Origin of the sequence: Streptomyces sp. NPDC002838 (assembly GCF_040295365.1) — a bacterium.
GTDB lineage: Bacteria > Actinomycetota > Actinomycetes > Streptomycetales > Streptomycetaceae > Streptomyces.
In genome coordinates, this window is the sequence record NZ_JBEOVF010000004.1 from 1 (window position 1) to 113,819 (window position 113,819).

Annotated in this window: 100 protein-coding genes, 3 tRNA genes and 6 pseudogenes (1 of these 109 running past the window's edge); 55 read left to right on the plus strand and 54 right to left on the minus strand. The window is 69.5% G+C overall.

Going from position 1 to position 113,819, the window contains the following annotated elements; all coding sequences use genetic code 11:
• The first annotated feature begins 221 nt into the window (after positions 1–221).
• Positions 222–863 carry a hypothetical protein gene (locus ABT063_RS07000; protein ID WP_351056158.1) on the plus strand — a complete coding sequence of 214 codons (642 nt, stop codon included), beginning with the start codon at positions 222–224 and terminating at the stop codon, positions 861–863.
• Between the two features lie 431 nt (positions 864–1,294).
• Here ABT063_RS07000 and ABT063_RS07005 read toward each other — a convergent pair.
• Positions 1,295–1,387: pseudogene (locus ABT063_RS07005) on the minus strand (TetR/AcrR family transcriptional regulator); the annotation flags it as partial.
• Between ABT063_RS07005 and ABT063_RS07010 the strand changes: the two are divergent.
• Positions 1,377–1,658: pseudogene (locus tag ABT063_RS07010) on the plus strand (NAD(P)-binding domain-containing protein); the annotation flags it as partial. The pseudogenes ABT063_RS07005 and ABT063_RS07010 overlap by 11 nt on opposite strands.
• Before the next feature lie 13 nt (positions 1,659–1,671).
• Here ABT063_RS07010 and ABT063_RS07015 read toward each other — a convergent pair.
• Positions 1,672–2,829, minus strand: a complete 1,158-nt coding sequence (locus tag ABT063_RS07015; RefSeq protein ID WP_351056159.1) for a substrate-binding domain-containing protein — start codon at positions 2,827–2,829, stop codon at positions 1,672–1,674.
• Between the two features lie 512 nt (positions 2,830–3,341).
• Here ABT063_RS07015 and ABT063_RS07020 point away from each other — a divergent pair.
• From ABT063_RS07020 to ABT063_RS07040, 5 genes and pseudogenes are all read left to right on the plus strand, one after another.
• Positions 3,342–5,849, plus strand: coding sequence for a sensor histidine kinase (locus ABT063_RS07020; protein WP_351056160.1), 2,508 nt, complete (start codon positions 3,342–3,344; stop codon positions 5,847–5,849).
• Positions 5,830–6,306 (plus strand): roadblock/LC7 domain-containing protein, encoded by a 477-nt coding sequence (locus ABT063_RS07025; RefSeq protein WP_351056161.1) that lies wholly within the window; start codon positions 5,830–5,832, stop codon positions 6,304–6,306. Before ABT063_RS07020 ends, ABT063_RS07025 begins: the two co-directional genes overlap by 20 nt.
• A 49-nt stretch (positions 6,307–6,355) precedes the next feature.
• Positions 6,356–6,796: a DUF742 domain-containing protein gene (locus ABT063_RS07030; RefSeq protein ID WP_351056162.1), complete on the plus strand. Its 441-nt coding sequence runs from the start codon at positions 6,356–6,358 to the stop codon at positions 6,794–6,796.
• Positions 6,744–7,358, plus strand: coding sequence for a GTP-binding protein (locus tag ABT063_RS07035; RefSeq protein WP_351056163.1), 615 nt, complete (start codon positions 6,744–6,746; stop codon positions 7,356–7,358). Before ABT063_RS07030 ends, ABT063_RS07035 begins: the two co-directional genes overlap by 53 nt.
• 72 nt (positions 7,359–7,430) lie before the next feature.
• A pseudogene (locus tag ABT063_RS07040) lies at positions 7,431–7,580 on the plus strand (IS5/IS1182 family transposase); the annotation flags it as partial.
• A 15-nt stretch (positions 7,581–7,595) separates the two neighbouring features.
• Here ABT063_RS07040 and ABT063_RS07045 read toward each other — a convergent pair.
• The 3 genes from ABT063_RS07045 to ABT063_RS07060 all read right to left on the minus strand — a co-directional run bounded on the left by ABT063_RS07045 (position 7,596) and on the right by ABT063_RS07060 (position 12,318).
• Complete coding sequence (locus ABT063_RS07045; protein ID WP_351056164.1) at positions 7,596–9,131, minus strand: fused MFS/spermidine synthase; 1,536 nt, start codon at positions 9,129–9,131, stop codon at positions 7,596–7,598.
• Positions 9,128–9,718: a DUF397 domain-containing protein gene (locus ABT063_RS52165; protein ID WP_502990766.1), complete on the minus strand. Its 591-nt coding sequence runs from the start codon at positions 9,716–9,718 to the stop codon at positions 9,128–9,130. Before ABT063_RS52165 ends, ABT063_RS07045 begins: the two co-directional genes overlap by 4 nt.
• Positions 9,719–10,032: 314 nt before the next feature.
• Positions 10,033–12,318: an N-acetylmuramoyl-L-alanine amidase gene (locus ABT063_RS07060; protein WP_351056165.1), complete on the minus strand. Its 2,286-nt coding sequence runs from the start codon at positions 12,316–12,318 to the stop codon at positions 10,033–10,035.
• Between the two features lie 488 nt (positions 12,319–12,806).
• On the opposite strand from ABT063_RS07060, the gene ABT063_RS07065 reads away from it, so the two are divergent.
• On the plus strand, positions 12,807–13,193 hold the full coding sequence (locus ABT063_RS07065) for a hypothetical protein (RefSeq protein ID WP_351056166.1): 387 nt from the start codon (positions 12,807–12,809) through the stop codon (positions 13,191–13,193).
• A gap of 86 nt (positions 13,194–13,279) precedes the next feature.
• Here the strand turns inward: ABT063_RS07065 and ABT063_RS07070 are convergent.
• Positions 13,280–13,684, minus strand: a pseudogene (locus ABT063_RS07070) (carboxymuconolactone decarboxylase family protein); the annotation flags it as partial.
• 136 nt (positions 13,685–13,820) lie between these two features.
• Between ABT063_RS07070 and ABT063_RS07075 the strand changes: the two are divergent.
• Both ABT063_RS07075 and ABT063_RS07080 read left to right on the plus strand, forming a co-directional pair.
• A complete protein-coding gene (locus tag ABT063_RS07075) occupies positions 13,821–13,997 on the plus strand; it encodes an SCO3870 family protein (RefSeq protein WP_351056453.1) in 177 nt (58 codons plus the stop codon).
• A gap of 324 nt (positions 13,998–14,321) precedes the next feature.
• Entirely contained in the window at positions 14,322–16,280 is a 1,959-nt protein-coding gene (locus tag ABT063_RS07080) for a DUF2599 domain-containing protein (RefSeq protein ID WP_351056167.1), read from the plus strand.
• Positions 16,281–16,326: 46 nt separating this feature from the next.
• Here ABT063_RS07080 and ABT063_RS07085 read toward each other — a convergent pair whose 3' ends face one another.
• On the minus strand, positions 16,327–17,076 hold the full coding sequence (locus ABT063_RS07085) for a helix-turn-helix domain-containing protein (protein ID WP_351056168.1): 750 nt from the start codon (positions 17,074–17,076) through the stop codon (positions 16,327–16,329).
• Between the two features lie 386 nt (positions 17,077–17,462).
• Positions 17,463–17,915: a peptidoglycan-binding domain-containing protein gene (locus tag ABT063_RS07090; protein ID WP_351056169.1), complete on the minus strand. Its 453-nt coding sequence runs from the start codon at positions 17,913–17,915 to the stop codon at positions 17,463–17,465.
• Positions 17,916–18,002: 87 nt separating this feature from the next.
• Here ABT063_RS07090 and tgmC (ABT063_RS07095) point away from each other — a divergent pair, with 87 nt between their 5' ends.
• Entirely contained in the window at positions 18,003–19,175 is a 1,173-nt protein-coding gene (gene tgmC, locus ABT063_RS07095; RefSeq protein ID WP_351056170.1) for an ATP-grasp peptide maturase system methyltransferase, read from the plus strand.
• Between the two features lie 39 nt (positions 19,176–19,214).
• On the opposite strand, the gene ABT063_RS07100 is transcribed toward tgmC (ABT063_RS07095), so the two are convergent.
• The 6 genes from ABT063_RS07100 to ABT063_RS07130 all read right to left on the minus strand — a co-directional run bounded on the left by ABT063_RS07100 (position 19,215) and on the right by ABT063_RS07130 (position 23,547).
• Positions 19,215–19,667 (minus strand): GNAT family N-acetyltransferase, encoded by a 453-nt coding sequence (locus tag ABT063_RS07100; RefSeq protein ID WP_502990775.1) that lies wholly within the window; start codon positions 19,665–19,667, stop codon positions 19,215–19,217.
• Positions 19,668–19,784: 117 nt separating this feature from the next.
• Entirely contained in the window at positions 19,785–20,312 is a 528-nt protein-coding gene (locus ABT063_RS07105) for an aspartate carbamoyltransferase (RefSeq protein ID WP_351056173.1), read from the minus strand.
• Entirely contained in the window at positions 20,305–20,748 is a 444-nt protein-coding gene (locus ABT063_RS07110; protein WP_351056175.1) for a MarR family winged helix-turn-helix transcriptional regulator, read from the minus strand. The genes ABT063_RS07105 and ABT063_RS07110 overlap by 8 nt, the downstream gene beginning before the upstream one ends.
• A gap of 326 nt (positions 20,749–21,074) precedes the next feature.
• Positions 21,075–21,680, minus strand: coding sequence for a DUF5753 domain-containing protein (locus ABT063_RS07120; RefSeq protein WP_351056176.1), 606 nt, complete (start codon positions 21,678–21,680; stop codon positions 21,075–21,077).
• 41 nt (positions 21,681–21,721) lie between these two features.
• Positions 21,722–22,273, minus strand: a complete 552-nt coding sequence (locus tag ABT063_RS07125; RefSeq protein WP_351056177.1) for a GNAT family N-acetyltransferase — start codon at positions 22,271–22,273, stop codon at positions 21,722–21,724.
• The gene (locus tag ABT063_RS07130; protein WP_351056178.1) at positions 22,270–23,547 is read right to left on the minus strand and encodes an NsdA family TPR-like regulatory protein; all 1,278 of its coding nucleotides are present in this window, start codon (positions 23,545–23,547) and stop codon (positions 22,270–22,272) included. Before ABT063_RS07130 ends, ABT063_RS07125 begins: the two co-directional genes overlap by 4 nt.
• A 168-nt stretch (positions 23,548–23,715) precedes the next feature.
• Here ABT063_RS07130 and ABT063_RS07135 point away from each other — a divergent pair, with 168 nt between their 5' ends.
• The 6 genes and pseudogenes from ABT063_RS07135 to ABT063_RS07160 all read left to right on the plus strand — a co-directional run.
• Positions 23,716–24,048, plus strand: a complete 333-nt coding sequence (locus tag ABT063_RS07135; RefSeq protein WP_351056179.1) for a hypothetical protein — start codon at positions 23,716–23,718, stop codon at positions 24,046–24,048.
• A gap of 173 nt (positions 24,049–24,221) precedes the next feature.
• The gene (gene tgmA, locus ABT063_RS07140; protein ID WP_351056180.1) at positions 24,222–24,488 is read left to right on the plus strand and encodes a putative ATP-grasp-modified RiPP; all 267 of its coding nucleotides are present in this window, start codon (positions 24,222–24,224) and stop codon (positions 24,486–24,488) included.
• Between the two features lie 5 nt (positions 24,489–24,493).
• Positions 24,494–25,480: an ATP-grasp ribosomal peptide maturase gene (gene tgmB / locus ABT063_RS07145; protein WP_351056181.1), complete on the plus strand. Its 987-nt coding sequence runs from the start codon at positions 24,494–24,496 to the stop codon at positions 25,478–25,480.
• Positions 25,464–26,678: an ATP-grasp peptide maturase system methyltransferase gene (gene tgmC / locus ABT063_RS07150; protein ID WP_351056182.1), complete on the plus strand. Its 1,215-nt coding sequence runs from the start codon at positions 25,464–25,466 to the stop codon at positions 26,676–26,678. Before tgmB ends, tgmC (ABT063_RS07150) begins: the two co-directional genes overlap by 17 nt.
• Positions 26,679–26,754: 76 nt before the next feature.
• Positions 26,755–27,288, plus strand: a complete 534-nt coding sequence (locus ABT063_RS07155; RefSeq protein ID WP_351056183.1) for a DUF6879 family protein — start codon at positions 26,755–26,757, stop codon at positions 27,286–27,288.
• Positions 27,289–27,327: 39 nt separating this feature from the next.
• Positions 27,328–27,498, plus strand: a pseudogene (locus tag ABT063_RS07160) (serine--tRNA ligase); the annotation flags it as partial.
• Between the two features lie 35 nt (positions 27,499–27,533).
• Here ABT063_RS07160 and ABT063_RS07165 read toward each other — a convergent pair.
• The 3 genes from ABT063_RS07165 to ABT063_RS07175 all read right to left on the minus strand — a co-directional run bounded on the left by ABT063_RS07165 (position 27,534) and on the right by ABT063_RS07175 (position 29,534).
• Positions 27,534–28,232, minus strand: a complete 699-nt coding sequence (locus tag ABT063_RS07165; RefSeq protein ID WP_351056184.1) for a hypothetical protein — start codon at positions 28,230–28,232, stop codon at positions 27,534–27,536.
• Positions 28,233–28,476: 244 nt separating this feature from the next.
• The gene (locus ABT063_RS07170) at positions 28,477–28,689 is read right to left on the minus strand and encodes a DUF397 domain-containing protein (protein ID WP_351056185.1); all 213 of its coding nucleotides are present in this window, start codon (positions 28,687–28,689) and stop codon (positions 28,477–28,479) included.
• Positions 28,686–29,534 (minus strand): helix-turn-helix domain-containing protein, encoded by an 849-nt coding sequence (locus ABT063_RS07175; RefSeq protein WP_351056454.1) that lies wholly within the window; start codon positions 29,532–29,534, stop codon positions 28,686–28,688. Before ABT063_RS07175 ends, ABT063_RS07170 begins: the two co-directional genes overlap by 4 nt.
• A gap of 237 nt (positions 29,535–29,771) precedes the next feature.
• Between ABT063_RS07175 and ABT063_RS07180 the strand changes: the two genes are divergently transcribed.
• A complete protein-coding gene (locus ABT063_RS07180; protein ID WP_351056186.1) occupies positions 29,772–30,410 on the plus strand; it encodes an ATP-binding protein in 639 nt (212 codons plus the stop codon).
• A gap of 270 nt (positions 30,411–30,680) precedes the next feature.
• Here ABT063_RS07180 and drmB read toward each other — a convergent pair whose 3' ends face one another.
• From drmB to ABT063_RS07200, 4 genes are read right to left on the minus strand one after another with little or no spacing between them, the layout of a single operon-like run.
• A complete protein-coding gene (gene drmB / locus ABT063_RS07185) occupies positions 30,681–32,546 on the minus strand; it encodes a DrmB family protein (protein WP_351056188.1) in 1,866 nt (621 codons plus the stop codon).
• Positions 32,543–35,797, minus strand: a complete 3,255-nt coding sequence (locus ABT063_RS07190; RefSeq protein WP_351056189.1) for a helicase-related protein — start codon at positions 35,795–35,797, stop codon at positions 32,543–32,545. The genes drmB and ABT063_RS07190 overlap by 4 nt, the downstream gene beginning before the upstream one ends.
• Positions 35,794–37,698 (minus strand): UvrD-helicase domain-containing protein, encoded by a 1,905-nt coding sequence (locus tag ABT063_RS07195; RefSeq protein ID WP_351056190.1) that lies wholly within the window; start codon positions 37,696–37,698, stop codon positions 35,794–35,796. Before ABT063_RS07195 ends, ABT063_RS07190 begins: the two co-directional genes overlap by 4 nt.
• Entirely contained in the window at positions 37,695–42,419 is a 4,725-nt protein-coding gene (locus ABT063_RS07200; RefSeq protein WP_502990776.1) for a DEAD/DEAH box helicase, read from the minus strand. Before ABT063_RS07200 ends, ABT063_RS07195 begins: the two co-directional genes overlap by 4 nt.
• A 699-nt stretch (positions 42,420–43,118) precedes the next feature.
• Here ABT063_RS07200 and ABT063_RS07210 point away from each other — a divergent pair.
• From ABT063_RS07210 to ABT063_RS07220, 3 genes are read left to right on the plus strand one after another with little or no spacing between them, the layout of a single operon-like run.
• Positions 43,119–45,203 carry a helix-turn-helix transcriptional regulator gene (locus ABT063_RS07210; protein ID WP_502990767.1) on the plus strand — a complete coding sequence of 695 codons (2,085 nt, stop codon included), beginning with the start codon at positions 43,119–43,121 and terminating at the stop codon, positions 45,201–45,203.
• Positions 45,204–45,206: 3 nt separating this feature from the next.
• On the plus strand, positions 45,207–46,196 hold the full coding sequence (locus ABT063_RS07215) for a hypothetical protein (protein WP_351056193.1): 990 nt from the start codon (positions 45,207–45,209) through the stop codon (positions 46,194–46,196).
• A gap of 2 nt (positions 46,197–46,198) precedes the next feature.
• Positions 46,199–47,077, plus strand: a complete 879-nt coding sequence (locus ABT063_RS07220) for a DUF6339 family protein (RefSeq protein WP_351056194.1) — start codon at positions 46,199–46,201, stop codon at positions 47,075–47,077.
• A gap of 10 nt (positions 47,078–47,087) precedes the next feature.
• Here the strand turns inward: ABT063_RS07220 and ABT063_RS07225 are convergent, their stop codons facing one another.
• The 6 genes from ABT063_RS07225 to ABT063_RS07250 form a co-directional block, all read right to left on the minus strand.
• Entirely contained in the window at positions 47,088–48,644 is a 1,557-nt protein-coding gene (locus tag ABT063_RS07225) for a DNA cytosine methyltransferase (RefSeq protein WP_351056195.1), read from the minus strand.
• A gap of 182 nt (positions 48,645–48,826) precedes the next feature.
• Positions 48,827–49,798, minus strand: a complete 972-nt coding sequence (locus ABT063_RS07230; RefSeq protein WP_351056196.1) for a DNA cytosine methyltransferase — start codon at positions 49,796–49,798, stop codon at positions 48,827–48,829.
• Positions 49,798–50,196, minus strand: a complete 399-nt coding sequence (locus ABT063_RS07235; RefSeq protein WP_351056456.1) for a very short patch repair endonuclease — start codon at positions 50,194–50,196, stop codon at positions 49,798–49,800. Before ABT063_RS07235 ends, ABT063_RS07230 begins: the two co-directional genes overlap by 1 nt.
• A gap of 284 nt (positions 50,197–50,480) precedes the next feature.
• Entirely contained in the window at positions 50,481–51,500 is a 1,020-nt protein-coding gene (locus ABT063_RS07240) for an SEC-C domain-containing protein (protein ID WP_351056197.1), read from the minus strand.
• 37 nt (positions 51,501–51,537) lie between these two features.
• Complete coding sequence (locus ABT063_RS07245; protein WP_351056198.1) at positions 51,538–52,737, minus strand: MFS transporter; 1,200 nt, start codon at positions 52,735–52,737, stop codon at positions 51,538–51,540.
• Between the two features lie 133 nt (positions 52,738–52,870).
• The gene (locus ABT063_RS07250; RefSeq protein ID WP_351056199.1) at positions 52,871–54,343 is read right to left on the minus strand and encodes a glycoside hydrolase; all 1,473 of its coding nucleotides are present in this window, start codon (positions 54,341–54,343) and stop codon (positions 52,871–52,873) included.
• 261 nt (positions 54,344–54,604) lie between these two features.
• Between ABT063_RS07250 and ABT063_RS07255 the strand changes: the two genes are divergently transcribed.
• From ABT063_RS07255 to ABT063_RS07280, 6 genes are all read left to right on the plus strand, one after another.
• A complete protein-coding gene (locus ABT063_RS07255) occupies positions 54,605–55,216 on the plus strand; it encodes a dihydrofolate reductase family protein (protein ID WP_351056200.1) in 612 nt (203 codons plus the stop codon).
• A 171-nt stretch (positions 55,217–55,387) separates the two neighbouring features.
• Complete coding sequence (locus tag ABT063_RS07260; RefSeq protein WP_351056201.1) at positions 55,388–56,176, plus strand: class E sortase; 789 nt, start codon at positions 55,388–55,390, stop codon at positions 56,174–56,176.
• Between the two features lie 99 nt (positions 56,177–56,275).
• Entirely contained in the window at positions 56,276–56,923 is a 648-nt protein-coding gene (locus ABT063_RS07265; RefSeq protein ID WP_351056202.1) for a dihydrofolate reductase family protein, read from the plus strand.
• 107 nt (positions 56,924–57,030) lie between these two features.
• On the plus strand, positions 57,031–57,342 hold the full coding sequence (locus tag ABT063_RS07270) for a DUF6412 domain-containing protein (RefSeq protein ID WP_351056457.1): 312 nt from the start codon (positions 57,031–57,033) through the stop codon (positions 57,340–57,342).
• Between the two features lie 86 nt (positions 57,343–57,428).
• Positions 57,429–58,142, plus strand: a complete 714-nt coding sequence (locus ABT063_RS07275; protein ID WP_351056203.1) for a YidC/Oxa1 family membrane protein insertase — start codon at positions 57,429–57,431, stop codon at positions 58,140–58,142.
• A gap of 126 nt (positions 58,143–58,268) precedes the next feature.
• Positions 58,269–59,126, plus strand: coding sequence for a fumarylacetoacetate hydrolase family protein (locus ABT063_RS07280; protein ID WP_351056204.1), 858 nt, complete (start codon positions 58,269–58,271; stop codon positions 59,124–59,126).
• Between the two features lie 87 nt (positions 59,127–59,213).
• On the opposite strand, the gene ABT063_RS07285 is transcribed toward ABT063_RS07280, so the two are convergent.
• The 3 genes from ABT063_RS07285 to ABT063_RS07295 form a co-directional block, all read right to left on the minus strand.
• The gene (locus tag ABT063_RS07285; RefSeq protein WP_351056205.1) at positions 59,214–60,080 is read right to left on the minus strand and encodes an LLM class F420-dependent oxidoreductase; all 867 of its coding nucleotides are present in this window, start codon (positions 60,078–60,080) and stop codon (positions 59,214–59,216) included.
• A gap of 132 nt (positions 60,081–60,212) precedes the next feature.
• Positions 60,213–60,716, minus strand: a complete 504-nt coding sequence (locus ABT063_RS07290) for a heme-degrading domain-containing protein (RefSeq protein ID WP_351056206.1) — start codon at positions 60,714–60,716, stop codon at positions 60,213–60,215.
• Positions 60,713–61,798: a Gfo/Idh/MocA family protein gene (locus ABT063_RS07295; protein WP_351056207.1), complete on the minus strand. Its 1,086-nt coding sequence runs from the start codon at positions 61,796–61,798 to the stop codon at positions 60,713–60,715. The genes ABT063_RS07290 and ABT063_RS07295 overlap by 4 nt, the downstream gene beginning before the upstream one ends.
• 47 nt (positions 61,799–61,845) lie before the next feature.
• Between ABT063_RS07295 and ABT063_RS07300 the strand changes: the two genes are divergently transcribed.
• From ABT063_RS07300 to ABT063_RS07325, 6 genes are all read left to right on the plus strand, one after another.
• The gene (locus ABT063_RS07300; RefSeq protein ID WP_502990768.1) at positions 61,846–63,084 is read left to right on the plus strand and encodes an ROK family transcriptional regulator; all 1,239 of its coding nucleotides are present in this window, start codon (positions 61,846–61,848) and stop codon (positions 63,082–63,084) included.
• A 150-nt stretch (positions 63,085–63,234) separates the two neighbouring features.
• A complete protein-coding gene (locus tag ABT063_RS07305; protein ID WP_351056209.1) occupies positions 63,235–64,029 on the plus strand; it encodes a hypothetical protein in 795 nt (264 codons plus the stop codon).
• A 164-nt stretch (positions 64,030–64,193) separates the two neighbouring features.
• Positions 64,194–64,973 (plus strand): HAD-IIA family hydrolase, encoded by a 780-nt coding sequence (locus ABT063_RS07310; protein ID WP_351056210.1) that lies wholly within the window; start codon positions 64,194–64,196, stop codon positions 64,971–64,973.
• A 107-nt stretch (positions 64,974–65,080) separates the two neighbouring features.
• Complete coding sequence (locus ABT063_RS07315) at positions 65,081–65,623, plus strand: hypothetical protein (RefSeq protein WP_351056211.1); 543 nt, start codon at positions 65,081–65,083, stop codon at positions 65,621–65,623.
• A 6-nt stretch (positions 65,624–65,629) separates the two neighbouring features.
• On the plus strand, positions 65,630–66,295 hold the full coding sequence (locus tag ABT063_RS07320) for a class F sortase (RefSeq protein ID WP_351056212.1): 666 nt from the start codon (positions 65,630–65,632) through the stop codon (positions 66,293–66,295).
• Positions 66,296–66,425: 130 nt separating this feature from the next.
• Positions 66,426–67,451 (plus strand): glycoside hydrolase family 6 protein, encoded by a 1,026-nt coding sequence (locus tag ABT063_RS07325; RefSeq protein WP_351056213.1) that lies wholly within the window; start codon positions 66,426–66,428, stop codon positions 67,449–67,451.
• A gap of 112 nt (positions 67,452–67,563) precedes the next feature.
• Here the strand turns inward: ABT063_RS07325 and glxA are convergent, their stop codons facing one another.
• Entirely contained in the window at positions 67,564–69,501 is a 1,938-nt protein-coding gene (gene glxA / locus ABT063_RS07330; RefSeq protein ID WP_351056214.1) for a radical copper oxidase GlxA, read from the minus strand.
• Positions 69,498–71,525 (minus strand): glycosyltransferase family 2 protein, encoded by a 2,028-nt coding sequence (locus ABT063_RS07335; RefSeq protein ID WP_351056215.1) that lies wholly within the window; start codon positions 71,523–71,525, stop codon positions 69,498–69,500. The genes glxA and ABT063_RS07335 overlap by 4 nt, the downstream gene beginning before the upstream one ends.
• A 365-nt stretch (positions 71,526–71,890) precedes the next feature.
• Here ABT063_RS07335 and ABT063_RS07340 point away from each other — a divergent pair, with 365 nt between their 5' ends.
• Positions 71,891–72,046 (plus strand): hypothetical protein, encoded by a 156-nt coding sequence (locus ABT063_RS07340; RefSeq protein WP_351056216.1) that lies wholly within the window; start codon positions 71,891–71,893, stop codon positions 72,044–72,046.
• Positions 72,047–72,083: 37 nt separating this feature from the next.
• Here the strand turns inward: ABT063_RS07340 and ABT063_RS07345 are convergent.
• A tRNA-Lys gene (locus tag ABT063_RS07345) sits at positions 72,084–72,157 on the minus strand.
• 216 nt (positions 72,158–72,373) lie between these two features.
• Between ABT063_RS07345 and ABT063_RS07350 the strand changes: the two are divergent.
• From ABT063_RS07350 to ABT063_RS07365, 4 genes and pseudogenes are all read left to right on the plus strand, one after another.
• A pseudogene (locus tag ABT063_RS07350) lies at positions 72,374–72,628 on the plus strand (peptidoglycan-binding protein); the annotation flags it as partial.
• A gap of 68 nt (positions 72,629–72,696) precedes the next feature.
• Entirely contained in the window at positions 72,697–73,812 is a 1,116-nt protein-coding gene (locus tag ABT063_RS07355; protein ID WP_351056217.1) for an SPFH domain-containing protein, read from the plus strand.
• 101 nt (positions 73,813–73,913) lie between these two features.
• Positions 73,914–74,519, plus strand: a complete 606-nt coding sequence (locus tag ABT063_RS07360) for a lytic polysaccharide monooxygenase auxiliary activity family 9 protein (RefSeq protein WP_351056218.1) — start codon at positions 73,914–73,916, stop codon at positions 74,517–74,519.
• A gap of 40 nt (positions 74,520–74,559) precedes the next feature.
• Positions 74,560–76,212 carry a long-chain-fatty-acid--CoA ligase gene (locus tag ABT063_RS07365; RefSeq protein ID WP_351056219.1) on the plus strand — a complete coding sequence of 551 codons (1,653 nt, stop codon included), beginning with the start codon at positions 74,560–74,562 and terminating at the stop codon, positions 76,210–76,212.
• Here ABT063_RS07365 and ABT063_RS07370 read toward each other — a convergent pair.
• The 6 genes from ABT063_RS07370 to ehuB form a co-directional block, all read right to left on the minus strand.
• A tRNA-Lys gene (locus tag ABT063_RS07370) sits at positions 76,178–76,251 on the minus strand. The two genes, ABT063_RS07365 and ABT063_RS07370, sit on opposite strands and share 35 nt — an antisense overlap.
• A gap of 132 nt (positions 76,252–76,383) precedes the next feature.
• Entirely contained in the window at positions 76,384–77,145 is a 762-nt protein-coding gene (locus ABT063_RS07375) for an IclR family transcriptional regulator (protein WP_351056220.1), read from the minus strand.
• A gap of 207 nt (positions 77,146–77,352) precedes the next feature.
• Positions 77,353–78,081 (minus strand): ectoine/hydroxyectoine ABC transporter ATP-binding protein EhuA, encoded by a 729-nt coding sequence (ehuA, locus tag ABT063_RS07380; protein ID WP_351056458.1) that lies wholly within the window; start codon positions 78,079–78,081, stop codon positions 77,353–77,355.
• A gap of 118 nt (positions 78,082–78,199) precedes the next feature.
• Positions 78,200–78,850, minus strand: a complete 651-nt coding sequence (gene ehuD, locus ABT063_RS07385) for an ectoine/hydroxyectoine ABC transporter permease subunit EhuD (protein WP_351056221.1) — start codon at positions 78,848–78,850, stop codon at positions 78,200–78,202.
• Positions 78,847–79,620 carry an ectoine/hydroxyectoine ABC transporter permease subunit EhuC gene (gene ehuC, locus ABT063_RS07390; RefSeq protein WP_351056222.1) on the minus strand — a complete coding sequence of 258 codons (774 nt, stop codon included), beginning with the start codon at positions 79,618–79,620 and terminating at the stop codon, positions 78,847–78,849. The genes ehuD and ehuC overlap by 4 nt, the downstream gene beginning before the upstream one ends.
• Complete coding sequence (gene ehuB, locus ABT063_RS07395) at positions 79,617–80,495, minus strand: ectoine/hydroxyectoine ABC transporter substrate-binding protein EhuB (protein WP_351056223.1); 879 nt, start codon at positions 80,493–80,495, stop codon at positions 79,617–79,619. The genes ehuC and ehuB overlap by 4 nt, the downstream gene beginning before the upstream one ends.
• Positions 80,496–80,757: 262 nt before the next feature.
• Here ehuB and ABT063_RS07400 point away from each other — a divergent pair, with 262 nt between their 5' ends.
• The 3 genes from ABT063_RS07400 (at position 80,758) to ABT063_RS07410 (ending at position 82,971) form a co-directional block, all read left to right on the plus strand.
• A complete protein-coding gene (locus ABT063_RS07400; RefSeq protein ID WP_351056224.1) occupies positions 80,758–81,252 on the plus strand; it encodes a DUF3830 family protein in 495 nt (164 codons plus the stop codon).
• 91 nt (positions 81,253–81,343) lie between these two features.
• Positions 81,344–81,955 carry a class I SAM-dependent methyltransferase gene (locus ABT063_RS07405; protein ID WP_351056226.1) on the plus strand — a complete coding sequence of 204 codons (612 nt, stop codon included), beginning with the start codon at positions 81,344–81,346 and terminating at the stop codon, positions 81,953–81,955.
• Complete coding sequence (locus ABT063_RS07410) at positions 81,952–82,971, plus strand: HNH endonuclease (protein ID WP_351056227.1); 1,020 nt, start codon at positions 81,952–81,954, stop codon at positions 82,969–82,971. Before ABT063_RS07405 ends, ABT063_RS07410 begins: the two co-directional genes overlap by 4 nt.
• Positions 82,972–83,017: 46 nt before the next feature.
• Here the strand turns inward: ABT063_RS07410 and ABT063_RS07415 are convergent, their stop codons facing one another.
• Positions 83,018–84,409, minus strand: a complete 1,392-nt coding sequence (locus tag ABT063_RS07415) for an amidase (protein ID WP_351056228.1) — start codon at positions 84,407–84,409, stop codon at positions 83,018–83,020.
• A 19-nt stretch (positions 84,410–84,428) separates the two neighbouring features.
• Entirely contained in the window at positions 84,429–85,424 is a 996-nt protein-coding gene (locus ABT063_RS07420) for a D-2-hydroxyacid dehydrogenase (RefSeq protein WP_351056229.1), read from the minus strand.
• A gap of 195 nt (positions 85,425–85,619) precedes the next feature.
• Between ABT063_RS07420 and ABT063_RS07425 the strand changes: the two genes are divergently transcribed.
• From ABT063_RS07425 to ABT063_RS07435, 3 genes are all read left to right on the plus strand, one after another.
• Positions 85,620–86,471, plus strand: coding sequence for a maleate cis-trans isomerase family protein (locus ABT063_RS07425; RefSeq protein ID WP_351056230.1), 852 nt, complete (start codon positions 85,620–85,622; stop codon positions 86,469–86,471).
• The gene (locus ABT063_RS07430) at positions 86,468–87,199 is read left to right on the plus strand and encodes a maleate cis-trans isomerase family protein (RefSeq protein ID WP_351056231.1); all 732 of its coding nucleotides are present in this window, start codon (positions 86,468–86,470) and stop codon (positions 87,197–87,199) included. Before ABT063_RS07425 ends, ABT063_RS07430 begins: the two co-directional genes overlap by 4 nt.
• 174 nt (positions 87,200–87,373) lie before the next feature.
• Positions 87,374–88,468: an LLM class flavin-dependent oxidoreductase gene (locus ABT063_RS07435; RefSeq protein ID WP_351056232.1), complete on the plus strand. Its 1,095-nt coding sequence runs from the start codon at positions 87,374–87,376 to the stop codon at positions 88,466–88,468.
• A 28-nt stretch (positions 88,469–88,496) separates the two neighbouring features.
• Here ABT063_RS07435 and ABT063_RS07440 read toward each other — a convergent pair whose 3' ends face one another.
• The gene (locus ABT063_RS07440; RefSeq protein WP_351056233.1) at positions 88,497–90,302 is read right to left on the minus strand and encodes a putative bifunctional diguanylate cyclase/phosphodiesterase; all 1,806 of its coding nucleotides are present in this window, start codon (positions 90,300–90,302) and stop codon (positions 88,497–88,499) included.
• 282 nt (positions 90,303–90,584) lie between these two features.
• Here ABT063_RS07440 and ABT063_RS07445 point away from each other — a divergent pair, with 282 nt between their 5' ends.
• Positions 90,585–91,877, plus strand: a complete 1,293-nt coding sequence (locus ABT063_RS07445; protein ID WP_351056234.1) for a M6 family metalloprotease domain-containing protein — start codon at positions 90,585–90,587, stop codon at positions 91,875–91,877.
• A gap of 66 nt (positions 91,878–91,943) precedes the next feature.
• Here the strand turns inward: ABT063_RS07445 and ABT063_RS07450 are convergent.
• The 6 genes from ABT063_RS07450 to ABT063_RS07475 form a co-directional block, all read right to left on the minus strand.
• Positions 91,944–92,017, minus strand: a tRNA-Lys gene (locus ABT063_RS07450).
• Positions 92,008–92,613, minus strand: a complete 606-nt coding sequence (locus ABT063_RS07455) for a bifunctional DNA primase/polymerase (RefSeq protein ID WP_351056235.1) — start codon at positions 92,611–92,613, stop codon at positions 92,008–92,010. The genes ABT063_RS07450 and ABT063_RS07455 overlap by 10 nt, the downstream gene beginning before the upstream one ends.
• 118 nt (positions 92,614–92,731) lie before the next feature.
• Positions 92,732–93,097: a DUF8844 domain-containing protein gene (locus ABT063_RS07460; RefSeq protein WP_351056236.1), complete on the minus strand. Its 366-nt coding sequence runs from the start codon at positions 93,095–93,097 to the stop codon at positions 92,732–92,734.
• A 430-nt stretch (positions 93,098–93,527) separates the two neighbouring features.
• Positions 93,528–93,653: a recombinase family protein gene (locus ABT063_RS07465; RefSeq protein ID WP_351056237.1), complete on the minus strand. Its 126-nt coding sequence runs from the start codon at positions 93,651–93,653 to the stop codon at positions 93,528–93,530.
• Entirely contained in the window at positions 93,650–94,516 is an 867-nt protein-coding gene (locus ABT063_RS07470) for a transposase family protein (protein ID WP_502990769.1), read from the minus strand. Before ABT063_RS07470 ends, ABT063_RS07465 begins: the two co-directional genes overlap by 4 nt.
• A gap of 134 nt (positions 94,517–94,650) precedes the next feature.
• Positions 94,651–95,109 (minus strand): carboxymuconolactone decarboxylase family protein, encoded by a 459-nt coding sequence (locus tag ABT063_RS07475; protein ID WP_351056238.1) that lies wholly within the window; start codon positions 95,107–95,109, stop codon positions 94,651–94,653.
• Positions 95,110–95,195: 86 nt separating this feature from the next.
• On the opposite strand from ABT063_RS07475, the gene ABT063_RS07480 reads away from it, so the two are divergent.
• Complete coding sequence (locus tag ABT063_RS07480; RefSeq protein WP_351056239.1) at positions 95,196–96,071, plus strand: sigma-70 family RNA polymerase sigma factor; 876 nt, start codon at positions 95,196–95,198, stop codon at positions 96,069–96,071.
• 230 nt (positions 96,072–96,301) lie between these two features.
• On the opposite strand, the gene ABT063_RS07485 is transcribed toward ABT063_RS07480, so the two are convergent.
• From ABT063_RS07485 to ABT063_RS07500, 4 genes are read right to left on the minus strand one after another with little or no spacing between them, the layout of a single operon-like run.
• Entirely contained in the window at positions 96,302–97,639 is a 1,338-nt protein-coding gene (locus tag ABT063_RS07485; protein WP_351056240.1) for an AAA domain-containing protein, read from the minus strand.
• Positions 97,636–99,225: a hypothetical protein gene (locus tag ABT063_RS07490; RefSeq protein WP_351056241.1), complete on the minus strand. Its 1,590-nt coding sequence runs from the start codon at positions 99,223–99,225 to the stop codon at positions 97,636–97,638. The genes ABT063_RS07485 and ABT063_RS07490 overlap by 4 nt, the downstream gene beginning before the upstream one ends.
• Positions 99,216–100,334: a hypothetical protein gene (locus tag ABT063_RS07495; RefSeq protein ID WP_351056242.1), complete on the minus strand. Its 1,119-nt coding sequence runs from the start codon at positions 100,332–100,334 to the stop codon at positions 99,216–99,218. Before ABT063_RS07495 ends, ABT063_RS07490 begins: the two co-directional genes overlap by 10 nt.
• Positions 100,285–101,238, minus strand: a complete 954-nt coding sequence (locus ABT063_RS07500; RefSeq protein ID WP_351056243.1) for a phosphatase PAP2 family protein — start codon at positions 101,236–101,238, stop codon at positions 100,285–100,287. Before ABT063_RS07500 ends, ABT063_RS07495 begins: the two co-directional genes overlap by 50 nt.
• Positions 101,239–101,434: 196 nt before the next feature.
• On the opposite strand from ABT063_RS07500, the gene ABT063_RS07505 reads away from it, so the two are divergent.
• Positions 101,435–102,028: a histidine phosphatase family protein gene (locus ABT063_RS07505; RefSeq protein WP_351056244.1), complete on the plus strand. Its 594-nt coding sequence runs from the start codon at positions 101,435–101,437 to the stop codon at positions 102,026–102,028.
• Positions 102,029–102,139: 111 nt separating this feature from the next.
• Here ABT063_RS07505 and ABT063_RS07510 read toward each other — a convergent pair whose 3' ends face one another.
• Positions 102,140–103,609, minus strand: coding sequence for an NsdA family TPR-like regulatory protein (locus ABT063_RS07510; protein ID WP_351056245.1), 1,470 nt, complete (start codon positions 103,607–103,609; stop codon positions 102,140–102,142).
• A gap of 290 nt (positions 103,610–103,899) precedes the next feature.
• Between ABT063_RS07510 and ABT063_RS07515 the strand changes: the two genes are divergently transcribed.
• From ABT063_RS07515 to ABT063_RS07550, 8 genes are all read left to right on the plus strand, one after another.
• On the plus strand, positions 103,900–104,331 hold the full coding sequence (locus ABT063_RS07515; protein ID WP_351056246.1) for a hypothetical protein: 432 nt from the start codon (positions 103,900–103,902) through the stop codon (positions 104,329–104,331).
• 50 nt (positions 104,332–104,381) lie between these two features.
• Positions 104,382–105,245, plus strand: a complete 864-nt coding sequence (locus ABT063_RS07520) for a spermidine synthase (protein ID WP_351056247.1) — start codon at positions 104,382–104,384, stop codon at positions 105,243–105,245.
• Between the two features lie 527 nt (positions 105,246–105,772).
• Positions 105,773–106,483 (plus strand): response regulator transcription factor, encoded by a 711-nt coding sequence (locus ABT063_RS07525; RefSeq protein WP_351056248.1) that lies wholly within the window; start codon positions 105,773–105,775, stop codon positions 106,481–106,483.
• A gap of 215 nt (positions 106,484–106,698) precedes the next feature.
• Positions 106,699–108,003, plus strand: a complete 1,305-nt coding sequence (locus ABT063_RS07530) for an ABC transporter substrate-binding protein (protein ID WP_351056249.1) — start codon at positions 106,699–106,701, stop codon at positions 108,001–108,003.
• Between the two features lie 40 nt (positions 108,004–108,043).
• Positions 108,044–109,024, plus strand: a complete 981-nt coding sequence (locus ABT063_RS07535; protein WP_351056250.1) for a carbohydrate ABC transporter permease — start codon at positions 108,044–108,046, stop codon at positions 109,022–109,024.
• The gene (locus tag ABT063_RS07540; protein WP_351056251.1) at positions 109,021–109,905 is read left to right on the plus strand and encodes a carbohydrate ABC transporter permease; all 885 of its coding nucleotides are present in this window, start codon (positions 109,021–109,023) and stop codon (positions 109,903–109,905) included. The genes ABT063_RS07535 and ABT063_RS07540 overlap by 4 nt, the downstream gene beginning before the upstream one ends.
• Before the next feature lie 37 nt (positions 109,906–109,942).
• Positions 109,943–111,256 (plus strand): glycoside hydrolase family 36 protein, encoded by a 1,314-nt coding sequence (locus ABT063_RS07545; protein WP_351056459.1) that lies wholly within the window; start codon positions 109,943–109,945, stop codon positions 111,254–111,256.
• Positions 111,253–113,259 carry a beta-galactosidase gene (locus ABT063_RS07550; RefSeq protein ID WP_502990770.1) on the plus strand — a complete coding sequence of 669 codons (2,007 nt, stop codon included), beginning with the start codon at positions 111,253–111,255 and terminating at the stop codon, positions 113,257–113,259. Before ABT063_RS07545 ends, ABT063_RS07550 begins: the two co-directional genes overlap by 4 nt.
• 116 nt (positions 113,260–113,375) lie before the next feature.
• On the opposite strand, the gene ABT063_RS07555 is transcribed toward ABT063_RS07550, so the two are convergent.
• Positions 113,376–113,819, minus strand: partial view of a GH1 family beta-glucosidase gene (locus ABT063_RS07555; RefSeq protein ID WP_351056252.1) — the end only. 1,017 nt of this gene lie beyond the right edge of the window; only the last 444 of its 1,461 coding nucleotides appear in the window; its start codon lies off the right edge, out of view — the gene reads right to left on this strand; the stop codon is at positions 113,376–113,378.

Here is a 113,819-nt window from a genome sequence, read left to right on the forward strand (position 1 = left end):
GTTCCAGATGAGCCGCACACCTCGCACGGCCCGAACGAGCAAGGCGCACGACCCCGAACTGGCCCACCGCCTCAGCAGACGAGGGATGCTCGGCGCCGGCCTTTTCCATCCCCGCACATCGCGCACTCGGGACCGGTCCCGAGACACTCGGAGCAGAGTGGGCGTACCAGCTACCGCAACGCACTCCGTCGAGAGCGGCCGACATTCCGAGGAGTACGTACGTGACGGCTTCGGAAACTCTCTCGCTGCCGGCGTCGATCAACTGCGTCCTGGCGCGTCGCGACCCCGCCAGGCTTGCCCTCGACCTCGTGTCAGCCCAAGCGGACATGCTCGAACTCGTCCAGGCTGTGGGGGACACCCGGACCTACCTCAACGGCAATCGGAACGCCCAGGCCCACCGTCAGGCGACGGCGACCGCTCGCCGTCTCCTGAGCATCAGCCGCCGCCTGTACACAGGCCGGTGCGCACGCATCCGAGGGCACGAGCGGCTCGGCAGATTCGTCAGTGCCCACGAGCGAGAGTTCCTCGATGACGGCGGTCTCGCCGTCGCCGGCAGAACCGTCGCCCAACTCGGCCGTGTCCTGTCGAAACACGGCCCCCGGCCCGCCTCCATCCGCGTGCGTGACAGCGGTACGTCGGGCACGGCAACCCGCCTGAGCGAGGTCGGCGACTCGCTGTACGCAGCCCTCTCCACGGTCGTTCTCGACCTGACCGCCGCCGACCTGTCCGGCCTGCCGCCCCACGAGGTGTCACTGCTCCACAACGTCCTGTGGGCATCCGGCACGACCTGGCCGCCCGCCGGAGCCGAGCGGATACGCGCCCGATCACGCGCCGAGGTCTGCCCCGGCGTCTTCCTGATTTAGGGCCCTTCTGATGGATCTCCGCAGCGTCGCGACGCCCGGCACGCACGCTCGCCGCACGGTGTGGAGGGCCATCAGAAGGGCCCTAGGGGTCCTCCCCCACTCTCGACTGCGTTCTCTGGTTCGGCCTCGCGGACCAGGCGGGGCGTCCGAAGTCGTCCGCCACGCCGCAGATGCCGTGGGCTCATCGCCGGTTGTCCGGCAGGCGCGCTTTCCGGCCCAGGTCAGCGCATCCTCGGCTTGGGCGGACAGGGCGGTGACGAGGTCGGCTGCGGAAGGCAGATCGGTGATGAGGTCGACGGCCTGACCCGCCCAGACCGGCAGGGGCGGAATCGCCGCTCGTGCCACGTCGTCCTGGTAGCCCTGACGGGCCTGGGAACCCAGGGCCCTAAGCCTCCCGGGTGCGCCATCGGTCGAGGTAGGGGTGGCGGCGATGAGAGTTCCAGGGTGAGGACGCCGTGCGGCCTGGTCCAGAAGGAGAGGGCCCGGTGTTGGGCCGCGGGCGGGGCGAGGTGGCTGACCGCCCAGCTCCCGGCGCCGGCGAAATCCGGCGCCGGGAGCACTTCCAGTCTGCGTACGGCGGCCGAGTTCGGCCAGGTGGTACTGGTCGCGTTGCCCTTTGGCGCAGGGGCGGGCGTGGCACGGGGGCTACGGACGGCCCTGGACGGCAAGGTGCTGATCGACTGTTCCGATCCGGTCGGGCCGGGCTTCCGGCTCCTGACGGATGGTGGCCCCTCGGCCGCGCAGCAGCTGGCCGCGTCGGCACCGGGAGCACACGTGGTCAAGGCATTCAATCTGCCCCAGGTTCCGTCTACTTGTCCCAGATCCTGCGGTAAGCCTCACGGTAGCCCTCGGAGTCCCAGGACAGCGCGCCGCCGCTGTTGGCCGCGGTGGTGATGTGGACGGGGGCGACGTATCCGCTGGCCGGCTTGCCGGCGAAGGCGCGGTTGAACTCGTCGATGATCTGCCAGCCCTGTTCGGACAGCGGCTCGGGCACGGTGGCGGCCTGGAACTCCTTGCTGTTGAGGCGTTGGAAGGCCGACGGGTCACCGTCACCCGCTCCGATGTTGAACGGGGCACCGCCACCGTCTCTGCCGGCGGCGCGCAGGGCGGGGGCCGCGTGGCCGAAGTACAGGTCGTTGATGGCAGCGGAGTGGGTCCACCTGTCGCCGAAGCGTGAGGCCAGGGAGGAGACCCTTTCGATGGTGAGGCTGTTCGCCTGTGGAATGGGGATGTTCTCGTAACTCAGCAGCTTGACGTCGGAGCAGGTGGAGAGTTCCTTCTTGATCAGGTCGGACTTGCGCTTGGCGAAGGGGATAGTGGCGTCGGTGAACAGGACGACGCCCGCGCGGCCGTTGGACCGCGCAATGATCCAGTCGGCGCTGATCTTCGCGACCTCCTCGACCCTTGTGGTGATGTTGCTGAACAGCTTCGGGGTTTCACTGGGGCCGGGAGCGGTTACGGCGTGCCAGCCGATCAGCGGGATCCCGGCGGTGTCCGCCTGCTCGACCTGTTCGGCGACGGAGGTGGGGTCGAAGCCGCCGACGACGATGCCGTCGGGCCCGAGGGCGAGGGCCTCGTCGAAGGCGGCCTTGATTCCGGCGGGCGTGCCCTGGCCGTTGATGGTGCGGACGCGCCAGCCGACGACGTCGGCGGCTTCCTGGACACCTGCGGCGACGCCCGCGACACCAGGGTTGGTCAGCGTCTGGGCGATGTAGACGATGGTCTTGTCGGGGACGGCCCGGGGTCCGCCGGTCGGTCCGGCCCAGGGGGAGTCGATGTCCTCGGCCGTCTTGACGGCCCGCTTGGCCTCGGCGAGGACGGCGGGGCAGCCGGGTCTGGACGAGCCGTCGGGGGTCGCGGTGGCGGATTCGGCGGTGGAATCGCTCTCGCAGCCTGCGACGACGGTGATGGTGGCCGCGGCCAGGAGGGCGGTGGCCGTCACGGCCGCCTTGCGGGTGGGGTGCACGAGGTCTCCAACACAGGGCAAGAGGGGCGGGGCTGGGTGGGGAGGAGGCGCTTACGGTCCGGCGCGGAACCCCAGTCGCGAGGATCGGGCCCGCGTCGGGAGGGCGTCGCGAGACCGGCGGGCGAGGATGCCCGACGCGGCGGCTCGGGTGGCTCGGGCGGTTGCCCGTTCTCGATGCCGAAGGTCGTGCTCACCAGTCGGTTCGTGTCACCTTCCGCGCCGGGCACCGTACATGGGCCGACGGTGTGCAGTGCGAACGAGCACCTCCACGGACGAACCTCGCGTTCGGAAAGTACTTCGCAAAGGTTTCGTAATCTATTTTTGATGACGCAGATCCTGTCATGTCACCGTAAACGCGGTACTCTCACCGACGGTTCCGGACACATGGCGCGATCCTTTCGCTCCTCTCAGCGATGAGGCCTGCGAAAGTGTCACACCCCGTGCGGGCCGATCGGCGGTCCGTTAACCACGACACCTCCGTCCCCGCTCAGCAACAGTCGAAGGAGGCCCGGGTGTCCGTGAACACTGAGAACCCGCCGCTCGCACCCGACCAGCCCGGCCATGCCGACCAAGCTCCGCGGCTGCGCCGGAAGGCGGCGACCGTTCTGGACCGGTGGCCCTTCGGACGCAAGCTCAACGTCCTGGTGGTCGCGCCCATCGCGGCCGTCGGCGTACTGCTCGGCATCGGCGCCTACGGTCAGGTGCGGCAGGCCCAGGACGCGGCCCGGATCGCGGACCTGGTGCGCGACAGTGAACAGGTCACGAAGCTCATCAACGACGTACAGGCCGAACACCGGCAGGCGCTCCTGCTCTCCGTGCAGTACGACGCGGCCCGCCCTGGAACCCGTCTGCCGCCGACCACCGACTACCGCCAGGCACAGCGGAAGACCGACGCGCAGGTCGCCGCCGTGCGCGCGGAGTTCGCCTCGGACCTGCCGCCCGAGGAGGTGCAGGCGCTTGCCTACATCCGTGGCCTCGGCGTCCTGCGCGAGAAGCTCGAACGGGGCTATGTCCCCGCCGCCAACATCGACCCCGCGTACGCCTCCGCGGTCGAGTACCTGATCGACGGCATCGGTCTGGACCGCCACTCCGAGACCTCGTCGGTCACCACACTCCTCGACACGGTGCTGCGCGCCGACGCCGCTCACGCGGCCTTCGAGAGCGCCGTGTTCTCCGCGCAGACCCGTGACGCCAACGCCCTCACCGAGTACAGCCGGGCGGTCGCCGCCCGCAGGCTCTACGACCACCAGTCGGACCGGTTCCAGCGGATCGCCACACCGGCCCAGGTCATGAGCATGAACGGCATCGAACGCGGTGCCGAGCGGCACGGCATCGCGGCCCGGTTCGCGGAGCTCCAGATCGATCCCGGCGCCCTGCAGACCCAGTCGCCGGACCAGCTCCGTAAGGTGATCGCCAGTGGAACCCAGCAGTCCGAATCCCGCCTCGGCATCACCCGGTCGCTGATCGAGCAGACCGCCGCCCGGGCCGACGCCCTGTCCGCGGACGCCTTGCGCAACGCGCTGTACCTGCTCGGTATGGCCCTGCTCGCCTTCGCCGCCTGGCTGTCCTTCTGTGTCCTGGTACGGCGTTCGGTCGTGCGCCCCTTGTCGGCCCTTACCGGCGCCGCCCAGCAGGTGGTCGAGGTGGCGGGTGAGGAACTCGCCCGGGTCGCCGACGACGAGTCCGACGCCGGCACCCCTCTGCGGCCGCGGCCGGTCCCGGTCCCGGTCCGCGACGAGATCGGCGAACTGGCCGAGGCGTTCAACCAGGTGCAGGTCACCGCCGCCCAGCTGCTGGAGCGGCAGGTACTGAGCCGCCGCAACGTCGCCGAGATGTTCGGCAACGTCGGCCGTAGGGTGAGCAACCTGACGACACGGCAGCTCACCCTGATCGACGCCGTCGAACGCGAGGAGACCGACCCCGAACTCCTCGAACGGCTGTACCGCATCGACCACATCGCCGTACGCCTCCAGCGCAACGCCGACAGCCTCATGCTGCTCGCCGGAATCCGGGACACCGGCGTCGAGGCCCGGCCGACCCCCCTGGCCAACGTCATCCGGGTGTCCCTCGGTCAGATCGAGGGCTACCAGCGGGTGTCCCTGCGGTCCGAGACGGAGGTCACCGTCGCACCCGACATCATCGGCGACCTGACGCTGATGCTCGCCGAACTGCTGGAGAACGCGGTCGCGTTCTCGCCCTCCCACACGACCGTCGAAGTGGTCGTCCGCCCCGGTACCGACGTCACCGAGGACGGCGGGGCGCTGATCGAGGTCATCGACCACGGCATCGGGATGAGCGCGGAGCGCCTCGCCGACGAGAACGCCCGGCTCGTCCGCCGGGAACGGCTCGACGTCGTACCGACCAAGGTGCTCGGTCTCTTCGTGGTCGGCAGCCTCGCCCGGCGCTGGGGCGTGCGCGTGACCCTGAGCCGTACGTCGGGCGGCGGGGTCACCGGCACCGTCTGGATCCCCGCCACGCTCCTGCTGACCATGAGCCCCGTGGACCCCCCGCAGCCCGCGGACACGGGACAGTTCGAGAACGTGACGGCGTTCCCGGCGAGGACCGGGCAGGAGACCGCCGCGCCCGCGCCGCCGCTCGTACCGGCATCCACCGCCGATGTCCCCCAGCAGCGGCCGGCGGCACCGCCGCCGCACGGCACGCTCCCCCGCCGCGTCCCGGCCCGCACCGGCGCCGAGCCGGCCACCGAGGAAGGGACCGCTGCGGAGACCGGCGAGGGGCGGACCACGGCCTCCGGCCGATCGCCCGCCGCACGGGCCTCCCGGCCGCTGCGGCGGAGGGTACGAGGTGCCACCCTCACCAGGACCACGTCACCGGCCGACCGAGGGGCGCCGGCTGTTCGGCCGCCCGTCGACGCCGAAGCCGTCCGCTCGGAACTCGACGAGTTCGAAGCAGCCGTACGCCGGGCGAAGCAGGACAGCGCTCACGCCCGGACGGAGCAGGCACCCTCGCACCACCAGGAATCCCAGAAGGAGTCGGGCAGTGACCACGTCGACAGCTGACAGCAGTTCCGAGCGGCCGGAACCGACCGATCTGCGAGCCGCCGCGGCCGATTTCGCCTGGCTGCTCGACCGGTTCGCCACGGACACCGCCGGTGTGGTCGACGCCATCGCGGTGTCGTCCGACGGCCTGCTGATCGCCGTCTCCCAACTGGGGGAGCCCGCCGACTCCGAGCGGCTCGCCGCGATCGTGTCCGGCCTGACGAGTCTCGCCGCGGGCGCCTCCGGCAACTACGGTCTCGGCGGCCTCGACAAGGTCATCATCGATCTGGAGGGCGGCCATGTGCTGCTGTCGGCCATCGGCTGCGGCGCCGTCCTCGGAGTGGTGACCTCCAGGGAGGCGAAGCTGGGCAACATCGCCTACGAGATGGCCCTCTTCGCCAACCGGGCCGGGGCCGCGCTCACCCCTCAGTTGGTTCTGGAGCTGAAGAACAGTGTCGGCGCGCCGCCGGCCGGCTGACCGTTCCGTGGTCGCGGCACGGGTACAGGCACTTGGGGAAGGGATCGTGATGGCCGTCGGTGGACCACCACATGAGGCAGCGGGGGACGCCGGGGGCTCGCCGGAGCCGGCCGGCCGCGCCCGTGGGGTCCGGCCGTTCCTGCTGACGGCCGGCCGGGTGTCGGGAGGCGGCGCCGCTCCGTCCATCCCGGTCGAAACCCAGGTCGTGTCGACCTCGGCCGGGCTCTCCGTCCTCCACTCGCTCACCTTCGAACACCACGACATCATCGCGACCTGCCGACGGCCGCAGTCGGTGGCGGAACTGGCCGCCGCACTGCGACTGCACCTCAACGTGGTCCGCGTGCTGGCCGAGGACCTGTGTGCCGCAGGGCATCTGTCGATCCACCGGCCGAACGCCAGGACCGCCCAGGATCTCTCCGTACTGCGAAGGGTTATCGATGGTCTCCGTGCCGTCCCCGACTCACCGGGCCGACTCCGTGACACCCGTTGAACAGCCTCCGACACCGGTCAAGCTGGTTGTCGCCGGCGGCTTCGGAGTGGGCAAGACCACGACCGTGGGCTCGATCTCCGAGATACGACCGCTCACCACGGAGGCCGCGATCACCGAGGTCGCGGCAGGAGTGGACGATCTCACCCACACTCCGGGCAAGACCACCACCACGGTCGCCATGGACTTCGGCTGCATCACCATCGACGCGACACTGAAGCTGTACCTGTTCGGTACCCCGGGCCAGGACCGGTTCGGCTTCATGTGGGACGACCTGGTGGAGGGCGCCCTAGGCGGTCTGGTGATCGTGGACACCCGCCGACTGGACGACTGCTACGCGGCGGTGGACTACTTCGAGCACAAGGGCATCCCCTTCGCAGTCGCGGTCAACGCCTTCGACGGGGAGGTCGAGCACGACCTCGGCGAGGTGCGGTGGGCACTGGACGTCGCCGAGCACGTACCGCTCGTCGTCTTCGACGCGCGGAAGACAGGCTCGGTCCGCGACGCGCTGCTGGTCGTCCTGGAAGTCGCTCTGTCCCGCGCCGAAGCCGCCGCGACGCCCTGAGGGTACAACCGGATGATCGCCGAAGCCGCCGAAGCCGCAGACCTCGTCGTCCTGGTCAAGGCAGCCGCGCCCCGGGGCATCCCGGTTCTCGCCGACCGCGCCTGCCCAGGCGCCGGTCCCTGGGTGACCACACCCGTCAGACGCCCGCCCAGCGGTGAGCTGTCGCTGACCCGGCACTCGGCCAATCGCGCGCTCTGGGCGGCTTGGGCACCCGTGGAGCGGCAACCCTGAAGGAGTTCACTGGCTGCTCCGTGGGCTGTAGGGCTGGAGGAGCTGGTCGACGGGTGCGTAGTCGTCGGTGAGCAGTTGGGCATCGCCGATCCAGGAGGTGAGGTCGTCGCCGGTGGCGATCTTCCAGCCGGTTTGCCGGGCGTCCAGCGCTTCCTGGGTCGCGCGTAGGTCGACCGGTCGGTTGGAGGCGACCACCACCAGATTGCCCCCCTGGGGGGTGGCGGTCGGGTCGAGGCCGATATCGGTGGGTTCGCCGACGAGGGCGACGTGCTCGAAGGTCTCGCTGAGGGTGGCTGCTTCGGCACGTGCGAAGGCCATACCACCGTGGTCGATGAGGTTGGCAACGTACAGTCCGCTCTCCTTGAGCACTCGCCGTACGTCAGTCATCGCCTCCACCGTGGTGAGGTGCCACGGCACGCTGACGCCCCCGAAGGCGTCGCCGACGACGAGGTCACGACTGCCTGTGTCCAGTCGCCGCAGGCCGAGCCTGCCGTCCTCGACGCGTACGTCGACACCGGCGTCTGATCTCAGACCGAGTTGGTCGCGGTCGATGCGCACGACCCCGCTGTCGATCTCGGACACCAGGCTGCGCGTCCCGGGCCGCGTGGCCGCGAGGTAACGGGGAAAGGTGAGCCCGCCGCCGCCCAAGTGGTGGGCAGCGAGTGGCTCGCCTTCGGGAAAGGCGGCATCGACCACCGACGCGATGGCGCGCACATACGTGAACTCCAGGAAGGTCGGGTCGTCGATGTCGACGTAGGAGTGCCGCACGCCGTCCAGAACGAGTGTGCGGCCGCTGTCCCGGTCGGGGTCCGCGACGACCCGTGCGCAGTGGTACCTGGTCTCCGTGTCGCAGCCACCGGGCGCGACCATGATGGCGAGGCCACCGGCAACGACCACGAGTGTCAGGGCAGGGGTGCCGCTCCACCCCCGCGTTCGCCACTCGACCAGCGCCGCGCCGACCACCAGCAGTGTTCCGAGGCCGATCAGGATGCCGCTGACCGGCAACCGCGACACGAGGACGAAGCCGGTGAGGACGGTGCCCACGATGGCGCCGACGGTGCCGACGCCGGACAGCCGGCCGACAACCGTTCCGGTCTCGGCGAGGCTGGTAAGACGCAGCTTGGTCACGATCGGCGTCACCGCGGAGAGCAGCGCGCCCGGCACGAGGATGGTCAGCGACGCGATGAACAAGAGCACCGGTGGTGCCCACTCACCAGTGGTGCGCAGCACGGCAGGGGTGAGCGCCACGACCGCTCCCGACACCCCGAGCGAGGGACCCAGGAGCCGGCGTGGATTGACCTGGTCGGCGATGCGCCCACCCATCCAGGAGCCGGCGGCGATCGCGGTGAGGGCGATACCGATCACCATGGTGCTGGTCTCGAGGGTGAGGCCGAGGTAGGGAGCCAGCAGCCGCAAGGCGACGATCTCGACCACCAGGACCGCGGCCGAGGACCCGAACACAAGCACGGCAGCGGCACGGGGACCCAGGCCGTAGTCGCGAGGCGTTCCCTCGTCGACAGGCGGGGAAGACGATCCGGTCACGGACGACATCCTTGCATGCGACTCATCGACCCAACCGCATGGCGAATCTCAGTGCTATGCCTGCTCCCCTCCGACTCGCTGCATGTCCGGTCTTTCGCCCAACAGCGAACCGGAGCAAGCAGCTTGCACGAAACACGCCAAGCCTCGATCCCCGCGGCGACGACAGGTCCACTCATGTGTTCGGAGTCGCGTACGAGCGCATGCGCATGGGGCAACGCGCACTCGACGCACTCGCCTCCTGCGCCGTTGCTGTACGTCGACGTGGTCCACATCAGGCGGCCGTCGTCCTTCTTCCTGGCCACCGTGCCCATGGCCGCACCGACAGTGAGCGGCATCTCGGGGCTCGGACCGCCGGGCCCGCCGTCATTGAGCAGCAACGGGCCGACGCGATGCGCCGGGTCGGTGGCGCGGAGGCGGGAGACGGCGACGGTGATGGTCCGCCCGCCCGGGTCGGTGTGGTCCAGCGGCACGGTGAGCTCGGCACACCGAGCGCCCGCCGCGTCGGGTTTCTGCCCCGTGGTGTCGTCAGCACCGAGGGTGCATTTGTGCCAGTCGATGTGCTGGGCGTAGTACCGCCCCAGCCCCACCGGCTCCTCCGTAGGGGCGGCGGGTAACGCCGCCGCCCCTACGGCCGGCACCGCAGCGCCGGCGACAGCCATCCGTATCCGTGTAGGAGTCCCCGTCCACCGCACGCCAGACCGCGGACGCTTCCACCTCACTGCGGCCATCCCTCCCGATCCGCCGACCATCGCGGTGGCGAAGGTGGCGCCCAGACACCACGGGGTGCGGGGATCGATCCGCGGCGGTTGTCGGAGTATGGATGAGGCAATACCGCGACTTCGAAGCGGCTGCCGAGGTGCTCATGCGTCCGGTGAATCGCGGCCGTTCCCGGCCTGCTCGCCTACTTGAGGTAGACGAGTCCGTCCGTCGTGACCGTCGGCCGGCCACTGGTGCCGGCGACCACGATTTTGACGGTGTGCTTGCCGCTGGACGCCCAGGTCTTGGTCCAGAGCGCGTCGCGGTACTTCGTCGTGGAGGACTTCAGGTCGACGGTCGTCACCTTCGTACCGTCCACGTAGATGTGAGCCTGGCCGGAGGTGGAGGCGCGGGAGACCACCCAGGCGGCCGAGCGACCGGTGAAGGTCCAGCTCAGCGAGGCGTTCTTGGTCTTGCTGGTGTACGACTTGCCGCCGAGGTAGCTGCTGGAGGACTTGGTCGTCCAGGTGCCGGACTTGGTGGCGGAGGTCTCCTGGAGGATGACCGGGGTGCCGGTGACCGAGGCGGGGGCGGTGTTGCCCGCGAGGTCGTACGCCGTCAGGGACCACTTCGTCGCGGTGCCGGACTTGGCGGTGTGGTTGGCGCTGGTGACGGTCGGACCGTAGGTCTTGGCCACCGGGGCGGTGAGCCGGACCTCCTTCAGCGCCCTGCCGTCCGTGGCCTTCCACTTCACGGCCAGCGGTACGGCGGTGGTGGTGACCGTGCCGGTGCGCAGGGCCAGGTTCGGCTTGGTGGTGAAGGTGGGGGCGGTGGTCTCGGCGACAACCGTCGCGGCCGCAGTGGTGGTGGTCTTCCCCGACTGGTGGACGGCCCGGACGGCCACCTTGTGGGTGCCCACGGCCAGAGTCGCCTTGGCGGAGCCGGCGGTTCCCGTGGCGGTGGCGGCGACCTTGCCGTCGACCAGCACCTCGTACTTCGCGATCAGCGCGGCGGGCGTCGTGGCCGACCAGTTCACCGTGACGCCGGCCTTGGTGTAGTACGTCGAACCCGAAACGCCCGTGCCGGTCACCGACTTGAGGGTGAGCCCGGCGACCGGACCTGCCGCCCAGCCGCGGATCGTGCCGAGCCCGTCGTAGAAGGCGTCGCCAGGGCACTGGGTGTTGTAGCCGTCGCGGTGGCCGTGGATGGTCGGGAAGCTCAACCGCGCACCCTTGCTCCAGGACTTGCGGAAGTAGTTGGTGCCGTCCGCGCCCGCGGTGAGGGTGGTGGTGCCGGCCGGGTCGACCCCGTACTGGCCGAGCTTCCAGGCGGCGATCCGGGCGACCGACGTCATCGCCTCCCGCGAGGGGGCGACCGTCGTGTAGGTCCCGAGGACTGAAATGCCGGTGGTCTCGGAGTTGAAGCCGTACGCGTGCGCTCCCATCACCGGCAGGTCGACGCCACCCTTGCGGCCCTCATAGATCGTGCCGCACTTGTCGACGAGGAAGTTGTAGCCGATGTCTTTCCACTTGAGCTGTTGCACGTGGTAGGCGTAGATGCCGCGTACGACGGCCGGGGCCTGGGCGCAGGTGTAGTCGTTGGACTCGGCGGTGTGGTGGACGACCACCGCCTTGATCTTCCCGCCGGGGAGATAGCCGGGCTCCTCCGGACTGATCGACTCGTCCGCACCCCAGCCCGCCCGTGAGGTGATCGGCGGCTTGGGCGCGGTGGACGGGGGAGCGGTCGGCACGTTCACCGACGGGGAGGGCGAAGCCGATGGCGAGGCCGAATCCGAGGCGGACTCGGGCGGAGTCGCACTCGGCGTCACCGACTCCGACTCCGACTCCGACGGCGACTCGGACACGGACGGCTCGGAAGGCACCGGCTCGGACACGGACGGCTCCGCCGAGCCCGTCACCGACTCCTCCGGGGCCGGTGAATCCGTGGCGGCGGACGGGCTCTCGCTCTCCTCGACCGCGTACGCCGCGGGCTCCAGCGCCGAAGCCTCGCCGCCGCCCGGGTCGATCATGTCCAGCCGCAGTCCCTTCGGCAGCCGCGCCGAGGACTTCCCGTCCACCCGGACCTCGACCCCGTCGGACGGTCCCACCCACGCCGGTTCGGTGCCTCCGCGTGCCGCCCCGCTCTCGCCCTGCCCGCTGTCCCCGTCCAGGCCCAGCCAGTCCGACCACTTTCCGGACTCCGCGTCCCGGGTACGGACCTCGACCGCCCCGGTCACCCTGGCGGACGGATCCGCCCAGGTGACGCCGAGCATGCTGAACGGCTCGGTGTCCCGCTTGCCGAGTTGCGCGGAAGTGCCGTTTCCGGCCACCTCCAGCGCGGCCGTACGCGCCTCGCTCCTGACCGGCCCGGGCTTCCCGTCGCCATCCTTCGCGCTTTCCGCGGGGCCGCCGGTCACTCCCTGGACCACCAGCACCCCGGAAACCCCCGCAGCCACGACCGCGGCCGCACCCCACCAACGACGAACTCTCATACCGGTCCGCAATTCCCTTCCCATGAACCCGAAAAGCACAAATACCGTGAACGAGGACTACCTGTCCCGCTCCTCGTCCGTCATCTCCGAAAGCGTCCTCGGAACCTGCTCGATGACCCACTCCTGACCTCCGTCGGCCAGTCCGTGGGACGTAAAGGTGTCGAAAGGGTCGATGTGGCTGATGACGCCGTGCGCCGCTTGAGGGGCACTGCTCATTTCCACCACGCAGTCGGACGCCCCGAGTTGCTGATCCGCTCAGCCTCTTCGGGCATTTCGTACGCCCCCGAGGGCCTCTTCGCCTCCGTCCTCTTCGTCGTCCTCGAAGATATCCGAGAACGGACTGCCCCAGCCCGATGACTCAAAGGTCGCGTCCGACCTCCGTATGTTCGTCAGGGCGGACACGAGCTCGTTCAGCGCTGCGGGAATACTCATGATGCGGGCCGTTCCTCCCTGTCTTCTGCGGGGGCGATAACCGGGAGACTGACCGTATGCCGAAGAAGCGATCGCCCGGGACGGGTAAGACGGGCTTTGCCGAGGTGATTGCCTCAATGCAGCCCGTCGAGACCGGTGAGGGCAACCTCGTGCCCTCGCCGGCGACCGCGGGGGAGTTTGTCGATGAGCAGGGATGCCTCTGGACGAAGAGCCGTGGGCCTCTCGATCCCCGGTCGGCCAAACGACTTGTACGGACGGCAGACGACATGATCATCGGTGAAGGGGCGGGAGACGTACTGCGCTCGGTGCCACACGATGACCGTCAGGCGGCTTGGGCGAATATCGAAGACCGGCTCGACTCCTCGGAGCTGCACACATATCAGGCGTACGAGTTCGCTTCGGCGAACGGGCGTACGTTGGTGTATTTCGAGGAGTTCTGCTGAGCCCTGGGACAAGCTTCGCCCGCTTTCCCTGGCCTTTGCGATGGCGGCGGCCTTGCTCTTGAAGCGTGTGGGATGCCACCAGTTCACTACATTCCGCTTCTTCGGAATGTACCGAGCGCAGTTGTGGACCGGCGCGGCCTGTCCGTCGGCCACCACGTAGTAGGAACCCCCTGGTTGTGCAGGATCACGCCGAACCGGTTGGACGCGTTGATCATGGCGACCAGGGAGGCCAGCGCGGCGATCTGGTCGTCCTCGTAGTGCTTGCGCACCTGGGCCCAGGTCTCGTCGGAGACGCCTTCGTGGGCATCGGCGAGCCGGGTGCCCTCCTCGGCGAGCGCCAGCGCGGCCCGCTCGGCCTCGGTGAACACAGTGGCATGGCGCCAGGCGGCGACCAGATTGAGCCGGGGTGAGGTTTCCCCGGCCGCCGCGGCCTCCTTGGTGTGGACGTCGACGCAGAAACCGCAGCCGTTGATCTGGCTCGTCGCGGCGCTAGGGCGAGTATCGAGTCGTGATCAATCGCGAGTGCAACTGACAGATGCGGAGCGGAGGTTGGTGCTTGGCCGGCCGTCCACAACCGCTTCCGGCAGCGACATCGCAGTGCATGTAGTCTCGGCCCCGTTCGTCGCCATGGCCGCCGCTACCGCGGCGCTTGGGACCGCGCTTGGTTCCCTCGCGGTTCAGCTGCGCGCAGACGGCTACGAGCAGTACGTCGAATCCGTAGCCACCTTCAGCGTCCTGATGTACGTCACCGCAGCTCTGGTTGTGGTGACATGGGTCCGAGACGGTCGGCCGCACTCGAACTGAGTTCTTCGCGGACAAGCGCCAAGCTGATGCCCTGGCGCCCGCACGGCTCTTCGTGGCCCTGTAGCGCGTGTCGATCCGTAATCACTGAGTAGTTCGGGGGACCTCAGGTTCGGCTGCACAATCTCACCTGCCCCGTCACCCGTCTGCGGCCCTACCTCCTGTGCCCTGCAGTGCAGTTGTCACAGAATGCCCCCATGAGGCACACGCCTCACGCACCCATGACCGCCCGGCCTCCCCCTACGCTCCTCCCGCATGCTGCGCGCAGGACCCGGCCATCTGGCACGGGGAACCCGCGCGGCCAGAGTCCATGGGGGATCTCTCGCGATGAGAAGAGCATTACTGCGCCTTGCCACCGTCCTCGCCCTCGGCCTTGGCCTGCTGGCCGTCCCATTCGGCCCTGGTGCCCCGGAAGAAGCCCAGGCCGCGACGAGCGGCGGGAGGATCTACAACAAGGACGGCGACATCGTCGCGCTGGCGTCCTTCAACTCCGGGCTGCACTACTTCCACCACCACGAGAACTCCAGCCCTGACACACCCAACTTCTTCCAGGTGATGGACAAGTGCGACGACGGAGAGGGCCCTGTCGTCAGCTGGACGATCGAGGGCCGGGCCGTCGACGGGTGGAGTCAGGACGACTGCACGGGCGGCTTCCTCCCCTTCAAGCTGTACGTGGTCAAGACCGGCTACGAAGAGCAGGACATGGCTGCCATGCAGTGGCACCTCGCCGTCAAGAACGCCGACGGCGAGCAGCTGGGGAGCACCGAGGTGCAGCGCGACTGGGCCGGCTCCTACTCCAGCGACGGCAGCGACCTGTACTCGCACTCCAGCCTCTACCGAGAGGAGTACGCGGGAGGCGGGGACACTCTGACCGTGACGATCGTCCCGTCGGACAAGGCGACTGGCGTCTTCCCGGTCGAGATCGTCGACGCCTACACCCAACAGATCTGGGACCACGTAACGGAGCGCACTCCCCTGCCGCAAACCCTCACCGCCGACCAGGTGGAGTCGCTCTACAAGCAGCTGTGGTGCCACGTGAAATTCAACTTCGAGGGCATCAAGGGCGGCCACACCTGGGACCTGGAGGCGGAGCGTCCGAACATCGACTCGGACCTGGTGACCGAGGACATCGCCTTCCATGGCTGCAACTGGGGCACGACTGAGGACCAAGGCTGGTTCAACCGCCCGCCCACCGACGGCGGCGACCCCGAGGACTTCGCCCCCGTGGTCGACGCCGGCCCCGACGTGAGTGTCGACGAGGGCTCCGCGGTCACCCTCAAGGGCACGGCCGCCGACGACGGCGGCACCCCCGCCACGGAGTGGACGTACACCCCGGGTGACGGCGTCGACGAGGGCGCGACCTGCACCTTCGCCGACGCGACCGCCCCCCGCACCACCATCACCTGCACCGACGACGGTACGTACAAGGTCAAGCTGACCGCCGACGACGGCGTCAACAGCCCCGTGAGCGACAGCGCCACCGTCACCGTCCGCAACGTCGCCCCGACCCTGGACGTGACCGCGCCGAAGGACTGGGACGTCCACCGCGTCGAGACCGACGTCCCCGTATCGGCCTCCTTCACCGACCCCGGCAGCAACGACACCCACACCTGCAAGGTCACCTGGGACGACGGCAGCACCTCCGCCTTCCCGGCGAAGGACGACAGCTGCGACACCAGCCACGTCTACGACCACGCCGGCATGGACACCATCGCCGTCGAGGTCGTCGACGACGACGGCGGCAAGGACTCCGCCGAGCGCATGGTCGTCGTCTACGACCCGCGCGCCGGCCTCGCCTCCGGCGCCGGAACCCTGGACGACGGACTGGGCTTCACCGCCCTGGCCAAATACCCCTCGGCGGACTCCACCGTGCCCGCCGGGGCGGTCTCACTCTCCGTCCCCACCGAAACCGGTCGGCGCACGATCGTCTCCACCGACCTCGACTGGCTGGTGATCACCCCGGACGCCAAGGCCGCCCTCAAGGGCCGCTCTGCGACCCACGGCTTCCTCGGCTACCTGGAGTCGGGCCGCTTCCGCGGCGTGACCTGGCCGCTCTCCCAGGGTGACACCCCACCCGCCGCCCCCTCCTACGACAGCACCCCGGGCGCAAGCTGGGACCTGGACGAGGCGCAGCCGAAACCCCTCCGTACCGGCCTCACCGTGATCGACACAGGCTGGATCCCGGGCCTGCCACAGCTCCCGGCCCCGCTCGGCGACACGGTGGCCAACCTCCTCGACACCCTGCCCGCCCTCCGCCTGGACCTGCACGGGGACACGGCGGCCTGACCCGCTCACCGGCGGCTGGCCGGGAGGTCGTGATCGGTGGGATCGGTCACGGTCGCCCGGTCAGCGCCTGTGGGACCGATGTGACCGGACAGGCCCTGCCGCGGTCGTGAGCCACGGTCGTTATGGGCCTGCTCCGGTGCACCGCTCGCCGGTCAGTGGCCGGCTTCGGCGTGGTCACCGTGGCCGCTGAGCTGCGCAGTGCGGAGCCGGTGAAGGCTGCTGCGAGACCGTAGAGCTGGCTGCGTACCCGCTGAGAGGCGGGCCTCGTCTCTTGAAGGTGCAGCGCCCGTTGGGACCAGCCGAGCGCGGCCTGCTCCACCTGGTGAGTCCCGCCGGTCGTGTTGTCGTTGGCGATGATCAGTGCGAACTGGGCGGCGAGCCGGTTCACGTCGGACTGACCCACTCGGCCGGACAAGTCCACGTCGGGCACCGGAGGGGGGCTGAAGGGCGTTAGAGCGGCGGCGGATGCGGTGGTGAGGAAGGTTCGGCGGAGCACAGGCTCCTCCTCATGATGCTGCTTGGTTGTGGGCGTCGGGCGGCTTACCACGGATCGGGCGTGAGGGATGAAGCCCAACTCGATTGCGGTACACCCGAATACTGCCTCCAGCGCCAGGCGTTGTTTGGCCTGCGGCCATCGGGATTTTCCGGCGGTGAGGTTGTGGACCGTACGGGCGGAGACAGTGCCGCGCTTGCCCGTGAACTGCTCGATCGCGGTGTTCATCGTCTCGGCCAACGCTTCCTGCGTGAGACCGAGTTCGCGCATCTGCGCCTTGAGCTGCTCGTTCGCCGCTGTCACATCACCAACCGTAGGAGCGGCTCATCTCGCCTGTACCGAGGTGGCTAACCTCTGGCTTCAGTTCCCGCACGAGGTCCCGGCCGAGGCGTGGCCGTCGGCGATCGGGATTCTCACCGTGCTCCCTCGCTGGTCGAACGATCGGCCCCCGGGGGTACCTCGGGGGTACCCCCGGAGGCGTCAACTCCCATCAACGGTGGGGTCAGTCGGTTCCGACCAGTACGACCGGCAAGTCCGCCAGAGCATGGGCGAGGTAGGTGGCGTCGAAGTCGGCGTCCATGACGACCAGGATCTCCGGGTCGCCCGGCTACCACTACTCGGCCGCTACCAGGCGTCCGCGTAGTGACGAATCTCGACAGGTCGCAGCCCAGCGCGGTTCAACGACAAACTCAGGCGAAGGCGTGGCAGTCGTACTTGGCGCCGGTCTCCGGGCTGTACCTCGCCCACTTCATCTTGTTGCGCGTCAGGGGGCCGTAGACGCCGTCAACCGCGACGCCGATCCGGCTCTGCACATCCCTCAGAGCCGCAGCGGTCGCGGCTCCGAAGACGCCGTCAAGTACAAGCGCCTTTCCGTAACAGACGTTCAGGTTCTTCTGCAGCGCACGGACGGCCTTCCCCGTGTTCCCCTGCTTCAGAATGCAGGACACAGTGTTGGGAGAGCTGTAGTAAGGAAGCACCCAGTAGGTGCCGTTGGTGAAGTAACCAATCGTCGTGGTGTTGCATACGGGGTACGACGCCGCCGATGCGGAGGGCGCGACTGCGACGGCGCCTCCCAGGAGGCCTGCGACGACTGCGCCCACCGTGAAGGCTGCCTTGGTGCGCGCCGCTGCACGTATTCTCATTTCTACCCTTCTGGAGTCCTGTACCCGCTCATAGTTGATCCAGCGGTGAACGGAATGCTACGGCTTGATCTTCCCACTTCATGCCTGATGTCCTTGCCCGATAGCTCCTCGCGGCGGCGAGAGCTCGTCGATCGCCTGGAGGTGGCCGGGGTCCTCAAGAGCCCTGAGTGGTGTGCGGCGGTCGAGGCCGTACCACGTGAACTGTTCCTCAACCCGCGCGTGTTCCTGCCCTCCGACGGCGGACGCTGGCGCCCGGTGACAGCGCTTGGCACGGCTCCGGGGGAGTGGCTGGAGATCGCCTACAGCGAGCAGTCGCTCGCCACGCAGCTCGACGGTCACCTGACCGCCGACCAGGTCGCCGAGCTGGTCACAGGAGTGCCCACCTCCTCCTCCACCACTCCCGTGACCGTGGTCGGCGTGATCGAGGACCTGGAGGTGGATGACGGCCATACGGTCCTGGAGATCGGCACCGGCACCGGCTACTCCACCGCGCTGATGTGCCACCGTCTGGGCGAGGACAACGTCACCACGGTCGAGGTGGACCCGCAGGTGGCGGCTCGTGCGGATGCCGCGTTGGAGGAGGCCGGCTTCTCCACGTGGACGGTGACTGGTGACGGCCTCCTCGGCCACCCGGCCCGTGCGCCGTACGACCGGGTGATCGCCACCTGTGCCGTGCGCCGCATCCCGTACACCTGGCTCCGCCAGACGAAGCCCGGCGGGATCATCCTCGCCACGGTCGGGTCCTGGCCGTACGGCACCGGCCTGGCCAAGGTGACGGTGAACGAGGACGGTTCGGCGCAGGGACGGATCATCGGCCGCTCTTCCTTCATGCAGGCGCGCGCACAGGCGACGGCGCCGCTGGCCGGGGACCTTTCGGCCCGTACTGCCTACGCGGATACGGAACGGCCGGCCAAGGCCCCGCCGACGCTGCTGGAGGAGTGGATGCCGGCCTTTCTGGCCCAGCTGACCGCTCCCAGCGCACAGTTCGTCCGCGCTGTGGGCGGTGACGGCACACAGCTGCGGTACCTGTTCGACACCGACCGGGAGTCCTTCGCAGCGTTCACCGCGGATGCCTCCGGCTGGACGGTCCGCCAGGGCGGCCCGGTCGCCCTGTGGGACGACAACGAGCAGTCCCTCATGGCATGGCAGGACGCCGGGCAGCCCGACATCAGCGACCTACGGCTCCACATCACCGATCGTTTCCATACGTACTGGATCGAGGGCGGACCCGGGATGACGTGGGAACACCGGCTGGCCTGAGCCGATTCCAGAGTTACACGGCCTATTGCGGCAATCCGCCTACGGCTCCGCCCGCGATCCGCTGAACCCAGGGCTCCCGCCCATCAAGCGGTACATACCGATCGAGTCGTGCCCAGCAGTGTCGGCGAAGCCGAACTTCTCGTAGAGGAAGCGCGCGGGGCCGTCCGCGATCAGCGAGACGTACGCGGTGGCGGGCGCCCGGCGCTCCAGTTCCTCGGTGAGCGCGGCCATGATGCGCTTACCGAGGCCGCGCCCCTGGTGGGCGGGGTGGACGCACATGTCGACGATCTGGAACGCGGTACCGCCGTCACCGATGATTCGCCCCATGCCGATGGGCGCGCCCTCATGTCGGAGGACCACCCCGTACCACGTGTTGGGCAGGGCGAGCGCAACCGCTTCGGGGTCTTTGTCCGAGAGGCCGGCATCGGTGCGCAAGCGGCGGAAAACCTCGACGGAGGGCACTCCTACGCTCAACTCGTAAGGGCCGTGCAAGCTAGTCACGTATTACATATTATAGGCCGTTCCGGGCCGAGCGATAAACCTGAACTACCGGACAGGCCCTGCCGCGGTCGTGATGGGCTGGGCCTGCTCCGGTGCACCGCTCGCCGGTCAGTGGCCGGCTTCGGCGTGGTCACCGTGGTCGCTGAGCTGCGCTTCGAACCAGTCGTGCAAGGCGTCCACCAGTACGGGCTCTTCGGTGTCGTAGGTGAGAGTGGCCCCGTCGGGCCGCTCCCGATAGCGCACCTCGATGCGTTCGTAGCCGTCTTCCAGTTCCGCCAGGCCCGGCATGCTGTCGCCGTGTATCCGGGCGGGATCGCCGAAGTCTCCCTGGCCGAACGCCTTGGCCTCCTGTTGCAGGTGGGCGCGTATGAGGTCGATCTGCTCGGCGTCGTCGGGCCGGTCGGCGACGACGTCCTGGACCCCGCCCGTCTCGTGGGGGGTGAAGTGGTGGGTGGTCTGTTCGAGTTCGAAGGGCATCACGGTCCGACCGCGCTCGGCGACCGCCTCCTGCCGGTCGGTCCGCCGGTCACCGCTCTCCTGCTGCTGGCCGCCGATCAGCAGGACTGCGGCCAGGACCGCGCCGACACCCCCTGCGGCGATGCCGGCCGTTAACAGTCGGCGCTTGCCGTCATTCATCCAGTGCCTCCGTCAGGACTCCGAGGGCGTGCAGTACGCCCGCTCGTTCGTGGGGCGGGATCGCGTCAAGCAGCCGGGAGAATTTCTCCCGTCGTGCGTCGGCGAGGTTGTGCGCAGCCTGCTGCCCTGAGGGTGTGAGACGCAGGACGACGCCGCGGCCGTCGTCGGGGGCAGGAGCGCGTTCCACCCACCCGCGGGCGGTCAGCTGCCCGACGAGCCGACTGACGGTGCTCTTCTGCAGCCGCAGCCGACGGGCCAGTTCCACCTGCCGCAGTTCACCCTCCTGCGCAAGCTCACCGAGGGCGTGAGCCTCGGAGACCGGGATCGCCTGACCGCACGGGGTGTTTTCGGGCTGGTGCAGCCCGAAAGCGCGGACGAAGGTCCGTAGCGCGTCTTGTAGCAGGGCAGGATCCGCTGCTTCAGGATCAACCGGCATGGTTCGACCCTACAACCAGATGGTTCGACGGCGCAACCATCTTCTCCGAGGGGCTGCGGGCCCCGCTCTCGTACGGTGAGCATGTGGATTCGTGCCAGCCGCGCAAGCACGGCCAACGCCCGCGCGGTCAGCCCGGCGTCGAGCCGGATTTCGCGCAGGCGCTGTCCGAGATCCTTGCGGGCTTCCTGAACGCTGGAGGAAGGAGACGACATAGTGTGCCGAGCCGGTAGGGAGCGCGCCGGTGGTCAGTACGGCGGCGCCCATGCCACTCGACATTCACACTTCGGCCGCCGTCGCGGCGCTAACGCCGCTGGCCAATAGATCAGTCAACCGTTGCTCCAAAAGGCCAGGGCCTTGCTGATCAGCTTCTCTGCGGCGGCTCCATAGCAGGCGGCGTTGCTGAAAGCACTGAATGCCTTGTTGTGGAGGGCGAGTTCGTCGGGGTCGGTGATGTCCACGCCGGTCGAGACAAGTTCGTAGTGGGCTCGGCTGTCGCCGAAGATGTTGAAGCCTGGCTTGGGGACAATGCCCACCTCGGCGGTGGCGGAGAGGACACCGAGGGTGAGGGAAGGGAGACTGATGTCGCGAAGGATCCGCTCCATCTGCCCCCGCATCACCTCCGGCCCACCGATGTTCGTGTACAGGGCCTGTTCGCCGAGGATGACGTCATAGTGGTGCTCGCCGTCGTACAGAACCTGCTGCCGCTCCATCCGCTTGGCCACGCCCGCCGGCACGTCGTCCGGGACGCCCAGAAATTCGACGACTTGGCGGAGGATCACGGTGGCGTACGCCTCGGTCTGGAGCGTGCCCCAAATCATCGTGGGGACGTACGCCTTGCCGTGCCGCGTCTGCTGATACCAGCCGATCACCTCGTCCTGGATGTCTTCCGTGCCGGTGGACAGTCGCTGTTGCCAGGGGACCGAACTGGTCACTGCGTGTTCCCTTCACGTTGCTGATCGTGATCCAACGGTGGTCATACCCGGTGCAGCGGATCGCGCATCATCGCGGCGAACACCGGTGAGTCGGCGAAGGGCTGCTGCTCGCCGATCTTCCCGTACCCCCAACCCTCGTAGAGAGCTTGGACCTTGCCGTCGCCCGCCGTCGGATTGACGAGCAGGGTGACCCGGTCTTCCCCTCTGCCCGCAAGAAGCTCTTCGTGGATGCGCTGCGCCAGGCCGGTGCCACGCCACGGCCGACGAACCACGATCTCGTTCAGTGCCAGGGTGCGCTTGCCCGTCTCGACCGTGAATCCGTCGGGCAGAGGCGTGGTCATGGACGTCCACCAACGTGTGTTGGGACCGAGTGGAGTGGCGTAGGCAAAACCAGCGGGCTCGGTCCCGTCGTAGGCGATGACCGTCTCCCATCCGGGCAACGAACTATGTGCTGACAGGCGCTCGTTGAAGCGTTCGGCGGAGTAGAAAGGGCCGGTGAGGTCGAAGTCGTGCTGACGGACCTCGACATGGATGTCCACGATCGTCTGCCGCACCGGCTCGACGTCGGTGTAGTGCCGCAGTTCAAGGTTCACAAGAGCTCCTTTTCGAACCATTCCCGGGTGACGGGGGCCTCGGGGGCGATGGCGTGGAGCCGGTGCCCGAATGTGTTCAACAAGCGCGCGGTGCGACCGTGCCGCGCCTTGGTGGGGATCTTGTGCGCAGTGGCTACGGCGAGTTCCGGTTCGCGCTGCCCGAGCTGGGCGTGGGCGAGGTAGGCGTGTGTGAGGGCGCGATTGCGCTTCATGTCAGGTCGCAGTTTCGCAAGGGTGTGGTGGGCGTGCGCCTCCGCTTGTTCCCACAGGCCGAGCGTGGTGGTCGCGGTGAGGGCGAGGAGGTGGAATTCGGCTGAGTCGTAGAACCGCATCCACACCGGGCGTGGCTCGTGGGTGTCCGCTCGGTCCAGCGCGGTCTCAGCGAGGCCGAGACACCGCAGGGCTGTTTGTCGGTCGTGCAGGTCGGCGTGGTGCACCGCCGTGCGAGCGTGTACCAGGGAGGCGTAGAGCGGATCGCGGGCGGCTCGTGTACGTTTCGCGGCATCGTCGGCCGCGAGGGCGCTGGTGTACTGACCCAGGTTCCGATAGAGCGCTGCGGCATGCCCCCATGTGCGGAACTGGATCGCGGGGTCGCCGGAGAGACCTGCGAGGGCGATGGCCTCATGCAGATGCTGTTGTGCTTGGTCGAGGCGTCCACCGTCGATGGCCGCCCACAGTGCGGAGCCGGTGAAGGCTGCTGCGAGACCGTAGAGCTGGCTGCGCACCCGCTGAGAGGCGGGCCTCGTCTCTTGAAGGTGCAGCGCCCGTTGGGACCAGCCGAGCGCGGCCTGCTCCACCTGGTGAGTCCCGCCGGTCGTGTTGTCGTTGGCGATGATCAGTGCGAACTGGGCGGCGAGCCGGTTCACGTCGGACTGACCCACTCGACCGGACAAGTCCACGTCGGGCACCGGAGGGGGAGTGAAGGGCGTGAGGGCGGCGGCGGATGCGGTGGTGAGGAAGGTTCGGCGGAGCACAGGCTCCTCCTCATGATGCTGCTTGCTTGTGGGCGTCGGGCGGCCTACCACGGACCGGGCGTGAGGGATGAACCCCAACTCGATTGCGGTACACCCGAATACTGCCTCCAGCGCCAGGCGTTGTTTGGCCTGCGGCCACCGGGTTTTTCCGGCGGTGAGGTTGTGGACCGTACGGGCGGAGACAGTGCCGCGCTTGCCCGTGAACTGCTCAATCGCGGTGTTCATCGCCTCCGCCAACTCTTCCTGCGTGAGACCGAGTTCGCGCATCTGCGCCTTGAGCTGCTCGTTCGCCGCTGTCACATCACCAACCGTAGGAGCGGCTCATCTCCCCTGTACCGAGGTGGCTAAAGAACGGGTCAGTTTTTCCGGTTGGGTGCGGCCCGATCCTGGGCGGTTTTTCCTGCCGATCAGTGGGTGATCCGTCGTTCACTGTCAGTAACAGGATGAACGCGATCACAGGAGTCAGTCGTGGAGACCAGGTACCAACCGCCCGACGAACGGCAACTCGACTGCGCGAGGTTCCTCGCCGAGATCCGCGTCATCCTTCAGCCGCGACTGGACGTCCCTCCCCTGTCCGACACCGCGCGGCGCACAGAGGCTGTCTCCGGCATGCTCCGCGCGCTCCTCGATGAGACGCAGGGAGACGAGCGGGAAGCGGTGAGAGTGATGCGCCGTCTTGGCGCACGGCTTCTCGATGAGTCGTCGCAGGGCGGGGCGAGCACCTACGCGGCATGGCAGCGTCTCGTGAATCTCGCGCGCTGCACGGAAGCGTTCCTCGACGTCGAAAGCCGAAGTCGATGAGAGCCGACTGCCCTGCCTGCGAGATGTTCCGCAAAGAACGGGAGGCGCAGGTTCGCTCCGGTAACGGCGACCTGGGCGACCTCCTCACCCGTGTCGCCCTGCATGAGGCGACCGCACACTGCGGGCCGATGGCCCCGCTTCGTCCGCACCGCCCCCTACAAGAAGGAGGGTTCATGACGGCAAACGCCACCCAGGAGCAGCTCGCCCCGGTTCGTCCGTGGGGCATCGGCCGACTGGCCCCGTACTCGACGACGATGAAGCTTCCCTTCACCAAGGTCACAATCGACCCCACGACGCAGATGGGCGTGTTCCACAACCACCTGGGCCACGTGGTCGAGATGGGCAAGCACGGCACCAGTTCCGGCACCGAGACATCCACCTCCACGAACCTTGACTCCCAGCCCGACCAGGGCCACGACCAGGACAGTCAGCAGGACTGATCGCCATGGCCGAGGAAATGACAGTGCTGGTTGCCACAGAGGCGAACGATGTCACCGCCGACATGGTGATCAGTCATCTCAACCGCTGGGGCGTGCCTGTTGTCCGCTTCAACCCCGCTGACTTCGGTGTGGACTTGACGTTCTCGGCACACTTCAGCATCGGTCTCACACCGGTGGCCGGCCAGATCCGCACGCCCTCGAGGATCGTCGGCCTGGAGCACGTGGGGGCGGTGTACTGGCGCCGCCCCGTCTGGCCCGCCTTCGAACACCTCCAGGACGCTGACGCGCGGTTCGCCGCCGCGCAAGTCCGCTACGGTCTCGGCGGCACCCTCTACGCGTTACGCGACTGCTTGTGGCTCAACCACCCGCTCAGGAACGCGGCTGCCGACTACAAGCCCGCGCAACTCGCGCTCGCTCACCGAATGGGCCTCGCCGTGCCACCGACCCTCGTGACGAACGACCCCGACGCGGCACGCCACTTCATCCGGGAACATCGCCAGGTGATCCACAAGACGCTGCGCTGGACCCCGTATGAGAGAGACGGCGTCGGCCTCACATCCTGGGCGGAGCCCGTCCGCGGCGACGAACTGGACGACACCGTGCGCATCACCCCGCACCTCTTCCAGGCCCGAGTGAACAAGGTCGCGGACCTCCGGGTGCTCATCGTCGGACGGCGTACGTTCGCTGTACGCATCGACTCCGATCTCCTGGACTGGCGCAAGGACTACAGCGCGCTTTCCTACAGCGTGGTAGACCTGCCGAACCGCTTGCAGAAGACCCTGATCAGCTATCTGGACCACCTCGGCCTCCCCTCGGGATCCTTCGATCTCGCCGTGGACCGCGACGGCGAGTTCCACTGGCTGGAGCTGAACCCCAACGGCCAGTGGGGATGGCTGGAGGAGAAGACCGGACTGGAGATGGCCGCAGCCTTCGCAGACCTGCTAGTACGGGGACGACACGCTGAGGGAGAAGCCGATGTCCTTGCCCGATAGCTCCTCGCAGCGGCGAGAGCTCGCCGATCGCCTGAAGGCGGCCGGAGTCCTCAAGAGCCCTGAGTGGTGTACGGCAGTCGAGGCCGTACCGCGTGAACTGTTCCTCAACCCGGGCGTGTTCCTGCCCTCCGACGGCGGACGCTGGCGCCCTGTGACCGCGCTTGGCACGGCTCCGGGGCAGTGGCTGGAGATCGCCTACAGCGAGCAGTCGCTCGCCACGCAGCTCGACGGCCACCTGACCGCCGACCAGGTCGCCGAGCTGGTCACAGGAGTGCCCACCTCGTCCTCCACCACCCCCGTGACCGTAGTCGGCATGATCGAGGACCTGGAGCTGGATGACGGGCATTCGGTCCTGGAGATCGGCACCGGCACCGGCTACTCCACCGCGCTGATGTGCCACCGCCTGGGTGAGGACAACGTCACCACGGTTGAGGTGGACTCGCAGGTGGCGGCTCGTGCGGATGCCGCGTTGGAGGAGGCCGGCTTCTCCACCTGGACGGTGACTGGTGACGGCCTCCTTGGCCACCCGGCCCGTGCGCCGTACGACCGGGTGATCGCCACCTGTGCCGTGCGCCGCATCCCGTACACCTGGCTCCGCCAGACGAAGCCCGGCGGGATCATCCTCGCCACGGTCGGGTCCTGGCCGTACGGCACCGGCTTGGCCAAGGTGACGGTGAACGAGGACGGTTCGGCGCAGGGACGGATCATCGGCCGCTCTTCCTTCATGCAGGCGCGCGCACAGGCGATGGCGCCGCTGGCCGGGGACCTTTCGGCCCGTACTGCCTACGCGGATACGGAACGGCCGGCCAAGGTCCCGCCGACGCTGCTGGAGGAGTGGATGCCGGCCTTTCTGGCCCAGCTGACCGCTCCCAGCGCACAGTTCGTCCGCGCTGTGGGCGGTGATGGCACACAGCTGCTGTACCTGTTCGACACTGATCGGGAGTCCTTCGCAGCGTTCACCGCGGAGGCTTCCGGCTGGACGGTCCGCCAGGGCGGCCCGGTCGCCCTGTGGGACGACATCGAGCAGTCCCTCATGGCGTGGCAGGACGCCGGGCAGCCTGACATCAGCGACGTACGGCTCCACATCACCGATCGTGCTCATGCGTACTGGATCGGAGGCCAGAAGATCGCCGCTGAGAACCGCTCGTACTGGATCGAGGACAGGCCCGGGTTGAAGTGGGAACACCGGCTCGCCTGAGCTGATTCCAGAGCTACACGGCCTACAAAGAGACGCGTCCCCGCACGTTTCGTACCGATCCTGAGGGAGGCCTGCGATGCCGCATAAGGTGCCCAGCTTTGACGAGCCTATGGAGGCCGCACAGCGTTCCGCCGTACACCTCGAAATGCGTGACCAGTACGCCGTGGGGGACGAGGCCGACGACTTCGATGCCTGGCTGCGTACCGGTCAGCGGGACACCGATCCCGCTTCGGAGTACTGGGCACCCTGGGTCGGCGTGATCTCCCGCGCGGTCGCCCGTGGGGTCGTCGTACGGCGCGTTCGCATCGTGTCCGAACCGGTTACCGACTACATCCGGTACGAGCACGCAGGGGCCGTCGTCAATGTCTCTGCCGGCGAGCAGGTGCGGTGGCTGCCCCGGCGGCGTGCGGTCGACCTGCTGCTGCCGGGCGCCGACCTGTGGATCTTCGACGGGACGCAGGTTCTCTTCAACCACTTCACCGGGACCGGCGACTGGGGCGACCCGCCCATGGAACTGCGCACTGAACCGGGCATCGTCAAGCACTGCTCGGATGCGTTCGAGGTGGTCTGGGAGCGCGCCATCCCGCATGGCGAGTACGAGATCCACTGACGGAATATGCGTCGATGGCGGCCCTCATCGCCGAACTCGCCAACCCCGGCCGCCACCATCAACGGCTTCGGCCTGCCCATCGGCCGCACCCTGGCCGCCGTACTCGAACAGCACCAGCAGGTCGACGGATCGGTCCTGCTGCCCGAACCCCTCGCGAAATTACTCGACTTCCGCCGCATCAAGGCGGACGGAACGCCCTCGGCGGCATAGGTGACTCACGGGATGCCCGCTCCTGACAGGCGAGTTCAGTCCTCCGCGAGCCACGGAAAGCCGTCGGGGTCGGCGGCTATTCGTGCGTGGAGGAGCTCGTCGTCGTGACCGCGAATCTGCCGGAGGAACGGGAAATCGCTGGCATGCACTGAGATTCTCGCGGCGGGTTTCACAGATTCCCGGCTTGCCACTTGGGCGGTCTGTACCGAGACGTAGGAGCTCTCGATCGGTGGTTGGGCCTCGAAGCTGTCGGCGGGCAGGAAGTACACCGTGCCGGTGCACCACGGCTGCTGCTCCAGTGCCGGTCGGCTGATCGAGAAGAAGTAGTAGGGGTCGCTGAGCTGCCGCGAACCGGAAGTGGTGCTGATGACGCGGATGCAGGCGTTGCACAGCATCATCGTCGGGTGGCGCTCGCGGTTCAGGATCGCGTAGTACATCGGCCAGATCCCGTCGGTGGCCGCGAAGACCGCGCAGCGGTTGCTGAATTCGAGTGTGTCGGCGGGCTGACGGGGTTCGAACTGCCCGATGTCCGGGTTGCCCGACCCGTGCAGGACCACATCGGCCCGCTCCGCGGCGCGGCTCAGAAACTGCCACTTGGGGGCGTCGAGACGGTAGTCGATGGGCTGCTCCGGGCCCTGGTCCAGCGCGTGGTCCAACAGCCGGTCGAAGGAGGCCGTCGTTTCGCGGTCCGGCCGGAATACGGGTCTCGGTATCCAGTACGAGGGAAGCTGCATCGGATGACGCTACCGAGATCCCGGGCGGACTACCCATTCCTCCTGCCGTACTCACCAGGCTCGGTAGAGCATCCGGCCGGTCAGCAGCGCGTCGTGGCTGGCGAAGAGCGCGTCGAAGATGAAATGTCGTCGGATGTATGCCGACCACTTCGCGTCCGGCAGGTCTGTGTACGCCTAGGCCACCAGGCCCTGGATGTCTGTGAACACAGATGAGCGCGCCTTGTTCCTGAAGACGACCGCGGAACTAGGGCAACTTGCCGTGCTTCAAGGCCTGCAAGAAGGGACACCAGGCGCCACTTCCAACCGTGACCACCGGACCCCTCGCGCACTTGGAGTCGCGTACAAGCGCACGCGTATCGGCCAATGCGCACTCGACGCACTCGCCTCCCGCGCCGTTGCTGTACGTCGACGTGAACCAGATCAGGTGGCCGTCGTCCTTGGGCTCTGCAGTGCTCACCTTGTGTGTTCCTTCAGAACGGAGTTGATCAGCTGGGCGGAACGCTGAGGACTGAGGGCTGCGGCTCGCAAGCCGTCGAATGCTCTCGTGTACTCACGAACATGATGCTCGCCTTCCAAGTACACGGCATCGGTGATGCCGTCCCGGTACACCAAGTCCTGGTCTTCCGGGTCGGGGAAGCCAAGCATCGTGAAGGAACCCGTGGCCGGATAGGTGCCTGAGTCGAAGGGAAGCACCTGCAAGGTCACGCTCGGCAACTCGCTCATGTCCAGGACGCGTTCAAGCTGCTCGCGCATCAGTGCCCGATCCCCGATGACGTTGCGCAGAGCGCCTTCGTTCACGATGAACCAGGCATCGGGGGCGTCGGCTCGCGTGAGCATGGTCTGGCGCTCCATGCGTACACGCACGGCCTTGTCGATGTCCTCGGCCGACATGTGAGCTCCCGTTTTGTGGAGCTCGCAGGTGTACGCCTCGGTCTGCATGAGGCCGGGGATCAGCTCGCATTGGTACTGGCGGAACGTGGAGGCTTCCTGCTCCAAGCCGATGTAGATGTTGAACCACTCGGGGACGCCGGAGCCATGTACCTGCCACCAACCACGCGTCTTGGCCTCCCGAGCCAGTGACTTGAGGAACTCGCGCAGCTCGTCGGTGGTGCCGTAGAACCGGCACAGGGCATCGATGTCCGAAGGTTGGACCCGGCCGCTGCCCGTCTCCATCCGGTTGACCTTGGAGCCGCTCCAGTCCAGCGCCTCGCCGACCTGAGCGCAGGTGAGTGCGCTCTTCTCCCGGAGCTTCTTCAGCTCGATCGAGAGACGGCGACGGCGTGCCGTCGGTGAACCGGCCATCTCAAACCTCTCAACCATCTGCGGAGTAGCGGGCGTTCAGTCTCACGCCAAGGGGCGTGCTTGCCAATCACTCGGAAGTGGGAATCCCGTCGTGCACATTGCAGAACGGGATGAGCGGAGGCCATCCTAGCGAGCAACGCGACTCACCGTGAGTGTGCGTAACGCTCTGCTGATCATGTGAGGTCAGCGGAGAGGCGACATGCGACGAGAGAGGTCCTTGTGATCCAGGAAGCGTGTATGTCACGAAAACCGTGGGACCTGGCCTTCTCGGCCGAACCCGAGGAAGTAGCCGCCCTGCGGCGCGTCATGCGACTTCATCTGGGGCTCTGGGGACTGCACGAAGTGACGGACGGAGCCCAGCTCTGCGTCAGCGAGCTCGTGTCCAACGTCATCACGCACGTCGGCAACGGCACGCCGGCCACACTTGCGGTCTCCATGAACGGCACGTACCTGCGCATTGAAGTCCACGACCCCGACACACGTGCCCTGCCCACGCTGATGGCCGCGGATGCCGACTCGGAGGGCGGACGCGGCATGGCCCTCGTCGACGCTCTGGCCGACCGTTGGGGCGTTCAACTTCGTCCAGACCGGAAGGTGACTTGGTGTGAGCTGGCAACGGGGCTCACCTCACCGACCGGTCACGTCGAAGGTCCCGGTGTGACGCGGGCTCAGGCGTTCCTCGACCTCTATGCGGCGACGAAACAGCGTTGCCGTTCAAGCCTGGGCAGGCTGAGCACGGCTGTGGCCGAGGAGGCGGTGATCGATGTCATCGCAGACTTCCTCCACTGGCTTCGAGCGCACGGCTGCGACGTGGACGAGGTCCTCGACCGCGCCCAGATGCACTTCGAGGAGGAGCTGTCCGGCAGTGAGCTGTGAAGCCGGATCCTCGCATCTTGTGCGGCGCGGTCGGTCTCCGAGTTGGTCTTGATGGCGTCTCGCCATCAAGACCAACTGCACCATGCCGTGGGACGCCATCCATGCCGGCCGGTGAACTAGTCGGAAAGCCGTGTGCGAGAGCACTGCAAGCACGGCTGCAGCGGCGGGAACTGGAAACGGAGCGTCAGCTACCGCGCCAATCCCCGCCACTACCGAGGTATCGGTGGAGCAAGACTGCCGATTTGTCGGTGTCCCTCTGCCAGCCGAACGCTAGGGGGCCAGTATGGTCGCGAAGAAGCCCAGGTGAGGATTGTCCGGGGTGCCGATGAGCAGCGCGCGGTCGAGCAGGATGTTGTTGTGCTCACAGCTCGTCTCCGGGAGCATCACGCAGGCGTGACAGGCGGCGAGGTTGGTTCCGCCGGTGCTGGACGCCTCGGCCTCCATGCAGAGCGGGTCGGAGGAACACCACTCGGCGCGGTGGACGGCCGAACGGACCGTGCCATCGAGAAGCTCCGGCTCGCCCTGCGCGACGAGACCGCCGAGGCTGCCCGCCGAGTCGCTCGTCGCCGTGTAGATGAGCACCCCGGCCATGTCATCGGCGGCGTACAGGCGCTCGCGCAAGGAAGCGGCCGGGTAGCCCGCCTCCAGGCTCCACTCGTTTATGAGGACGTGGGCCAGGGTGTGCAGCAGCACCATGCGAGGGGTGGCCGGAGACGGAACGGCCCGACTCGGATCGTCGGCCCGCTGCTCCAGCACCCGCTGGTGAGCGGTGCGCATCCGCTTGACCCGGGCCGCCACCGCCGGCGCCTTCTCCCAGGTGCCCAGCCGGTCCTCGTCCAGGCGGAGGAAGACTCCCTCGCCGCGGACCTCCATGGCCGGAAGCCAGCGCAGGGGGCTTTCGGAAAGCGGCATCTCCTTCGAATCGGTCGTCGACTCGGCGTCGATGAGCCGAGTGAACGCCTTCAGGGCACGCACCTCGCGGAGCTTCTTGACCAGCATCGGGCCGGTGACTCCGAGCGGACCGAGAACGCTTTGGTCGCCCAGCGGGGTCTCGCAGACGAACTGCTCGTCGCGGGAGTGCTCGCTCTCGTCGTTGCCGGAGCGGAGACGCTCGTACTCCTTGTTGCGCAGGGCGCGGTAGCGGTGGTCGAAGGTGGGGGGCGCCTCACCTGCGGGGTCTTCCTCGCGTTCCGCGTCGAGCAGCGCCATCACCTCGTCCAGAGAAACGGGCCACTCCTCGTCGAAAATGGCATCGAGATAGACAGCGACGGCCGCGCGGTCGTCGTACTTCCTGAGTTTCTCCCAGTGGCCGGCGAGCGGATCCGCGCGGCCGTTGCTCCACGGCGGGATGGAGAGTGCCGACTTCAGCACCGGCTGCCACACCGACGAAGAACCGCGCTGGAGCGTGCGCAGGGGGAGTCCGCACTCTTTGGTCGGGGCGGACGTGCCGAGCCACGGACGGGGGCCTCGGCACTTGAGCCCCAGGTCCTTGAGCGCGTTCCTGCGGAAGGAGCCCTCCATCGAGACCTCGGGCGCCCGCCCGCAGGTGCAGGAGATGAGGATGGAGCGGAGCGAGGACGTACGCCCGGACGAGCGCAGCTTGAGCCTCCCCCCGCACTTCCCGACCGTTGTGGAACCACGGTCGGGAGAACGATGCACCCACTGCCAGTAGGGGAACTCGCCGAGGTGTCCGGCCTCGCAGGCGACGACGAAACGGGAGGGGACGAGGTCCACCACACACGTGCCGCAGACACTTCGACCGGCGGGCGGGTTGAAGTCGCGATGGTGCTGTAGTTCGGTGCACTCGGGGCACGAGTGCATCAAGGGGAAGCGGCGGACCCGGAGGCCGTCCTTGCTGGTGTCGTCGGACGCCGGCGGCAGCCGGAAGTAGTCGACACCGAGCAGTCGGGCCAGACGCCGCTCGTGGATCCGCGGGGACTCGTCGACGCTCCAGCTCTGGTCAGCCTCGTCCAGGCCCGAGATGATGAAGGACTCGTGGTCGACGGCGATGAGCGATCCGACGCCGTACGTGGTGATCGCCTGGGCGCGGCGGACCGCACCGCGTCGCGGAAGGTTGTGGGCGGGCGTGGTGCCTTTCGCTCCGATCCGGCGGCGGCGGGCGGGGGGCGGGGTCATCGGGTTCCCTCCATGAACAGGGCGGACTCGGCATCGACGTCGCGCAGGCTCCACAGCGTGGACCACGCCTCGGCGTCCTCGGACTCGTCGTCGTACGCCTTCAGGAGCGAAGGGGTACGACTGCCCCGTTTCGGTTCGAAGAGCAGGCCACTGTGGTTGCTGGCCTCCTTGCGCCACCACTCGACGAACTCGTCGAAGCCTTGGGACACGGCGTCGATCTCCTCCGGGGCGACCTGGCGGACGCGCTTGAGGAGCACAGACTTGATGCGGCCCCGAAGGATGTCTTCGTAGGACTCGACCTCGCCAGCGGCCTCGTTGGGTCGCGCGGCCGGGATCATGATGCGGGCGAGGGCGACGATCACCGCATGCAAGCCCCGTTCGCGGGCGCGGGCGGAGAACGGTGTTACGGAGGTGGACTCGACCTCGCGGTAGAGGGCCGAGTGGAAGTGCTGGAAGCTCTCGTAGTGGGAGCGGTCCCGGGCACGCGCCGAGTTGAGCATGACCGCGACCAGGCCGGGATGTGCGCGGCCGACCCGGCTCGTCGCCTGGATGTACTCGGCGGTCGTCTGCGGTTGGCCCATCACGGCCATCAGCCCGAGCCGGTCCACGTCCACACCCACCGCGATCATGTTGGTGGCGAGCAGGACGTCCACGGTGTCCTCGTCGGGGAGCATCTTCTCGACGCCCTTGAGGCGCGTGGGGATCTCGCTGGCGTCGATCCGGCTCGTCAGTTCCGAGTAGTTGGCGACCGAGCGCACTGCCACGCCCTCACGCTCGGCGAGCAACTCCAGGTAGGCCACCACGTCGTCGTGGACTTGGAGTTCAGCCGCGGAGAGCAGCCGCAGACTGTTGAAGTAGCCGACGAGACTCCAGTACGTGTCGCGCACCTCGTCCTTGGTCTCCGCGTGCTTGGCCCGGTGCAGCAAGGTGGCGTATGTGCGGATCAGCAGGGTGGACTGGCTGGTGCCGGGGGCCAGGAGGCCGACGTAGCGGCGGCTCGCCTTCTCCTCGCGCGGTGTTTCCACGGCGAACCACGAGTCGCGGGCGTCCAGACCGGCGGGCGGGAACTGCCGTACTTCGCGGGCGAAGAGGTGGCGGCCCTGGTCGCCTGCGCGACGGATGGTCGCCGTGGAGGCGATCACCTTGGGTCGGCCGGCGAGCGCGTCCACGGCGGTCTCGTACAGGCCGGTGAGCGTTCCCAACGGGCCGGAGATCAGGTGAAGTTCGTCCTGGACAACCAGTTCCGGGGGAGGGGTGCCGTCGTCCGGATCGTCGAGGTTGAAGAGCGCGGAGGTCGCCGGACGCCACGGCATCGAGGCGAATTTGTCGACGGTGGCGATCACCAGCGTCGGTCGGGCGTCGTACACCGCCTCGTCGATCAGGTGGACGGGTAGGCCGTCGGCGAAGTCGCAGTCCGTGCCGGGGCATCGGATGTACATCCGCTTGGCGTCCTCGTCGACCTCGTAGTGCCGGGCGTCGAGGCGGGTCCCGCACCAGGGGCAGGCGTGCAACTGGACGGGGTTCTCGGTGGGGAGGCGCTTGTCGAGGTTCGCGCGCAGCTCGTCCAGCCTCCGGCCGGCCTCGACCAGCGTGTTTGGGGTGGCCGAACGTCCCACCCACATGCCGATGGAGAACTCCTCACGTCCCAACTCGGAAGTGCGGCGCCGCATGTGCTCCATGGCGCAGAGCAGGATCGCCGCGCGCTCGAACTGCTGGAGTGTGAGCAGCCGCAGCGTGTAGCGCATGAGGGCGGTAACACCGCCGCCGTCCGCACCCTTGCGGATGCGACGCAGGAACGATGTGAGGGCGATCAGCCCGAGGTAGGCCTCTGTCTTTCCGCCACCGGTGGGGAACCACAGCAGATCGGAGACCCGCCGGTCGCTGTGCTCGGGGTCGTCGATGCCGGCCAGGCAGAGCAGCACGAACGCGATCTGGAAGGGGCGCCAGCGACCGGAGGCCGGGTGGGGGGCGCCGACGCGTCCGCCCTTCACCCAGGCGCTGCGGGCGCGCTGGTCGGCCATGGCGCGGTTGGCGAGCCGGAACGCCCTCATCAGATCGGGCTTGGCCCGCAGCAGCTCGATGCCCTCGCGGATCCGGTCGAGCGCCTCGCGACATGCCTTCACCTGCTCCCGCGCGGGCTTCTCGTGGGTGTCGCCCGTCAGTGCCTCCGCCTCGGCCGCCTTGCGGTCGATCCATCGCTCGTAGCCCGTGGCGAGTTCCTCCAGAGCGGCCAACACCTCGGTGTCGGACTTCTCCGCCAGCCCCAGCATGGACAGCGCTGAGCTGTCGATCTCCGGATTGGAGTCGGTGAGCAGCACCTCCACGGTGGGCACGAACTCGCTCCGCACCTCGGCGACGGCGGCCCGGACGGCGTCGGTCATGCCGATCGGCGGCGGAGTCCAGTCCCATTCGGCGGCGCAGCCGTGACCGACGGCGAAGGTCGGGGCATGACGGTGCAGCAGCCGACTCGTGGCGATCTCCGGGTCGTGAGCGGCGGCCGGGGCGGGACGCTCGACGAACACGGTGGAGCCGTCGACGGCTCGGACCGTCAGACCGCACTGGAACAGGGAGAAGGCGTCCTGGAGATCCCACTCGCCGATCTTCTGGGTGTTGATCAACGTGACCGTGATCGTGACCGTGCCGGTGGTCGGGTCGGGGCGACGGACGTTGACGTGCAACGTGGCATCCGGAGCGAGTTTGATCGCACCTTCCGGTGCCGGGTCGGTCACATCGATGTGCTGGTCCGGGAGGTCGAGTTCCCTGCGCCGCCACCGCTCTCGCTGGTCGGCGGTGGTGCGGGCCTCGGCACGACGGGCCGGGATCGGCCTGCCGTCGGCGTCGGTGGGCTCGTAGACGGCGGCGCGCGCCGAGACCACGATCGTGTCGCTTATGGCCGGGTCGACCGCGAAGGTCAGGCCCATCGAGGACGGACGGCGGTCCCTCGCGGCGCTGACCTCCTGTGCGGTGTCGGACTCCTCGACGTCGTCGCGGGTGAGCAGAGGGGCGACGTCCAGGCCTTCCTGCTCGGCGGCGTCCTCGTCCTTCCGCTCCTTCGCGTCCTTGTTCGCGGCACGCGGGTACAGCACGCCGGTCAGGTAGCGGTCGATCGGCGCGTCCTGGGTGAGCACCTCGTTCCGGTCATCCGGCGCGGCGTCCTCGGCGGGGCCGAGGATTTCGCGGCGGAGCCCCACCAGCAGTTCCTCGTCCCGGACCCTGTAGTGCTCGGAGTGCTGGCCTGCTACGTGCGTCATGCGCCCTGCTCCTCGTCGTTGTTGGCCCGCCGATACCTTCCGATGCCGGTGATCCGGGGGACGATCCACACACCTCGATCGCCAAGACCGGCGTTCGCGCCGGCGGCGATGCTGCCCGTCACGGTCTCCAAGGTGTCGACCCGTATGCCGTGGATCTCCTCGGGCCAGCAGGGGTCCCACGTGCGGTTCACCTTCTGCACCTGGAACAGCTCCTCGCGGAATCGCTCCGACGCCTCGCCGATCTCCCGCCCGTTGTGCACCAGGGCGTACGGCGGGCTCTGGCACTCACCCATCGGCAGGTCGTGGCGCTTGCGCAGCACCACTTCCTGCCCGGGGCCGACCTGCTCCAGGAGGTACGCCTGGGTCGCCACGGCGTCGGTCTCGTGGCCGGGCGGGTTGTCCCGGCAGACGTCGCTCGCCTCGGCGACGAGGCCGAACCTGTCGTACGACCGCCACCCGCCGACGTACCGGCGGCCGTTCCTTCGTCCCCCCGCTCTCTTGAGGATCGGCAACTCGGGGGATCGTGCGTGGTAAAGGTCCTGGCGAACGCGCGTCATCGCCACATACAAGGCTCGGGCCTCAGCCGGGAGGTCCAACTCGTCCTTGTACTGCTTGTGGAGCTCGGCGATGGTCGGCGGGGTCAGAACGATCACCCGGTCGAACTCGAGGCCCTTGGCACGGTGCACGGTGGATACGACGATCCGGGCGATCTCCGGGTCGGCCGCCTCGTCGGGGAACCTGCCGTCCGCGACCAAACGACGCAGCCGCTCCAGATCCAGCACATTGCGGCCGGTCGCGCGCGTGGTCCGACGCAGCACCGACCACAGGGCGCTCGCATTCGGCTCGTACGGCAGAGGGATCTCCGCGAGCAGGGAGCGGAACCGGTCCTCGGTGAGGCCGGTCGCCTCTGTGCGGCGGAGTAACTCGGCCACCCAGTACGGAACCGGCCGCTCTTCGAGGGGGCGCCGCAGCCGGTGCTCGACGCCGTGCTCGTGGAGCAGGCCGGAGATCACCAGAGCCTGTCGGTTGTCGCGGGTGAGGATCACGCAGGTGTCGGAGATGCCCCGCAACCCGTCCAACGCGAACTGATCGGTGAGGTCGCCCATCCCGTTCGCCGGTTCCAGGAGCAGGTCGCGCAGTTCCTCGTAGAGCGTTGCTGCTTGATCCGTGTCGCTGACCTGCTGGAGCCGGGTACCGTGCGTCAGCGCGATCCGGGCCTCGGGAGTGACGGCCCGGAAGTTCTCGGTGAGGTGCAGCTCCACCAGGTCGTCGGGGTACGAACAACGCAGCCACTCGAAGAACCGGCCGGTCTCGTCGTTGCGTTCGCTCAGGTTCTGGATCTGGAAGCCGTAGACGGACTGTGCGGCGTCGCCGACCACGGTGAATCCGCAGCTGTCCTGATAGCGGTCGAGCAGGGCTTCCACCAGTTCCCGGCGGTCGCCCAACAGGTCCTGCACTTCGTCGATCACCACATGGGAGGGCGGGACGGCGTCACCGGACTCCAGCGCGCCCTTCTCGATCGCTTCGACCGCGGCCTTGATCCGCTCGTCGAAGGCGGCCGCACCCCACTCCCGGTCCGGGTACGCCTGGACGAGCACGCCGTACGCCCAGGCGTCGAAGGTCTGGGAGCGCACCCGACGGGCCCGCTCCCCGTGTCGGGCGATCCGCTCGCGCAACTCGCGGGCGGCAGCCCGGGAGAAGGTCAGCATCAGGATCTCGGCGGCCTCCAACGCCTCGTCGGGGTCCTCGTGACCGCACAGCGCATCGAGCCGGCGCACCAACGTGTGCGTCTTTCCCGCCCCGGCACCAGCGGTGACCAGCACACGCGCGTCCCAGGGTTGCTCGACCACGGCCCGCTGCTCGGCGGTGAGCGGAGGGCTGTCGAGGTAGGCGTCGGTCACTTACGGCTCCACAGGTGCTCGAACTGGGTGAAGGCCAGCTGGGTGTCGAAGTTGACGATGTTGTCGCTGACGTTGAGGATCAGGCAGGTGTCCTTGCCGCCGTTCTTGGGACCGCGCAGGCCACGACCGATCATCTGCTGGTAGACGTTCGTGCTGAGGACCGGGCGGGCCACGACCACGACACGGGTGGCGGGTGCGTCGAAGCCCTGGGTGAGGACGCCGTAGTTGGTGAGAACCCGGATCCGCTCCGTGCGAAAGTCCTCGATCCGCCGGCGCCGGTCCTGTGCGCTGGTGGTCGAGTCCACGGCGACGGCCGGTATCCCCCGGTCGTTCAACCTGGCTGCCAGGTACTTGGCGTGATCCACGGACGTGGCGAAGAGCAGAGTCGGCCAGTCCTCCGGAAGATTGGCCACCTCCTCGACGATGCGGCGGCTGCGCGCGTGGTCGTCGGCGAGGCGCTGCTCGGCGGCGCGGGAGAGCACGGCCATCCGGTCGGCCTGTGCTCTCTCGTCCCGCGTCAGTTCGATATGGCCGCCCTCAAGGGTGCGGTGCTCGACCTGCGCGAGCATGCCCCATTTCTGGAGATCCCGGTACGGATCACCGGACGGGAAGACCCCCTCGTCGAGCCGCCGGTTGCCGAAGCGGTTGACCAGCCGACGGGTCTCCTCCTCGTTGGTGTTGCGGAACGGAGTGGCGGTCAGACCGAGCAAGTGCCGTCCGGTCTCGTACTGAGTGAGCCCCAACTGCCCCAGGATGTCGGTGTACCGCTTGGAGATCGCGGTGTGCGCCTCGTCCACGATCACCAGTGCGGCCTGCCGCAGCCAGGCGTACTGTTCGGTACCCAGGCATCGTTCCAGCTTGGCGTCGGTGGCGACGACCAGGTGCGGATGCTCGACGACGTTCCCCACCTCGTTGCTGCTCCAGAGCCGACTGATGGTGAGCGGTCGCTCCGCGCCCACCTTGTTCCACACGAACTTCCAGCTTTGTACGGCCTGTTCGCACAACTCCTCGGTCTGCGCGATCCACAGCAGCGGCCCCTCCAGGTCGCCTACCCGCTTCACCCAGCGGATGACGGCTTCGGCGGTGACCCGGGTCTTGCCGGCGCCGGTGGGCAGCGACAGCATGCCGCGCTGCGGGGCCAGTCGGTCGAGGAGGGTGGAGATGTTCCGGACCAGATCCTCCTGGTAGCCGTGCAGTCGGGGAAAGTCCCGCGGGCCGTCCACGGTCTCGAAGGCGGGCGGAGACGGCGTCCTGGAGCCCGCGAAGGACACGGGCAGCCTCAGGTCCGACACGAATGTGATGGCAGCCGACGAACCTCCATACGCGACGGGCGCATTGGGGAACCTGGCCTGGATGTCCCGGGCGTGCTGTTGAAGCATGCCGTCGCCGTGCGCGTTGAAGGCCATCTGCGCGATCCGGTGCCCGGACGGTTCCGCACCGTCCGTCTCCTGTAGCTCTGCCTCCATCAGCCCTTCGGGCAGCCCGGACCGCAGGGCCTCCGCGCCGATCAGCAGCTCGATCTTGGTGACCACGTCCTCGGCGTCGCGTACGGCCTTGAGCGCCGCCTTCGTCTCGCTGTCCCGAGCCATGCGCTCCTGGTGTTCCAGCACCGCCCGGCAGCCGGCCGTACCGAGCCCGAGTTCCAACTCGCGGTCGAGAAGCCGCAGCATCGGTTCGGGGTCCAGCGGAACGCGGACTTTGACCGTGCTGCCCTGGCGCATCGCGTCCAGGGAGGTGTGCTGCGTGCCGTTCGGGGTGCGCGTCACCTCCTCGAGTTCGGTGCATCGCTGCACCAGGCTGTTCCGGTTGGTGCTGTTCAGCCGCGGACGTAGCCCGGGATACAGCTCCACCAGGAGGACCGGGTCACCGTCCGGGACTTCGCGTGTCTCGCGGCTGATCACGTCGGCGTAGCGGAGCATGCCCCACTTCTCGACCATCAGCTCGGCGTCCTCGGGAGTCGCCACGAGCAGCGCGGGAAGCTGTTCGGCGCGTAGCGCTCGATACTCGGCGGCGCCGACGGCGAGGGTGATTTCGTCGTCGGGGCGGGCGCCCCAGGTGTCGCCGATGCGGCACCGGGTCAGAGAGCCCTCGGGGAAGTCCGCGCCGAACCGGGTGAGCATCACGTAGGTGGCGCCGACGAAGGTGTCGTCCTCGCTCCGGGACACCTCGGAGAGAAGGGTGTCCCAACGGTCGGACGGGACCTCGTCGACCGTGGTCGGCAGACGCAGCTTGCGGGCCTTCTCCGGGGAGATGTCGGCGACCGGCAGCACATCGCGGTAGGCGGCGAGCTGCGGCCCGACGGCTTCCTTCAGCGACTTGATCCCCTGGGACGTGGCGACGAACCCGTACTTCCTGAGCATCCACCGGATCGGCGAGGCCACGGCTTGCCGGGTGCTCGCCTGCGCGCCGATCTGACGAGTCCAGTGGTCCACCACCGCGTCGTCCGGCAGTGCTTTCAGGAAGGCCGCGCGGGACTCCTCCGACAGCGACCGGAAGATGTGCAGCGGACCACCGATCGCCGAGCCCTCCACCTTCATCCGGTTGAGGGACGGGCGGGGCGCGCGCTGGTCCAGTCCCCGCAGATACGCCGAGTGGACTGCTTCCCGGTACTCCTCGAACCAGGCCTCACCCTCCGGCTGCACTCCTGTGGAGGGCCGCTCCCGCAGCCCGATCTCCGGGAAGAAGGAGAGGTCGTCGGAGTGGAACTCCCTGTCGACGGCGATGCCCGGGTCGCGCCTGGCATCGACCACAGCGCCAGGAAGCATGCAGTCTCGCACCGGCCGGAACTTCCGATCGGCGGTCCGCACATGCAGCGTCTCGCGAGGCTTTGGCACCCGCTCCAGAACCCTGTGGGCGAGCCGGCGGCCCCCGGCCTGCCGGAACAGCTCCCAGAGCCGCTCCCATTCGGTGTCACCGTAGCCGTCGAAGCCCTGGTCGAGGACGCTCACGAAGCGCCCTTCTGCGTCCGCCTCCCGGATGCCGAGGACGTTGAGGGCGTGGGCGAGCGAAGGGTCCTGGGCGATGCCATCGACCACGTACACAAGGGACTCACGCAGTCCACCCTGGTCTGCGCGGCGGAACACCCGACCGGGCACAGGAGCGACGAGACCGTGCTCCTCCGTGAGCACGATCCGTGCCTTCCGCGCCTCCTCGACGTACGGGTTCTGGACTTCGATCACGTCCGCGAGGATGCGGATGGCCACAGCCGACGCCTCGACGCTCCCGCTCGCGACCAGCGCCTCCAACCACTCGCGCACGCCGGTGCGCCCGTGCCCGGCCGCGTCGAGGATGTGCTCGACCTTTCCCGAGCGCAGAGAGTCGGTCTCGACGCTGGGGTGCAGCCAGTTCGTGGGGCGACCGGGGCACTCGTGCCACATCCGCAGCCAGCTGGCGAGGCGCTTCTGGTCCTTGTCGAAGCGGGGGTGGAAGCTCAGCTCGGTCGGGACGCGAAGAATCCCGTCCTGGTCGGGCAACGACGGGCGCACCGCAGCCTTGGCCCAGATCTCGCGGGTCAGGAACTCGTCCGCCCAACTGATCGCTTCCTTCACCCGCCCGGGCAGCAGAGGGAGGTAGGCGGCCGGGTCCGGGCTGGGGGCGAGAGCGGGAAGGGAGTCGACGACCAGGGCCGCCGAGACCCTGATCATTTCCTGATTGAAGGGCGAGGAGTCCAGGAGGTTCTGCCGGTCCTCGTTGGTCTTCCAGGCACCGTTGAGGATGCCGCTGAGCGACATCTCGTACTTCGTCGGGAAGAAGGACCAGAAGCGTCCCCGACCACGAGACTTCGGGCTGACGTACAGTCCGCTGTCGGCATCCTTCTCCAACTCGGGTACGGCCCAGGCGAGATCGAGCGAGAGCCGGCCGTGGAGCTCACCGGCGTCGTCCCGGGCGTCCGGGCCGGGCTCGTGGTTGATGGTGAAGACGCGCCAGCGGTCGGTGGCCGTGGGCTTTCCGGTCCGTTCCTCGACCACGGTGTGCAAATCACCGCTCTGCTGGGTGGTCAGCACCCGGCGGGCGAGCGGACGAGGGCGACGGTCCTCCAGAACGACCTTCGCCACATGCGGGGAGAAGAGCTGGAAGCCGACCGGGAATTCCTCGCGCTGCTCGCCGGGACGGCGCGTGCGACCTCCGTGCATGTCCTGGCCGAGTCGGTCGTCCGCCCCCGGGAGAAGTGGCAGTCGTACGACGGTGGTCGCCCAGGTGAGCAGCTCGTCGAGGATCGGGTCGGATGCGCGCTCCAGACTCTCGTCGAGTGCGCGGGCCATCCGTAGTACGGGAGCGTCGAACTCGGCGCCGTACCTCTCCACGACCCCGGGCACGGACCGGATCTGTTCGTACGACCAAGCACGATCGAAGCCGAAGCTGCCGGTTCGGCTGAAGAACTCCGGGGCGTCGGTGACCACGAGGACCGACTTCACGCCCACACCGAATCGGCCGATCTGCCCGCCGCGTTTGCGGGACATGCTCATTCGGAGAATGGTTTCCGCGCCGTCAGGGGTGACCGGATCTCCTTCGTTGGCACAGTAGAGATGAGATTCGGTGAGGACGACATGGACGGACCCACCGGGTTCCGCGGCGATTTCGTCGGCCGCGTTCTGGACGAGTTCGAAGAGCTGACGGTCGCCGTATCCGCCTTGGGTGATGCGCCGTTCGCCGTTCGAGTGTTCGGCGACCAGTCCGGGGTCGACCTCGTACGTTTGCAGAACCCGTGAGGACTGCTCCATCACGGTTCTCAGAACAGCGGTCGGTTCAGCGATCACGGGTCTCCGATCATCGAGCACGGGTGGGACAGGTGATGTCACGGACGCGGTTTCGGCCCAGGCGGTTGCATGGGGAGCCGATGTCCATGGAAAGGGCGGATAAGCGGTCGTATTCGCTCACGATCCTGTACTGTCCCGCGATCGTGAGCCTCGGATGCGGCGTCAAGGGGTGCCTGCTCTTTCAGGGAGAGCGGATTTGTGTATACGGCAGAACAAAGGAGAGGATGTGTGCGTCTCGAAGGCAGCGAGAATTATGTGTCCGTAACAAGGCACACCTGTGGCGCGGATCGGAGAAATGTTTCTTCCGAGGCATGTGGGGGTTGCCGGTGGAGCACGCTAGCGGATTCGAATCGGTGTGCGCAAGAGCTCTGTTTTCACGGCTTGTTGGAGGTAGAAGTGGAGCTTTTCGATCCGCATCCATGTGGAGTCATCGGTCCCCTCTCAATGCCGCCAAGGGTAGATACCGGACAAAAGGTAGTGAATCCAGAGGTCGGTCGAATCGAGAGGCTCCCGCGGGAGTCAAGCGTCCTTTGACAGTTGCTCCTTGTGTCAATCGCGAGGGTAGGGTGGGGTTGTCGTAGGAACGAGCCGAGAGCGGAGCGCACAGTGGAAGCAGGCGAGGACTTCGGCCCTTGGTTGGCGCGGCAGTTGAAGTTCGCGCGTATGACGCAGACGCAACTGGCCGAGGCGGTGGACGTGACGCGCGCAGCGGTCTCCGCCTGGATCACCGGGCGAGCCACTCCGAGGCCGGAGACGATCGAACGGATCGCTCAGGCGCTGAACACCGACCTGGCCACCGTGCACACGCGCACCACCGACACCCTGGCCGGCCTGCCCGCCGGTTGGTACCACCGCCCCGGACACGCTGACGGTGGGCGGGAGTTGGGCAACGCTGCGGCGTTCGCCTTCGACGCGGACGTTCAGGTCCTCGCTCGTGAGACCTGCCAGAACAGCCTCGACGAGCGGCTCACGGAGAACGGCCGCCCGGTCCGCGTGCGTTACACCCTCCAGGAGCTCACTGGTGAGGCCCTGAACGCTTTCCGGAAGGCCATCCTCTGGGACGAACTTCACCGGCATTACATGGCGGTTTCGAAGTCCGCCTCCCAGCAGAAGGTCGGACGTGTCGTGGACGCCGGTGTTCGCGACATGTTCGAGAAGGGCCGCTTGGTCCTCCTCCGGATCGACGACTACAACGCCTCCGGCCTCACCGGCGACGACTACGGCGACGGCAAGTTCGCCGCCGTAGTCCGACGCCAACTGGAGAGCCTCAAGTCGGGGCGGGGCGCGGGTGGTTCCTATGGCCTCGGCAAGGCGACGCTGTGGGCGACCAGTGCGCTCGGCATGGTCCTGATCAATTCCACGCTCTCCTTGCCCCACGAGGGCCGAACCGAGCGCCGTGTCATCGGACGACTAGAGCTTCCCTGGCGTTCCGTCGACGGTCGCCAGTACGCGGGCCCCGCCTGGCTGGGACGCCCCGACCCCGATTCCCCGGGTGCGGAGGTGGCTCGTTCCTGGTGGGCCGACGAGGAGACGGTCAAGAGCCTTTACCTCACCCGCGACAGCGACGAGCCGGGCACCTCCTTCCTCATCGTCGGAGCCCATGACGTGGCAAGCCTCGACCAGAGCACGCTGGACCTCGATGCCGACGACGAAGACGACAGCGACGACGACGGGACCAGCGACATCCGAGCGATGCACCGACGGCTGGTCGAGGCGCTCGGGCGGGACTTCTGGGCAGCGATGACCGGTGGCGGAAGCCGACTCCCCCTCCTGGAGACCTCGGTCCGCACGCTGCGCAATGGCGAGGTCGTCATAGAGGAGGAGAAGGTCGACCCCACCGTCGCCCAACCCTCTCGAACCCGGGCGCTGCGCGCCTTCTACGAGGGGACGACCGTGGACCGGCTCACCGAGGCCGGTCAGGTCGCTCTCCGCACGGTCCCTCTCCGGCTGCCCCTCTCCGGCGGACGCAGAGGCACTCTTGGCACGCATCCGGCGGTGCTTCTGGTCACGGAAGCAGAGGACGCGGACGGTATCTCGAACCAAGTCCACTCGCTGCGCGGCAACCGGATGACCATAAAAAAGTCCGGTGTCGCCGGGCTGCCGCTGGGCGTCAACGCTTTCCAGGCCGTTCTCCTGGCGGGACACGCGGCCGGAGAGTCGGTTCCCTTCGCCGACGAGGCCGAGGAGTTCCTGCGCGCGGCCGAGCCCCCCGAACACGACCGATGGGGCCAGACCGAGGAGTTGACCCTCCGCTGGTCGCACACCGCGCACCATCGAATCGCCCGATTGACGACTGAGGTCAACGCCGCTGTGAAGGAGCTGGTCGCCCAGCCGAAGCGTTCCGGCGGCCAGGGGGGCGCGAAGTTGCGGAAGGCGCTCACCGTACCGCGCAAGACCGCACCCAAACGCAACTCCGGGTCGGCCCTCCCCGAGTTGGACGCACTCGATGCCTCGATCGGCGCGGACGGGGAGTGGCAGATCACCGCCGAGGTGAAGCTGCCTCGTGGTGACGAATTGCCCGCTATGACACCGGTGGTCCTGCTCGACGTGCGGTCGGGCAGCCGTCCTAGGCTCGACTGGGCGGAACTCGTCGCCGTGGACGGCTGTGAGGTTGAGGACGGTGTGCTCCGCTTCACGCCTCGCGCCCGGCGAGCCACCTTCCGGGGCTCCACTGAAGTCGCCAGCCATCCGGTCCGTGCGGCGCTCACACGGCTCGTTCTCGAACTGCGTGCCGGCAAGGGGGAGTGAGGCATGAAGTTCTACCCGTACAAGCGGCTCAACCGCCCGATCGCCCTCCGGGTGACCTCGGCTTCCCTCAGGCTCCCCGACGGCTCTCGGGACCACCTGGACACCTCGGCGTACTCCACCCAGCAGCGGACCGTGGCTCTGGGCGTGGCGCAGCACGAGGACTGGGTGTCGGCCAGGATCGGCTTGTCCGTCACTCTGCCGCCGGGCGCCACCGCTCCCGATGCCCCGTGGAGCGAACTGCGTGTCCTTGCGGTGCTCACCGACGGTGAGACCAATGTGCGCACTGCCGTCGACCTTCGGCAGGACGCCCCGGGAAGCAAGGAGTGGTCCGGCGACATCGAGGTGTTCCGTGACGATCACGTGGGCCGCGCCACCCTCGCGGCCCATGCGGTCGCCACGGTCGACGACGTGCCCGGCCGGGCGATCGCCGAGACCGACGACGACTGGACCGTCGATGTGGCCGCCGAGGAGCCACTCGGTGGTCTGCGCCTCGACGTGAAGCAGACGAGTTTCTCGAAGAGCGCACGGGAGTGGTTGCACACCTACTCCGACGTGCCGTGGATCGTGGACGCCTCGGGCAGGCTGCCGACGGTGCTGGTCAACACCGACATCGAGGGATTCTCCGATCTTCTCGGCGGCGAGAGCGGAGGCATCGAGAGCAAGGTCCACGAGATGCTCGTCTCCCAGATGGCCACCGACGTGTGGACCGCGGTGTTCCACAGCTCCGTGGGCGACTTGGAGGTCGAACCCGACGGCTCGCCGGTCTTTCCCACCGACTGGCAGGGCGAAGTGCTGCGGGAGATGCTCCCCGACGTGGTGCCGGGTGTCCACGTTGAGGAGGCGCTCCGTCAGGTCCACCGCCGGCGCACCGGCGACGCGGGGTGGGTGGAGCTTCAGACCCGCATCCATTACGCGGCCGTACGCCGCGCCGGGGCGAGCAAGGCACTCGCCAACGCCCTGCGCGGGCTCCAGCAGATGAACCGGGGGGACTGAGCATGATCGAGAAGCCGCACCATATTCCTCAGCGGCTCGGCCTGCTGTCGGCGACGGCGGCCGACCCCTTCCTTACGGAGGATCTGCTCAAGGGGATCCAAGGCCACGGAGGTGTCGATCTCGCCAAGGTCGTCGAACCGTTGCCGGAGGACGATCCCCGGTGGGAGGCCGAACCGCTCAGGGAACTCGTGGAGGACGCGATGCATGAGTTCCGGGACAACCGGACCCAGGCCGATGCTTGGCTGGCGCCCCGACTGCACGCTTCTCTCCGCATCACCCGAAGGGAGGCCGCGGACCGAAGGCTTTGGAACCATCTCGCGTTGGCCGTCGCTCCGGACTACGTTGCTTGGCGGCATCCTCCGGCGTCCGCGCCGGGGCGGAGTGAGCCGCGCATCAACCCGGCCCGCTTCAAGGGCGCGCTCGACCGCCAATGCTTCTCGCGCCTGTGGTGGACGGCGGAGATGTTCCGTAACGGCAAGGACTACTCCTCGGTGGAGGCGGCCTGCGCCAACCAGGACCTGATCCACTCCTCGCTGAAGCGGAGTCTGATAGATCACCGTCCCACGGCCCTGGCCCTGGTACGCATCTTGGAACGCGGGGTCGCCAGTACCGGGCGTGACATCGAAGGCCTCATGACGGCGATCAACGCCGCCGGCGCGACCTTGGTCTACGACGCGCTGGCCCCGGACGAGCCGCGTGATCCCGAGGTGCTGCGCCAGTGGGTCGCGGAGGCCGAGTCCGCGGTCCCGGTGCCGCGGCATTCCCTGCCGGCCGGCCCCGACGAGGAGCCCGTCCCGGAGGAGTCGGTGGCCGCACTTACCGACTTCTTCGCTGAGCTCTTCGAGACGGCCCCGGTCAGGGGCCGGACGCTTCAGGGCTGAGCAGGAGGGGTCACCTGCCTGTGAGCGGGTGCCCCTTCCAATCGCCGTGCCGACGGATCTCCACCGGCTCGCCGGGTTTCCAGGCCTCCAGGTCGGCGGCGGCCTGCTCCAGCCTGGCCTCGGCCTCGTCACCGCTCAGCTCGGGTTCGAGTACGTGCCGCAGCACGTGCAGGGCGAGCCTGGGCGGCACGGCGTTGCCGATCTGCTGCGACACGTCGTTGCCCCTCCAGGGGTATGCGACGGGGAACGTCTGGAGCACGCCTGCCTCGGCATGGGTGAAGCGGGTGAGGTCCTTGTCGGTGCCCTTGTGGACCACGCGGTTCCGTGACACCTTCCCGGTGATCGTGGCGGAAGGAGCGTCGTGGTCGCGTCGGCCGCGCGCCTCGGGGACACCACCGGTCCCGTAGTTCGAGATGACGGTGAAAGCCGGACGATCGGGCAGCTCCGGCTCGATTCCCCTTGCCCTCTTGAGGGCCGTCTCCATGGAGACCCAGGAGGCCTTCGGAGCCTTCCTGGCACCCTCCTCCGGGGTCTCGAAGAGGAGGGTGTCCACGTGACCTGCCTTTGCCGGCCGGGCGAGGGAGACCACCCGGTGGTAGCGCTCGTGGGTTTCGGGCACCTTCGGGAGACGACCAGAGCTGGGCCGGTTCCGGAGGCCGGTCCGGCCGAGACGAGCCATCAATACCGCGCGCCGCCGGGTCTGCGGAACGCCGAACGCCTCAGTGTGCATCATCTGTGTTCCGGTCCGATATCCGAGGGAGGCGAGCACCTCGGCGTACCTCTCCCACACCGGCATCACCGCGGGCACCTGTTCCAGGACGACGGCTTCGTAGGGCTCCAAGCCGGGCCGTTTGCTCCGCTCGATCACCCACCATAGAGGCTGCAGGACCAGTCCCGTCCGCTCGTCGCCCAACTCCTCGAGTTTGTCCTTCAGCTTGTGCAGCTGGTCGTTCAGCTCGCTGAACTCTTTGAGTAAAACCTTGAGTTCGTCATCCGGGAACTCGAGATTCTGCGGTGTCTTGAGTTGCTTCAGGAATTTCTTGACTTCGTCTGTCGAGTTCCCCCGCTGCTCCAGTCGGTTCCTCATGGCCTTGCGCTTCATGGCCCTGAGCTCCTCGACCTGGCGCTTCTCGGCCCTGACCTCCTTGGCCTCGAGCTCCCTCAGTCTGAGTTCCTCGGAGATGTTTCGCCAGGTTCGGAAGATCTGCCTCCACTCCTGGCCGCTCTCGGGGCGTACGGCGTGGTGCAAACGGTCGATGTACTGGACCACCTCGTCCAGCGCCCTGCGGCCTGCCCCGTGTCCGGCGACGGTGAAGGTCTGGCAAGGAGGTCCACCGGTCAGCACCTGGGCATGCGGGAAGAGGGCTGCGCGGTACTCCCGTACATCGCCTTGGAAGGTGTCCATCCCCGCCGCACTGCGGGTGGCGCATGCTCCTGTGTCGCATTCGATGCCGGTGACCCGGTGCCCCAGTACATCTGCTGCCACATCCAGCCCACCCGGGCCCGCAAACAGGTCCAGGATGCGGAAACCCGCAGGTGGGGAGTCTTCCTTTTCGATGTGGCTCATGGGCGTGAAGTGTAGCCGGCGCTACGAGGTGCGTACTGCCCGTGTGGGGTACTCCGAACGCCTCAGCCACGATGTGCTCAGGTCATGAGGTGCAAGTGTAGCCGGCGGGGAGTCGTGCGTACGCCCGTACCACGCGGCTGTTCGTGAGCCCGCCATTTCTGCCCTGACCAGAAAGTCTTCGTTCAGGAGTGGAGCGCGTGGGCGATGGCCAGGCCCAGCGCCTCGCCTACCGGCGGCGGGGAGGCGTGGCCGATCTGCCGGTAGCGGGCTGTCTTCTTTCCGGTGATCGCCCAGTCCTTCGGGAAGCTCTGGAGCAGGGCTGTCTGGTCCACCGTGAGCTGCACCATGCAGTCCTTGCCGAGTTCCGGCGCCCAGACGAAGTCCGGTCCTGGGATCTCGTCGCCCAGAGAGTGGGCGTTCACCCCCAGCTTCTCCCACTTCCGCTTGGTTCCGGCCGGCCCCAGGTCCGCCCCACCTCGATTCTTCGACCCGCCGACCAGTGTTGGAGCCACGGTGGCCGCATGGGCCGCCCATCGGTCGGCGTCCTTCCAGCCACGCGACCGCATGGAGGGCACCAGAGCTTCGCCGGCTGACACGTGATCCGTCACGGTCGGGGAAGGCGACCGAAAGGCCGAGAACCACCGCTTCTTGAGCGCCACCAGTACGCCCTGCTTGCGGTCTTGCGGCACTCCGAAGTCGGCGGCGTTGAGGACGAACCAGCTGAACTCGTAACCGAGATGTTCCAGTTCGGCGTGGGCGAATTCGCGGAAGTCGCGGAACCTGTCCGAGTCCGCGAGGGCGGGCACGTTCTCTAGGAGCATGGCCCGAGGCCTGACCGCGTGGGCGAGGTAGACGGCGGCCTTCAGCAGTCGCTCCTCCTCGCCCGACTCGGCCCGGGCAGCCGTGGCGTTGGACTTCACCCGCGGCAGTCCCGCGGACAGCAGGTCCACGTCGTAGCTCTCCGGGTTCTCGCTCGGGTCGAGGTCCAGAAGGTTCCCTTGGAGCACATTCCAGTGCGGTCGGTTGGCCCGTAGGGTTCGGCAGGCATCAGCGTCCTCGTCCAGGAGCAGCGTCGGCTCGAAGCCGGCCCGCTCCAGTCCCAGGGCCAGCCCACCCGCCCCCGAGCACACGTCCACAAAGGTCAGCCCGCTCATCAACTCGCCCCCCGTCCCCGTTGGGCCCTCCGTCGCGTCACCGCCGCTGCGACGCACAGGGCCACATCCTCCGGCGCTTCATGCTCCCAGAACCGCAGAACCTCCCACCCGGCGGCAACGAGGTGCTCGGTGGTCTCCGCGTCACGTGCCATGTTGCGGTCCAGCTTCCGCCGCCACCACTCTGCGTTCGACTTCGGCTGCGTTGCGTGTTGAGGGCAGCCGTGCCAGAAGCACCCGTCGATCATGACGGCCACCTTGACCGACGTGAAGGCCACGTCGATCCGGCGTCGGGCCATGCCCGGCACCGGGTACTCCACGCGGTAGCGCAGCCCGGCTGCGTGGAGCAGGCGACGGACCACCAGCTCGGGGGCCGTGTCCTTGCTGGCTTGTCTGCTCATACGTGCGGAGACGGCGGGCGACAACGGCTTCATCGTGCTCAAGACGGCTTGCCTCACGATCGTGGCTCGGTCCGTTCGACTGACTGCCGAGTCTGCCCGGCCCGGGTCGATCCGTGGTGCCGCACCGGGCCTGCCCCGGCCGCCTGGACGAGGTGGGCGTGGTGAGACCGAACACCATCACGAGCCGCGCGGGTCGAATCGAGACGTGGGACTACGGCTGTGGTGTCGATTCCATCACGGGGGCGAGCCCAACAGCATCAGAGTGTCGGACGGGTGGCGGTCCTTCAGGCCTCCGGGCACCCGTGGCAGGCCATGTAGGAGGTGCCCGAACCACACCAACAAGCGGCCCCTCTCTGTGGCGGCCACCCCACAGCCCGCCCCCGAGCCGCCAACGTCGTCGCATACTGCGGCAACAACGACACATCCCCCGGCGAAGCCCCCTCCGAAGCCGCGAACGCCTCATAAGACGGCACCGTCCCCGTCACAATCCCCAGGTTCGGCGTCCCAGAAGCCGCCAGCTCCCGCAGCGCCCCCTCTATCGTCCCCAGATGCTCCTCATGCGAGGGGTACTCCGCAGCGAGGGCCGGATAAGAGGACACCAGCTCCGCCAGCTCATCCGCCGGCCAGTGCAGTACCGCCACCGGGAAGGGGCGGGACAAGGCCTCCCGGTACGTCCCCAGCTCGGCCCGCAGCCGCGAGATTTCCGCCGCAAGCTCCGCCGGGTTGTTCGAGCCGAGGGACCACACGCGCTTCGGGTCGTGCAGCTCGTCCAGGGAGACGGGGGAGGAGTGGAGCGTGTCGGCGAGGATGTCCCAGTCGTCGTGGGTGGCGCCCAGCATGCGCCGTACCCTGTGGCGGCCGAAGAGCAGCGGATGTGTCGAATACGGGGGTTCCGTCACATCTGTCAGGAGCAGCCGCGCCCCCTCCGTGAACGTCTCCTGCGCCGCCTCCAGCTCGTCGTGCGACTCCAGGGCCTCCGCCACGATCACCCAGGGGGCCGGGTCGCGGGGGGACGCCGCTCGGACGCCGTCGATGATGGCCCGGGCCTCCGCCTCGTGGCCGTACTCCCAGAGGTTCGACGCCTTCAAGGCGCGTACCAGATGTACGTGCTCCAGGCCGTCGGACGATGACAGCAGGCGGTCGTAGAGCTTGGTCGCGGCGGGGCGGTCGCCGGCCAGTTCCAGGTGGGCCGCGGCCTGCAGCAGCAGAGCTTCCGCGTCCTCGGGGTACAGGCCGGCGGTCCGCTCCAGGCGTGCCGCTTCGGCGGGGTGGTCGACGTTCTCGGCAGGCGTGTCGGGGCGCATGGGATCACCGTACTGCCGACCACCGACAAAGAAACGGTCACATCGAGGCCTTGCGGTCGAGAGACCGTGCGGAGTCCGGAGAGGGATGTGCCTCCCGCAGCGCCGCGTACGTCATCACCGCCAGGCCCAGCAGGACGATGCCCGCTCCGACGTACAGCGGAGCCGTGTAGCCGAGGCCCGCGCTGATGGCGAGGCCGCCGAGCCAGGCGCCGAGGGCGTTGCCGATGTTGGACGCGGAGACGTTGGCGCCGGCGGCTAGGGGGACGCCGTGAGCGTGGTCCGTCACGCGGGTGATCATGCCGGGGACGCTCGCGAAGCCGAACACGCCCGTCAGGAAGACCAGCACTACGGAGGCCGCGGGGCTGCTCGCCAGCAGGCCGAACGCGACAAGCGTGGCGGTGAGACCGGCCAGGGAGACGATCAGGGTCAGATCGCGGTTGTGGTCGGCGCCCCGTCCGCCGGCCATGTTCCCGGCGACCAGGCCGCTGCCGTACACGACGAGCAGCCAGGCGACGTCCGTACTGGAGAAGCCGGTGACCTCGGTGAAGGTGTAGGCGAGGTAGCTGAACGCGCCGAACATCCCGCCGTAGCCGAGGGCGGTGGCGGCCAGGGTCAGCCACACCTGCGTGGAGCGGAAGGCGCTCACCTGGGCGCGGAGGCCGTCCGCCCGGCCACCGGCGGGCACCTTGCCCGCCCAGGCCGGTACCAGCGCCGCGATGGCGACCGCGGCCAGGACGCCGATGCCGGTGATCGCCCAGAACGTGGCCCGCCAGCCCCAGCGTTCGCCGACCAGGGCGCCGAACGGCACGCCCAGCACGTTCGAGACCGTCAGGCCGGCGAACATCACCGCCACCGCTCTCGACGCCCGCTCCGGAGGGACCAGGCGGCGGGCGACGAGCGAGCCCAGGCCGAAGAACGTGCCGTGGCACAGTGCGGCGACCACGCGGCCGAGCAGCATCACCGGGTAGTTGGGTGCGACGGCGGACAGGAGGTTGCCGATGACGAACAGCACCACCAGCCCGACGAGGACCGGCTTGCGGGGCAGGCGGGCGGTGGCGGCGGTCACCGCGATCGCGCCGACGGCGACGGTCAGCGCGTACCCGGAGATCAGCCACCCGGCCGCGACTTCGGACACGGCCAGGCTCCGGCTCACCTGCGGGAGCAGCCCGGCGATGACGAACTCGGTCAGGCCTATCCCGAAACCGCCGAGGGCGAGCGCGACCAGCCCGGCGGGCATCCGTCGTGCCCCACCGGGTGTGCCGTCGCCCCCGCCCTCCCGTGTGCCGTCGCCTCTGCCGTCCCGTGTGGCGCCGGGAATGGCGTCGCGCGTACCGCCGGGTGTGCCGTAGGGCCTGCCGCCGCTCGTCAGATCAGATCACCACCCCGTCGATCTGCAAGGTCTGCACCGCCTTCGCCGCGAACGGCACGCTCACCGACTTCCCGCTCAGCCGCGTGTCCGAGTACGACCGGTACCTGTCGCCGCCCGTCGTGACCGTGTTCCAGCGCGGGACCAGGCCGCCCGAGCCGCCCGCCACCGTCGCGAAGCGGGAGAGATCGAAGGTGAGGGTCTGGGCGGAGGTGGAGGTGTTCACGGCCACGATCACCAGGCGCCTCGCCGCCGCGTCGTAGCCCGCCGCCGCGTAGCTCACGCCCGTGTCGAGGATCCGCATGCCCGGGCGGATGTGGCGGCTGAACTGTGCCATGACGTAGTACTTCGTCTGGATCGTCGTCGGCTGCAGAGTGTTGGCGTCGTACGCGATCATCGCCCAGCCCGTCGACGGGTCCATGACCTGCCAGTAGCACCAGGCCGTCGGGTGCAGCCAGCGGAAGTCGTAGCAGAGGTTCTGCGCCATGGTGAGGCCGGTGCCGTCGCTGTCGCCGGTCTCCGAGTTCCACAGCTTCTTGCCGGAGTTCGTCACCACGTCCGTGTAGAGCAGGTCCCTGCGGCCGCCCGAGCCCTGGTAGCCGTGCACGTTGACCTGGCTGACCAGGGCCTTCGTCGATGATCCGAAGGAGCTCCAGGTCGAGCGGGCCGTGTCGTAGTTCGTCTCGTCGGACGCGGCGATGCGCAGACCCGTCAGGCCACGCTTGTCCAACTCGCCGCGCATGTGGGGGAGTACGGCCGCCTGGACCGCGGGGTCCATGTGGCAGCCCTCCTGGGTGCCGGTGGCGGTCCACCAGCCGGCGGCCGGCTCGTTGAAGGGGTCGACCGTCGCGAAGTTCACGCCCCAGTTGTTCTTCGCGCGCAGGGCGGTCGCGGCCAGGTGGGAGGCGTGCTGGCGGTAGTTCCAGGACTGGAGGTTGTTGCCGCCGTTCGCCGCGCCGGAGGGGTTGTGGTTGAGGCACATCCACCACATGGGGGAGTTGGCGAAGAGCTCGCTCACCGCGCCCCGCTGCGTCGCCTTCACCAGCATCGCCCGCTGGTTGGCGTCCGCCGTCCAGTCCCAGGCCGAGGAGGCGGGGTCCTCGTTGTTCCAGTCCTGCCAGAAGCCCTCGATCTGCTTGAAGGCGGGGATGTTGGGCGATTCGACCATCGACGCGCCGCCGACGGAGTTCCAGCTGCACGCGCCCAGGTTGTAGCGGGCGATGTTGAGGCCGAGACCGGGGAGCGTCGTGCCGTTGTACGACACCGACTTGGTGGTGAAGAAGATGTCCGCGAAGTCGTCCCGGGCGCCGAAGACGTTGGCCCACCAGGCCAGGGACGTACCCCAGCCCTCCCAAGTGCCGTACGACGTCCCGGGATTGACGGCGATCGTGGCGTCCGCGTGTGCGGTGCCCGTCGCCAGGGCGCTGCCGAGGAACGTTCCGCCTGCCGCGGTCAGCAGGGTTCTGCGTCGGATCATGGCTACTCCGGCTCCGAGTCGATCGACACCGGTCCCTGAACCGGCGCCGTGGCCTGTCCCGCTCATGCCAGGACGAAGCATCGGGGGTGGTGTGCGGGGTTGTCGAGGGTTCTGACAGCCCTTTCTAAAACCTGTGGAGGAAGTCCGGGATTTCGGACGCGCGGCTGCGATCTTCTACGGCGACCGATGAGTTTTCGCGCGGCACACTGTCTACGGGGGAGGGACGGGACACGTCCCCTGCCGAGAGAGAAGTGGTGCGCGATGAAGCTGGCACTCACGCAGTTCCTGACGCTGGACGGTGTCTACCAGGGCCCGGGGTCCCCGGACGAGGACACCAGCGACGGGTTCACCCGGGGCGGCTGGTTCGTGCCGCACCTGGACGAGGAGTTCGAGCGGCTGGCCGGCACCTGGCTCGGCCAGGCGGACGCGCTCCTGTTCGGACGCCGTACCTACGTGAACTTCGCGCGGGACTGGCCGAAGATGACCGACCACCCCTTCGGCGCCATCATGAACAGCCTGCCGAAGTACGTGGCCTCCCACACCCTGACCAGGGCCGAGTGGAACCCGAGCACGATCCTCTCCGGCGACATCCCCGCCCAGGTCGCCGAACTGAAGCGGCAGCCCGGCCGTGAGCTGCAGATTCACGGCAGCGGCCGACTGGCCCAGTCCCTGCTGGCCGCCGGCCTGATCGACGAGCTGCGCCTCGTGATCGCCCCGGTGGTCGTCGGCACCGGCCGACGCCTGTTTCCGGACGGCGGCGCCCCGGCCGGCCTGCGCCTGCTCCGCAACGAGACGACGCCGGGCGGACTGGCCGTCCACGTCTACGCATCGACGGGACGCCCGGAGTACGGGACGTACGGGGCCGACGCGTAGGCCTCCGTGCCGAACCGACCCCGACGACGCGCGGGTGATCGCCGGTGGAGCCCAGAATTCCTCGCCCGGCGATCACGTATCTCGGCGGCGGGGGCTGAACCGCGTACAGGCCTGGTGACTTGAAGGCCCGCCCCTTATCGTGCGGGCGGCCCCGGTCGAGGAGGCGTACGCATGCGGCTTCACGTCGTGCATCACGGCATACGGCGGCGGCGTGCCCTGCGCCGGCGGGCGCTGTGGGCCGGGGGCGAGGTCCTGGTCACCGTCGGGGTCGTGCTGCTGCTGCTCGTCGTGCATCAGCTGTGGTGGACCAACCGGGAGGCCCGGGAAGGCGCCGAGCGGGAGGTGGAGGCGCTGGAGCGGTCGTGGGCCGAGGGGGAGCACGACAACCGTCCGTCGGATACGACGGCTACGGCGGCCACCACGCCTCCGTCCCCCGACCCCGCCTCCGAACAGCCCGCCGCCCCCCGACAGCCGCCCGCCGCCGACGCCCGGCCCTCATCGCCCCGCTGGTCCCAGGCCTACGCCATCCTCACCATCCCCCGCCTCCACCTCCGCATTCCCGTCGCCGAGGGCACCAGCAAGCGGAACGTCCTCAACAAGGGCTACGTCGGCCACTACCCCGGCACCCAGCAACCCGGCCAGACCGGGAACTTCGCCCTCGCCGGGCACCGCAACAGCCACGGGGAGCCGTTCCGGTACATCAACCGGCTCGTACCCCGGGACACCATCCGGGTCGAGACCGAGAGCGCGACGTACACGTACACCGTCGACAAGACCCTGCCGCAGACCTCGGCCCACGACGCGAGCGTCATCCACCCGGTCCCGCGTTCCACCGCCAGGCCGGCCTACGGCTACACCGACCCGGGCCACTACCTCACCCTGACCACCTGCACGCCGGAGTACACGTCCAAGTACCGGCTGGTGGTCTGGGGCAGGCTCGCCTCCGTGCGGCCCCGCTGAGGCGAACGTGTCGCCCACCTCGGCACCGGCCGGACCGGCATAAATTAACCGAGCTGATCCGACGAAGCTCGACCAGCAGAGGAAAAGGAGTCGCCAGCCATGTCACTCGCCCGCGTCCACAACTTCTCCATCTCGCTCGACGGCTTCGGCACCGGTGAGGGTCAGAGCCGTGACGCGCCGTTCGGCCACGCCGGCGAGGGGCTGCACGAGTGGATGTTCACCACCCGGTTCTGGCACCAGCTGGCCGGCAGGCCCGGCGGGACCCGCGGCATCGACGACGCCTTCGGGCGGCAGATCACGCCCGGGATCGGCGCCGAGATCATGGGCGCTGGGAAGTTCGGCCCGCCCGGATGGCACGAGGACCCGGAGTGGAAGGGGTGGTGGGGGCCCAACCCGCCATTCCACACACCGACCTTCATCCTCACCCATCACCCGCGCCCGTCGATCGAGATGGAGGGCGGCACGACGTTCCACTTCCTCGACGCTTCGCCCGCCGAGGCGCTCGAGACGGCCCGCGAGGCCGCGCGCGGTCAGGACGTACGCATCGGCGGGGGCCCCACCGTGATCCGGGACTTCTTCGCCGCCGGGCTCATCGACCACATGCACATCGTGGTGGTCCCGATCCTGCTCGGACGAGGCGTACTCCTCTGGGACGGACTGGAGGGCCTCGAGAAGGACTACGAGGTCGAGGCCACCTCCTCGCCCAGCGGAGTCACGCATGTGACGTTCACCCGAGTGGGTCTCTGAACCGCCTCTCCGGTCGAGGACGTCCTCATAGCTCCTGCGGCCCGTCGAAACCGATCAGGTATAACCGAGGGCAGGACGAACAGCCGTACGAGGGGAGGGGCGTGGTCGTGATCCGTCGCTGGGCCAACCCGCGCCCCGCCGCCGTACTGCTGCTCCTCTTCCTCGACGTCGTACTGCTCGACTCCGGCAGCCTCTCCGCCACCGTCGCGCTCGCCGCGACCGCCGCGGCGAGCTCCGCGTTCGCCGCCTGCTCGCTCCTCGCCTCGCGCGCCGCGCCCGCCGTGCCGCCCACCCGGGTGCGTACGGCCATCCGCGACCGCGACCGCCGTACGGCGTTCCTGCCCCAACGCGACCCCGACGCCAAGGGGCGCACCCGGCCCCGAGCGCCCGGACACGCCCTCCCGGCGACCGCCGCGTAGGGCACGCTCCCCAAGCCTGACCCCGCGCGGGTCGTCATGCCGCCTTCACCACTTCCGGCACGACGAGACCCCCGGAGGGCTCACCCATGTCCGTTTTCGCCGACCTGGTCCAGCACCTGGCCGACCTGCTCCAGCCACTCTTCGGCGCCACCGCGGCGGCCGCCGCGATCGTCCTGTTCACCGCGTTCGTACGGCTGCTCGTGCACCCCCTGTCCCGAGCGGCCGCGCGCGGGCAGAAGGCGCGGACCGCGCTGCAGCCGAAGATCGCCGAGCTGCGGAAGAAGCACCAGAAGAACCCCGAGAAGCTGCAGAAGGCCGTACTGGAACTGCACGCAGAGGAGAAGGTCTCCCCGCTGTCCGGCTGTCTGCCCAGCGTGTTCCAGCTGCCCGCGTTCTTCCTCCTCTACCACCTGTTCTCGAACACGACGATCGGCGGGCAGGCCAATGAACTGCTCACCCATCAGCTGTTCGCCGCGCCCCTCGGCGACCGCTGGGCGGACGCGCTGGGCGAGGGCGGGATGTTCGGGGCGGCGGGGCTCGTGTACGTCGGGCTGTTCGCCGTTGTCGCCGCGGTGGCCGCCTTCAACTACCGCCGTACGAAGCTGATGATGGCCACCAACAGTCCGCTTCCCGCGGCCGACGGGGAGCAGGTGCCCGGGATGGGGGCGGTCAGCAAGGTCATGCCGTTCATGTCCTTCTTCACGCTCGTCACCGTGGCCGTCGTACCGCTGGCCGCCGCGCTGTACGTGGTGACCAGTACGACGTGGAGTGCCGTGGAGCGGGCCGCGCTGTACCGGTAGGACGCTGGGGCGGTCCAGTCCGTGAACGGGCTCTTGCGGACTGGACGCCCAGCTTGGAGGATCGACCAGTCCTCCGATGGCTGCACCCATCGGTCGGGCGCCCCGCGATCGAGGGAGATTGTGATCATGAAGCTGCTGCGAGTCGGTACGGCGGGATCGGAGCGGCCCGCGCTGCTCGACGCCGAGGGGACCCTGCGGGACCTCTCCGGCCTCGTCCCGGACATCGACGGACCGCTGCTCGCCGACGACGACGCGCTCGGCCGGATCCGCGCCGCCGCCGAGGCGGGTTCGCTGCCCGCCCTGGACGCGGCGGGGCTGCGGGTCGGGCCTCCCCTTGCCCGGATCGGCAAGATCGTGTGCATCGGGCTCAACTACCACGACCACGCGCGGGAGACCGGGGCCGAGCCGCCCGCCGAGCCGGTGATCTTCTTCAAGGCCGCGGACACGGTGGTCGGGCCTCACGACACGGTGCTGGTTCCTCGGGGATCCGTGAAGACCGACTGGGAGGTCGAGCTGGCGGTCGTCATCGGGCGTACGGCTCGGTATGCGGAGTCGGTGGAGGAGGCGCTCGGATCTGTCGCCGGGTACGCGGTGGCGCACGACGTGTCCGAGCGGGAGTTCCAGATCGAGCGGGGCGGGACCTGGGACAAGGGAAAGAACTGCGAGACGTTCAATCCGCTGGGGCCGTGGTTGGTGACGGCGGACGAGGTGGGCGATCCGCAGGATCTGTGGCTGAAGCTGTGGGTCAACGGGGAGTTGAAGCAGGACGGGACGACGGCCGAGCAGATCTTTCCGGTGGGGGAGGTCGTGCGGTACGTCAGTCAGTTCATGACGCTGTACCCCGGTGACGTGATCAATACGGGGACGCCGGCGGGGGTTGCGCTCGGGGAGCCTGAGCCCAAGCCGTATTTGCGGGCGGGGGATGTGGTTGAGCTGGAGATCGAGGGGCTTGGTCGGCAGAGGCAGGAGTTCAAGGACGCCTAAGGGGTGGGGGACTGCGGTTGTTTGGCGACCGCGGGTGGTCCGTGGTTGCTCGCGCAGTTCCCCGCGCCCCTAAAAAGGCCAATCACCTCACGCCAGTAGAGAGGCCAGCCTGCGCCATGCCTCGCGCGGGAGCGTGTCGCGCGGCTCTCCGTCCACCACCTGCAGCGCCACGTGGTCCGCTCCCGCCTCCAGGAACGTGTCGATGCGGGCGCGGATCGACGACTCGTCGCCCCAGGCGAACAGCGCGTCGATCAGGCGGTCGCTGCCGCCGTCCTCGAGGTCGGCTTCCGTGAAGCCGAGGCGGAGGAAGTTGTTGGTGTAGTTCGGGAGGCCCAGGTACACGGCCAGGCTCTCGCGGGCCAGGGTGCGGGCCCGGGTCGGGTCCGTTTCCAGGACGACCATCAACTCGGGGGCCAGCAGCGGCGCTTCGCCCAAGGCCTCACGAGCCTGGGCCGTGTGCTCGGCGGTGACCAGGTACGGGATCGAACCGGCGGCGCGGTCGCGCGCGAGCTTCAGGCTCTTCGGGCCGAGGGCCGCCAGGAGCCGGCGGTCCGCCGGTACGCCCGCCGCGTCCAGGCCGTCGAGATGGGCGACCAGGGCCGAGTAGGGGCGGCGGTACTGGTCCGCCATCTTGGCGTGGCTGACCCCGATGCCCAGGACGAAGCGGCCGGGGTGGGCCGCATCCAGGTCGGCGAAGGCCGCCGCGCTGTCGCTGGGCTCGTGCTGCCAGATGCTCTGGATGCTGGTGCCGACGGTGAGCGTCGAGGTCGCCTCGATCAGCGGTACGGCGTTACGGGCGGAGCTGTTGCCGCCCAGCCAGACAGCGCCGTAGCCGAGCTGCTCCAACTCGGCTGTCGCCTCGGCGAGTTCGCCCTGCCGCGCCGGGTCCTCCGAGCGCAGGCCTACGCTCCAGATGCCGTACCGGCCGACGGCGTCCTTCAAGGCGTCACTCATGGGTGTGCGGTCCCTCCGGTCGGTGTGCTGTACAAGGGTGCCAACCGGAGGGAGCCTTGGGATCTTCCCTCAAAGCCAGTGAGAGTCAGTGAGAGCCGGTGAGAGCCGGTCAGAGACTCAGCCACAGGCGAGTCAGTGACCCAGGAACTGCTCCAGCGCCTCCACCACGAAACGGTGGTCATCCAGTTGCGGCAGCCCGGACACCGTGACCGCGCCGATCACGCCGACGCCCTCCACGTTGATCGGGAAGGAGCCGCCGTGGGCCGCGTACAGGTCCGGGTCCAGGCGCGAGGAGTCCTCGAACGTCGTGCCCTTGGCGCGGAAGCGGGCGCCGACCAGGTAGGAGGCGGCGCCGTAGCGTTCCACCACCCGGCGCTTGCGGGCGATCCAGGCGTCGTTGTCGGGAGCCGAGCCGGGCAGTGCCGCGTGGAAGAGCTGCTGGCCGGCGCGGTGGATGTCGATGGCGACGGGGGCCTGGCGTTCGCGGGCCAGGTCGACGAGGAGGGAGCCCAGGGCCCAGGCGTCGTCGTGGGTGAACTGGCGGAAGACCAGGCGGCGTTCCTGCGCCTCCAACTCCTCCAGTCTGGGGGTGAGTTCCGGGTGGAACTTCGGGGTGAGCTCCTGGTTGTGGGTCACAGTGCTACCACCCTTCCTTCGCGGGCCGAACGGCGAGCCGCCTCGAGTACGTCGAGGGCGGATGCCGCCTCCAGTGCGGTCACCGGGTTGGGACCGCCGTCCAGCAGGGCTTTCGCCACGGCCGCATAGTAAGCGGGGTAGTCGCCCGGAAGGGTCGGTTCGGGGCGGCCGCCGCCGGTCAGGGGGGACTCCCCGGAACCCACGCGGCCCCACAGCGACTCGGGTTCGGCGCCCCAGCCGAGGCCCGGCCGAAGGCCCTCCCGCAGCGCCGCCTCCTGCGGGTCGAGGCCGTACTTGACGTAGCCCGCCTTCGAGCCCAGCACCCGGAAGCGCGGGCCGAGCTGAGCGGCCGTGGCGGAGACGTACAGGTGGGAGCGGACGCCGTTCGCGTGCGTGAGCGCGATGAAGGTGTCGTCGTCGGTCTCCGCGCCGGGGCGGCGGATGTCCGACTCGGCGTACACGGAGGCGGCCGGGCCCAAGAGGGCCAGTGCCTGGTCGACGACATGGCTGCCGAGGTCGTACAGCAGACCTCCGATCTCTGCGGGGTCGCCGGACTCCCGCCAGCCGCCCTTCGTCTGCGGGCGCCACCGCTCGAAGCGGGACTCGAAGCGCCATACGTCGCCCAGCTCGCCGTCGGCGACGAGCTTGCGGAGGGTCAGGAAGTCGTTGTCCCAGCGGCGGTTCTGGAAGACGGAGACAAGCAGGCCGCGCTCCTCGGCCAGGGCGGCCAGCTCGCGTGCCTCGGCGGCCGAGCCGGCGACGGGCTTGTCCACGACGACGGGCAGGCCGGCCTTCAGGGCGGCGGTGGCGAGCGGGACGTGTGTCTTGTTCGGGGACGCGATGACGATCAGGTCCAGGTCGCCGGCCCGGTCGAACAGCTCGTCCGGACCGGCGGCCACGCGCACGTCCGGGAACTCGGCGCGGGCCTGCTCCTGCCGCTCGGGGTTCGAGGTGACCACCGTGTGGAGGGCGAGGCCCTCGGTGGCGGTGATCAGCGGGGCGTGGAAGACGGAGCCGGCGAGGCCGTAGCCGACGAGGCCCACGCGGAGAGGGGTGCCGGGAGTACCAGTCGTACCTGTCATGACCCTACTTTCGCAACGCTGTTGCCAAAGTGCAAGTACGAGGGAGAATGGCTGGCGTGAACAGGACGAACGGCGGCGCCAATCTGCTCGCCCTGCGCAGCCACAACACCGCGCTGGTGCTCGACCTGCTGCGCACGGCCGGCCCGGAGGGCATCAGCCGCCTCGAACTCGCCGACCGCACCGGCCTCACCCCCCAGGCGGTCAGCAAGATCACCGCCCGGCTGCGGGAGGAGGGCCTGGCGGCGGAGGCGGGCCGGCGCGCGTCGACCGGCGGCAAGCCGCGCACGGTCCTGCGGCTGGTGCCGGGGGCGGGGCATGCGGTGGGCGTACATCTGGACCGGGACGAACTGCGAGCGGTCCTGGTCGACCTGAACGGGATGGTGGTGGGGGAGCGGCGTACCCCGCTGGACCTCGGCGCGGGCGCCCAGGCCGTGGTGGCGGCGGTGGCGCGGGAGGCGGAGGGGATGGCGGCGGAGGCGCTGGGGCCGAGGAACGGGGGGCCGAGGCCGGAGGCGCTGCGGCCGACGGGCGAGGGACCGGTCGGCGCGGCCGGGGGCGACTCCGGTGGTGCGGTGCCCGCAGGGCCCACCACGCCGGACTCCCCGCTCGCCGCGTCGTCCCTCGTCGCAGTCGGCTCCCTTGTCGGTGTCGGCGTCGCCCTTCCCGGCCCTCTCGATCACGCCCGGGGCGTCCTGCACCGGGTCACCGGGTTTCCCGAGTGGGACGGGTTTCCGTTGCGGGACGCCTTGGCGCGACGGCTCGGGGTGCCGGTCGTCGTGGACAAGGACACCAACGCGGCGGCGCTCGGGCTGGCCGTCGGCGGGGCGGGCCGGTCCTTCGCCTATCTGCACCTCGGTACGGGGCTCGGTGCCGGGCTCGTGATCGGTGGGGCCGTGCACCGGGGTGCCCGGACCGGCGCGGGGGAGTTCGGGCATCAGGTCATCCAGCTGGACGGGCCCCGCTGCGGCTGCGGGAACCGCGGCTGCGTCGAGGCGCTGTGTCTGGGCGCGGTCGCCCGGGGCGAGATCGGCGAGGCCGCGCGGGTGCTCGGCGCCGGTGCCGCGAACCTCGTCGGGCTGCTCGACATCGACCTCGTACTCCTCGGCGGTCGTACGGTCGCCGCCGCGCCGGAGGCGTTCGTACGAGGGGTCGCCGCCGTCCTGGACGAGCGTGCCCGGGGGGCGGGTGCCGTGCCGGTGCGGGTCGCGCCCGGCGGGGAGCGCGGGGTCGCGGAGGGAGCGGCCCAGTTGCTGCTGGGGCCGTTGTTCGGACGGGCGGACGGCTGACCGGCCAGGCGCGCCCCCGGCGTCCAAGGCTCAGGCAGCCGGGCTCAGGCGCGACACCGGCCGTCCACGTGCGCTGATCGAGGGGACTTACCGGGCCGTACGGAGCGGCATCGGCCATCCGCCGGAAGCACCCGGCATGGTCATGTGTTCATGCGACTGCCGTTTATGCGACTGCCCAAGCCCGTATCCGTCTGTGCCCCGTCCTCCCTCTGTCTCGCAGCCGCCGCCGCCCTCCTGTCCTCCCCGGCGCAGGCCGACCCCCGTCCCTCCTGCGCCACCACTGACGACCGCGCCTTCCCGGTCACCACCCGCATCCACGGCGGCCCCGACTCCTACGAGGCCGGCGGCGGCTACGGCACCTGGTACCTGGACCTCACCAACACCACCACGCGGACCTGCGGAAACATCCACCCCGTCGTCGTCCTCGTCGACAAGCGGCGGACCCTTGAGCCCGCCCAGCCCCGCCTGGAGTTCTACGACGGCACAGCCGGCGCCCGCCCGCACTCCGTCCGCTTCGAACGCACCGACGCGGACGAACTCGTCGGTGCCTTCACCGACGACCGCGACCGCTTCTCCGGCTTCACCGTCGGCCCCGGCAAGACCCTCACCGTGAAGGTCCGGATGGAGCTCACCTCGGACGCGGAACCGAACAAGGTCACCGTCAACGCGGCCGTCGTACAACGCCACGACGGCGACGGCGACTGGGTCGGCCAGTCGAACGACTACCGCTTCGACATCGAGGCCGAACCGACCCCGCGACCCGAGCACGAGCGCGAGCCCGCCCCCGACCCCACGGCCTCCGCCACCGCACCGGCACCCGACGGCCGCCTCTCCCTCGCCGAGGAACTCGCCGGCACCGGACTCGGCCCCACGGTCGCCCTCGCCGCCGCGGCCCTGCTGCTCGTCGCCAGCGGTGCGCTGCTGCTGGTCCGCAGACGCCGCTGAAGCCACAGCCATAGCCGTATCCATGCCATAGCCGTACCCATCTCCTCACAACCCGGCCATTCCCTCAAGATCCGGCCACTGTTTAGGCTGGGGCGCGCCCGGCACCCGGCACCGGGTACACGCGCGACGCACCGCGCACTTGGGTACGGCAGGAGATCCAGCACATGGCAGAACGCAGGCCCATCGAGTCGTGGCTCACCGACATGGACGGTGTGCTCATCCACGAGGGCGTACCGATCCCCGGCGCCGACGCCTTTCTGAAGAAGCTCCGCGAGTCCGGCAAGCCCTTCCTCGTCCTCACCAACAACTCGATCTACACCCCGCGCGACCTGCACGCCCGGCTGCGCCGGATGGGCCTGGAGGTGCCGATCGAGTCCATCTGGACCTCGGCCCTGGCCACCGCCCAGTTCCTGGACGACCAGCGGCCCGGCGGCTCCGCGTACGTCATCGGCGAGGCCGGCCTGACGACCGCGCTGCACGACATCGGCTACATCCTCACCGACCACGAGCCCGACTACGTCGTCCTCGGCGAGACCCGCACCTACTCCTTCGAGGCCATGACGAAGGCCGTACGGCTCATCAACGACGGCGCCCGTTTCATCTGCACCAACCCCGACGAGACGGGTCCGTCGACCGAGGGCCCGCTGCCCGCGACCGGCGCGGTGGCCGCGCTGATCACCAAGGCGACCGGGAGGAAGCCGTATTTCGCGGGCAAGCCGAACCCGCTGATGATGCGCACCGGGCTCAACACGATCGGGGCGCACTCCGAGACCAGCGCGATGATCGGCGACCGTATGGACACCGACGTACTGGCCGGTATGGAGGCCGGGATGCAGACGTTCCTGGTTCTGACCGGCCTGACCCGGCCCGAGCAGGTGGATGCCTTCCCGTACCGGCCGTCGAAGGTCGTGGACTCGATTGCGGACCTCGTCGACAGAATCTGATCACATCTGATCTGAAACCTTTCTGGACCCGTATGGAGCAGTGAGGCCCCGCTGAGCGTGCGGGGCAGGAGTCTGCGGGGGAGGCTCCAGATATCTGGAGGTTCACGATGGGTTCCCTACGCCTCACTGTCTGTTCCGCAGTCCTCGCTGTCGCCGCCCTCACCCCGGCCGCCCACGCGGCGGACGGCGGCGGCAGCGTCTCGGTGACCCCCTCGTCCCCCGCCCCCGGCGCCGAAGTCGCGCTGCGGGTGAGCGGCTGCTCCGGCAAGACGGCCACCGCCGCGTCGGCGGCGTTCGTCGCGGACGCGCGGCTCACGGGCAGCGGCGGCACGCTCGCCGGCGAGACCCGCGTCCGCTCCTCGATCCGGCCCGGCCCGTACGAGGTGAAGGTCACCTGCGCCGACTTCCAGGTGAAGGGCACGGTCGACGTCGCCGTCGGCGGGAGTTCGGCGCGGCCGGGTGGCTCCGCCTCCGCCTCGCCCGTCGCCCCCGTACAGGCGGGCGGCGGCGGCACCGCCCGGCTCGCCGCCGCGGACGCCCGCGAGGCCGGTCCCGGCACGGGGCACGCGGTGACCGGGCTGGTCCTCGCGGGGGTCGCCGCGGTCGCCGTGGTGATCCGCGGCCGCCGCCGGAACCGCGGGACGGGTTGACCGGCCGTGTCCGACCATGAACGCACGCCCCGCACGGGTCGGCTCCTGACCGGCGTGGCCTGGGTGGTCCTGCTGCTCGGGCTGTGGCTGTGGGGCCGCGAGGTGACCGACGTACGGCACGGGATATCCGGCCCCGCCACGGGTGACATGGCGGCGGTCGGGCGGCCGCCGGACGTGGAACTGCCGCCCGCGCACCGGCCCCTCGGCGACGCCCTGCCGCAGCGTGTCGACATCCCCGGCCTCGGCGTGCAGGCGCCGGTCGTGGCCCGCGGCCTGGACGCGCGGGGCGCCGTCGCCCCGCCGCCGTTCGACCGGCCCGGAGCCGTCGGCTGGTACGCGGCCGGGGCGAAACCGGGCGCGGCCGGGACCGCGCTGATGGTCGGTCACGTCGACACCGAGACCCGGCCCGCCGTCTTCTACCGGCTCAGCTCCCTCCAGCCCGGCGAGACGGTCCGGGTGCTCCGCGACGACGGCAAGGTCGCCGAGTTCACCGTGGACGACGTCCAGGTCCTCACCCGCGACGGATTCGACGCACAGCAGGCGTACGGGCCCCGCGAGACCGGGCGGGCCGAGCTGCGGCTGATCACCTGCGGCGGCAGCTTCGACCGGGCGAGCCGCAGCTACACGGCGAACGTGATCGTCTCGGCGTATCTGACGGGGTCCGGCCTGTGAGGTCACCTGTGTTCCGCCGCAGGCCGGATCTCCGGTAACAGCTGTCGGACAAGGCCCGGACGGCCTCGTGGGCCAGGCGACGGGTGTGTCAGGATTGAGGCTTGGAACGGTGCACCCAAGGGGGAGTTGGATGTACGTCAGCAGGGGGGCTGGAACGCGGGCTGCCGCGGCGGTGCTGGGGGCGGCACTGCTGATCGCAGGCTGTTCCTCGGGGGACGGGAAGGACGAGGAGAAGAAGAAGGACGGCGCCGGCGCCGGGATCACCCAACAGCCCAAGGGGACGGACCCGTTCTGGGTCAACCCGGAGGGCAACGCGGCGCAGCAGGTCGAGGAGTACCGGAAGGCCGGCAAGAAGACGGAGGCCGAGCAGATCCGCAAGATCGCCCAGCAGCCGACCGCCGAGTGGATCCTCCCGGAGAACCCCGAGGAACAGGCCCGGGGCTACACCGAGGCCGCCGCGAAGGCCGACCGCGAGGCCCTGCTCGTCCTCTACAACATCCCGCACCGCGACTGCGGCCAGTTCTCGGGAGGCGGGGCCGCCGACGGCGACGCGTACCGGGCGTTCGTGGACGGCGTCACCAAGGGCATCGGCGACCGCCCCGCGACGGTGATCCTGGAGCCGGACGCCGTGCTGCACATGGTGGACAACTGCACACCCGAGGAGTTCCACGAGGAGCGCTACGCCCTGCTCAACGAGGCCGTCGGCAAGCTCAAGTCACTTGAGAACACCAAGGTCTACCTGGACGCGGGCAACGCCGGCTGGGGCAAGCCCGACGACATCTCCGAGCCCCTCCGGCGGGCCGGCATCGAGCAGGCCGACGGCTTCTCGGTCAACGTCTCCAACTTCTACTCCACCGAGGACTCCGTCGCCTACGGCAAGGAGCTCTCCGCGAAGGTCGGCGACAAACACTTCGTCATCGACACCAGCCGCAACGGCAACGGCCCCTACAGCGAGGGCGACCAGAACGAGCGCTGGTGCAACCCGCCGGGCCGTGCCCTGGGCGAGACCCCGACGACGAAGACGGCGGACCCGCTGGTCGACGCCTACCTGTGGGTCAAGCGCCCGGGCGAGTCGGACGGCGAGTGCAAGGGCGGCCCGAAGGCGGGCCAGTGGTGGGCGGACTACGCACTGAGCCTGGCCAAGGCTTCCAGCTAACGGCAAGCCCCGCGCCCCAAGGGGCGCGGGGCTGTTCCCATGTGCGGCTCCGCCGCGCGTGGGCGCGACCACGACGAACCCGCAGCCAAAAGCCGGCCCGACCAGCGGAGCGCTACGGCACCCTGACCCACTGCGCCTTGCTCGGCGTCCCCTGGTCATCGTCCACGAACAGCATGTACCACCCCGCCTGAACAAGGTTCTTGTTCTTCGGCACGGTCACCGTGATCTTGTTCCCGGACGCCTTGAAGTCCAGCGCGATGGACCGCTGGTCGACGTCCGTCACATGTGTGGACGCGCTCGGCCGGATCAGCCGTACCTTCTTGATCGAGGAGGCGTGCTGCGAGGTGAACGTCCCCGACTCCCCGCGCTTGATGGTCTGCGGCCCGCCCGACAGCGACGGCCGCGAGTCCCGGTACAGATACGGCGGCGTGTAGATCTCGATCCGCTGTTCGAACTTGCCCGGCTTGGTGTTCGCCTTGTCCCCGTACAACGAGTCCGACCCGAAGAACATCACCCGTCCGTCGGGCAGCAGCAGCGACCCGGAGTGGTAGTTCCGGCCCACCAGCGGATCGGCGACCTTGTTGAACGTGTTGGTCACCGGGTTGTACAGCCGCGCCTGAAGGATGTTGGAGTCGCTGCGCCCCCGGTAGTCCTCCGAACCACCGGACACCAGCACGGAGTCGTCCGGCAGGATCGAGGCCTGCGCATAGCGCGTGCCCTTCTCCAGCGAGGGGCCGTCCACGAACTTCGGGTCGTCGGCCAGCATGTCGACGATCCGTGTCTTGTTGCTGGACAGCTTGGACTCGCCGACCCCGCCGCCGCCGATCACCATGTACTTCTCGTCCTGCGCCGGAGGCAGCAGCACCGTGCCGGACGTCTCCAGCAGCTTGGGATCGCTCAGCCCGGGCACCTTGGTGAACTTGTTGGTCTCCACGTCCCAGACGCCCGGGTCACGACCCACGTCGTCCGGCCCGTAGCCCGCGTTCGAACCCGAGTAGAAGATCTTGCCGTTCTGCATCAGGAACAGCGCCGGGTACGTCGGGAACTGCATGGTCTTCGGCGTGTACGTCCACTTCTTGGTCTTCGGGTCGAAGATCTCGTTCTTGCCCGGGACCAGCTGGCCGATGTCGTCGAGACCGGAGACGCTGAGGATCTTGCCGTCGCTCAGGGTGGTGAGCGTCGGGTACCAGCGCGCCTCCTTCATCGGGTCGACCTTGATGTACTTCTCCGCGACCGGATCGAACTCGAAGGCGTCCCGGATGCCCTGGAAGTCCTTCTTGTCGAGGGCGAGCTTCTGCGCGATGCCGTACGTGTTCTTGGCGTCGGCGCCGGTCAGGCCCTGGACGGTGTAGTTGTCCTGCGTGCCGGTCTCGTACTTGGCGCCGCTCCTTTGCGCCTCGACGTAGATGCGGCCCAGACCGGGGGTGTTGCCCAGGAACTTGCCGGTCTTCTTGTCGAAGTTCTTCGTCGCCCGCTCGACGGTGACCGGGTCCTTCGACACGAAGGTCTTGCCGTTCTCCTTGCCCACGAACTTCGTGCCCGCGGGCAGCGTGATCGGCTTGTCCGGGTTCTCGTTGTGGACGATCATCAGGCCGCCGGCCTTGGTGACGTCACCCTTCAGCTTCTCGTACCGCTTGGTGCCGCCCGCGATCAGCAGGTTGCCGTTGGCGAGCTGGGTGTGGCCGGTGCAGAACAGGTCCTTGGGCGTCGGCACCTTCTTGATGGTGCCCTTGACCGGGTCCCAGATCCGGGTGTCGAACTTCTTGTCGTCGAAGTTGTCCTGATTGTTGCCCGACCCCGCGACGAGCAGCACCTTGCCGGTGTGCAGCAGCGCCGCGTGGATGGTGTTCTGCCGGTACTCCTCGGGGAACTCGATGACTTCCCACTTGCCGTTCTCGGCTTTGTACTCCGGTCTGTTGATTTGGTACTGGTGGTATTTCTCGGTCCCGAAGCGGTACAGCCACGGCCCGTTCATCCCGGCCAGCGCGAGCACCACCGCCGTGCCTATCGCGAGTCGACGAGCGCGGCGGCGGCCTGCACGGTCGTTCATTCCTTACGTCCCCCAAGTCCACCAAGGGCGATCTGCATGGTCTGGTCGCCCGTCCCGTCCGAGCCCCTGTCCGACGCTGCCCAGCTCGGCTTGTGCTGGGGGGCGTGCTGGGCCGCCGTGCGCTGCACCGGCAGCGACTGCGGCTCGTAGGCCCCCACGGGAGCCGCGGGCTGGGCAGGCTGGGCGGGCTGGGCGACGGGAGCCGCGTCGCGCGGCTCCTGCTCGGGCACCGCGGGCTTCTTCTTCGCCTGACGCAGCATGTGGCGCCAGACGAAGATCGGCGTGGCGGTGATCAGCGTGGCGAACGTCGCCCAGATGATCATCGCGGGGTGCGAGTGCCCGAAGACGAAACCGGCGGCGATCGAGGCGCCGAAGATCACGATGAAGTACCAGTGGTACCGGAAGGTCCCGAACCACCTGTCCGGGCTGGCCGAATCGCCCTTGGGGGTGACCACGAACTTGCTCTTGCGGCGCAGTACGGAGTCGATCAGCGCCTTCGCGTAGAGCGGCGCGGACAGAGCCGACATCACCATGCCGGCCACACCGCCGGACCCCTCGGGCTCGTGCGGGGAGACGTTGTGCCGGCGGTTCCAGATGTACAGGCCGATCTGCAGCGCGGAGGCGTTGCCGTAGAGCATCAGCCACACGGTCGGGTCGATGTTCACACCCGAGGCGCCCAGGCCCAGGAACAGGGCGCAGCTCAGCGCCGCGAGGATCCAGTTGAGGGCGGACATCGGGTAGAAGATGATCATCATCGTGTAGTTGAAGAGCTTGCTCGGCGGCAGCGAGTACCAGCCCTTCCAGTACTGCTTGAGGATCGTCTCGTACGTGCCGCGCGACCAGCGCATCTGCTGGGTGAAGAAGTCCGTCCAGGCGCTGGGACCCTCACCGACCGCGAGCACGTCCGGGGTGTAGACCGAGCGCCACTTCTTGCCCGTCGCCGGGTTCTTGTGCCGGTGGATCTCGAAGCCGGTCGCCATGTCCTCGGTGATCGAGTCGTACAGACCGCCGATCTGCTTCAGCGCCTTGATGCGTACGGCATTCGACGTACCCACGAACATCGGAGCGCCGTAGCGGTTGCCCGCGCGCTGGATCAGCGCGTGGAAGAGGAACTGCTGAGACTCGGCGGCCTTGGTGACGAAGTTGTCGTAGTTGCCGTAGACCTGCGGGCCGATGACGAAGCCGACGTTCGGGTCGCGGAAGAAGCCGAGCATCCGCTCCAGGTAGTTGGGCAGAGGCACGTGGTCGGTGTCGACGGAGGCGAAGTAGTCGTAGTTGTCGCCGTGCGCGTCGAGCCAGGCGTTGTAGTTGCCGTGCTTGGTCTTGGCGCGGTGCGGCCCCTCGGGCTGGTTCCACTTCGCGACGCCCTTGCGGGAGAAGTGGTGCACGCCGAGGCGCGCGCAGACCGCCTTCACCTCGGGGTCGTCGCCCTCGTCGAGCAGCCAGACATGCATGAGGCCGCGGTGGCGGATCTTCACCGCGGCTTCCAGGGTCTTCGTCACCATCTCCAGCGGCTCCTTGCCGGGCACGAAGGAGGTGAGGAAGGCCACTCTGGTGCCGGTCTCGGGCACCACCGGGATCGGGTCGCGGGCGACCAGCGTGGCGTGCGCGTTCGACAGCACGTTCATGCAGCGGAAGAACTCGATCAGACCGATCGAGACGAGCATGACGATGTCCAGCGCCGGCAGCCAGGCGAAGGCCGGGTAGTCGCGCTCCGTCCAGTGCTCCGGCTGCAGCAGCCAGACCAGCAGCACCAGCGACAGCACCGGGGCCGCGGCCAGCATCAACGCGACCCTTATGCGGTGCGGCTCCTGCGAGATCAAGGAGCGGTACTGCACTCTGTACGGCTTGTTCGGATCGGGCTGGGTGAGGGGACCGGCCAGCCGGCTGTAGTGCTCGTAGTCGTACTTCGGCAGCGTCTTCTTGATCCTGCGGAACGCCCCCGTCCGATGCGAAGGCACCCTGAGCTGGGTCGTGCTGGACGGGTCGTAGTCCTGCCGGGCGCCCGTCGGCGTCGACGTCATGAGTCATCCCCCCACACGCGGTACGCCGCGTGTTTCGTTTCGTTTCCTTACGTCCGCTCGAGTCCCCCTCGACCTTCACAGACGTATCAGCGGTGGGTCGCAGTCACCACATGCTCTACAACTTACAGACATCGGTGTGCGACCTTCCGGTTGCATGATGCCCCCCTCGGCATCCGGCCATGAACGGGGCCCCTTTCCCCGCACCAACCGGGCAACCGGCTCCTTGCCCCCCAACTGCCGCGAATCGGCGGCATCTTGATGAACCAGGGTTCTACGGCGTTCATCATGATCGCAAGATGCGAAACGCGGTGTTTACCGGTCATACGCGTTCATTGTGGCCCCTGTGGGGACCTTGTGGAGCCGTTGTGGACAAGCGGGTGCGGATGTTGCCGAAGTGCTCTGGCATCCTCCGCTCGCGTCGCGTGCCCGACGCCGTGCGCACGCGCGGCCTGTTCTCCCATACGGTCGACGATCGCGTCCGGTTCAACGATGTCGGCCTGCGGGATCGGCCAAACGAGTAGTGGGCCCCTCGTTCGTACGAGGGGCCCACCCTGTCCGTGCGCCGCCAGGGACTCGAACCCCGGACCCGCTGATTAAGAGTCAGCTGCTCTAACCAACTGAGCTAGCGGCGCGCGCTGACCTTCACAACTTTACCGGACGTCCTGGGGTGCTCCTGACCGCCCGCCCCGGCCCGCGGAGGGCCTGCCGTACATCATTCGGACCGTCAGCATGCGCGTGCGGAAGACGGTTGAGAAACTGATGAATGTGTACACGTATGAACAATTCCAGCAGGAATGTGGCAGAGATGTGAGGGGAATCGCATGGCGACTCCGGTCTTCGAGGAATTGCCTGCTTCCCATGGGGTGCCCGGCTATCCCGGGCGGGCGCTGTTCCGGCCCGGGGCGAACAACGAGTACGTCACCCAGCTGGGGCGGCAGCTGGTGAAGAAGGGGTTCGGCAAGTACCGCACCACCGGGCCGGGACCGCGCTGGGGGGAGGCGGACCGGCGCGGCGTCGAGGCCTTCCAGCGCGCTCAGGGCTGGCGGGGCGGCGCGGCGGACGGCTACCCGGGGCCGGAGACCTGGCGGCGGCTCTTTTCGTGAACCGGCTGTCCCACCGACTGTCCCCATCGACTGTCATGACGCATCTGGCGCGGAGGCTGGAGGCACGCATGAGTACGACCACTTCCCACACCCCGGAGTCCGAGGGACCGCCCGCGCGGCCACGCGACCGGCTCATCCAGAACGAGTCGACCACCGAGATCCCCGTCCATCTGCTGTTCCGCGACGAACCCGACCCGGTGGCGGTGCCGCTGAGCCCCGCGGTCGTGGGGCGCCGGCACGGGACCGGGGAGCAGCCGCGGCTGCGCAGACCCGCTCCCGCCCGGCCCCGACGGGTGCCGCGGGTCGACCCCGCCCTGGTGGAGCGGCCCGCGCGGGTGCTGCCCGGTGCGGCGGGCGTGCTCGCCGGTGCCTGCGGGCTGGCCGGATGCGTGGCCGTCTCCTGGTGGGCGGGCGCGCTGCCGCCGCTCGTGGTGGGGGCGCTGGGCCTGCCGTCGTACGCGGGCGCGGGCCTCGGTCCCGCGCAGTGGGCGGCGTACGCGGGGGCGAGCGTTCTGGGGCTGTTCGGCTTCGGCGGGCTGGCACGCGGCCGGACCGGGCGGGCCTGGGTGCTCGGCCTGTTCGGCCGCTACCGCGGGACCGTCCGGCGCACCGGCCTGCTGTGGGTCAACCCGCTGCTGCTGCGCCGCCGGGTCGACGTACGGCTGCGGCACTGGCGCAGCGAGCCGATGCACGCGGCCGACGCGAGCGGGGTCGCCCTGCGGGTGGCGGTGCTGGTGGTGTGGCGGGTGCGGGACACCGCGCGGGCCACGCTGGGGGTGGAGGACCACGAGACGTACCTGCGCGAGTGTGTCGAGGCGGCGCTCGCCCGGGTGCCGGTGGAGATGCCCGGCTACGGCCCGGCCTCCGTCGACGCCGCCGAGGAGGCGCTGACCCGGCGGGTCGTGACGGACACGGCGCCGGTCGGGATCGAGGTGTTCTCGGTGCAGCCGCTGCGGGTGGAGTACGCCCCCGAGGTCGCCGCCGCGATGCACCGCCGCCGGATCGCCGCGCTGGACGCCCAGCACCGGGCGAGCGTGCTCACCTCGGTCGTCGACTCGGTGGAGGACACGGTGACCCGGCTGACCATGCGGGGGCTGGTCGAACTCGACGACTACGAGCGGAAGGTGCTGGTGAAGGACCTGACGGTGGCGTTCTGCGCGGGGCGCGGGGAAACGACTCCGTGATTGGTATGGACATGTTCAAGAGGCGGTCATAATCTCAGACTTGGTCTAGACCTACCTGCACAGCTCACTGAACCTCCCCCACGTTCTCCAGGAGCGGCAGCATGCGCAGAAGGACCAAGTCGTACGCCGCCGTGGTGGGCCTCGCCACCGCCGGAACCCTCGTGCTCTCCTCCGGTGGCGCCAGCAGCCACGGCTACACGGACCTCCCCATCAGCCGGCAGAAGCTCTGCCAGAACGGCACCGTGACGAACTGCGGCGACATCCAGTGGGAGCCGCAGAGCGTCGAGGGCCCCAAGGGCTTCCCCGCCTCCGGTCCGGCCGACGGCCGGATATGTTCCGGCGGCAACACGCGGTTCGCACAGCTCGACAGCTCCAAGACGCCCTCGGGCGGCGCCTGGCCGACCACCAGGGTGACGGGCGGCCAGCGCTACACGTTCCGCTGGCAGTTCACGGCCATGCACGCCACGACCGACTTCAAGTACTACGTCACCAGGCCGGGCTGGAACCAGAACCACAACCTGGCCCGCTCCGACCTCAACCTCACCCCGTTCCTGACCGTCCCCTACGGCGGCCAGCGCCCCCCGTCCACGCTCTCCCACAGCGGCACGCTGCCGTCCGGACTGAGCGGCCGCCACGTGATCCTGGCGGTGTGGACGATCGCGGACACGGGCAACGCGTTCTACGCCTGCTCGGACGTCACGTTCTGAGGCTCCACATCTGACGGTACGTCAACTACCGTGCGCCTCCATGGAGACCAGGAGGCGTACGGTCGCGGAACTCGTTCGGGACCGGTGGGGAGACCACCGCCCGGGTCTGTGGTGCGAGGGCCGGGTGCTGACCCATCACCAGGTGGCGGCGGGGGCCGCGGCACGAGCCGCGCTGCTGGCCGACCTGCTGCCACCGCGCGCACACGTCGGGGTCCTGCTCGACAACACCCCCGAGTACCCGCTGTGGCTGAGCGCGGCCGCCCTCGCGCGCGCCGCCGTGGCCGGAATCAACCCCACCCGCCGGGGCCCCGAACTCGCCCGCGACATCCTGCACACCGAATGCCGGATCCTGGTCACCGAGCGCACCCACCTGCCCCTCCTCACCGGCCTCCACCTGCCCGGAGTACGCCTGCTGGTGACCGACACGGAGGAATACGGCGACCTGCTCGCCCCCTACGCCGACGCGCGGCCGGACGCCTCCCGCGCCACCCCCGCCGACCACCTGCTCCTCTACTTCACCTCCGGCTCGACCGGCGCCCCCAAGGCCGCGCTCTGCTCCCAGGGCCGCCTGGCCGCCGCCGGGAGCTCCTTGGCCGAGCAGTTCGGGGTGGTCCCCGAGGATGTGCACTACGTCTGCATGCCGATGTTCCACGGCAACGCGGTGATCGCCGACTGGGCGCCCGCGCTCGTGGCCGGGGCGGGCGTGGCGCTGCGGCGGCGGTTCTCGGCGTCGTGGTTCCTGGCGGACGTACGGCGGTACCGGGCGACGTACTTCACCTACGTCGGCCGGGCCGTGCAGTACATCCTCGCCACCGAGCCGCGCCCCGACGACCGGGACAACCCGCTGCGGCTGGGCTTCGGCACGGAGGCGGGGGCGGTGGACGCGACGGCGTTCGAGCGGCGGTTCGGGGTGCGGCTGGTGGAGGGATACGGGTCCTCCGAGGGCGGCGCGGCGATCCAGTGGCGGCCCGGCACACCGCCCGGCGCGGTCGGTCCGGCGGCACCCGGCCTTGTCGTCCTCGACCCGGAGACCCGTGAGGAGTGCCCGCCGGCCGTTTTCGACGGGGACGGGCGGCTGCTGAACGGCGAGGAGTCGATCGGGGAGCTGGTGAACCGCGGACCCAGCCCCTTCGAGGGGTACTGGCGCAACCCGGAGGCGGAGGCGGAGCGCCGGCGGGACGACGGCTGGTACTGGACCGGGGACCTCTTTTACCGCGACCGCGACGGTTTCCTCTACTTCGCGGGCCGCTGCGACGATCGTCTCCGCGTCGACAGCGAGAACCTGGCCGCCGCGATGATCGAGAACATCCTCGCCCGGTACGAGGGCGCGGTCGCCGTCGCCGTCTACGCGGTGCCGGATCCGGTCACCGGGGACCAGGTGATGGCGGCGATCGCCGGCGACTTCGCACCCCGGGCCTTCGCCGAGTTCCTGCTTGCCCAGCCGGACCTGGGGACGAAGATGGCGCCCCGCTTCGTACGGGTGGTGGAGCGGATGCCCGTCACGGCCACGAACAAGATCCACCGGGCGCTGCTGCGGAGGGAAGGGTTCCGGTGTGCGGACCCCGTGTGGTGGCGGCCTCCGGGGGAGCAGGCCTACCGGAGGCTGACCAGGGAGGAAGCCGAAGGGCCCCTCGTGTCCACGAGAGGCCCTTCACCTGTGCGCCGCCAGGGACTCGAACCCCGGACCCGCTGATTAAGAGTCAGCTGCTCTAACCAACTGAGCTAGCGGCGCGTGACTCCCGCCGTCCGCTCTTGGCGGTCGGCGACAAGGAAAATACTACCTGGTCCGCAGGGGTGCTCCTGACGCCGATCCGTGTGTCCTGGATCGCCTCTGTGTTCCAGATCGGTGTTCCAGATCGGTGTTCTAGATCGCCAGGGACAGCAGTACGGGCGCCGCCCCCCGGTTCAGCCGGTCCGCGGCCTGGCGGAGCCGGTGGGCGTGCTCGACCGGGAGGGACAGGGCCAGGCAGCCGACCGAGGAGCCTGCCGTGATCGGGACGGCCGCGCAGACCGTGCCGACCGCGTACTCCTGGAGGTCGAGGTGGGGCACCGTCGGCGGCTGGGACTCCAGGCGGGAGAGCAGCAGCTTGTCGCTGGTGATGGTGCGCGAGGTGAGGCGGGCCATCTTGTGACGGGAGAGGTGGTCGCGGCGGCTGTTGTGGTCGAGCTGGCCGAGCAGGCTCTTGCCGATGGCGGTGGCGTGCGCGGAGTAGCGGAAGTCGACCCACTCGTGAACCGCGGGAGTGGCCGGGCTGTCGGCGTACTGGGTGATGTTGATCTCGCCGTCGACATAACGGCTGATGTAGACGGCGGCGCCGACGGAGTCGCGCAGCCGGTCGAGAGTCTGCTGGAGCCGCTCGCGCACCGCCTGCTCGCGGTCGACTCCGGCGGAGCCGAGGCGGGTGAGGGCCTCACCGGTGACGTACGCGCCGTCGGTGACCTGCTCGACGTATCCCTCGCGGCGCAGCATCCGCAGGAGCGTGGTCAGCCGCTCCGGACTGAGGCCGGTGAGGCGGGCGAGCTGGGTGTCGGTGACTCCGGTGGTGTGCCGCGCCACCGTCTCCAGGACGCGCAGGGCGTCCTGGGCCGAGTGGTACGGCGCGGTCGGCTCGTGCATCAGCGCCACGGTGCTCCCCCTGCGCTTGTAGGGCCGGTTTCCGGACAGCCGGGCCCTACCACGATAGCCGCCAACCGCCGTCGGCGGAGGGACTGTTCCGCAGATTCGGGGCGCGATGCCGGGGCCCGGCAGGGCGTGTGAACTGGGGATTATGCGAAGGGCATATGCCCATGGCGGGGCGCCGGCCACAGTGCCGGCGCCCTCCCGCGCGGGACCCTACAGAACGGCGTTCAGGAACTCCCGCGTGCGTTCGTGATCGGGGTCGCCGAAGAGCTTCTCCGGCGGTCCGGACTCGATGACACGGCCCGAGTCGAACATCAGCACCTGGTCCGAGATGTCCCGGGCGAAGTTCATTTCGTGGGTCACGCACAGCATCGTGATGTCGGTGCTGCGGGCGAGGTCCCGCAGCACGTCCAGCACACCGGCCACGAGCTCCGGGTCCAGCGCCGACGTCACCTCGTCCAGCAGCAGCACCTGCGGCCGCATCGCCAGCGCCCGGGCGATCGCCACCCGCTGCTGCTGGCCGCCCGACAGCTGCGTCGGATAGGCGTCGCACTTGTCGAGGAGGCCCACCAGGTCGAGCAGGTCCCGGGCCCGCTGCTCGGCCTCGTCCTTGGACATGCCGAGGACGGTGACCGGCGCCTCGGTGACGTTCCTGAGCACCTTCATGTTCGGGAAGAGGTTGAACTGCTGGAACACCATCCCGATCTTCTTGCGGACCTCGCGGACCTGCTTCTCGGGGGCCGGGAAGAGCTGCTCCCCGTCGACGGTGATCCTGCCCTCGTCGGGCTCGGTCAGGGTCATCAGCAGCCGCAGGATCGTCGTCTTGCCGGAGCCGGACGGGCCGATCAGCGTGACGTGCTTGCCGGTGTCGACGGAGAAGTCGAGGTGGTCGAGGACGGTGTTGCCGCCGAAGCGCTTGGTGACCTGCTCCAGGCGGATCAGTTCCCGGGTTTCCCCGGCGGCGGCCGGGGCCGCGGCCTGCTTGTCGAGGGCCGGCGCCGAGGGCTGGTCGCCGTCCGCGGCGGATGGCTGCTTGTCGGACGGTGTCGTGGGTTCGGTGTCAGCGGGCAAGACGACGCTCCAGGGCTCGGAGGAGGAGGGAGGCGGGATAGGCGATGAGGATGAAGGCGATCCCTACGACCACGATCGGCTCGTTCATCTGGAAGGTCTGCGAACCGAACTGGCGGGCCTCGCCGAGCATCTCCAGCACGCCGATGACCATCAGCATCGGCGAGTCCTTCAGCATCGCGATGACGTAGTTGCCCAGTGCGGGCACGACGCGGCGCAGCGCCTGCGGCAGGATCACCGCGGTCCAGGTGCGCGCGCGCGGCAGGCTGAGGGCGGTCGCCGCCTCCCACTGGCCGACGGGCACGCCGTCGATGCCGGCGCGGTACACCTCCGCGGTGTACGTGGAGTAGTGCAGGCCGAGGCCGATCACGCCCGTGGCCAGCGCCGAGAGGGTGAGGCCCCACTCCGGCAGTACGTAGAAGATGAAGAACAGCTGCACCAGCAGCGGGGTGTTGCGGATGAACTCGGTGATCGCCGTGACCGGCCAGCGCACCACCTGCAGCGGCGAGCGCTGGGCGAGGGCCCAGACCAGTCCGAGGCCGAAGGCGATCAGCGAGCCCAGCACCAGGGCCTGCAACGTGACGACGACGCCGTCCCAGAAGGCCGGCATGAAGTCGCCCACCGTGGACCAGTTCCAGTTCACGAGGCACCTCCGGAGGCGGCGGACGAGCCGGCTACGAGGTCCTGCGGCCGTCCGGCGTCGGCCTTCCCGGCCCCGGGCCGGGCCAGGGCGGTCGCGATGCGGCCCTTGGGCGGGGTCCGTCCCACACTCGCCTTGGCCCTGCGTTCCACCAGGCGCATCACGCGGGTGAGCAGGAAGGCGAGCACGAAGTACATGACGAGGATGACGGTGTAGACCGGGGCGCTCTGACCGGTGGCGTTGCGCACCAGCTGGGCCGCGAAGGTGATGTCGCCCACGCCCAGGACGGAGACCAGGGCGGTGCCCTTCAGCAGCTCGATGAGCAGGTTGTTGAAGGGCGGCACCATCTCGGGCCAGGCCTGCGGCAGCACGATCTTGCGCATCCGCTGGGCCGGCGTGAAGCCCAGGGCGACGCCCGCCTCACGCTGGGCCGGCGACACCGCGGCCACCGCACCCCGGACGATCTCCGAGCCGTAGGCGCCGTAGGTGCAGCCCAGCGTGAGCACGGCGGCCCACATCGGCACGAGCTGCCAGCCCAGGGTCAACGGCACCACGAAGAACACCCAGATCATCAGGACCAGGGCGGAGGTGCCGCGGAACAACTCGAAGTACGCGCCCGACACGAACCGCACGATCCACAGCCTGTGCGTGCGGGCGATGCCCACGACGAAGGCGACGACCGCGCCGAGCGCGGCACTGAACACGGTCAACTGGACGGTGATCCAGACACCGTCGAGGATGAGGGCCCACAGGCCGGAGGTGATGTCACTCATGACCGACACTTCTCCTCGGCCGTGAGGTTCGTCATCTGGTCCTTCGTGAAGCCGAAGGGCCGCATGATCTCCAGCAGCTCACCGCTCCGCTTCAGCTTGTGCAGCTCACGGTTGAAGGCGTCCCGAAGGTTCCGCTCCGGCAGCCGAAACGCGAAGGCGCCGACGTCGATGACCGGTTTACCGTCCACGTACGGCGTGACCTCCTCGGTCGCCTCCACCTTCTTGCTGCCGGTCTGCTCGACCACGTTGCGCACCGTGACGGCGGTGCCCACGAAGACGTCGACCCGGCCCTGTTCGACGGCGAGGAGACCGGCCAGCTGGTCGGGCAGGGTGGTGATCTGCTTCACCCCTGCCTCCTTGGCGTAGTCGATCTCCGCGTAGCCGATGCCGGTCGCCATCCGGGCGTTCGCCCGCGCTATGTCGGCGTAGGTGCGCAGGTTCTTCGGGTTGCCCTTGGGCACGATGAAGGCGTCCTTCATCTGGTACTCGGGGTCGGCGAAGAGCACCTGTTCGCAGCGTTCGGGGTTGATGTACATACCGGCGGCGACCACGTCGAACTGGAGCGAGTTCAGTCCGAAGATCAGCGAGCCGAACTCGGTCGGGAACGGTTCGACCTTGTCGACGCCCAGGTTGTGGAAGATGTGCTCGGCGATGGCCGGGGCCGACCCGGTGATCTTGCCGTCTGTTCCTATGTAGCCGTACGGCTGTTCGCCCGCGATGCCCAGTCGCACGGTGCCGTTGGCCCGCAACTGGTCGAGCAGGTGCCCGCCGTCCCCGGTGTCGGCCGTGGCCACCCGGCTGCACCCGCTGCTCGCCCCGACCGCGCCCGCCGTGACCAGCGCGGCCGTGCCCGAGAGCAGGGTGCGCCGGCGCATGCCGGGTCTCCTCGTGCTTCGTGAGCCGTTGTCGTCTGCCTGCAGTCCAACCATGGGCGCGCGGCTACCCGGATCGACACCGGGTATTCCGGCCACTCCCCGTTTATTCACGTACGGGGGTGTTCTCCAGCGAGTTGCATTGGAACGCCCGCCGCAGGGCAGATGGGCCCGGAGGAACGCAGAGCAACGCCGAGGAACTCCAAGGCACTCCGAGGTACTCCGAGGCACTTCAAGCGACTTCAAGCGACTTCAAGGGGACGGAATGGCAGAACGCTACGTGGAGGTCGCGCTGGACCGACGCGGGGTCCGGTGCCGGGCACGACTGCTCGACGACCGGGCACCGATCACGTGCGCGGCGGTGTGGGACGCGCTGCCCCTGAGCAGCGACGTCTACCACGCGAAGTACGCGCGCAACGAGATCTACGCCCTCTTCCCACCCTTCGCGGAAGCCGAACCGCCCCTGGAGAACCCGACGGTCACCCCGATCCCGGGCGACCTCTGCTACTTCTCCTTCGCCGGCGCCGAACTCGGCACCAGCGCCTACGGCTACGACCGCGAGGTCCGCCCCGGCACCACCCTGGTCGACCTGGCCCTCTTCTACGAACGCAACAACCTCCTCCTCAACGCCGACGTCGGCTGGGTCCCCGGCATCGTCTGGGGCCAGATCGTCGAGGGCCTGGAGGACATGGCGGCGGCTTGCAACGACCTGTGGCGGTCCGGGGCGGCGGGGGAGACGCTCAGTTTTCGGCGGGTGTGAGGCCGGTCTGGCGGAGTGGGGCTCAGCCCTGCGGTAGTCGCCGAGCGTGAGGCCGGGAAGCGCTGTCAGTGCCGGGTCCTACGGTTCTGGCATGGAGCGAACTTCAGGTGCGGAGGTACAGGCCTACTACGCCGAGTCGGCAGAGCGGCTGGGGAGGGTCTACGAGAGCGTTTCGTTCGAGTCGGTGCATGAGGCGCTACTGGACCTGCTTCCGGACGCACCCGCGCGCGTGCTGGACGTCGGTGCGGGGACCGGGCGCGACGCGGCGGCGCTGGCGGCGCTTGGATTCTCGGTCGATGCCGTGGAGCCGGTGGCGGAGTTGCGCCGGGTGGCCGCGCGGTTGCACCCCGAGTCGGGTGTGACCTGGCGAGAGGGCGCGCTCCCGGAACTGCATGGTGTCCAGGGGCCTTACGACGTCGTTCTGCTGTCCGCCGTGTGGATGCATCTCCTGCCGGAGGACCGTCCGATCGCCATGCGGCGCCTGGCCGGGCTGCTGGCTCCGGCCGGCACGTTGTTGATCACATTGCGCCGCGGCGAACCGCCTGTTGACCGGCGCATGTTCGACATCCCGCCGGAGGAGGTCGCCGGACACGGGGCAGATGCGGGGCTCACTCTGCTTCGGGTCGTCGACGAGGGAACTGACCGGCTCGGCCGCGAGGCGGTGCGCTGGAACTCCGTGGCGCTCCGGAAAGAGCAGGGATGAGCGGCAGCAGTTACTTCTACGCGCAGGATGCCTCCGCGCGTACCTCGTGGCGGCTGGCAGTGCTCATGGGCGCGAACTCCCGGACGTACAAGTTCGCGCTCGGCACGGCGCTGCTCGACGCGGCCGGACGCGGGCAAAGCGAGATCCCGCTCGCCGAACTCGCGGCCCCGTACGCCCTGGAGCTGGCGCGTCATCTCGGCGACGCGCCCCAGGCCCCCGAGGGTGTCGCCCTGCGTGACTCGGACTTCCTCGTGATCGTCAAGGAGGAGCGCGCCGAGACGCTGGCCGCCGGGCAGCCGACCGAACGACTGCTTGAGGCCGCGGCCCGGTCCATGCCGGCCATGGTCATGCAGAAGTTCCACAACCTACGGGGCGGCACTCAAGCGCCCCACCGCTTCTTCGACCTGACGGGCGGTGCCGGGCGACGCTCGGTTCGCCTCACCCCCGACGCCCTACGCGTCGCGCGGTCCGAGCAGGCTGCTGGCCTGCGCGCGGAACTCGACGCTCGGTGGAGCATCGTCGAGAGCTCCTTCGCCGCAGGCGTGGGGCGCAGTCTCATCGAGGACGGTGTCGCGGTCGACTGGGACTCGCTCAAGCTCACCGACAAGAAACGGCGTCGCTCCGTCGCCAAGGTCGCGGACGCGCTCATCGGGTTCCAGCACGGCCGCTGTCTCATCTGCGACGAGGTCGTCGCCCCGGGCCAGGCGGTGGCGGTCGATCACGTCTTCCCCTTCGCCCTGATGCGGCGCCTGCACAGCGTGAGGGCCTGGGCCGGTCCCGACCTCGACGCGCTGTGGAACCTCGCCCCCGCCCATGCCACCTGCAACGGCGGCAAGAGCGACCGCCTGCCCCTGCCGGTGGAGGTGCACCGTCTCGCCCTGCGCAACGAAGCGATCATGGACTCTCCGCACCCGCTGAAGAAGACCCTTCAGCTGAGCCTCCAGCAGGCACTCGGTGCTCGTCGGAGCACCTCCTGGCCCGGGTTCCTCGAGGCCGTTCGGGACCTGGCCATCTGATGACCGCGGGGGGAAGAGGTGGACCACTCGTCGTCCCGCGAGACGCTCAGCTTCCGCCCCCCGTCACCCCCGCCTCGTCCATCGCATGCGCCGCCCGCAACACCAGATCGTCCCGGTGCCGGGCGGCCACGATCTGCAGGCCCACCGGCAGCCCGTCGCCGTCCGTGCCCACCGGTACCGACGCCGCCGGCTGCTGGGTCATGTTGAACGGGTAGGTGAAGGGCGTCCAGCCCGTCCAGCGGCGGTGGCCCGAGCCCTTCGGGACCTCGGCGCCCGCCTCGAAGGCGGTGATCGGGAGGGTGGGGGTGACCAGCAGGTCGTAGGAGTCGTGGAAGTGGCCCATGCGGCGGCCGAGTTCCATGCGGACGTCGACCGCGGCCAGGTAGTCGAGCGCGCTGTAGCGGGCGCCCTGTTCGCAGATCTCTCGCAGGCCCGGGTCGAGCAGCGCCCGCTGGTGCGGGCCGAAGTGCTGGGTGACGCGGGCCGCGCCGCTGAACCACAGGGTGTGGAAGGCGTCCACCGGGTCGGTGAGGTCGGGGTCGGTCTCGGTGACGTACGCGCCGAGGTCCGCCAGCCGCTCCACCGCCCCACGCACCGCCGCCGCGACCGCGGGCTGCACCGCCACCTGGCCGCCGAGGGTGGGCGAGTAGGCGACGCGCAGGCCGTGCACGCCGCCCGACAGCCCCGCCGCGAAGGAACCGGGTGCCGCGCCGAGCGCCGACCAGTCACGGGCGTCCGGAGCGCCGATGACGTCGAGGAGGAGGGCGGAGTCCGCTGCGGTCCGGGTCATCGGGCCCACGTGGGCGAGGGTGCCGAAGGCGCTCGCGGGGTAGAGGGGGACTCGGCCGTACGTCGGCTTCAGCGCGAAGATCCCGCAGAAGGCCGCCGGGATACGGACACTGCCGCCGCCGTCCGTGCCGAGGGCGAGCGGTCCCGCGCCGAGCGCCACGGCCGCCGCCGCACCGCCGCTGGAGCCGCCCGCGGTCCGCGACGGGTCGTGGGGATTGCGGGTCACACCGTTCAACGGCGAGTCCGTCACCCCCTTCCAGCCGAACTCGGGCGTCGTGGTCTTGCCGAGGAAGACGGCGCCGTGCTCGCGCAGCCGGGCGACGGAGGGGGCGTCCTCGTCCCAGCGGCCCTGCTCCGAGATCGCCTTCGAGCCCTTGAGCGTCGGCGCCCCGCGCAGCAGCAGGATGTCCTTCACCGTGACCGGCACGCCGTCCACCAGCCCGGCCGGCTCGCCGCGCCGCCATCGGTCGGCCGACGCCCGCGCCTGCGTGAGGGCCTCGTCCGCGAGGAGGCGCACGAACGCGTTCACCTCCGGCTGGATCGCCTCGGCCCGCTCCAGGGCCGCGCGGGTCGCCTCAACGGGGCTGAATTCGCCCTTGCGGTAGCCGTCGACGAGTTGTACTGCGGTCAGTTCGGTGAGCTCCGGCATCCGCGCCTCCATAGGACGATCAGTGTCCGGGTACGTACCCACGCTGCTTGTCGACCACGTTCGGCAGCGGCTTTCCCGCCTCCCATCGCTCGTACATCTCCACGAACTGAGTGCCCAATTCGTCCCGCCAGCCAACCGTGTCTCCGCTCATGTGCGGGGAGACGATCAGGTTCGGGACCTGCCACAGCGGGCTGTCGGCGGGCAGCGGCTCGTGCTCGAAGACGTCCAGGGCGGCGCCCGCGATCCAGCGCCTGGACAGCGCCTCGGCCAGCGCGTCCTCGACGACCAACTGCCCCCGGCCGATGTTGACGAACCGCGCCGAGGGCTGCATCACGCCGAAGCGGCGGGCGTCGAACATGCCGTGCGTCTGCTCGGTCAGCGGCGCCGCCGCGATCACCCAGTCGGCGCGGGCCAGCAGCCGGTCGAGGTCCTCGGGTCCGTGGACACCGGCGCGCGGGGTGCGGCCGACCAGCGCGGCGGTGATGCCGAGCGCCTCGAGTGTGGCGACGATCGCCCGCCCGATGGGCCCGGCCCCGACGACGCACGCGCGTGTGCCGGCGACCCGCTCCGACTCGCGGTGCCGCCAGGTCCGCTCCCGCTGGAGGTCCCAGGTGCGGGGCAGATCCTTGGCCATCGCCAGGACGAGCGCGGCGACGTACTCGGCGATCGGTTGGTCGAAGACGCCGCGGGCGTTCGTCACCACGGTGTCGGAGGCGGCGAGTTCCGGACACATCAGGTGGTCGACGCCCGCGCTCGCCGTGTGCACCCAGCGCGGCCGCGGGCCTTCGCCCGGCCAGGCCGCCCGTACCGCGTGCGAGGCGAAGTCCCACACCAGCAGCACATCGGCGTACGGGAGCCGCTCGGCGAGCGTCGATTCGTTCGCGTGCTCGACGCGGGCGCGGCCGGTGAGGCGGCCGAGCCGGGGCAGCGGTTCGGCGTCGAGGACGAGGACGGTGGGGGTGCCTTCGGCAGAAGGGCCGAAAGAGGGAGGTGGGCCGGATTCGGGTGCGGTCATGAGGGTGCCGTTCGGAAGCCGATTTTCGGGCATGACAGCCGCCTGACGTGGGCGGATACTGGGAGTTGACCAGTGTGTGACGCGGGCGTGACAAGGGCGGATTGACCACGCTCGCACCCCAACCTACCTTCGTCAACACGGACATGTGCACGGTCCGTTGTCCCCTGGTCCCTCACCGTGAGGCCGGTGCCTGCCATGGACGTTTCCTTTCTCGGTGGCCCGCGCCGCCAGCGCGGTGTCGGGGTCGTGGCTCCCTTCGACTTCGCCCTGGACCGTGAGCTGTGGCGTTGGGTCCCCGACGACGTGTCACTGCACCTGACACGCACGCCGTACGTGCCGGTCGAGGTCAGTCTCGACCTGGCCCGGCTGGTCAGCGAGCACGAGACCCTGCACGAGGCGGTGCGCACCCTGACCGCGATCGCGCCCGAGGTCGTGGCCTACGCCTGTACGTCCGGCAGTTTCGTCGGCGGGATCGCCGGGGAGCGCGCGATGTGCGGGGCGATGACCACAGCGGGCGCCGTGCCCTCGGTGACGACGTCCGGGGCGCTCCTGGCGGCGCTGGAGGAGCTGGGCGTACGGCGGGTGGCGCTGGTGACGCCGTACACCGTGTCGGTGACCCGGGCGCTGGAGGAGTACGTGGCGGAGGCCGGGGTCACGGTCACCGGATGCGCGTACATGGGCCTGACCAGCCACATCTGGAAGGTCCCGTACCGCGATGTGGCGGAGATGGCCCGCAGGGCCGTGTGCGGGGCCGCCGACGCGCTGTTCATCAGCTGCACCAATCTGCCGACGTACGACGTGATCCCCCAGCTGGAGGCGGAACTTCGGATGCCGGTGATCTCGGCCAACCAGGTGACCATGTGGGCGGCGTTGCGCCAACTGGGTACACGAGCCGTGGGACCGTACCAGGCGCTGATCGATCCGGCGGCGCGGACCGGTCCCGTGGTGCCGGAACTGCCGGGACTGCCGGACATGCAGGGACTACCGGACATGCAGGGACTACCGGAACTGCCGGACGAAGGACAGCAGCAGGAAGGCTGGACATGACAGCACTCGGATTCCTCTACCCGGGCCACTCCGCCGAGGACGACTATCCGCGCATCGAGCAGCTGCTGGGCAGCGACGTCCGACTGGACGTGGTGCACACCGACATCGGCGAGGACGCGCACCGGGTCGACGCGCTGCGCGAGATGGGCTCCGCGGGGCGGCTCGCGGCAGGCGTCGAGGAACTGCGCCTGGCGGGCGCCGAGGCTGTGGTGTGGGCCTGCACCAGCGGCAGCTTCGTCTACGGCTGGGAGGGTGCCCACGAGCAGGTGCGCGCCCTGGCCCTCACGGCGGGTATGCCGGCCTCCTCCACGTCGTTCGCCTTCATGCACGCGGTGCGGGAGCTGGGGGCGGGGCGGGTCGCGGTGGGCGCGACGTATCCCGACGACGTGGCGGACCTCTTCGCGGAGTTCCTGCGGGCGGGCGGTGCGGAGGTCGTGGCACTGCGCGGCTCCGGGATCATCACGGCGGCGGAGGTCGGGACGTGGGGGGAGGCCGAGGTGTCCGCGCTGGCGCGCGCGGCCGACGATCCGGACGCGGAGGCGCTGCTCCTGCCGGACACGGCGCTGCATACGGCGGCCCACATCCCGGCCCTGGAAAAGGAACTCGGCAAGCCGGTCCTCACGGCGAACCAGGTGACGGTGTGGGAGGCACTGCGGCTGACGGACCGCCGGGTGAACGCGCCGGCGCTGGGGGCGCTGTTCACCAGGGAGCCGATCGTCCAGGCCTGACGGCGGGGCTCTGGGGTCGCCCTGGGGCTCCGCCCCCGGGGCCTTCGCCCGCCCGACTCGGTGACCTCCCGGCCGACCGAGTCGGGTGGGCGGGTGGGTGAAAGGAATAACCGGAGACCCCCTCCTGTTAACCCCCGGAGGACAGCGCACGGCACACAACAGGAGGCCCCCACCGTGACCCCAACGGCACACGAGATCCGGGGAACAACCCACGGCACCGCCCCCACCCCCCTCTCCGTCCTGGACCTGGTCACCGTCGGCGCGGGCCGCACCGCCACCGACGCCCTTCGCACCGGCGTCGCCCTCGCCAAGCTGGCGGAGTCCCGCCGCTTCCACCGCTACTGGGTCGCCGAGCACCACTCCATGCCGGGCGTGGCTTCGTCCTCCCCCGCCGTGATCCTCGCCCACCTCGCCGCCCACACCACCCGCATCCGCCTCGGCTCGGGCGGCGTGATGCTCCCCAACCACGCCCCGCTCGTCATCGCGGAGCAGTTCGGCACGCTGGAGGCCATGGCCCCCGGCCGCGTCGACCTCGGTCTCGGCCGAGCCCCGGGCACCGACGGCGCCACGGCCGCCGCCCTCCGCCGTACCGACCGCCTCAACGAAGGCGCCGACGACTTCCCCGAGCAACTCGCCGAGCTGATCCGTTTCCTCGACGACGACTTTCCCGACGGCCACCGCTACCGCCGTATCCACGCCGTCCCGGGCCCGATCCAGGCGACCTCCCCCGGCGGCGTCCAGTCCCCGCACCGCCCGCCCGTCTGGCTCCTCGGCTCCTCCGGCTTCAGCGCCCGTCTCGCCGGCGCCCTCGGCCTGCCCTTCGCCTTCGCGCACCACTTCTCGGCGCAGAACACCGTCCCGGCCCTGGACCTGTACCGGGAGTCCTTCCGGCCGTCCGCCGTCCTGGACGAGCCGTACGCCCTCATCGGCGTCTCCGCCCTCGCCACCGAGGACCCGCACGAGGCCCGCCGGCAGGTCATGGCCGCCGCGCTGAACATGATCCGCCTGCGCACCGGCCGCCCCGGACTCGTCCCCACCCCGGAAGAGGCGGAGGCCTACCAGTTCAGCCCGATGGAGCGGGAGTTCATCGACTCCTGGAACGCCAACGTCATCCACGGCACCCCCGACGAGGTCCGCTCCGGCCTCGACGACCTGCACAAGCGCACCGGCGCCGACGAGCTGATGATCACGGGCAACGCCCACAGCGGGGACGTACGCCTGCGGTCGTACGAACTGATCGCGGACGCCTACGGACTGCCCACGGCCTGAGCCCGCACCACGTCACACCCGCACCACGTCACACCCGCACCTCCAGCAATCCGGAGATACGATCCGGCGGCACCGGCCGCGAGTACAGCCACCCCTGGCCGGTGTCGCACCCGATCCGCCGCAGCCGGGCGGCCTGCGCCGACGTCTCCACGCACTCCGCGGTGACGGTCAGGCCGAGTCGGTGGGCGAGCTCGATCATCGCCTCCACGACGACCTCGTCAGCCGGGTTCGGGGGGACGCCTTCCCCCTCGTACTGGAACCCCCGTACGAAGGAGCCGTCCAGCTTCAGCACCGACACCGGCAGCCGGCTCAGGTACGCGAGGTTCGAGTAGCCCGTGCCGAAGTCGTCGATGGCGATGTGCACGCCCATGTCGCTGAGCGCCTGCAGCGCCTGGAGCGGGCGGCCCGCCGAGCCCATCACCGCCGACTCCGTCAGCTCCAACTGCAGCAAATCCGGCTCGAGGTCCGTCTCCGTGAGGATCTCCGCCACGTCCGCCACCAGATCCGAGTCCCAGACCTGACGCACCGCCACGTTCACGCTCACGAAGATCGGCGGCTCCTCGGGGTGGTCCAACTGCCAGCGGCGGGCCTGTCGGCAGGCGGTGGCCAGCACCCAGCGGCCGAGCGGCACGATCGAGCCGTCCTCCTCGGCCAATCCGATGAACCGATTCGGCGTCAGTACGCCGAACTGCGGATGATTCCACCGCACCAGCGCCTCGACGCCCCGCAGCCGGCCGTCCTCCATGCACACCAGCGGCTGGTACTCGAGGGTGAACTCGCCCCGCTCGATGGCCGGGCGGAGCGTGGAGACGAGGGCCTGACGAGTCATGCGGTGGGCGTTGCGCTCCGGATCGAAGAGCGTCCAGCGGGACTTGCCGTCGGCCTTCGCCCAGTACAGCGTCGTATCGGCGGCCTGCATGAGGCCCGTGGCGGTCGTGCCCGCCGCCTGCCGCTCCACGACTCCGATGGAGGCGGAGACCGACAGCCGCCGGCCGACGATGTCGAACGGCGCCTGAATCGCCGTCAGGACGGACTCGGCGAGGTCGGCGAGCTGTTCGGTGCCCGTGGAGTCCTCGACGAGCAGCGCGAACTCGTCGCCGCCGAGCCGCGCCACCAGCGGGGCACTCACCCGCCCGGCACCGGCCTCCTCCGCGCACCGCGTGAGGCGTCCGGCCACGGCGGCCAGCAGGCGGTCGCCGACCCGGTGGCCGAGGGTGTCGTTGACGGCCTTGAAGCCGTCCAGGTCCAGGTAGCACAGGCCGATCCGGCCGGTGCCGCCCTGCTCGTACGCCTCCGCCTCCAGTGCGGCCGTGAGGCGTTCGAAGAACAGGGTGCGGTTGGGCAGCCGGGTCACCGGGTCGTGCATCTGCAAGTGGCGCAGTCGGGCCTGGAGTTCACGGTGGCCGCTGATGTCGGCGACGGACAGCAGGACGACGCCGGGTCCGTCCTGTGGGAGGGGGGCGACCATGACCTGCGCCCAGAAGGACTGGCCGTCGGGGTTCTTGATACGGCGCGTGCAGCGCAGCTTGGCCTGTCGGCCGCGCAGGATCTCCCGGTAGGCGTGCCAGGAGCGGGCGTCGGAGGCCAGGTCCACCAGATCGGCGGCGACGCGCCCGGCCAGCGCCTCCGGTGCGATGCCGAGGAGTTCGCCGAGCTGGTCGTTGGCGCCGACGACCAGACCCTCGCGGTCGACGACGGCCATGGCGAGCGGCGCGGCGTCGAACACCGAACGGTACGCCCACGCCGTACGTGGAGATGCGGTGCTGTCACTCTCTGTGACGGCCGACCCGTCGAGGTCTGCCGCGGGCGTCGGCCCTTCGGACGTTCCGCTCACCGCTCACTCCCGCAGTGCATTCGATCGCTGTCCGCCAGGAAAGTGTGCCGATCATAGGGGGCTGGCCCCGGGCCCTTCCAGCCACTGTCCAGTGTCCCGGACCGACCGGCACTTCTGACAGATCGTTTCTGCTCGCGTATGGACGGGTTCCTCGGACACCTGACCAGTTGTGACGTTCCGTGAGCGATCCGGGGTGTCGCTCCTGACGATCGCTCTGCCTTCTCACTCATCCGGTGCAGGCAAACAGGGCGTTGTATGACAAATTCTCACAAGCTGGGTTCGGTGTCCCGTGAACCGTTCCCGGAGGTCCCTGTGCCGCGTCAGTTCCCGCGCCCCCGACTGCGCAACACCGCGGCCGTGTTCACCACCCTTTCGGCGCTCGCGGCGACCTCCCTCGTGACCGGCCCCTCGGTCGCCGAGCCCTTCGCGGCGGCCCCCTGCGCCCTGGAGCGCACCGACGCCCACCATTCGGAGGGGCTGGACACCTGGAACGCCGCGTATCCGCGCCCGACTCGCTCGCTCGACGCGGTGATGGTCTTCCTGTCCTTCCCGGACTCGGTCCCGCTGACCACGCCCGCCGAGCTGACCGCCGACCACTTCCCGGCCACCAGCGACTTCTTCGAACGCGCTTCCTACGGCCGGTTCACCCTGCGCCCGCACTCGCTGCGGCACTGGATCCGGATGCCGCGGCCCTCGACGTCGTACGCCATGCAGCGCGACTGGAGCACCGCGCACCGGGCCGCCTACCTGCGCGACGCGATCGCCGTGGCCGATGGGCAGGTCGACTTCTCGCGCTACGACATCGTGTACTTCGTCGCCGATCCGCACGCGCCCGGCGTGGACTCGGACGCGACGAAGGTGGTCAACCTGGACACCCCGCTGCGGGTCGACGGCACGGACCTCCGGCGGGTCGTCACGGTCTTCGAGCGGCATCCGCCGGACCGGCTGGTCCTGGCCCACGAGACCGGGCATGTGTTCGACCTGCCGGACCTGTATCACCGGCCGATGGACGGCAAGGGTGACTGGGACACGTTCGTCGGGGACTGGGATCTGATGGGCAGCCAGTTCGGGCTGGCACCGGACCTGTTCGGCTGGCACAAGTGGAAGCTCGGGTGGATCGAGCCGCGACAGGTGGCGTGCGTACGGGCGTTCGAGCCGACGCGGCTGACTCTGGAGCCGCTCGGCGCGGGACCGGGCGTCCCCGTCGCCGGCGCGGCCGGGGCTCCGGCCTTCGGGCTCGGCCGCGGGACCAAGCTCGCGGTCGTGCGCACCGGGGTCGACAGCGTGCTCGCCTTCGAGGCGCGCGGGCCGGTGGGCAGCGACGCGACGGCCTGCCGGCCGGGCATCCTCGTCTACCGGGTGCACAGCGGGGCGGAGTCCGGTCGCGGGCCGGTCGAGGTGATCGACGCCCACCCGCACACCGAGGCATGCTGGGAGAACTCCGTCTACCCTCCGCTCGCGGACGCGCCGGTCGCTCTCGGGGAGAGCTTCACCGTGCCGGGGGAGGACGTGCGGGTGGCGGTGGAGGGGCGGACGGCCTCGGGGGCGTGGACGGTGAAGATCGCGGTCGGGTAGTGCCCGGCTGTCGCGATGGGGTATACGAAAAAGCCCCTCGCTTCCGCGAGAGGCCTTTCGGTGTCGTGCGCCGCCAGGGACTCGAACCCCGGACCCGCTGATTAAGAGTCAGCTGCTCTAACCAACTGAGCTAGCGGCGCCTGCTGACGTCGTAGACCTTAGCACCCTGATCGGCGGGAGGAAAAATCGATATCCGCACGGCCGCGCGGGCCGCCCGGACGGCCGCCCACAGCAGGACCTCGGGGCCCGGCAACCAGGGGCGACGGGTGTCCGGCGCGACCAGCCAGCGGGAGCCGAACCGGGTGGGCGAGGCGCCGCGCGCGGGGGCGGGGACGGTCACCGCGTCGCCGGTGCCGTGGCACAGCAGCGGAGGGACGGCCGCCGCACGGCCGAACTCCTCCCAGCGCAGCAGCGAGGGCAGCCGCTGTGCCGTGCCGGGGGTGGCGAACAGCAGCATTCTGCCCCGGAACGCCGCCACCGGCCCCGACCCCGGGCCCTCGTCCCACAGCCGGTCGAGGATCCGGCGCCCGAAGAGCGCGGGTGCGCTGACGATGTCGAAGGCGGTGCCGCAGGGCAGGACGACCGGTGCGTGCGGCCGTTCCTCCCAGAGCGCCAGGGTGCTGCGCGGATACGTTCCCGCGGAGGCGAGCCAGGCGGCGCCGTCCGGGGTGACGCCCGAGGCGTCGACGCGGTCGTCGATGCGGTGGCAGATGGTCTCGTCGCGTGTGCTGCTCATGCCGCCTACGTCTACCGGGCGTGAGGAGTCCGTCTCCGAGAGTTGCCGGAAATCGGGACGAGAGGGGGGCGGAGCGAGTACCTTGCCCGCCTGGCATATGCCCCGTGGTGTCGGCGCCTCACACCGGGTCCGGATGTCCCCGGCCCTCGGCGCCCCGCATCAGGTCCCGGCCGAACTCGACCATCTTCTTCGCGTAGTCCTCGGTCCACTCGGCGCGCGCGGCGATGTCCGCGGGCGTCAGCCGGTCGAAGCGCCGCGGGTCGGCCAGCTGCGCCGCCGCGATCGCCTGGAATTCCACGGCACGGTCGGTGGCCGCGCGGAACGCCTGCGTCAGCTCCGTGGCGCGGGCCAGCAGCGCGCGGGGGTCGTCGATCGACTCCAGGTCGAAGAAGTGCTCCGGGTCGGCCGCGGCCTCCGCGGGCTCGAAGAGCAGGGGCGCGGGGCGTAGCCGCGGTTCGTTCCGACGCGGCGTGGGCTCCGCCATGTCTTCTCCTCCTCGTACGTACCGGATGACCCGTGGGAAGTGGGCCACCGTCCATTGTCCCGCGAACGCGCAAGAGGGTCGGTGCCTCCGGCCGTATCCCTGGTCACTCCGGCCGTATCAAGGTCCCCGGGCCACGCGATGTTCCCCGGGGGTCACGGGCGCCGGGTCGCTCGGTGTTCCGCCGCCGTCCGGGCTGTATCCACTGGCCGCCTCCGGCGGCGTGCAGATCCGCCCGGCGCCACGCGTGTTCCCCAGGCTGCCGTCACGGTCGCCACGTCACCCGGCGCTCCGCCAGAGGCTTGGGCGATGGCCTGGGAAAGGTTTCTCCATCGCCGCCTCCATGTCGCGGATTGCGTCGACCAGGGCAGCGAGACGCCGCAGTGCGACTGCCCGCGCGGTGTCCTGACCTCCCAGGACTATCAGCGGAGTATCAACGCCGGATGTCCAGGCTCGGGTCATCGATGCAGACGATCTCCTTGCCGCCCTTGTGGCAGCGCTCCGCGAACCTGTCCCAGTGGTGCTGATCCCGGGTGATCCGGTCCAGCGACGTGATCATGATCGCGTCCCATTCGTGCCAGAGCGGATGTCTGTGTCTCCGGCGCGGTCAACCTGGACGACCGGCGCCAGGGGGAGGAGCTGGAGTGCGGCGCGGGCTATGTCGCCGATTCTGCTAGGGCTGAGGGTGACGTGCTTGAGGGCTCGCCAGCGCTCCTTCAGTTCCGCCGCGGTGCGCTCGCCGCGCGCCCGCACGTGTCTGATCAGCGCATTCCTGGCGCGGGTTCCTCGGTCCAGGGCGGTCTCCGCGTGGCCTTTGGGGCGGCGTACGGGCACGTGAATGCCGATGACGGCGCCGATGTAGCCCTTGTCGGCGAGCGTGGGAAGCCCGTCGGCGGCGGCCTTGTACAGCGCGGGCAGCACGTGGATACGGGCCGCGGTGATGTCCGGGGTGGAACCCGGCTCGACATCGGAGACCCACAATGGGGTGCCGTCCGGCGCGGCCAGGAACTGAATGTTGCCGCCGAAGCTCTTGTGTTTCTGGGAGAACCACAGGTCGTTGCCGTTCTCCCGGACCCCGGCCGGCCGGTCGCAGGCGATCAGCGTGCCGTCCAGCACCACGTGTGTCATCCCCTCGGCGCGACAGAGGTCCAACACCTCGTGCAGATCAGGAGCTTGGGCGGCCAGCACGCCGATGCCCTCATGGAGGTAGCGGTAGCCGGTGGCCTGCGAGATCCCGGCGTCCCCGGCCAGGCACTGCACGCAGCTGTGTTCTCGGAACCAGCGCAGCACCAATACCGCCTGGCGGAACGGGCCCAGGGCGCGAGAGCCTTCGGGGTGCCGATCCCGCGCCGGTGGGCGGCCAGCAACCGGGCGAGGAACTCCACGACGTGGGACGTCGAGCGCCGCAGCATAGGTGACCAACGTGAAGCCTCTGGTTCGAGCGGAAATGATCTTGGCAGACCAGTCCTACCAGGGGCTTCACGCCTGCCCGGCCTCGTGGACCACCCGAAGATCATTTCGCTGGCGAAGCCTCAGGGGTAAGAGCCACGCTGGGCTCAGCCCCAGGTCTTGCCGGCCGGTTCCTTGATCGTGCGGTTGATCCGGTTGAAGAAGTTGGTCAGCGCGATCTCCAGGTTGATCGCGCCGATCTGCTCCTCGGTGAAATGGGCGTTGACCTCTTCCCAGATCTCGTCGGTGACGCCCGGCGCGCCGTCCTGCAACCGGGTGGCTGCCTCGGCCAGCGCCAGTGCCGCGCGCTCCGCGTCGGTGTAGAACGGCGCCTCGCGCCACGCCGCTACGTTGTGCAGCCGCTCGTCGGTGTCACCGGCCTTCTTCCCGCCGGCCACACTGGCGTAGACGCACGCCGAGCAGCTGTTGATCTGGCTGGCGCGCAGGTGGACCAGCGCGAGCAGCTTCGGGTCGACGCCCCCGGCGGCGATCGCCTTCTGGAGGTGCTGGATCGCGGTCCACACATCGGGGTTGTTCGTGTTCTTGTTCTTGAGCCGGTTTTCCATGTGGGAGTGCTCTCCTTCATCGGGTTACGTTGCGGCGCCTGTGCGCGTCATCCCTATGACGGAGCAGCTTCCACGGAGGTAACAACATGGCCGGCACCCATCCCGCGGACCCGATCGTCGATGCCTTCGAGTCCCACCGTGACCGGCTCCGCGCCGTCGCCTACCGCATGCTCGGATCACATGCCGATGCGGAAGACGTGGTCCAAGAGGCGTGGGTGCGTCTCTCCCGCCAGGACACCGACACCATCGACAACCTCGGCGGCTGGCTGACCACCGTGGTCGGCCGCATCAGCCTCGATGTCCTGCGGTCGGGCCGGACGCGCCCGGAAGTCTCCTTCGACGACCAGCTACCCGAATTCACCGTGACGCTCGACGACGCTCCCGCTCCGGAAGACCTCGCGGCAATCAGGGACTCCGTCGGCCTCGCGCTCCTCACGGTCCTCGACTCGCTGCGCCCTGACGAACGACTGGCGTTCGTGCTGCACGACGTGTTCGCCGTGCCCTTCGCGGAGATCGGCACCATTCTCGGCAAATCCGCCGACGCGACCAAAATGCTCGCCAGCCGCGCCCGCAGGAAGGTACAGGCCGCCCAGCAGCCGGCGAGCGCCGGACGACAACAACGCGAGGTGGTCCAAGCCTTCCTGGCCGCGGCCCGCGACGGCCGGTTCGAGCAGCTGTTGCAGGTTCTCCACCCCGAAGTGAAGTTCACCGTCCACACCCCGAACGGCACGTTCGTCACGCTCGGGGCCACCGAAGTCGCCACCCGCGCGCGAGTGGTCGGCAGCGCGGCACGAGGACATGCGGCGACCGTCAACGGCCGCCCCGGCGTCATCTCCTGGAGCGAGGACGGCACCCCGCTTTCCCTCCTGGCCTTCACCGTCGCCGACGGCCACATCACCGAGATCACCGCCGTGGTCGACCCGGCCAAACTCGCGCTCATGGACCTGCCGGACCCGGTGTGACTCCCTACCGGCGAAGGCCGCGCATACTCGAAGTGGTCCACGCCGGATCCCGCACAGACGTTGAACTTAGCCTCTGAGAAAACCTCAGTAGGGGCCCCTTTGCCGGGGCCCTCTCTCTTGGACCCGTGCGTGTTAGTCACCCGCCGACACCGGCTGGGCAGGGAAGACGGTCGCCGGTCGCGTGCCCTGTGCATGACCGACCACCGCCAGGCCCGAGGTCCCGCTGAGCGTCACGGACGCCAGGACACACGGTGCTCCAGGAAATGAAGGTATGTGGTAAGCATCGCATCCCAGCCGTCCGGGAACTTCACGACCGTGCCGAGCTGGACCGGTTCCGTCGACGGGTAGTCGTCCAGGAGGTCCGTGACCCCGGCCCGGCACACCACGATGCACGCGTGGCGGTGGCGGGACGCCAGGACGCACAGGCGGCCCGTCTCCAGGTGGAAGGCGGTGGCGTCGGGGCGGCCGGAGAGCGGGTGGAGGACGACCGTGACGTCGTACTCGCGGCCCTGGAGGCGGTTCGCCGTGTCGACGGTGACGTCCGTGACGCCCAGGCCGGCCAGCGCCGCGCGGACGGCGGCCGCCTGGTCGCGGTGGGCCGTGCCGACGGCGATCCGGTCGGCGGTCAGCGGTGTGGGGTCGGGGGAGCGCTCCGACGTGGCCGCCCCGCCCCGGTCCAGCAGGCGTCGTACGACCGTCGCCACCGCCCGCACCGCCTCGGGGTCGGTGCGGGGTGTGTGCCGGGCGGGCAGCTCCAGCAGGCCCCAGCCCGATTCCGCCGCCTCGTCGATCACCCGGTCGGGGCCCGAACCGTCCGAGGGGACCGCGAAGCCGAGACGGCGGTCGCCGTGGTCCGTGCCGCTGCGGAAGGGCGTGTACGGGTAGAAGGCGTCGGAGACCAGGGGCGCGGCCGACGCGGGGAGCCGCCAGGACACGGGCAGGCGGTGCTGCGGCAGCTCGGGGTTGTGCGCGAGCAGCGTGGTCACGGCGGAGGCCGAGGGGTCGTACGACAGGCCCGCCCACTGCTCGCTGCCCACGATCGCGAACGGGTCCAGCTGGCCCGGATCGCCCACGAACAGCGCCCGCTCGAAGAGGCCGGCCACGGCGAGCAGCGCGTCGGAGCGCATCTGGTAGGCCTCGTCGACGATCGCGTGCCGCCAGGGCTCGTCGACCTTGACGTGCCCCCACTTGGCGGCGGTGGAGATCACGACCGCTAGCCCGGTGAGGTCGGCCGCCTTCGCCGACTTCCGTACGTTCGGCAGGTCGTCCAGCGCCTTGTCGTACGGGTCGGTGTCACTGCTGTGCAGCCGGCCGACCGGTAGCTCGGGGTTCTTCTCGGCGAGCCGGAGAACGAGGTCGTCGACCTGGGCGTTCGTCTGTGCCACGACCATCAACGAGCGCCCCGCGTCGGCGAGTTCCAGCGCCGCGCGGACCACGAGCGTGGACTTGCCGGCACCCGGCGGGGAGTCCACGACGACACCGCGCGCCGGACCGTGCAGGGTGTCGCGCAGGATCGCGTCGGTGGCGCGGGAGGCCTCGGCGCCGGGGTCGAAGGCCTGCGTGGTCAAAGGACGTCCTCCTCGGTCACGGGGTCGGGATCAGGAGTGGCCGCCTCGCCCGGCGGCCCGCCGTGAGTCCACGGCGTGTCCTCCGGGTCGGGCAGTTTCGCGCCGCCGCGCTGCTCGTGCTCGAAGAGCGTGAAGCAGACCCGGTCGCCCTTCTCCGGCACCGAACCGGTCTCGGGCTCCTTGCCCCGGCCCATCTTGTCGACGATCCGCAGGACCAGCAGATCCTCCGCTTCCTGGCCCACGAACTCGGCCGCCTGCGGCTTGCCGCCCAGCGACCGGTACACCTTGGCCCGCTCGCCGAGATGCGGCCGGTCGTCGGTCCGTACGGTCACCAGCGGGCGGGGGCTCGGCCGCTTGCCCTCGCTGTACGCCATGACGACATCCGTGACCTCACCCGCGAACGCCTCCCCGGACAGCCGCCGCCCCGCCATCACCAGCGGGTCGTCGAGGGCCTCCTGGGCCTCCAGGCGGGCCTGTTCGCGTTCGCGCGCGGCGAGCTTGTTCGCGGCGGTGACCGCGTCGTCGCGGCGCGGCTGCGGGGGCTCGCCGGCCAGGACGCGGTCGCGGTGACCGGTGAACGACCAGCGGTCGCGCGTCCACCGCTCCTCGACGTGCGCGCCGTCGGGCAGCGCCCGCAGCAGTTCCAGGCCGCGCCACACCGCGTCCCAGGTGGGGCGCGTCCGGCTCTCGACCAGCGCGCGGATCTCCCGCTCGGCGGTGGTGAGCGCGCCGAGCCGGTCGTCGGCCTCCAGGCCGTCCTCGGCGGCGGCGAGGGCGGTGCGGGCGCGGTCGTAGCGCTCGATGGCGGGGGCGAGGAGCTTGTTGTCGAACGCCGGGTCGGTGGCGGGCCCGGCGGGTGGGCACAGCAGCTGCCCCTGCGCGTCCCGCCGTAGCTCGGCGTGGAGCGCGGCCTCGGCCCCGGTGGTGCCCTCCGGTGGGTCGATCCAGGCGAGCAGCGCCCCCAGGTGCTGGTCCTCCAGGGTGGACTGGCCGGTCGCCCAGTGCCGGGCCAGTACGTCCGTCATGGCCAGCAGCAGCGAGGAGCCGGGGACGCGGGCGCGCTCGGCGAAGTGGGTCAGCCACCGGCCGAGCAACGGCAGTCGCGGCGGCGCGGGGTACGGCGTCTCCGGGTCCTGTTCCGCCGTACGCCTGAAGCGCATGGACCGCCCGAGCAGCCGTAGGAACTCGATGCCCGCGCGGCTCGGCACGAGCAGCTGCGGGGCGTCCGCGCACAGGTCGACCTCGACCTTGACCCGCTTGCCGGTCTCCGCGTCGGTCTCGGTGCGCTCGGCCGCCTCGACCACATCGGCGTACGTGTCCACATAGGGCAGGACGACATCGGCCAGCTCGGCGAGGAACGCGAACCTGAGGTCGCGGTCGCGCGGCTGCGGGACGACGAGCAGCTGCGGCGCGTCCCGGTCGGTGCCCACCAGTGCGCCGAGCGGCGCACCGGCCTCACCGGCGGTGGTGAGCGGCACGAGGACCAGGGGCCGTTCGGACAGGTGCCGGTGCCGGACGGTGGCGGCGGGCTGGGCGCGGCCGGTACTGACGGCCTCCAGCCGGGCCAGCGTGGCGATCAGCGACATGCGGCCCCCAGCGCTTCCGCCCGCAGGGCCGCCGCTCGCCGCAGCGCCGCCACGGCCGGATCCTCCGGGTCCCCGGCCTCCCCGTGGGCCGCCGCCAGGACGTCGTCGACCGTCGTCAGACCACCCAGTTCGGCGCGCACCGAGCGGCCGAGGGAGGTCACCACGCGTTCCGTCCGGGAACGGTCGCGGCAGTGGAAGGCCAGCTCGCACGCCGACAGGCACTCGGGCGCGTACGTCGCCGGGACCGACTCGACCGCGGCCGTCAGCTCGTCGGCCGGCAGGTCGGGGGAGAAGCAGGTGCCCTCGGGCAGGGCGTCGGCGATGTCCTGGACGCGGGTGAGGCGGGCCAGCTGACGGGCGGTCACCGCGCGCTGCTTGCGGACGTCGATGGCGGACGCGGTGGGCAGGTTGGAGAAGTCCTTGGGGCAGACGAGCAGGACGTGGTGGCGCACGCGCGGGGGCGGGTTCAGGCGTGCAGCGACCCCCTCCAACGCCAGCACGTACACCGCGGCCTGTCGCGCGGCCGCGCCCACCTTCGCCGGGTCCGCCGAACCGTCCAGCATCGGGAACGACTTGATCTCCACGACCGTCCAGCTTCCGTCCGGGTGCACGACCACCGCGTCCGGCTCCAGGAAGGCGGGCGAACCGGCGACGTCGAGCGCCAGCATCGGATGGTCGAGCAGCGTCCAGCCGCCGGCCGCGGTGGCCTCGCGCAGGGCGAGGGCCGTACGGGCGGTGCGGCCCTCGGGGCCGATCGCGGTGAGCTCGGGCACCTGGGCGTCCGACGGTGGCTCGGCGCCCCGGTCCAGCTTCTCGTGCACCAGCCGCAGCAGCTCGGCGCCGCCGTCCGCCTTGACCCGCTTCTCGAAGGCGTTCCCCCGCGTGAGCGCGAACTGAGACTGCCCGAAGGCGGACGGCGAGCCCAGCGCGCTCGCCAGCGCCGCCTTGTTCACCCCGGCCCCGTCGAGGATCGCGCGCCGTCTGCACCCGGGGTTCGCGGCGAGCGCCGCGAGGGCGCGTGCGTCCAGGGCCTTGGCCGGTACGTCGGGACCGCGCAGCTCAGCGAACCGCTGCCGGAGCGCCGTCCCCCGCGTCCGCGGGGGCGGCACTCGGCTCGGCTCCGTCTGCGAACCGTGACTCGCGCTGCCGTGGAATTCGCTCACCCGCGGAAGTCTGGCATCCGCCACTGACAATTGAGGCACGTGCGCCCGGAGAGACCGGCGCGACGGCCGCGACCCGCGCCCGCATCCGCGCCATCACCGGGTCCGCGTACCGCAGAACGACCGGCGCGAGCAGCAGCCCGATCCCCATCACGGCCGCGCCCGCGACCGCGTCGAGGAAGTAGTGGTTCGCGGTGCCCATCACCACGATCGTCGTCACCAGCGGATAGACGACGCCCGCGACCTTCGCCGTACGCGTCCCGCCGTACTTCCACAGCATCACTCCGCACCACAGCGCCCAGCCCACGTGCAGACTCGGCATGGCGGCGTACTGGTTCGTCATGCCGCCCAGGCCCCGCGGCGCGCTCGCCTCGCCGCCCCACCAGCCGTACGAGCTGTACTGGGCCATCGTGTCGACGAAGCCGTGGTCCGAGGAGAGCAGGCGGGGTGGGCAGGTCGGCAGCAGGGTGAAGCCGATCAGACCGATGAAGGTGGACGTCATCAGCCAGGTGCGGGCCATGCGGTAGTGCACGGCGCGGGATCTGAAGAGCCAGACCAGGATCGCGGGCGTCACCAGGTAGTGCAGCGACGCGTACAGGAAGTCGGCCGGTATGCCGATCCACGCCTCGCGCGTGAAGAGCCGGTTGAGCGGGTGTTCCGCGTTGATGTGCAGGAACTTCTCGATGCGCAGGATGGCCAGGCCGTGGTCGACGGCGCTGTTGACGTCACCCCGCACCAGCAGCCGGCCCGCCGAGTAGCAGGCGTACACCAGGAGGATCAGCGGCAGCTCGGTCCACCAGCGCAGCCGGGTCCTCGGGACCGCCTCGATGCCTGGTGACTCGGTCTGCGGCATCCGATCGCCCTCCCCCTTCGTGTCGCGCGGCGTCCCGTGGTGTGTTTTCGGTCGTGCCACTTTAAGGCGCGTGTGCGCGCTCCCGTGGAGCGCCCCCGGCCCTCAAAGACGCAAAGATCGCCCGTCGGGTTGCCCCTGAACAGCGTGCGCGATGATGTAGGGGTTCCGCCTCTCATTTCTCCCGGAGGTTCCGTTCATGGCACCGCGCATCCTGCTCGCCCGGCACGGACAGACGCAGTGGTCGCTGTCCGGCAAGCACACGGGCAGGACCGACGTGCCGCTACTGGAAGAGGGCCGCCGGGGCGCGAAGCTGCTCGGCGAGCGCCTGCACCGGGCGCCGTTCGACGGCCTGACCGGGGTCGAGGTGCGCACCAGCCCGCTGGCACGCGCGCGTGAGACGTGCGAACTCGCCGGATTCGGCGAGCGCGCGAGCACCTGGGACACGCTGATGGAGTGGGACTACGGGGCGTACGAGGGGATGACTCCGGAGGAGATCCAGGCCGTGCGGCCGGGGTGGCTGATCTGGCGGGACGGGGTGCCGGAGGGGGAATCGCTGGCTGAGGTGACGGCCCGGGCGGACGAGGTGGTGGGCTGGGCGCGGGCGGAGGACCGGGATGTGCTGGTGTTCGCGCACGGGCACATACTCCGGTCCATTGGGGCGCGGTGGCTGGGGCTGCCGATCGACTTTGCCGCGCGGATACGGCTCAATCCGACGTCCTTGTCGGTGCTCGGGTGGGCTTATGGGGAGCCTGCGATCGAGAGCTGGAACGACCTCGGCCACCTGGCGTAGCTGCGGGCAGTCGTGCCGCTGGGGCGGCTCCCGACCCACAGAAGGCGGCACCCCGCAAGCGCCGGGCTGCGCGACCCACCCCCGCCCGGCATCCGCGCCGGGCACCCTTGTTCACGCCGTACGCGGCAACGAACCATGCCTCTCCAAAAACGCCGAAACCCCCGAAGCCCGCCGGTGCGGCAGCAGCACCCTCGCCGTCCCCGCCAGCATCGTCTGGATGCGCGACGACTGCACCTCGCCCAGCAGGTCCAGCACTCGCATCCCCGCCGCCGCGGCCTCGTCGGGGCGGCCGCCGCGCGCGAGGTCGTCCGCCAGCTCCGCCGTGTACAGCGCGATGTTCCGCGTGAAGTGCGGGTCCTGGAGGTGGGCCGCACGGCGCGCGTGCCGGGCCGCGCGCGGCCAGTCGCCCAGCATCGACCAGCACTGCGCCTCCAGACCCTCCAGCTCGGCCTCGCCGTAGAAGCTCATCCACTCGGGGTCGGCGTCCGAGTGGCCGCGCTCGTAGAGGGCCTGCGCACGGGCGAGCGCCTGTGCGCAGCCGGTGCGGTCGGCGAGCCCGGCCCAGCCGCCCGCCTCGCGCAGCGAGAGCAGCGACATCAGGCGGGCGGAGCCCAGGGGACGGGCGACGCGTTGTGCGGCCTGCGCGGCGCGCACCGCTTCCCGTGGCCGGCCGGCGTCGCGCGCGAGGAACGCCGTATTGCAGAAGGCGTGCGCCTCCAGGGCGTCGTCGCCGGTCATCCGGGCGGTCGCGAGCGCCTCCGCGTAGTGCGAGCGGGCGTCGTCGAAGCGGCCCGAGTCGTGGGCCAGCCAGCCCACCGAGATGGCCAGCTCACCGGCGCCCGAGTGGAGCCGTTCGGCGCTCGTCGGCCGGGTCACGCCCGCGTCCAGCAGTGCGTAGGCAGCGCGCAGGGGTTCCGCCGCGCGCCGGTACAGGCCGTCGGCGCCGTGCCGGTCGTCGAGCAGCCGGATCCTGCGGACGGCCTCTTCGAGGGCGCTCACCTCGTTCGCCCCGACGCGCCGGACGGGACGTTCCGCGGCCGCGGCGTCGAAGGCGAGCCCGATGGGGCTCAGGGAGGCGGCGGCCACCGTGGCACCACCGCCGGTCATGAATGCGCGACGCAGCACGTCGCTCTCCTCGTAGTTGTCGTGCGTTTCGTACAAGTCGTGCGGGTCATACGGGTCTTGCGGGTCCTGCGTTTCATACGGCTCGTACGCCCCCGGTGTCTCACTTGTGGCGTACGCCGGGAGCGTGGCGCCCGAAGGGGGCGCGTCCTCGGGTGCGCGCGCCTGGCGTCCGCGTACGGACGAGCGGGGCGCGAACCCCAGGTCGGTGAGAGTGCGGCCGGGAAACATGTGCAAGAACACCCGCTCGTAGGCGTAGTTGGGGCAGCGGATCTCACCCGCCTCGACCCGGCCGACGTAGCGTGCGTCGCAGCTGACCCGCTCGCCGATCTCACGGGCGGCCCGCCGTACCGCCGCCGCGAACTCGGCCGGCGAGCGCTGTCCGCGCAGGCGCCGGAACGCGAGGTTCGGCTGCGGTGGTACGGCGGACTGGGGCGGGGTCTCCTGTGACGACGCCATGGCCGGGTCCTCTCGTGCGAACCGTCGAACCATGCCGGACTCAGGATGATTTGACCGATTAATCGAATTAATCGATGTTGTCACCCTGCTTCCGGCGGGCAAGAACGTACCGGCTGTGCCGGACCCGCCACGCGGTGTTTGGCTACAAACCGGATATCTCATCCGGGATCTGCCATGAACTGCCATCCTTTGCGGCGGACTTCCGCCGTAGCCGTTGACGCGTGGACGCGTTGAACCTTGCGGACCGGGAGCAGCCCGACTCCCGAACCGCTTGTTGGAGGAGAGGTTCCGTGGTGGAGGCCGGGATGGAGACCAGCCAGAGCATCGATCCTTTTACGCCGGCCATGTCCAGTGCGCCGCCCGCGTGTCCGGACCCCGGGTGCGATGTCGTCACGGTGCCGACGCGGCACGGGCTCGAGGCGGTCGACATCCTGCGGCGCGGGGCGGGTGACGAGGCGGTGGGGCCCGTCCTGCACGACGACGGCGGCGACACCCTCGGGTTCGTGGTGCCGCCGGGGACGGCGGCCGGGTGGGACGTGCCGGGCAGCACGTGCACGGAGACGGACGGGCGCGGGGTGCGGCTGAGCCCTGAGCCGCCGGTCGCGGGCTCGGACTGGCTGCTGCCGCCGGGCGATGCGGACCTCGCGACCGATCCGGCGGTGCTGCGCGCGGCACTGGGGGAGGCGGCGCGGATGATCGAGGCGGCGGACAACTGCACGTGACGGTTCAGGTTCACTGAGCCGACCCCTCCACCGCGCCGGATAATGGCCCAATGGGAAAGTCCAGGAACGCCCGGCGCGAAAGCGCGGCCGCCGTCGTCGAAGCCGTCGACGGCGGGCTCGCCGAGCTCATACCCGACCGGGACCGGGCGCGAGCCTGGACGCTGCTCGTCGACGGGGCGCCGCAGTCGCATGTCGATCTGGACGACCCGGCGTATCTGTCCTTCGAGTACCAGCGGCGGCTCGGGCACGTCATCGACCTGGTCGCCCCGCCCGGCCGGCCCGTGCACGCGGTGCACCTAGGCGGCGGCGCGCTGACCCTGGCCCGTTACGTCGCCGCCACCCGCCCCCGCTCCACCCAGCAGGTCGTCGAGCGCGACGCGCCCCTCGTCCAACTGGTCCGCCGCGAACTGCCGTTGGCCCCGAACACGCGGATCCGGGTCAGGTCGGCGGACGCCCGCGACGGCCTCGCCAAGGTGCCCGACGGCTGGGCCGACCTCGTCATCGCCGATGTCTTCAGCGGGGCCCGGACCCCGGCCCACCTCACCTCGACCGAGTTCCTCGACGAGGTTCGCCGGGCCCTGAAGCCGGGCGGCTGCTACGCCGCCAACCTCGCAGACGGGCCGCCGCTGGCCCACCTGCGTGGCCAGATCGCCACCGCGGCGGCCTGCTTCTCCGAGCTCGCGCTGGTCGCCGACCCGACCGTCCTGCGCGGCAAACGCTTCGGCAACGCGGTCCTCGTCGCCTGCGACCACCCGCTCCCGCTGGCCGAACTCACCCGCCGCGCCGCCTCCGACCCGCATCCGGGCCGCGTGGAACACGGCAAGGCCCTCACCGACTTCACGGGAGGGGCCGTACCGGTGACCGACGCGGCCGCGGTGGCCTCTCCGGCGCCGCCGCCAGCCGTATTCAGGTGACGCGGGGTCCCCTGGTAGTTCCCGATTTAGTAGTTCCCGATCTCCACCCGGGTCCAGGTCTCCGTCTTCCACCTCGTTTCCTCGCAGGGTGCCCCGGCCTTCAGAGCAGTGGACTTCGCCAAGGCCAAGAAAGCCAGGTTCACGTCCGGGTTCGGTGAGCCGACTTGGCGGAAGAAGTTCCGGCACGAGGGCTTCCGCGTGATCGGCACGGACCGGGTTCCGCAGTGCCGGCCCGACGGCACGCCCCTGGTGAACGCGAAGACTCCTGCTGCTTCACCTGCAACGCGGACGAGAACGCAGCACACAACGTCGCGGCAGGACAGGGCGGAATTCCCCGCCCCCGGCGCTCAGCCGGTGCCGGAGGGGTGACAGCGGCCACCGGCCGTTCGAGCGCCCGTGAACCTCGACCCACCCGGGGTGGAATCCCCCTCTTTCAAGAGGCGGAGGATGTCAACGATGTCCTACGGTCGCCGCCGCCCTCCACAGGCGCCGGATGGACCTGTGCCGCATGGCGTACGGTGCGGCGCATGGCAAGTGTGCTCGTGGTCGAGGACGACCAGTTCGTACGCTCGTCGCTCATCCGGCATCTGACCGACGCCTCGCACACCGTGCGCAGCGTCGGTACGGCACTGGAGGCGCTGCGCGAGGTCGCCCATTTCCACTTCGATGTGGTCATCCTGGACCTCGGTCTGCCTGATCTGGACGGCGCCGAGGCCCTGAAGATGCTGCGTGGCATCACCGATGTCCCTGTGATCATCGCCACCGCCCGGGACGACGAGACGGAGATCGTCCGGTTGCTGAACGCAGGGGCGGACGACTATCTGACCAGGCCGTTCTCGGCCGAGCACTTGGCGGCGCGGATGGCGGCCGTCCTACGGCGGTCCCGTGCCGCCTCAGGGGACGCGTCGTCGCAGACCGTGCTCCGGGTCGGGGGACTGACCGTGGATCCGCTACGCAGACAGGCCGAGCTGGACGGCGTACAGCTCGATCTCACCCGGCGCGAGTTCGACCTGCTCGCCTTCCTGGCCGGCCGGCCAGGTGTCGTCGTCCCGCGCAAGGAACTGCTCGCCGAGGTGTGGCAGCAGTCGTACGGCGACGACCAGACCATCGACGTCCATCTGTCCTGGCTGCGCCGCAAGCTGGGAGAGACGGCCGCGCAGCCGCGCTATCTGCACACTCTGCGGGGCGTCGGCGTGAAACTGCAGCCGCCCGCCACGGCGTCGCCCCCATCTCCCTGATCCGATTGGTCTCCACGTTCACCCATGAGTGATCCACACCGCCGAGGTGAGCGGGGTTGTGTCGATTACGTTTCGACAAACGGGGGTGACAGCTATTGACGTATGACCTGACATACGGCTGTCATTGCGCCATCGTGTTCGGTCAAGTTGATTTCTGGTTGATTGCGACCGGCTTCAATCCCTCCCCGGCCGAACCCTGCCCTCAGGAGCCGTCCATGCACCACCACTCCCCCTCCCTCCCTGCTCCCACCCGCCGCACCCTGCTGCGCGGCATGGGCGGCGCAGCCCTGCTCGGCGCCGGTATACCCCTGCTGAGCGCCTGTGGCGGCAGCGGCACGTCCGCCGACCCGAAGACGGTCACCCTCGGGTCGAAGGCGTCCGACGCGGTGCCGAAGAAGGCGTTCGCCGACATCTACGCGGCGTACAAGAAGAAGTCCGGCATCACGGTCGACGTGAACACCAAGGACTCGAACACCTTCCAGGAGCAGATCAACTCCTACCTGCAGGGCACGCCGGACGACGTGTTCACCTGGTTCGCCGGCTACCGGATGCAGTTCTTCGCGGCCAAGGGTCTCGCCACCCCGATCGACGACGTGTGGCAGACGATCGCGGGCAACTTCCCCGAGGCGATGCAGAAGCTCAGCAAGGGCGAGGACGGCAAGTACTACTTCGTGCCGCTGTACACGTACCCCTGGGCGGTCTTCTACCGGAAGAGCGTCTTCAAGCAGTACGGCTACGAGGTCCCCACCACCTGGGACGACTTCGTCGCGCTGTGCAAGCAGATGCAGAAGGACAAGCTGGTCCCGATCGCCTTCGGCGACAAGGACGCCTGGCCCGCGCTCGGCACCTTCGACCAGATCAACTTCCGTAAGAACGGCTACGACTTCCACGTCGACCTGATGGCGGGCAAGGCCTCCTGGACCGACGCCAAGGTGAAGTCCGTCTTCGACCTGTGGACCGAGATCCTCCCGTACCACCAGGAGGGCGCCGTCGGCCGCACCTGGCAGGATGCCGCGCAGACCCTGGTGTCGAAGAAGGCCGGCATGTACCTGCTGGGCACCTTCGTGGGCCAGCAGTTCACCAACGCGGCCGACCTCGAGGACCTCGACTTCTTCGCCTTCCCGGAGATCGACCCGGCGTACGGTCAGGACACCGTCGAGGCGCCGACCGACGGCTTCATGATGAGCAAGAGCCCGAAGAACAAGGCCGAGGCGGTCAAGCTCATGGAGTACCTGGGCACCCCGGAGGCCGAGCAGATCTACCTCAAGGCCGACCCGAGCGTCGTCGCCGCTTCCACCAAGGCCGACACTTCCTCGTACACCACCCTTCAGAAGAAGGCGTACGACATGATCGCCGGCGCCAAGAGCCTCACCCAGTTCATGGACCGCGACAGCCGTCCGGACTTCACCTCCACGGTGATGCAGCCCGCGCTGCAGAAGTTCATCCGTGACCCCAAGGGCGTCGACAGCCTGCTGACGTCGATCGAGCGCCAGAAGAAGACGATCTTCGCGTCCTCGTGACGCGGATCGGCCTGACGGAGATCGATCTGACGGAGTCGACATGACGACCACCCCCACCAAGACCCCGGAGGCGGCCCCCGAGCCGCCTCCGGGCGCGCCCGCGAAGACCGGCAAGAAGGTGCCCCAGGGGCACCGCCGCCTGCTCACCCGCCGGGACCGGTTCGCCCTGGCGTTGATGGCGGGCCTGCCGACGATCCTGCACATCACTCTCGTGTGGGTGACGGCCCTCGCCTCGATCGCCCTGGCCTTCACCACCTGGGACGGCATCGGCTTCGACTCGATCAAGTGGGTCGGACTCCAGAACTTCAAGGAACTGTTCGAGCAGAACCCGCAGTTCTGGCCGGCCGTCCAGCACAACGTCATCTGGTTCGTCGTCCTGATCGCGATCCCCACCCCGCTCGGCCTGTTCCTGGCCGTGCAGCTGGACAAGAAGATCCGGTTCAGCAGGGTCTACCAGACGGCGTTCTTCCTGCCCGTGGTCATGTCGATGGCCGTGATCGGCTTCGTCTGGCAGCTCATCTACAACCCCGACACCGGTCTGATCAACAGCGTCATCGGGGCCAACGAGCCGGGCAAGTACATCGACTGGATCGGCGACCCGGACCTCAACCTGTGGGCGATCCTCATCGCCGCGTCCTGGCGGCACACCGGCTACATGATGATCCTCTACCTGGCCGGCCTGAAGGGCGTCGACCCCTCGCTGCGCGAGGCGTCCGCGCTGGACGGGGCGAACGAGTGGCAGACGTTCAAGAACGTCATCTTCCCCACCCTGCGCCCCACCAACACCGTCGTCCTGGTCGTCACCATCATCGAGGCCCTGCGCGCCTTCGACCTGGTCTTCGTCTTCAACAAGGGCGCCGAGGGCACCGAACTGCTCTCGATCCTGGTCACCAACAACATCATCGGCGAGTCCAGCCGCATCGGATACGGCTCCGCGATCGCGGTCGTCCTGCTGCTGATCTCCCTCGTCGTGATCATCCCGTACCTGGTGGCCACCTTCCGCAAGGAGCGGCGCGCATGAGCACCACCGTCACGACCAAGGTCCGTACGCCCCTGCGCCCCGCCCGGATCCTGCTGCACCTCTTCCTCGCGGGCGCCGCGCTGGCCTGGCTCGGGCCGCTGCTGTGGGCGCTGTACTCGGCCATGCGGCCCTACGCGGAGACCAGCGAGAAGGGCTACGTCTCGTGGCCCGACACGCTGAGCTTCGACAACTTCACCAACGCGTTCACGCAGTCGGACATGGGGCACTACTTCGTCAACACCATGATCATCGCCGTGCCGGCGGTGCTGGTGACGTTGTTCCTGTCGTCGATGGTGGCCTTCTACGTCAGCCGCTTCGACTTCCGCATCAACCTGTTCCTGCTGCTGGTCTTCACCGCCGGCAACCTGCTCCCGCAGCAGGTCATCATCACCCCGCTGTACCGCCTGTACCTGCTCGTCGACCTGCCCGGCATCACCATGTCCGGCAAGCTGTACGACTCCGCGCTCGGCCTGGTCCTCATCCACGTAGCCTTCCAGTCCGGCTTCTGCGCCTTCGTGCTGAGCAACTACATGCGCACGCTGCCGCACGAGCTGACCGAGGCCGCGCTGGTGGACGGCGCCTCGGTGTGGCGCTTGTACTGGCAGATCGTGCTGCCGCTGTGCCGCCCGGCGATGGCGGCCCTGGCCACGTTGTTGTCCATCTGGATCTACAACGACTTCTTCTGGGCCCTCGTGCTGATCTCCACCGGCGAGAACATGCCGATCACCTCCGCCCTGAACAACCTCACCGGGGCCTACTTCACCGACCCCAACCTCGTCGCCGCCGGCGCCCTGTTCACCGCGATCCCCACCCTGATCGTGTACTTCGTGCTCCAGCGCCAGTTCGTCAGCGGACTGACCCTGGGCGCCAACAAGGGCTGACCAGCCCTTTCCCTGAGATTCCGTGAAAGAGACCTCCGTGCACAACCCCTTCACGCCGATCGCCTCCGTGCCCGTGAACCCGCGCACCGCCCGAGTTCACGAGGAGGGCTGGCAGTCCTGGAGCCCCAGCGGCGCCTACGCCCTCGGCGACAAGCCGTACCGCCCGACCAACGACAACTGGGCGACGGTCTGCTACCGCCCCGGCGTCACCGTCCCCGAGAGCACCTTCCAGGGCGAGGGGCTGCTGGCCCTGGACCCCGGCGACGGCACACCGGTCCGGCTGTGGGCGGCGGCCGACCCTGTGCGGGAGGTGCCGTCGATCCGCCTGGTCGTCAGCGGCGACCGGGCGGAGGTCAGCGCGGACGGCCCGGTGAAGGAGTGGACGGGCACGGACATCCAAGCGGTGCTGGGGAGTTGGGCCGACGGCCTGGGGCTTACGGCTCCCCGCCCGGCCCCCACCGTGTGGTGCTCCTGGTACGAGTACTTCACCGCCGTCACCGAGGACGACATCCACGAGAACCTCCGCGCGATGGACACCCTCGACCTGCCCATCGACGTCGTCCAGATCGACGACGGCTACCAGAAGGCCCTCGGCGACTGGCTCACCCTCTCCGGCCGCTTCCTCTCCCGCGCCGGCATCGCCGACGCGATCCGGGCCCGGGGCCGTAGGGCGGGTATCTGGACGGCACCCTTCCTCGTCGACCCGGCGAGCGAGCTGGCCACCGAGCACCCGGAGTGGCTGGTCCGGGACGCGGACGGCGGCTTCACGCACGCCGGCCGCAACTGGGGCCACGACCTGCGCGTCCTCGACACCACCCACCCCGACGCGGCGGCATATCTGACCTCGGTCTTCACGACCCTGCGCGCCGAAGGCTACGACTACTTCAAGGTCGACTTCCTGTACGCGGGCGCGCTGGACGGCGTACGGCACGCGTCCGTCGACGCGCTCCAGGCGTACCGCTCCGGCATCGAGCTGATCCGCGAGGCGATCGGCGCCGACGCGTACCTGCTCGGCTGCGGCGCCCCGCTGCTCCCCTCCATCGGCCTGTTCGACGCGATGCGGGTCAGCCCCGACACGGCCCCGCACCGCCGCCCCGAGGCCGACGACTACAGCCAGCCCGGCCAGGACCCGGCCGAGTTCACCGGCGTCGGCCGCCAGTGGCAGCACGGCCGCCTGTGGATCAACGACCCCGACTGCCTGATGGCGCGCCCCGCCGTGGAGACCCGCGAACGCTGGGCGGCACACGTGGAGGCGGCCGGCGGCCTGATGGCCTCCAGCGACCGCCTGCTGTCCCTCGACCAGTGGGGCGTGGAGACAACTCGCCGTCTTCTCTCGGGAGTCGACCAGTGATCCCGGGGCGCGGCCTCGCGTACGGCGGCGACTACAACCCCGAGCAGTGGCCCGAGGAGGTCTGGGACGAGGACGTACGGCTGATGCGGGAGGCCGGCGTCACCATGGTCAGCGTCGGCATCTTCTCGTGGGCGCTGCTGGAACCGGCGGAGGGCGAGTACGAGTTCTCCCGCATGGACCGCATCCTGGACCTGCTCCACGAGAACGGCATCGCGGCCGACCTGGCGACCCCCACCGCCGCCCCACCGGCGTGGTTCTTCCGCGCCCACCCGGAGGCGCTGCCCGTGGACCGTGACGGCCGCGCACTGTCGTACGGCAGCCGCCAGACGTTCTGCCCGAGCAGTCCGGCCTACCGCACGGCGGCCCTGCGGATCGCTCGGGCGGTCGCCGAGCGCTACGCGGACCATCCGGCGGTGGCGATGTGGCACGTCCACAACGAGTACGGCTGCCACAACGCGGAGTGCTACTGCGACACGAGCGCGGAGGCGTTCCGCCGCTGGCTGCGCACCCGGTACGAGGACGACCTGGCCGCGCTGAACCACGCCTGGGGCACGACGTTCTGGAGCCAGTGGTACTACGACTGGGACGAGATCCTGCCGCCCCGCCCGACGGGCGCGGTGCCGAACCCGACCCACCAGCTGGACTGGCGCCGCTTCTGCAGCGACGAGCTGCTGTCCCTGTACAAGGCGGAACGGGAGGTGCTGCGTACGGTGGCCCCGTCGATCCCCGCCACCACCAACTTCATGGTGATGTACAACTTCGACGCGCTGGACTACTGGCGCTGGGCCCCGGAGCTGGACGTGGTCTCGAACGACCACTACCTGCGCTCCACGGACCCCGAGTCGGAGATCGACATCGCGCTGAGCGGCGATTTGGTGCGCTCGCTGGCGGGTGGCCGCCCCTGGCTGCTGATGGAGCACTCGACGGGCGCGGTCAACTGGCAGCCCGTCAACCGGGCGAAGACGGCGGGGGAGTTGCGGCGCAACGCCCTCGCCCACGTGGCGCGCGGCGCGGACGGCATCGCCTACTTCCAGTGGCGGGCGGCGAAGGCGGGCGCCGAGCAGTGGCACTCGGCGATGCTGCCGCACGCGGGCACGGACAGCCAGATCTGGCGGGACGTGGTCGCGCTGGGCGCGGACCTGAAGGCACTGGCGGAGGTGCGAGGCAGCACGGGCACGGCATCGGTGGCGGTGGTCTGGGACTGGAACGCGCGCTGGGCTCTGGAGCTCCCCTCCCAGCCGAGCGAGCAGGTCCGCTACCTCGACCGGATCCGTTCCTGGTACGAGCCGTTGTGGCGCGCGGGCGTCGCGGTGGACTTCGTCCGCCCGGACGCGGACCTGTCGCCGTACCGCCTGGTCCTGGCCCCGAGCCTGTACCTGGTGGACGAGGCCGGCGCGGCGAACCTGACGTCCTTCGCCGAGGGCGGCGGGACTCTGGCCGTCGGCTTCCACAGCGGCGCGGTCGACGAGAACTGCCACGTCCGGCTGGGTGGTTACCCGGGCGCGTTCCGGGAGGCGCTGGGCGTGCGCACGGACGAGCTGTTCCCGCTGCTGCCGGGGGAACCGGTCGGGCTGAGCGGGGGCGGTACGGCGTCGCTGTGGTCGGAGCGGGTGACCCTGGCCGGCGCCGAGACGGTGGCCTCGTACACGTCCGGCCCGCTCACCGGCGTCCCGGCGGTGACCCGCCACACCCACGGCACAGGCACGACGTGGTACGTGGCGACCCAGCCGGATCCCGCGGCTTTGGCTGCCCTACTGGACCGCATCCGTGTGGAGGCGGGCGTCGAGCCGGTACGCGTCACCCCGGCGGGCGTCGAGGCGGCACTGCGGCGGGGCGAGGACGCCGACTACCTGTTCCTCATCGACCACGCGGGACGCGGTGCGGAGGTCCCGGTGGCCCGCGACGCGACCGAACTCCTGACAGGCAAGCCGTTGCCGGGCGGTTCGGTCATCGTGCCGCCGGGAGAGGTCGTGGTGGTACGGGAACCGCGCGGCGGACGGTGACGGGGGAGGTACACAGCTGCCCGTCACTGGGACACGGCAGCTGAACACCAGCGGGGCGCGGCACCCCTCGGATGCCGCGCCCCATCCCCCGGTTCCCCCCGGGTGTGTGACCGGGCCTAGTCGGCCGCGGTCACCGGTGGAAGGTCCATCGTCAGCGGCGGGAGCGTTCCCGTGCGGGCCGCCTGGCCGTACCAGAGCGCGCTCGACTTGGGGGTGCGGGCGAGCGTCGCGTAGTCGACGTAGACCGCGCCGAAGCGCTTGCTGTAGCCGTACGCCCATTCGAAGTTGTCCATCAGGGACCACAGGTAGTAGCCGCGGACGTCCGCGCCGTCCGCGATGGCGCGGCGGACCGCCCTGAGGTGGCCGTGCAGGTAGGCGACGCGCTCCGGGTCGTGGACGCGGCCGTCGGGGTCGGGCTTGTCGTCGTACGCCGCGCCGTTCTCCGTGACGTACAGCGGAAGACCCGGGGCCTCGCGCGTGTAGCGCATGATCAGGTCGTGCAGGCCCGTCGGGTCGATCGTCCAGCCCATCTCCGTGCGCTCGCCGGGGGTCTGGTGGAA

Coding starts and splice junctions, on each gene's coding strand:
- ABT063_RS07030 (WP_351056162.1), top strand. CDS start 6,356: ATGGCCGTCGGTGGACCACCACATGAGGCAGCGGGGGACGCCGGGGGC.
- ABT063_RS07035 (WP_351056163.1), top strand. CDS start 6,744: ATGGTCTCCGTGCCGTCCCCGACTCACCGGGCCGACTCCGTGACACCC.
- ABT063_RS07060 (WP_351056165.1), bottom strand. CDS start 12,318: ATGAGAGTTCGTCGTTGGTGGGGTGCGGCCGCGGTCGTGGCTGCGGGG.
- ABT063_RS07065 (WP_351056166.1), top strand. CDS start 12,807: ATGCCGAAGAAGCGATCGCCCGGGACGGGTAAGACGGGCTTTGCCGAG.
- ABT063_RS07075 (WP_351056453.1), top strand. CDS start 13,821: ATGGCCGCCGCTACCGCGGCGCTTGGGACCGCGCTTGGTTCCCTCGCG.
- ABT063_RS07080 (WP_351056167.1), top strand. CDS start 14,322: ATGAGAAGAGCATTACTGCGCCTTGCCACCGTCCTCGCCCTCGGCCTT.
- ABT063_RS07090 (WP_351056169.1), bottom strand. CDS start 17,915: ATGAGAATACGTGCAGCGGCGCGCACCAAGGCAGCCTTCACGGTGGGC.
- tgmC (WP_351056170.1), top strand. CDS start 18,003: ATGTCCTTGCCCGATAGCTCCTCGCGGCGGCGAGAGCTCGTCGATCGC.
- ABT063_RS07105 (WP_351056173.1), bottom strand. CDS start 20,312: ATGAATGACGGCAAGCGCCGACTGTTAACGGCCGGCATCGCCGCAGGG.
- ABT063_RS07110 (WP_351056175.1), bottom strand. CDS start 20,748: ATGCCGGTTGATCCTGAAGCAGCGGATCCTGCCCTGCTACAAGACGCG.
- tgmA (WP_351056180.1), top strand. CDS start 24,222: ATGACGGCAAACGCCACCCAGGAGCAGCTCGCCCCGGTTCGTCCGTGG.
- tgmB (WP_351056181.1), top strand. CDS start 24,494: ATGGCCGAGGAAATGACAGTGCTGGTTGCCACAGAGGCGAACGATGTC.
- tgmC (WP_351056182.1), top strand. CDS start 25,464: ATGTCCTTGCCCGATAGCTCCTCGCAGCGGCGAGAGCTCGCCGATCGC.
- ABT063_RS07155 (WP_351056183.1), top strand. CDS start 26,755: ATGCCGCATAAGGTGCCCAGCTTTGACGAGCCTATGGAGGCCGCACAG.
- ABT063_RS07165 (WP_351056184.1), bottom strand. CDS start 28,232: ATGCAGCTTCCCTCGTACTGGATACCGAGACCCGTATTCCGGCCGGAC.
- ABT063_RS07175 (WP_351056454.1), bottom strand. CDS start 29,534: ATGGCCGGTTCACCGACGGCACGCCGTCGCCGTCTCTCGATCGAGCTG.
- ABT063_RS07180 (WP_351056186.1), top strand. CDS start 29,772: ATGTCACGAAAACCGTGGGACCTGGCCTTCTCGGCCGAACCCGAGGAA.
- drmB (WP_351056188.1), bottom strand. CDS start 32,546: ATGACCCCGCCCCCCGCCCGCCGCCGCCGGATCGGAGCGAAAGGCACC.
- ABT063_RS07190 (WP_351056189.1), bottom strand. CDS start 35,797: ATGACGCACGTAGCAGGCCAGCACTCCGAGCACTACAGGGTCCGGGAC.
- ABT063_RS07200 (WP_502990776.1), bottom strand. CDS start 42,419: ATGGAGCAGTCCTCACGGGTTCTGCAAACGTACGAGGTCGACCCCGGA.
- ABT063_RS07210 (WP_502990767.1), top strand. CDS start 43,119: ATGACGCAGACGCAACTGGCCGAGGCGGTGGACGTGACGCGCGCAGCG.
- ABT063_RS07215 (WP_351056193.1), top strand. CDS start 45,207: ATGAAGTTCTACCCGTACAAGCGGCTCAACCGCCCGATCGCCCTCCGG.
- ABT063_RS07220 (WP_351056194.1), top strand. CDS start 46,199: ATGATCGAGAAGCCGCACCATATTCCTCAGCGGCTCGGCCTGCTGTCG.
- ABT063_RS07225 (WP_351056195.1), bottom strand. CDS start 48,644: ATGAGCCACATCGAAAAGGAAGACTCCCCACCTGCGGGTTTCCGCATC.
- ABT063_RS07230 (WP_351056196.1), bottom strand. CDS start 49,798: ATGAGCGGGCTGACCTTTGTGGACGTGTGCTCGGGGGCGGGTGGGCTG.
- ABT063_RS07235 (WP_351056456.1), bottom strand. CDS start 50,196: ATGAGCAGACAAGCCAGCAAGGACACGGCCCCCGAGCTGGTGGTCCGT.
- ABT063_RS07240 (WP_351056197.1), bottom strand. CDS start 51,500: ATGCGCCCCGACACGCCTGCCGAGAACGTCGACCACCCCGCCGAAGCG.
- ABT063_RS07245 (WP_351056198.1), bottom strand. CDS start 52,737: ATGCCCGCCGGGCTGGTCGCGCTCGCCCTCGGCGGTTTCGGGATAGGC.
- ABT063_RS07250 (WP_351056199.1), bottom strand. CDS start 54,343: ATGATCCGACGCAGAACCCTGCTGACCGCGGCAGGCGGAACGTTCCTC.
- ABT063_RS07255 (WP_351056200.1), top strand. CDS start 54,605: ATGAAGCTGGCACTCACGCAGTTCCTGACGCTGGACGGTGTCTACCAG.
- ABT063_RS07260 (WP_351056201.1), top strand. CDS start 55,388: ATGCGGCTTCACGTCGTGCATCACGGCATACGGCGGCGGCGTGCCCTG.
- ABT063_RS07265 (WP_351056202.1), top strand. CDS start 56,276: ATGTCACTCGCCCGCGTCCACAACTTCTCCATCTCGCTCGACGGCTTC.
- ABT063_RS07275 (WP_351056203.1), top strand. CDS start 57,429: ATGTCCGTTTTCGCCGACCTGGTCCAGCACCTGGCCGACCTGCTCCAG.
- ABT063_RS07280 (WP_351056204.1), top strand. CDS start 58,269: ATGAAGCTGCTGCGAGTCGGTACGGCGGGATCGGAGCGGCCCGCGCTG.
- ABT063_RS07285 (WP_351056205.1), bottom strand. CDS start 60,080: ATGAGTGACGCCTTGAAGGACGCCGTCGGCCGGTACGGCATCTGGAGC.
- ABT063_RS07295 (WP_351056207.1), bottom strand. CDS start 61,798: ATGACAGGTACGACTGGTACTCCCGGCACCCCTCTCCGCGTGGGCCTC.
- ABT063_RS07300 (WP_502990768.1), top strand. CDS start 61,846: ATGGCTGGCGTGAACAGGACGAACGGCGGCGCCAATCTGCTCGCCCTG.
- ABT063_RS07305 (WP_351056209.1), top strand. CDS start 63,235: ATGCGACTGCCGTTTATGCGACTGCCCAAGCCCGTATCCGTCTGTGCC.
- ABT063_RS07310 (WP_351056210.1), top strand. CDS start 64,194: ATGGCAGAACGCAGGCCCATCGAGTCGTGGCTCACCGACATGGACGGT.
- ABT063_RS07315 (WP_351056211.1), top strand. CDS start 65,081: ATGGGTTCCCTACGCCTCACTGTCTGTTCCGCAGTCCTCGCTGTCGCC.
- ABT063_RS07325 (WP_351056213.1), top strand. CDS start 66,426: ATGTACGTCAGCAGGGGGGCTGGAACGCGGGCTGCCGCGGCGGTGCTG.
- glxA (WP_351056214.1), bottom strand. CDS start 69,501: ATGAACGACCGTGCAGGCCGCCGCCGCGCTCGTCGACTCGCGATAGGC.
- ABT063_RS07335 (WP_351056215.1), bottom strand. CDS start 71,525: ATGACGTCGACGCCGACGGGCGCCCGGCAGGACTACGACCCGTCCAGC.
- ABT063_RS07355 (WP_351056217.1), top strand. CDS start 72,697: ATGAGTACGACCACTTCCCACACCCCGGAGTCCGAGGGACCGCCCGCG.
- ABT063_RS07360 (WP_351056218.1), top strand. CDS start 73,914: ATGCGCAGAAGGACCAAGTCGTACGCCGCCGTGGTGGGCCTCGCCACC.
- ABT063_RS07365 (WP_351056219.1), top strand. CDS start 74,560: ATGGAGACCAGGAGGCGTACGGTCGCGGAACTCGTTCGGGACCGGTGG.
- ehuC (WP_351056222.1), bottom strand. CDS start 79,620: ATGAGTGACATCACCTCCGGCCTGTGGGCCCTCATCCTCGACGGTGTC.
- ehuB (WP_351056223.1), bottom strand. CDS start 80,495: ATGCGCCGGCGCACCCTGCTCTCGGGCACGGCCGCGCTGGTCACGGCG.
- ABT063_RS07400 (WP_351056224.1), top strand. CDS start 80,758: ATGGCAGAACGCTACGTGGAGGTCGCGCTGGACCGACGCGGGGTCCGG.
- ABT063_RS07405 (WP_351056226.1), top strand. CDS start 81,344: ATGGAGCGAACTTCAGGTGCGGAGGTACAGGCCTACTACGCCGAGTCG.
- ABT063_RS07410 (WP_351056227.1), top strand. CDS start 81,952: ATGAGCGGCAGCAGTTACTTCTACGCGCAGGATGCCTCCGCGCGTACC.
- ABT063_RS07415 (WP_351056228.1), bottom strand. CDS start 84,409: ATGCCGGAGCTCACCGAACTGACCGCAGTACAACTCGTCGACGGCTAC.
- ABT063_RS07420 (WP_351056229.1), bottom strand. CDS start 85,424: ATGACCGCACCCGAATCCGGCCCACCTCCCTCTTTCGGCCCTTCTGCC.
- ABT063_RS07425 (WP_351056230.1), top strand. CDS start 85,620: ATGGACGTTTCCTTTCTCGGTGGCCCGCGCCGCCAGCGCGGTGTCGGG.
- ABT063_RS07430 (WP_351056231.1), top strand. CDS start 86,468: ATGACAGCACTCGGATTCCTCTACCCGGGCCACTCCGCCGAGGACGAC.
- ABT063_RS07455 (WP_351056235.1), bottom strand. CDS start 92,613: ATGAGCAGCACACGCGACGAGACCATCTGCCACCGCATCGACGACCGC.
- ABT063_RS07460 (WP_351056236.1), bottom strand. CDS start 93,097: ATGGCGGAGCCCACGCCGCGTCGGAACGAACCGCGGCTACGCCCCGCG.
- ABT063_RS07465 (WP_351056237.1), bottom strand. CDS start 93,653: ATGATCACGTCGCTGGACCGGATCACCCGGGATCAGCACCACTGGGAC.
- ABT063_RS07475 (WP_351056238.1), bottom strand. CDS start 95,109: ATGGAAAACCGGCTCAAGAACAAGAACACGAACAACCCCGATGTGTGG.
- ABT063_RS07480 (WP_351056239.1), top strand. CDS start 95,196: ATGGCCGGCACCCATCCCGCGGACCCGATCGTCGATGCCTTCGAGTCC.
- ABT063_RS07490 (WP_351056241.1), bottom strand. CDS start 99,225: ATGTCGCTGATCGCCACGCTGGCCCGGCTGGAGGCCGTCAGTACCGGC.
- ABT063_RS07500 (WP_351056243.1), bottom strand. CDS start 101,238: ATGCCGCAGACCGAGTCACCAGGCATCGAGGCGGTCCCGAGGACCCGG.
- ABT063_RS07505 (WP_351056244.1), top strand. CDS start 101,435: ATGGCACCGCGCATCCTGCTCGCCCGGCACGGACAGACGCAGTGGTCG.
- ABT063_RS07510 (WP_351056245.1), bottom strand. CDS start 103,609: ATGGCGTCGTCACAGGAGACCCCGCCCCAGTCCGCCGTACCACCGCAG.
- ABT063_RS07520 (WP_351056247.1), top strand. CDS start 104,382: ATGGGAAAGTCCAGGAACGCCCGGCGCGAAAGCGCGGCCGCCGTCGTC.
- ABT063_RS07525 (WP_351056248.1), top strand. CDS start 105,773: ATGGCAAGTGTGCTCGTGGTCGAGGACGACCAGTTCGTACGCTCGTCG.
- ABT063_RS07530 (WP_351056249.1), top strand. CDS start 106,699: ATGCACCACCACTCCCCCTCCCTCCCTGCTCCCACCCGCCGCACCCTG.
- ABT063_RS07535 (WP_351056250.1), top strand. CDS start 108,044: ATGACGACCACCCCCACCAAGACCCCGGAGGCGGCCCCCGAGCCGCCT.
- ABT063_RS07540 (WP_351056251.1), top strand. CDS start 109,021: ATGAGCACCACCGTCACGACCAAGGTCCGTACGCCCCTGCGCCCCGCC.